This is a genomic window from Ureibacillus sp. FSL E2-3493 (assembly GCF_038077515.1).
Taxonomy (GTDB): Bacteria; Bacillota; Bacilli; order Bacillales_A; family Planococcaceae; genus Ureibacillus; species Ureibacillus halotolerans.
In genome coordinates this window covers 3,073,014-3,188,356 of the sequence record NZ_JBBOPK010000001.1, presented here as the reverse complement: position 1 = coordinate 3,188,356, position 115,343 = coordinate 3,073,014, and the positions used below count along the sequence as shown (strand labels likewise).

The 115,343-nt window shown below is 38.3% G+C and carries 101 protein-coding genes, 6 rRNA genes, 1 pseudogene and 5 riboswitches (2 of these 113 cut by a window edge); of the genes and pseudogenes, 90 read left to right on the top strand and 18 right to left on the bottom strand.

All coding sequences use genetic code 11. The annotated features are described in order from the left end of the window. The 3 genes from MHH69_RS16365 to MHH69_RS16355 all read left to right on the top strand — a co-directional run. On the top strand, positions 1 to 65 hold the final stretch of the coding sequence (locus MHH69_RS16365) for a cation diffusion facilitator family transporter (protein ID WP_122972220.1). 889 nt of this gene lie to the left of the window's left edge; 65 of the gene's 954 nt are visible here — the last part of the coding sequence; its start codon lies beyond the left edge, outside the window; its stop codon occupies positions 63 to 65. Positions 66 to 149: 84 nt separating this feature from the next. Continuing rightward, positions 150 to 662, top strand: coding sequence for a DUF2243 domain-containing protein (locus MHH69_RS16360; RefSeq protein ID WP_122972221.1), 513 nt, complete (start codon positions 150 to 152; stop codon positions 660 to 662). Next, positions 662 to 1,471 (top strand): cytochrome c oxidase assembly protein, encoded by an 810-nt coding sequence (locus MHH69_RS16355; RefSeq protein ID WP_122972222.1) that lies wholly within the window; start codon positions 662 to 664, stop codon positions 1,469 to 1,471. Before MHH69_RS16360 ends, MHH69_RS16355 begins: the two co-directional genes overlap by 1 nt. Before the next feature lie 7 nt (positions 1,472 to 1,478). On the opposite strand, the gene MHH69_RS16350 is transcribed toward MHH69_RS16355, so the two are convergent. Beyond that, positions 1,479 to 3,320, bottom strand: a complete 1,842-nt coding sequence (locus MHH69_RS16350; protein ID WP_341362776.1) for a DNA ligase D — start codon at positions 3,318 to 3,320, stop codon at positions 1,479 to 1,481. 100 nt (positions 3,321 to 3,420) lie between these two features. On the opposite strand from MHH69_RS16350, the gene ku reads away from it, so the two are divergent. The 5 genes from ku (at position 3,421) to MHH69_RS16325 (ending at position 7,358) form a co-directional block, all read left to right on the top strand. After that, positions 3,421 to 4,257: a non-homologous end joining protein Ku gene (ku, locus tag MHH69_RS16345; RefSeq protein ID WP_122972224.1), complete on the top strand. Its 837-nt coding sequence runs from the start codon at positions 3,421 to 3,423 to the stop codon at positions 4,255 to 4,257. 104 nt (positions 4,258 to 4,361) lie between these two features. Then, the gene (locus tag MHH69_RS16340; RefSeq protein ID WP_341362775.1) at positions 4,362 to 4,973 is read left to right on the top strand and encodes a pyroglutamyl-peptidase I; all 612 of its coding nucleotides are present in this window, start codon (positions 4,362 to 4,364) and stop codon (positions 4,971 to 4,973) included. Between the two features lie 3 nt (positions 4,974 to 4,976). Continuing rightward, positions 4,977 to 5,702: a 5-oxoprolinase subunit PxpB gene (gene pxpB, locus MHH69_RS16335; RefSeq protein ID WP_122972226.1), complete on the top strand. Its 726-nt coding sequence runs from the start codon at positions 4,977 to 4,979 to the stop codon at positions 5,700 to 5,702. 11 nt (positions 5,703 to 5,713) lie between these two features. Next, positions 5,714 to 6,598 carry a 5-oxoprolinase subunit C family protein gene (locus MHH69_RS16330; protein WP_122972227.1) on the top strand — a complete coding sequence of 295 codons (885 nt, stop codon included), beginning with the start codon at positions 5,714 to 5,716 and terminating at the stop codon, positions 6,596 to 6,598. Further along, positions 6,576 to 7,358 carry a 5-oxoprolinase subunit PxpA gene (locus MHH69_RS16325; RefSeq protein ID WP_341362774.1) on the top strand — a complete coding sequence of 261 codons (783 nt, stop codon included), beginning with the start codon at positions 6,576 to 6,578 and terminating at the stop codon, positions 7,356 to 7,358. Before MHH69_RS16330 ends, MHH69_RS16325 begins: the two co-directional genes overlap by 23 nt. A gap of 18 nt (positions 7,359 to 7,376) precedes the next feature. Here MHH69_RS16325 and MHH69_RS16320 read toward each other — a convergent pair whose 3' ends face one another. After that, on the bottom strand, positions 7,377 to 8,414 hold the full coding sequence (locus MHH69_RS16320) for a PTS transporter subunit IIC (protein ID WP_122972229.1): 1,038 nt from the start codon (positions 8,412 to 8,414) through the stop codon (positions 7,377 to 7,379). Between the two features lie 280 nt (positions 8,415 to 8,694). On the opposite strand from MHH69_RS16320, the gene MHH69_RS16315 reads away from it, so the two are divergent. Together MHH69_RS16315 and MHH69_RS16310 are read left to right on the top strand one after the other, a co-directional pair. Next, positions 8,695 to 9,219, top strand: a complete 525-nt coding sequence (locus tag MHH69_RS16315; protein WP_122972230.1) for a YusW family protein — start codon at positions 8,695 to 8,697, stop codon at positions 9,217 to 9,219. A 109-nt stretch (positions 9,220 to 9,328) separates the two neighbouring features. Beyond that, positions 9,329 to 9,703, top strand: coding sequence for a DUF423 domain-containing protein (locus MHH69_RS16310; protein WP_122972231.1), 375 nt, complete (start codon positions 9,329 to 9,331; stop codon positions 9,701 to 9,703). A gap of 93 nt (positions 9,704 to 9,796) precedes the next feature. On the opposite strand, the gene MHH69_RS16305 is transcribed toward MHH69_RS16310, so the two are convergent. Then, positions 9,797 to 10,513 carry an MOSC domain-containing protein gene (locus MHH69_RS16305; protein WP_122972232.1) on the bottom strand — a complete coding sequence of 239 codons (717 nt, stop codon included), beginning with the start codon at positions 10,511 to 10,513 and terminating at the stop codon, positions 9,797 to 9,799. Between the two features lie 143 nt (positions 10,514 to 10,656). Next, positions 10,657 to 12,015, bottom strand: coding sequence for a guanine deaminase (gene guaD, locus MHH69_RS16300; protein WP_122972233.1), 1,359 nt, complete (start codon positions 12,013 to 12,015; stop codon positions 10,657 to 10,659). A 228-nt stretch (positions 12,016 to 12,243) separates the two neighbouring features. Here guaD and MHH69_RS16295 point away from each other — a divergent pair, with 228 nt between their 5' ends. Beyond that, entirely contained in the window at positions 12,244 to 13,413 is a 1,170-nt protein-coding gene (locus MHH69_RS16295) for an endonuclease Q family protein (RefSeq protein ID WP_341362990.1), read from the top strand. A gap of 189 nt (positions 13,414 to 13,602) precedes the next feature. On the opposite strand, the gene MHH69_RS16290 is transcribed toward MHH69_RS16295, so the two are convergent. Next, on the bottom strand, positions 13,603 to 14,367 hold the full coding sequence (locus tag MHH69_RS16290) for an alpha/beta hydrolase (RefSeq protein WP_122972234.1): 765 nt from the start codon (positions 14,365 to 14,367) through the stop codon (positions 13,603 to 13,605). Positions 14,368 to 14,560: 193 nt separating this feature from the next. Here MHH69_RS16290 and MHH69_RS16285 point away from each other — a divergent pair, with 193 nt between their 5' ends. From MHH69_RS16285 to MHH69_RS16250, 8 genes are all read left to right on the top strand, one after another. Next, positions 14,561 to 15,445 (top strand): LysR family transcriptional regulator, encoded by an 885-nt coding sequence (locus tag MHH69_RS16285; protein WP_341362773.1) that lies wholly within the window; start codon positions 14,561 to 14,563, stop codon positions 15,443 to 15,445. Positions 15,446 to 15,486: 41 nt separating this feature from the next. Beyond that, positions 15,487 to 16,359, top strand: a complete 873-nt coding sequence (locus MHH69_RS16280; protein ID WP_341362772.1) for a tetratricopeptide repeat protein — start codon at positions 15,487 to 15,489, stop codon at positions 16,357 to 16,359. 216 nt (positions 16,360 to 16,575) lie between these two features. After that, the gene (hemG, locus tag MHH69_RS16275; RefSeq protein WP_341362771.1) at positions 16,576 to 17,958 is read left to right on the top strand and encodes a protoporphyrinogen oxidase; all 1,383 of its coding nucleotides are present in this window, start codon (positions 16,576 to 16,578) and stop codon (positions 17,956 to 17,958) included. Between the two features lie 81 nt (positions 17,959 to 18,039). Next, positions 18,040 to 18,140, top strand: a riboswitch (SAM riboswitch). A 99-nt stretch (positions 18,141 to 18,239) separates the two neighbouring features. Continuing rightward, positions 18,240 to 20,084: a bifunctional homocysteine S-methyltransferase/methylenetetrahydrofolate reductase gene (locus MHH69_RS16270; protein WP_341362770.1), complete on the top strand. Its 1,845-nt coding sequence runs from the start codon at positions 18,240 to 18,242 to the stop codon at positions 20,082 to 20,084. Then, entirely contained in the window at positions 20,077 to 23,508 is a 3,432-nt protein-coding gene (gene metH, locus MHH69_RS16265) for a methionine synthase (RefSeq protein ID WP_341362769.1), read from the top strand. Before MHH69_RS16270 ends, metH begins: the two co-directional genes overlap by 8 nt. A gap of 178 nt (positions 23,509 to 23,686) precedes the next feature. Continuing rightward, on the top strand, positions 23,687 to 24,718 hold the full coding sequence (locus MHH69_RS16260) for a fatty acid desaturase (RefSeq protein ID WP_341362768.1): 1,032 nt from the start codon (positions 23,687 to 23,689) through the stop codon (positions 24,716 to 24,718). A 163-nt stretch (positions 24,719 to 24,881) separates the two neighbouring features. After that, on the top strand, positions 24,882 to 26,009 hold the full coding sequence (locus tag MHH69_RS16255) for a sensor histidine kinase (RefSeq protein ID WP_174232681.1): 1,128 nt from the start codon (positions 24,882 to 24,884) through the stop codon (positions 26,007 to 26,009). A gap of 1 nt (position 26,010) precedes the next feature. Beyond that, a complete protein-coding gene (locus MHH69_RS16250; RefSeq protein WP_122972241.1) occupies positions 26,011 to 26,619 on the top strand; it encodes a response regulator transcription factor in 609 nt (202 codons plus the stop codon). A gap of 164 nt (positions 26,620 to 26,783) precedes the next feature. Here MHH69_RS16250 and MHH69_RS16245 read toward each other — a convergent pair whose 3' ends face one another. The 4 genes from MHH69_RS16245 to MHH69_RS16230 form a co-directional block, all read right to left on the bottom strand. Then, the gene (locus MHH69_RS16245; protein WP_122972242.1) at positions 26,784 to 27,215 is read right to left on the bottom strand and encodes a hypothetical protein; all 432 of its coding nucleotides are present in this window, start codon (positions 27,213 to 27,215) and stop codon (positions 26,784 to 26,786) included. A gap of 162 nt (positions 27,216 to 27,377) precedes the next feature. Further along, positions 27,378 to 28,355, bottom strand: coding sequence for a proline dehydrogenase family protein (locus MHH69_RS16240; RefSeq protein ID WP_122972243.1), 978 nt, complete (start codon positions 28,353 to 28,355; stop codon positions 27,378 to 27,380). A gap of 90 nt (positions 28,356 to 28,445) precedes the next feature. Continuing rightward, positions 28,446 to 29,207: an ABC transporter permease gene (locus tag MHH69_RS16235; protein ID WP_341362767.1), complete on the bottom strand. Its 762-nt coding sequence runs from the start codon at positions 29,205 to 29,207 to the stop codon at positions 28,446 to 28,448. Continuing rightward, positions 29,204 to 29,938: an ABC transporter ATP-binding protein gene (locus tag MHH69_RS16230; RefSeq protein WP_341362766.1), complete on the bottom strand. Its 735-nt coding sequence runs from the start codon at positions 29,936 to 29,938 to the stop codon at positions 29,204 to 29,206. Before MHH69_RS16230 ends, MHH69_RS16235 begins: the two co-directional genes overlap by 4 nt. 545 nt (positions 29,939 to 30,483) lie before the next feature. Between MHH69_RS16230 and MHH69_RS16225 the strand changes: the two genes are divergently transcribed. The 10 genes from MHH69_RS16225 to MHH69_RS16180 all read left to right on the top strand — a co-directional run bounded on the left by MHH69_RS16225 (position 30,484) and on the right by MHH69_RS16180 (position 42,100). After that, positions 30,484 to 31,953, top strand: coding sequence for a nicotinate phosphoribosyltransferase (locus MHH69_RS16225; protein WP_122972246.1), 1,470 nt, complete (start codon positions 30,484 to 30,486; stop codon positions 31,951 to 31,953). A gap of 14 nt (positions 31,954 to 31,967) precedes the next feature. Further along, the gene (gene nadE / locus MHH69_RS16220; RefSeq protein ID WP_122972247.1) at positions 31,968 to 32,795 is read left to right on the top strand and encodes an ammonia-dependent NAD(+) synthetase; all 828 of its coding nucleotides are present in this window, start codon (positions 31,968 to 31,970) and stop codon (positions 32,793 to 32,795) included. Between the two features lie 132 nt (positions 32,796 to 32,927). After that, complete coding sequence (locus tag MHH69_RS16215) at positions 32,928 to 33,269, top strand: hypothetical protein (protein ID WP_122972248.1); 342 nt, start codon at positions 32,928 to 32,930, stop codon at positions 33,267 to 33,269. Between the two features lie 198 nt (positions 33,270 to 33,467). After that, positions 33,468 to 34,412 carry an AAA family ATPase gene (locus MHH69_RS16210; RefSeq protein ID WP_122972249.1) on the top strand — a complete coding sequence of 315 codons (945 nt, stop codon included), beginning with the start codon at positions 33,468 to 33,470 and terminating at the stop codon, positions 34,410 to 34,412. Then, positions 34,409 to 35,602 carry a DUF58 domain-containing protein gene (locus MHH69_RS16205; RefSeq protein WP_341362765.1) on the top strand — a complete coding sequence of 398 codons (1,194 nt, stop codon included), beginning with the start codon at positions 34,409 to 34,411 and terminating at the stop codon, positions 35,600 to 35,602. The genes MHH69_RS16210 and MHH69_RS16205 overlap by 4 nt, the downstream gene beginning before the upstream one ends. Further along, on the top strand, positions 35,599 to 37,809 hold the full coding sequence (locus MHH69_RS16200) for a transglutaminase domain-containing protein (protein ID WP_341362764.1): 2,211 nt from the start codon (positions 35,599 to 35,601) through the stop codon (positions 37,807 to 37,809). Before MHH69_RS16205 ends, MHH69_RS16200 begins: the two co-directional genes overlap by 4 nt. Before the next feature lie 31 nt (positions 37,810 to 37,840). Next, positions 37,841 to 37,942: riboswitch (purine riboswitch) on the top strand. 121 nt (positions 37,943 to 38,063) lie between these two features. After that, the gene (gene guaA / locus MHH69_RS16195; RefSeq protein WP_277749717.1) at positions 38,064 to 39,614 is read left to right on the top strand and encodes a glutamine-hydrolyzing GMP synthase; all 1,551 of its coding nucleotides are present in this window, start codon (positions 38,064 to 38,066) and stop codon (positions 39,612 to 39,614) included. A 166-nt stretch (positions 39,615 to 39,780) separates the two neighbouring features. After that, positions 39,781 to 40,710, top strand: a complete 930-nt coding sequence (locus MHH69_RS16190) for a tyrosine-type recombinase/integrase (protein ID WP_341362763.1) — start codon at positions 39,781 to 39,783, stop codon at positions 40,708 to 40,710. Between the two features lie 167 nt (positions 40,711 to 40,877). Continuing rightward, entirely contained in the window at positions 40,878 to 41,648 is a 771-nt protein-coding gene (locus tag MHH69_RS16185) for a helix-turn-helix domain-containing protein (RefSeq protein WP_341362762.1), read from the top strand. 5 nt (positions 41,649 to 41,653) lie between these two features. Next, positions 41,654 to 42,100: a DUF3102 domain-containing protein gene (locus tag MHH69_RS16180; protein WP_341362761.1), complete on the top strand. Its 447-nt coding sequence runs from the start codon at positions 41,654 to 41,656 to the stop codon at positions 42,098 to 42,100. 54 nt (positions 42,101 to 42,154) lie between these two features. Here the strand turns inward: MHH69_RS16180 and MHH69_RS16175 are convergent, their stop codons facing one another. The 3 genes from MHH69_RS16175 to MHH69_RS16165 all read right to left on the bottom strand — a co-directional run bounded on the left by MHH69_RS16175 (position 42,155) and on the right by MHH69_RS16165 (position 43,238). Then, positions 42,155 to 42,514 (bottom strand): glycosyltransferase, encoded by a 360-nt coding sequence (locus MHH69_RS16175; protein ID WP_341362760.1) that lies wholly within the window; start codon positions 42,512 to 42,514, stop codon positions 42,155 to 42,157. Between the two features lie 93 nt (positions 42,515 to 42,607). Continuing rightward, positions 42,608 to 42,817, bottom strand: coding sequence for a hypothetical protein (locus tag MHH69_RS16170; RefSeq protein WP_191709014.1), 210 nt, complete (start codon positions 42,815 to 42,817; stop codon positions 42,608 to 42,610). A 205-nt stretch (positions 42,818 to 43,022) separates the two neighbouring features. Beyond that, complete coding sequence (locus MHH69_RS16165) at positions 43,023 to 43,238, bottom strand: helix-turn-helix domain-containing protein (RefSeq protein ID WP_341362759.1); 216 nt, start codon at positions 43,236 to 43,238, stop codon at positions 43,023 to 43,025. A gap of 244 nt (positions 43,239 to 43,482) precedes the next feature. Here MHH69_RS16165 and MHH69_RS16160 point away from each other — a divergent pair, with 244 nt between their 5' ends. The 25 genes and pseudogenes from MHH69_RS16160 (at position 43,483) to MHH69_RS16040 (ending at position 69,538) form a co-directional block, all read left to right on the top strand. Next, positions 43,483 to 43,689 carry a hypothetical protein gene (locus MHH69_RS16160; protein WP_341362758.1) on the top strand — a complete coding sequence of 69 codons (207 nt, stop codon included), beginning with the start codon at positions 43,483 to 43,485 and terminating at the stop codon, positions 43,687 to 43,689. A gap of 834 nt (positions 43,690 to 44,523) precedes the next feature. Further along, positions 44,524 to 44,976: a hypothetical protein gene (locus MHH69_RS16155; protein ID WP_341362757.1), complete on the top strand. Its 453-nt coding sequence runs from the start codon at positions 44,524 to 44,526 to the stop codon at positions 44,974 to 44,976. Positions 44,977 to 45,255: 279 nt separating this feature from the next. Beyond that, positions 45,256 to 46,128, top strand: coding sequence for a hypothetical protein (locus tag MHH69_RS16150; protein ID WP_341362756.1), 873 nt, complete (start codon positions 45,256 to 45,258; stop codon positions 46,126 to 46,128). Between the two features lie 73 nt (positions 46,129 to 46,201). After that, complete coding sequence (locus tag MHH69_RS16145) at positions 46,202 to 46,432, top strand: helix-turn-helix domain-containing protein (RefSeq protein ID WP_341362755.1); 231 nt, start codon at positions 46,202 to 46,204, stop codon at positions 46,430 to 46,432. A 50-nt stretch (positions 46,433 to 46,482) separates the two neighbouring features. Next, positions 46,483 to 46,722, top strand: coding sequence for a hypothetical protein (locus MHH69_RS16140; protein ID WP_341362754.1), 240 nt, complete (start codon positions 46,483 to 46,485; stop codon positions 46,720 to 46,722). Positions 46,723 to 46,856: 134 nt separating this feature from the next. Continuing rightward, the gene (locus tag MHH69_RS16135; protein ID WP_341362753.1) at positions 46,857 to 47,015 is read left to right on the top strand and encodes a hypothetical protein; all 159 of its coding nucleotides are present in this window, start codon (positions 46,857 to 46,859) and stop codon (positions 47,013 to 47,015) included. After that, entirely contained in the window at positions 46,990 to 47,346 is a 357-nt protein-coding gene (locus MHH69_RS16130; protein ID WP_341362752.1) for a hypothetical protein, read from the top strand. Before MHH69_RS16135 ends, MHH69_RS16130 begins: the two co-directional genes overlap by 26 nt. Further along, complete coding sequence (locus MHH69_RS16125) at positions 47,346 to 48,038, top strand: hypothetical protein (protein ID WP_341362751.1); 693 nt, start codon at positions 47,346 to 47,348, stop codon at positions 48,036 to 48,038. Before MHH69_RS16130 ends, MHH69_RS16125 begins: the two co-directional genes overlap by 1 nt. 48 nt (positions 48,039 to 48,086) lie before the next feature. Continuing rightward, positions 48,087 to 48,218, top strand: coding sequence for a hypothetical protein (locus tag MHH69_RS16120; RefSeq protein ID WP_341362750.1), 132 nt, complete (start codon positions 48,087 to 48,089; stop codon positions 48,216 to 48,218). A 100-nt stretch (positions 48,219 to 48,318) separates the two neighbouring features. Continuing rightward, entirely contained in the window at positions 48,319 to 49,965 is a 1,647-nt protein-coding gene (locus MHH69_RS16115) for a hypothetical protein (protein WP_341362749.1), read from the top strand. Positions 49,966 to 50,120: 155 nt separating this feature from the next. Next, entirely contained in the window at positions 50,121 to 50,306 is a 186-nt protein-coding gene (locus MHH69_RS16110; RefSeq protein ID WP_341362748.1) for a hypothetical protein, read from the top strand. 550 nt (positions 50,307 to 50,856) lie between these two features. Next, positions 50,857 to 51,420 carry a recombinase family protein gene (locus MHH69_RS16105; protein WP_341362747.1) on the top strand — a complete coding sequence of 188 codons (564 nt, stop codon included), beginning with the start codon at positions 50,857 to 50,859 and terminating at the stop codon, positions 51,418 to 51,420. Between the two features lie 447 nt (positions 51,421 to 51,867). After that, a complete protein-coding gene (locus MHH69_RS16100) occupies positions 51,868 to 52,182 on the top strand; it encodes a hypothetical protein (RefSeq protein WP_341362746.1) in 315 nt (104 codons plus the stop codon). Between the two features lie 100 nt (positions 52,183 to 52,282). After that, a pseudogene (locus MHH69_RS16095) lies at positions 52,283 to 52,426 on the top strand (GMP synthase (glutamine-hydrolyzing)); the annotation flags it as partial. 177 nt (positions 52,427 to 52,603) lie between these two features. Then, positions 52,604 to 53,059, top strand: coding sequence for an IS200/IS605 family transposase (gene tnpA, locus MHH69_RS16090; RefSeq protein ID WP_341362949.1), 456 nt, complete (start codon positions 52,604 to 52,606; stop codon positions 53,057 to 53,059). Between the two features lie 237 nt (positions 53,060 to 53,296). Continuing rightward, positions 53,297 to 53,398: riboswitch (purine riboswitch) on the top strand. 175 nt (positions 53,399 to 53,573) lie between these two features. Beyond that, complete coding sequence (locus MHH69_RS16085; RefSeq protein ID WP_341362745.1) at positions 53,574 to 54,899, top strand: NCS2 family permease; 1,326 nt, start codon at positions 53,574 to 53,576, stop codon at positions 54,897 to 54,899. A 178-nt stretch (positions 54,900 to 55,077) separates the two neighbouring features. Then, complete coding sequence (gene tnpA / locus MHH69_RS16080; protein ID WP_341362949.1) at positions 55,078 to 55,533, top strand: IS200/IS605 family transposase; 456 nt, start codon at positions 55,078 to 55,080, stop codon at positions 55,531 to 55,533. 245 nt (positions 55,534 to 55,778) lie between these two features. Next, complete coding sequence (tnpA, locus tag MHH69_RS16075) at positions 55,779 to 56,234, top strand: IS200/IS605 family transposase (RefSeq protein ID WP_341362949.1); 456 nt, start codon at positions 55,779 to 55,781, stop codon at positions 56,232 to 56,234. 560 nt (positions 56,235 to 56,794) lie between these two features. Continuing rightward, a 16S ribosomal RNA gene (locus MHH69_RS16070) occupies positions 56,795 to 58,347 on the top strand. A gap of 204 nt (positions 58,348 to 58,551) precedes the next feature. After that, positions 58,552 to 61,470: ribosomal RNA gene (locus MHH69_RS16065) — 23S ribosomal RNA — on the top strand. Positions 61,471 to 61,530: 60 nt separating this feature from the next. Continuing rightward, positions 61,531 to 61,646: ribosomal RNA gene (rrf, locus tag MHH69_RS16060) — 5S ribosomal RNA — on the top strand. A gap of 744 nt (positions 61,647 to 62,390) precedes the next feature. Next, positions 62,391 to 63,943 (top strand): 16S ribosomal RNA (locus MHH69_RS16055). 201 nt (positions 63,944 to 64,144) lie between these two features. Further along, a 23S ribosomal RNA gene (locus MHH69_RS16050) occupies positions 64,145 to 67,064 on the top strand. Between the two features lie 60 nt (positions 67,065 to 67,124). Beyond that, positions 67,125 to 67,240, top strand: a 5S ribosomal RNA gene (gene rrf, locus MHH69_RS16045). Together the 16S, 23S and 5S rRNA genes form the textbook arrangement of a ribosomal RNA operon. 1,203 nt (positions 67,241 to 68,443) lie before the next feature. Beyond that, positions 68,444 to 69,538 (top strand): mechanosensitive ion channel family protein, encoded by a 1,095-nt coding sequence (locus MHH69_RS16040; RefSeq protein WP_341362744.1) that lies wholly within the window; start codon positions 68,444 to 68,446, stop codon positions 69,536 to 69,538. A 75-nt stretch (positions 69,539 to 69,613) separates the two neighbouring features. Here MHH69_RS16040 and MHH69_RS16035 read toward each other — a convergent pair. From MHH69_RS16035 to MHH69_RS16015, 5 genes are all read right to left on the bottom strand, one after another. Beyond that, positions 69,614 to 70,944 (bottom strand): IS3 family transposase gene (locus tag MHH69_RS16035; protein ID WP_341361552.1). Its coding sequence is split into 2 segments (ribosomal slippage): positions 69,614 to 70,566 and positions 70,566 to 70,944, totalling 1,332 coding nucleotides; the frame shifts between segments, so codons are not numbered across the junction. A 152-nt stretch (positions 70,945 to 71,096) separates the two neighbouring features. Then, the gene (locus MHH69_RS16030) at positions 71,097 to 71,621 is read right to left on the bottom strand and encodes a PepSY domain-containing protein (RefSeq protein WP_341362743.1); all 525 of its coding nucleotides are present in this window, start codon (positions 71,619 to 71,621) and stop codon (positions 71,097 to 71,099) included. 104 nt (positions 71,622 to 71,725) lie between these two features. Continuing rightward, positions 71,726 to 72,478 carry a PepSY domain-containing protein gene (locus tag MHH69_RS16025; protein ID WP_122972565.1) on the bottom strand — a complete coding sequence of 251 codons (753 nt, stop codon included), beginning with the start codon at positions 72,476 to 72,478 and terminating at the stop codon, positions 71,726 to 71,728. Then, the gene (locus MHH69_RS16020; RefSeq protein WP_122972566.1) at positions 72,475 to 73,842 is read right to left on the bottom strand and encodes a sensor histidine kinase; all 1,368 of its coding nucleotides are present in this window, start codon (positions 73,840 to 73,842) and stop codon (positions 72,475 to 72,477) included. Before MHH69_RS16020 ends, MHH69_RS16025 begins: the two co-directional genes overlap by 4 nt. Further along, positions 73,832 to 74,545, bottom strand: coding sequence for a response regulator transcription factor (locus MHH69_RS16015; RefSeq protein ID WP_341362742.1), 714 nt, complete (start codon positions 74,543 to 74,545; stop codon positions 73,832 to 73,834). The genes MHH69_RS16020 and MHH69_RS16015 overlap by 11 nt, the downstream gene beginning before the upstream one ends. 215 nt (positions 74,546 to 74,760) lie before the next feature. Between MHH69_RS16015 and MHH69_RS16010 the strand changes: the two genes are divergently transcribed. The 13 genes from MHH69_RS16010 (at position 74,761) to purD (ending at position 88,295) form a co-directional block, all read left to right on the top strand. Next, positions 74,761 to 74,949 (top strand): NETI motif-containing protein, encoded by a 189-nt coding sequence (locus MHH69_RS16010; RefSeq protein WP_191708069.1) that lies wholly within the window; start codon positions 74,761 to 74,763, stop codon positions 74,947 to 74,949. Positions 74,950 to 75,122: 173 nt separating this feature from the next. Beyond that, positions 75,123 to 75,222, top strand: a riboswitch (purine riboswitch). A 199-nt stretch (positions 75,223 to 75,421) separates the two neighbouring features. After that, positions 75,422 to 75,910, top strand: a complete 489-nt coding sequence (gene purE / locus MHH69_RS16005; RefSeq protein WP_191708068.1) for a 5-(carboxyamino)imidazole ribonucleotide mutase — start codon at positions 75,422 to 75,424, stop codon at positions 75,908 to 75,910. Then, positions 75,907 to 77,031 (top strand): 5-(carboxyamino)imidazole ribonucleotide synthase, encoded by a 1,125-nt coding sequence (purK, locus tag MHH69_RS16000; RefSeq protein WP_341362741.1) that lies wholly within the window; start codon positions 75,907 to 75,909, stop codon positions 77,029 to 77,031. Before purE ends, purK begins: the two co-directional genes overlap by 4 nt. Before the next feature lie 14 nt (positions 77,032 to 77,045). Next, a complete protein-coding gene (gene purB / locus MHH69_RS15995) occupies positions 77,046 to 78,341 on the top strand; it encodes an adenylosuccinate lyase (RefSeq protein WP_341362740.1) in 1,296 nt (431 codons plus the stop codon). 93 nt (positions 78,342 to 78,434) lie between these two features. Continuing rightward, entirely contained in the window at positions 78,435 to 79,145 is a 711-nt protein-coding gene (gene purC / locus MHH69_RS15990) for a phosphoribosylaminoimidazolesuccinocarboxamide synthase (protein ID WP_341362739.1), read from the top strand. 2 nt (positions 79,146 to 79,147) lie between these two features. Then, entirely contained in the window at positions 79,148 to 79,396 is a 249-nt protein-coding gene (gene purS, locus MHH69_RS15985; protein WP_341362738.1) for a phosphoribosylformylglycinamidine synthase subunit PurS, read from the top strand. A gap of 2 nt (positions 79,397 to 79,398) precedes the next feature. Then, positions 79,399 to 80,079, top strand: coding sequence for a phosphoribosylformylglycinamidine synthase subunit PurQ (purQ, locus tag MHH69_RS15980; RefSeq protein ID WP_341362737.1), 681 nt, complete (start codon positions 79,399 to 79,401; stop codon positions 80,077 to 80,079). Next, complete coding sequence (gene purL, locus MHH69_RS15975; RefSeq protein WP_341362736.1) at positions 80,069 to 82,297, top strand: phosphoribosylformylglycinamidine synthase subunit PurL; 2,229 nt, start codon at positions 80,069 to 80,071, stop codon at positions 82,295 to 82,297. Before purQ ends, purL begins: the two co-directional genes overlap by 11 nt. Then, a complete protein-coding gene (gene purF / locus MHH69_RS15970; protein ID WP_122972576.1) occupies positions 82,273 to 83,700 on the top strand; it encodes an amidophosphoribosyltransferase in 1,428 nt (475 codons plus the stop codon). Before purL ends, purF begins: the two co-directional genes overlap by 25 nt. Before the next feature lie 14 nt (positions 83,701 to 83,714). After that, a complete protein-coding gene (gene purM / locus MHH69_RS15965) occupies positions 83,715 to 84,770 on the top strand; it encodes a phosphoribosylformylglycinamidine cyclo-ligase (protein WP_122972577.1) in 1,056 nt (351 codons plus the stop codon). Beyond that, positions 84,770 to 85,336, top strand: coding sequence for a phosphoribosylglycinamide formyltransferase (gene purN / locus MHH69_RS15960; RefSeq protein WP_341362735.1), 567 nt, complete (start codon positions 84,770 to 84,772; stop codon positions 85,334 to 85,336). The genes purM and purN overlap by 1 nt, the downstream gene beginning before the upstream one ends. Before the next feature lie 77 nt (positions 85,337 to 85,413). Next, positions 85,414 to 86,940, top strand: coding sequence for a bifunctional phosphoribosylaminoimidazolecarboxamide formyltransferase/IMP cyclohydrolase (purH, locus tag MHH69_RS15955; protein ID WP_341362734.1), 1,527 nt, complete (start codon positions 85,414 to 85,416; stop codon positions 86,938 to 86,940). A 98-nt stretch (positions 86,941 to 87,038) separates the two neighbouring features. Next, positions 87,039 to 88,295 carry a phosphoribosylamine--glycine ligase gene (gene purD, locus MHH69_RS15950; RefSeq protein ID WP_341362733.1) on the top strand — a complete coding sequence of 419 codons (1,257 nt, stop codon included), beginning with the start codon at positions 87,039 to 87,041 and terminating at the stop codon, positions 88,293 to 88,295. Positions 88,296 to 88,358: 63 nt separating this feature from the next. Here purD and MHH69_RS15945 read toward each other — a convergent pair whose 3' ends face one another. After that, positions 88,359 to 88,943 (bottom strand): hypothetical protein, encoded by a 585-nt coding sequence (locus tag MHH69_RS15945; RefSeq protein WP_341362732.1) that lies wholly within the window; start codon positions 88,941 to 88,943, stop codon positions 88,359 to 88,361. A 199-nt stretch (positions 88,944 to 89,142) separates the two neighbouring features. On the opposite strand from MHH69_RS15945, the gene MHH69_RS15940 reads away from it, so the two are divergent. From MHH69_RS15940 to MHH69_RS15835, 23 genes are all read left to right on the top strand, one after another. Further along, on the top strand, positions 89,143 to 90,873 hold the full coding sequence (locus tag MHH69_RS15940) for an adenine deaminase C-terminal domain-containing protein (RefSeq protein ID WP_341362731.1): 1,731 nt from the start codon (positions 89,143 to 89,145) through the stop codon (positions 90,871 to 90,873). Between the two features lie 16 nt (positions 90,874 to 90,889). Then, on the top strand, positions 90,890 to 91,939 hold the full coding sequence (locus tag MHH69_RS15935; protein WP_341362730.1) for a DUF3048 domain-containing protein: 1,050 nt from the start codon (positions 90,890 to 90,892) through the stop codon (positions 91,937 to 91,939). Between the two features lie 21 nt (positions 91,940 to 91,960). After that, positions 91,961 to 92,278 carry a YerC/YecD family TrpR-related protein gene (locus MHH69_RS15930; RefSeq protein ID WP_122972584.1) on the top strand — a complete coding sequence of 106 codons (318 nt, stop codon included), beginning with the start codon at positions 91,961 to 91,963 and terminating at the stop codon, positions 92,276 to 92,278. 178 nt (positions 92,279 to 92,456) lie between these two features. Continuing rightward, positions 92,457 to 93,152, top strand: a complete 696-nt coding sequence (locus tag MHH69_RS15925; protein ID WP_341362729.1) for a heptaprenylglyceryl phosphate synthase — start codon at positions 92,457 to 92,459, stop codon at positions 93,150 to 93,152. Positions 93,153 to 93,220: 68 nt separating this feature from the next. After that, the gene (gene pcrA / locus MHH69_RS15920; protein ID WP_341362728.1) at positions 93,221 to 95,479 is read left to right on the top strand and encodes a DNA helicase PcrA; all 2,259 of its coding nucleotides are present in this window, start codon (positions 93,221 to 93,223) and stop codon (positions 95,477 to 95,479) included. Between the two features lie 43 nt (positions 95,480 to 95,522). Beyond that, a complete protein-coding gene (gene ligA / locus MHH69_RS15915) occupies positions 95,523 to 97,523 on the top strand; it encodes an NAD-dependent DNA ligase LigA (RefSeq protein ID WP_122972587.1) in 2,001 nt (666 codons plus the stop codon). A gap of 14 nt (positions 97,524 to 97,537) precedes the next feature. After that, on the top strand, positions 97,538 to 98,716 hold the full coding sequence (locus tag MHH69_RS15910) for a CamS family sex pheromone protein (protein ID WP_341362727.1): 1,179 nt from the start codon (positions 97,538 to 97,540) through the stop codon (positions 98,714 to 98,716). Between the two features lie 324 nt (positions 98,717 to 99,040). Then, positions 99,041 to 99,334, top strand: coding sequence for an Asp-tRNA(Asn)/Glu-tRNA(Gln) amidotransferase subunit GatC (gene gatC / locus MHH69_RS15905; RefSeq protein ID WP_122972589.1), 294 nt, complete (start codon positions 99,041 to 99,043; stop codon positions 99,332 to 99,334). 25 nt (positions 99,335 to 99,359) lie between these two features. Continuing rightward, entirely contained in the window at positions 99,360 to 100,823 is a 1,464-nt protein-coding gene (gene gatA, locus MHH69_RS15900; RefSeq protein ID WP_341362726.1) for an Asp-tRNA(Asn)/Glu-tRNA(Gln) amidotransferase subunit GatA, read from the top strand. A gap of 2 nt (positions 100,824 to 100,825) precedes the next feature. Then, a complete protein-coding gene (gene gatB, locus MHH69_RS15895) occupies positions 100,826 to 102,271 on the top strand; it encodes an Asp-tRNA(Asn)/Glu-tRNA(Gln) amidotransferase subunit GatB (protein WP_122972591.1) in 1,446 nt (481 codons plus the stop codon). Positions 102,272 to 102,390: 119 nt separating this feature from the next. Next, on the top strand, positions 102,391 to 102,960 hold the full coding sequence (locus MHH69_RS15890) for a thioredoxin family protein (RefSeq protein ID WP_122972592.1): 570 nt from the start codon (positions 102,391 to 102,393) through the stop codon (positions 102,958 to 102,960). 100 nt (positions 102,961 to 103,060) lie between these two features. After that, the gene (locus MHH69_RS15885) at positions 103,061 to 103,984 is read left to right on the top strand and encodes a diacylglycerol kinase (protein ID WP_341362725.1); all 924 of its coding nucleotides are present in this window, start codon (positions 103,061 to 103,063) and stop codon (positions 103,982 to 103,984) included. A 258-nt stretch (positions 103,985 to 104,242) separates the two neighbouring features. After that, positions 104,243 to 105,589 (top strand): cytochrome ubiquinol oxidase subunit I, encoded by a 1,347-nt coding sequence (locus tag MHH69_RS15880; protein ID WP_122972594.1) that lies wholly within the window; start codon positions 104,243 to 104,245, stop codon positions 105,587 to 105,589. Continuing rightward, on the top strand, positions 105,586 to 106,611 hold the full coding sequence (locus MHH69_RS15875) for a cytochrome d ubiquinol oxidase subunit II (RefSeq protein ID WP_122972595.1): 1,026 nt from the start codon (positions 105,586 to 105,588) through the stop codon (positions 106,609 to 106,611). Before MHH69_RS15880 ends, MHH69_RS15875 begins: the two co-directional genes overlap by 4 nt. A 12-nt stretch (positions 106,612 to 106,623) precedes the next feature. Further along, positions 106,624 to 106,737 carry a cytochrome bd oxidase small subunit CydS gene (gene cydS, locus MHH69_RS19360; protein ID WP_406927866.1) on the top strand — a complete coding sequence of 38 codons (114 nt, stop codon included), beginning with the start codon at positions 106,624 to 106,626 and terminating at the stop codon, positions 106,735 to 106,737. Between the two features lie 115 nt (positions 106,738 to 106,852). Next, positions 106,853 to 108,214 (top strand): 23S rRNA (uracil(1939)-C(5))-methyltransferase RlmD, encoded by a 1,362-nt coding sequence (gene rlmD / locus MHH69_RS15870; protein WP_341362724.1) that lies wholly within the window; start codon positions 106,853 to 106,855, stop codon positions 108,212 to 108,214. A gap of 409 nt (positions 108,215 to 108,623) precedes the next feature. Further along, positions 108,624 to 110,384, top strand: a complete 1,761-nt coding sequence (locus MHH69_RS15865; protein ID WP_341362723.1) for a methyl-accepting chemotaxis protein — start codon at positions 108,624 to 108,626, stop codon at positions 110,382 to 110,384. A gap of 234 nt (positions 110,385 to 110,618) precedes the next feature. Continuing rightward, positions 110,619 to 111,422, top strand: coding sequence for a bifunctional DNA-formamidopyrimidine glycosylase/DNA-(apurinic or apyrimidinic site) lyase (gene mutM / locus MHH69_RS15860; RefSeq protein ID WP_341362722.1), 804 nt, complete (start codon positions 110,619 to 110,621; stop codon positions 111,420 to 111,422). 173 nt (positions 111,423 to 111,595) lie between these two features. Beyond that, positions 111,596 to 111,695, top strand: a riboswitch (TPP riboswitch). A gap of 151 nt (positions 111,696 to 111,846) precedes the next feature. Beyond that, positions 111,847 to 112,692 carry a hydroxyethylthiazole kinase gene (gene thiM, locus MHH69_RS15855; RefSeq protein WP_341362721.1) on the top strand — a complete coding sequence of 282 codons (846 nt, stop codon included), beginning with the start codon at positions 111,847 to 111,849 and terminating at the stop codon, positions 112,690 to 112,692. Beyond that, positions 112,689 to 112,988 carry an MTH1187 family thiamine-binding protein gene (locus MHH69_RS15850; protein WP_341362720.1) on the top strand — a complete coding sequence of 100 codons (300 nt, stop codon included), beginning with the start codon at positions 112,689 to 112,691 and terminating at the stop codon, positions 112,986 to 112,988. The genes thiM and MHH69_RS15850 overlap by 4 nt, the downstream gene beginning before the upstream one ends. A 1-nt stretch (position 112,989) precedes the next feature. Then, a complete protein-coding gene (locus MHH69_RS15845) occupies positions 112,990 to 113,712 on the top strand; it encodes a thiamine phosphate synthase (RefSeq protein ID WP_341362719.1) in 723 nt (240 codons plus the stop codon). Between the two features lie 482 nt (positions 113,713 to 114,194). Next, a complete protein-coding gene (locus MHH69_RS15840; protein WP_341362989.1) occupies positions 114,195 to 115,163 on the top strand; it encodes a tRNA dihydrouridine synthase in 969 nt (322 codons plus the stop codon). Positions 115,164 to 115,308: 145 nt separating this feature from the next. Next, positions 115,309 to 115,343, top strand: partial view of a biotin transporter BioY gene (locus tag MHH69_RS15835; protein WP_341362718.1) — the 5' portion only. 553 nt of this gene lie beyond the right edge of the window; only the first 35 of its 588 coding nucleotides appear in the window; the start codon lies at positions 115,309 to 115,311; its stop codon lies beyond the right edge, outside the window.

Sequence of the window (115,343 nt, the reverse complement as noted above, 5' to 3'; positions counted from 1 at the left end):
ACGCCCACGACAATTCGATTCTTTGTTGTCAAAATGAACACGAGATAATCCATCATCACCATTAATTAAGTAGGGGAACTCTTAAGAAAGAGGACTCCTACTTTTTCTCTGTCATCCTAAACTTATAGCTTTTATAAAGGATGGATAAAATGAGTGTACATAATACGAGTTTAAGGGTGAATGGATTGGAAAAGAGAAAAAATCTTTATGATGAACCTTTTAATTTTTGGTCAGGCATTTTCTTTGGATTAGGAATGGTCGCCTTTATCGATGAAGCGGTTTTCCATCAATTATTACATTGGCATCACTTTTACGATTTATCTACAACGAGTGTTGGGTTAATATCTGATGGGATTTTTCATGCGTTTAGTTGGTTTGCAACGGTTGTGGCCCTTTTTATGGTAGCGGATTTACGGAAAAGAAAAGTATGGAATTTTAAAAGATGGATGGGTTCCGTATACGTAGGGGCGGGTACATTTAATCTATACGATGGCATTATTCAACATAAAATTATGCGAATTCATCAAATCCGATATCATGTTGAAATCTTTTACTATGATGTTGTATGGAATGTATTAGCCGCTCTAATGATTATCGTCGGACTCATTTTACTAAAAAAGAAAAAGACACTTGCTCCGTTAAAGAAGATAGGTGATGTGTAATGCATCATCATGGTGCGTTTCATGAAACGGGTTCTAGTTTTGATTGGTTATTCCTTTGCATTCCCTTTGTTTTGCTTATCATTTTCTATATCGTTGCTGTTATTTATTCCAATAAAAAATACAGAAAGTGGCCAGCCTATCGTACCCTTTGTTGGATTGCGGGTGTAAGTGGCATTGCTTTAGCGTGTATAGGGCCCATTGCCGAGAAAGCCCACACAAGTTTTCAAGCCCATATGTTTACCCATTTGCTCCTCGGTATGTTAGGTCCACTACTATTAGTATTCGCATCACCAATGAGACTTGTTTTAAGAACAGCACCAGTAAAAATAGCAAGGGTAATAACGAAGTTTTTAAAAAGTCGATATGTCCAATGGATTACCCATCCCATTTTAGCAACAGTTTTAAACGTAGGTGGACTTTGGGTTTTATATACAACGGGACTATATGCAGCTATGCATTCAATATTTCTACTTTATGTGCTAGTCCATCTACATGTTTTTTTAGCGGGGTATGTTTTTACTGTTTCAATGATTTACATTGATCCAACACCCCATCGTACAAGTTTTTATTTACGTTCTACGATGTTAATACTTGCAATGGCCGCACATAGTATATTATCGAAATGGATTTATGCCCATCCGCCAGCAGGAGTGGAAACGATGGATGCACAGGTAGGCGGGATGTTCATGTACTATGGAGGAGACGCTATAGATTTAATCATTGTCATTGTTTTATGTTCCCAATATTTTAGAGGTCGTATAGGGAAGGAAATAAATACAAACATTAACTTAAAAACCTCCATCAAGTGATGGAGGTTTATTTCTTTTTCGTTATTTCCTTTAAAGTTTGAAGAACAGCTTTAAAAGGTTGTTGTTGTCCGACAGAGAAAAAGTCTTTAAAGGGGTCTCCCACTGTCTTTAATCTTTCTAGAACAATAGGAATAGGGAATTGACTAGGATGTAACTTACTATTGACTTCGTGCCACTCGAGGGGTGTCGCAATTAACCCCTTTTCATTTCCTCGAGTCGAATAAGGGCTAATAATTGTTTTACCTTCTGCGTGCTGAATATAATCCAAATATAATTTATTTCCCCGATTTTTTTTCATACGTTCAATCGTAAACCAATTCGGGTTTTGTTGGACTAAAAATTTGCAAACAAATTCTGTGAAAATTCTTGTTTCATCAAAGGTAAAGGTATCCTTTGGCAATGGGATATAAATTTGCAATCCTTTTCCCCCGGAAGTTTTAACGAAGGACGTTAAATGAAATTTATCAAAAATAGCTTTCATTTGTTGGGCGGCTTCGATGGCTAATGAAAATTCATCAACAGAAGGGGGATCTAAGTCGAATACAATTTCCGTTGGACATGACGTATCGACTGTTTTAAACGGGATATGGAATTCGATAGCAAGTTGATTTCCTAACCATAATAATGTATTTAAACTATTACAAACGATATAGTGTATGTCCTCTTCTAATTTTGTCTCAATAAAGTCCGGTGCGTAGTCCGGTGCATTTTTTTGATAAAAACTTTCCCCTGGAACACCATGGGGGAAACGAATGGACGTTAATAAACGATTATTTAAAAAGGGTAAAATGTGGGGTGCTACCTGTTGAAGGTAAAAAATAAAATCATCTTTTACTAAATTAAGAGATGGGAAAACAGGTTTGTCCGGATGGGTAATTTCCACTTTTTCTGGTATTGGATTGAGTTGACGCAGCATGTTTCTCCAGTTTATTTCAGTTGGGTCTGCATCAAATCGAAAGGAATGAAAGCGCGGTTCCCGAAGCTTCCTACCATCGAAATCAATACATGCGATATTCACACATATAGAAGGGGGAAGTTGCCAAGTTGTTGATGTAATTTGATTTCCCTCCCCTTGAAAAAAGCGGGCTAAAGTTTGAAATTCCTCATCACTAAGTCCATGGCGAAAGGTTGTAATTTCTTCTAATTTTCCATTATGATAAACGGCCCCATTAAAAAATCCGTTCGTTTGATCAAATAAAGTTAAAATCACCGTTACAATGCGCCAATTCTTTTCCTTTAACCAATGGGATGAACGTTTCCCACTTTCCCAAACGCTCGTTTTCTTTTTGGCAATAAACCCTTCACCATTATATTGACGAATGTTTCCCCACAGTTCATCTTTATTGTCGTAAACGTCGATTAATTGAAGTGTTCCTTTTTCTTTATATGACGGTTTAGTTCCTAATGGTGACTTTTGAAATAATTTCGTTAACATCTTTTTTCTTTCCAATAGTGGTAACTGGGAAATATCTTTTCCTTCATATTGAAGTAAATCAAAGACGATAAAATTGCAAGGAAACCTTTCGCTCGCTTCGGAAATTGTTTTATATGTTCGAGTCTTCCCTCTAGATTGTACGGTTGAAAAATCACTTTTAAAATCGTTGACTAAATAAACGATTTCTCCGTCTAAAGTAAGCGGTAAATAAGGGGCAACTTGTTCTTTCATACGATTACAATAATGAATAATTTCAGGAAAATAAGTTGTTAATTCCTTTTCGTTGCGGCTCATTAAAATCGGGCCATTCGCATTCCACTCCAAAATACATCGAAAGCCATCATACTTTGTTTCATATTGCCATTCTTTACTGTCAGGGACAGTGTCAACGGCAGTTAATAGCATCGGTTTCATTTATAAAACCTCTTTTTCCTTTAGTTTTTGATTAAATGAATTGGTTATACATAGAAAACCAATGTTCTCAACATAATAAGCAAAAAAGTAGGTGAAAAAAATGCATACCGTTTGGAAAGGGAGTATTAGCTTTGGATTAGTAAATATCCCCGTAAAGCTTCATGCAGCAACTGAAAATAAAGATATTAAATTGCGCCAATTGCATAAGGAATGTCATAGTCCCATTAGTTATCAAAAGGTTTGTCCAGTTTGTGAGAAGGAAATAAAGAATGAAGAAATTGTAAAAGCCTATGAGTACTCGAAAAATAAATTTGTTGTGCTTGATGATGAGGAATTGGAAAAACTTCGGAAAGAAAATGAAGATAAATCAGTAGAAATTATTGAGTTTGTAAAGTTAGATGAAATTGATCCAATCTACTTTGAACGAAGCTATTTTATGGCACCTGACAGTGGTGGAGGAAAAGCTTATGCGTTATTAAGAAAGGCACTAAGTGATTCAGGGAAGATTGGAGTAGCGAAAATTACAATTCGTTCGAAGGAGCAACTGGCCATTGTTCGTGTTTATGGTGAAACATTATTAATGGAAACGATCCATTTTCCCGATGAAGTGCGTAGTGTAGCAGAAGTTCCGAACATACCAAGTGAAGATAAAATAGCTGATAAAGAACTGGATACAGCTTTGTTACTTATCGAGCAGCTAACAGCAAAGTTTGAGCCAGAGAAATATAACGATGATTACCGAACAGCGTTATTGGAATTAATTGAACAAAAGAAAAATGGCGAAGCTACCGTTGCAGCTGCTGAAAAAGAAACAGTCATTCCAGCTGATATGACTGATCTTATGTCGGCCCTTCAAGCATCCCTTGATAGAACAGCACCAACGAAAAAGAAAACAGTGACAAGAAAACGAAAAACAAAAGAGAAAAAAGAAGCGTAATGGAACGTAGGATAAGCAATGATCAATTGCTCCTCCTACGTTTTTAATTTTCAGAAACTTTCAAAAATGGTAATATAAATAAAAAAGAAGTGAGGGATATTACTTTGAAAAAAATTTTATTAACTGGTTTTGAACCATTCTTAGACTATAAAATAAATCCTACAATGGAAGTCGTTCAAAAATTAAATGGTCGTGTTATGAATGATTGGACAGTAGAAAGTTTTGTGTTGCCTGTTGATTTTCATGAATCTGAAAAACAAATTTTTGAAAAAATAAAAGAAGTTCAACCGGAAATTGTCGTTTCCCTCGGTTTAGCTGCAGGGAGATATAAAGTTACTCCAGAAAGAATTGCGATTAATATAAAGGACGGTGCGAAGGATAATCGAGGATTTGCCCCTCTAGATCAAGCGATTGATGTGAATGGTCCAGATGGTTATTTTTCCACTTTACCAATAAGAAAAATAACGAATCATTTGCAAGAATTGGGATTCCCAGCTGACATATCAAATAGTGCAGGAACTTACTTATGCAATAACATAATGTATTCCGTATTACATTATGTGCAAAATGAAAAGTTAAATTGTAAAGCTGGATTTATACATATTCCTGCCTCCCATGAATTAGCGATTCAACATGGGAACATCCCAGGTTGGTCTATAAGCGACTTAACAAAGGCAATTGAAGCAAGTTTAGACGTAATTACTCTTGAGGGGTAACCAATGATTCCTAAAATAATTATACAAGATAGGAAAGTTTGTTCTTTTCTATTTGGAGAAGAGATTAACGGAGAAACCTTTCAAATTGTTCGTGCCTTTGATCAATTTATAATAGAACGATATAAAAGAATTGTAATAGAATCGGTACCAAGCTATCACATGGTAACAGTTTTTTTTAACAAATCAATCGTCCATACAAAGGTATTACAAGAAATAATCGAAGCGTGGAATACCTATTCTATTCATCTCCAGTTTAAAGAGTCCAGGAAAGTAACAATCCCTGTATGTTATGAAACACCTTTTTCATTAGATTTGGCAAGGGTGGCTTTTGTCAATAACTTAACAATCGAAGAAGTCGTGGAGATGCATTGTGAATCGAACTATACTGTGTTTTTAATTGGATTCTTACCTGGCTTTCCCTATTTAGGGGGGCTACGGGAGGAAATATATTGCCCAAGATTAGACGTACCGAGACGATTTGTGGAAAAGGGGAGTGTCGGAATAGGTGGCAAACAAACAGGAATTTACCCAATCGATTCTCCAGGTGGTTGGAACATTATTGGAAAGACGCCTATTCCGCTGTTTGATTTAAATCGAACGCGTCCTTTTCTATTGCAGGCAGGAGACCGGTTATCCTTTAAGAGCATTACAATGGAGCAATTTCAAGAAATAGAGTACCAATTGAAAGAGGATTCAAATGCAGTTATAGAATCTTTTTTAGAAAGTTAGGATGGAGAAAAATGAAGCCATTATTGAAAGTTGTCCGTAAGGGGGTATTTAGTTCATTACAAGATAATGGACGTTTTGGCTATAGGCGATTCGGTATACCGACAGCAGGTCCAATGGATCGATTATCCTTTCAATTAGGCAACAAAATCGCAGAAAATACGAAGGGAAATGCAGCTTTAGAAATATTTTATGGTGGGATGACCTTTCAATCCGTTGCCACCCATGAGTATATATTGGTTGGTGCTAATATGAATGCAACCGTCAATGGTAGTGGAATTGAACCTTGGAAAACGTTTGTTTTAAAGGAAGGGGATCTTTTAAAACTAAAATTTAGTCCAGAGGGAGCGATTGCTTATTTAATTCCATTAGGTGGTTTTAAAGGAGAGGAAATGTTAAATAGCCAGTCTACCTATCTTAAAGCTGGTATCGGTTGTCCTGTGATGGAAGGCATCATTTTATATGGTGAGAACCTTCCTCCAAACAAATATCGTAAAGGTTTATATCCAAAATGGATTCCTTCCTTCTCAGATGCAAAAGAAGTAAGGGTTGTAGTGAGCCATCACATTCATTATTTCAAGGACCAAGATATAGAGCGCTTTTTTAGTTCAAACTATCAATTGTCTGCGGGCGACCGAATGGGCTATTGCTTAAAAGGTCTTCCGATACATACAAATAGAAAGGTAGATTTACTATCAGAACCGACGATGTTCGGAACAATCCAAGTACCGCCAAATGGACAACCAATCGTTTTAATGGCAGATGCACAAACGGTTGGTGGTTATCCAACTATTGGGAAAATTGTAGAAGAAGATTTGTGGAAAGTGGCGCAGCTTCGGATTGGAGATTGTATTTCATTTAGGAAGGAGACTTTCGATGGAAAAGCCATTTACGATTGATATCAATTGTGACTTAGGAGAAAGCTTTGGCATTTATAAAATAGGGAATGACGAAGAAATGATGAAGTATGTTTCCTCTGTTAATATAGCTTGTGGATTTCATGCTGGCGATCCATCGACAATGAGAAAAACGGTAAGCTTGGCATTACAAGCAGGAGTGGCGATTGGTGCTCATCCTGGATTTCCTGATCTACAAGGATTTGGTAGAAGGGAGATGAATATTTCTCCAGCAGAAATATATGATATTACTTTATATCAAATAAGTGCTTTAAAGGGATTTATAGAAGCGGAAGGAGGGTCTTTACATCATGTAAAACCCCATGGAGCTCTTTATAATTTAGCTGCAACTAACGGAGAAGTAGCGGAAGCGATTGCAAGGGCAATCTTTCATTTAGATAAACAGTTGATCTTATACGGCTTAGCCGGAAGCAGACTAATTAGTGAAGGAAAAAAGCTAGGATTACAAATAGCTAATGAAGGATTTGTAGACCGAACATATAATGTTAAGGGCCAGTTAACTCCACGGACGAATCCAAATGCAACGATTACTTCAGAGGAACTTGCACTTAAACAAGTAATGAAAATAGTGAAGGAACAGAAAGTAGTGGCAACAGCTGGGGAAGAGGTGTCCGTTGAAGTGGATACCATATGTATTCATGGAGATGGAGAAAAGGCTGTACAATTTGCTAAAATGTTACAACGCCAACTAACGAACAATCAAATATTGATCGATTCCATAAAAAAAGATGGCTCTAACTAAGAGTCCATCTTTTTTTATTTATTCAAAATCTAATTTATAGTCATCATCTTGAATCATTTTTAGTTTCTTTTTAAATAAGTAGATGAAGAACAAGTTCAATATGAAAGGTAAAATGAGAAACATACTTAACATGATGGCGATGTTTGAAGCAGACCAACCACCATTGGCTAAGTTAATGTAGTTTAAAGGACCAACTAAACCGGATAAACCAAATCCGGCACTGTAAGGCGTCCCTTGCACATTTAGTATACCTGCTAATGCGCCAAGTATAGCGGCTGTAATAAGCATAGGAAAAGCAATAGTAGGTTTCATAAAGAAATTACGCATTTGAATCTTCGGTGAACCTAATACGTGGGCTAAAGCTGTGCCAAGGGAATTTGCTTTAAAGCTAGCAAAACATAAGCCCATACCGACTGCAACAATTCCTAAGTTAGCTGCCCCAGAGCCAATACCTGAAAGCATGATGACTGTTGCCACTCCGACTGTTGAAATAGGAGACAAAATAATAATTCCAAAGACGACAGCAATTAATGCTCCCATCACGACAGGCTGCAAATTCGTTAAATAAGCAACTCCTTCTCCAACTAGTCCTGCACCTGACCTTACATATGGCAAAATGCTATATCCGATCATCCCAGGAAACGTTACGGTTAACATAGGAACAAGAAGGATGGAGTATTCTTTCAGTCTTTCACCAATTAACTGAACAAATAGTACAGATAGTGCAGCTGTAAGTCCCGCATTAATGACGACTCCTATCCCGCTAATCGTGAATAACCCTTCTGCTGTTTTACTAACAACGCCACTTCCTACCATCGTAGCGATGCCAACACTAGCAGTTTGAATAGGCGTTAATTTAAACTGCATTCCTACTAATATACCAACTAAAATAGGTAGCATACTCATTACAATTACAGTAGCATCAAGCAAATGTTGGAGAGTAGGAACATACGGAATGATTAACTTTAGTATTTCTCCAAGTAGCGCATTGGGTATAAGGGCACAAACGATTGCAATACTGACTCCATTTAATAGTTTACTTATAAAATCCTTCATAGCAGTAGCCTCTTTCATGTAAATTGAATTTTTAAATAACTTTTCAATCATTATATATAGTCAGAAAACGAAGAGCAATAGAAAAAATTTAACGATTCAACGCGTTGAACTGTTAAAGCTTAGAGACACCTTAAACGAGAGAAATAAAAAAATTTATGAAAAACCCCTAACTTGGAAAATTTAAAGAAAAAGTATAGTTATAAATGATGTATAAAAGGATAAATTCCCTCAATCAGGGGAAAATAGGAGGGAAAAGGATACAATAAAAAGGAGTGAGCATATGAAATTATTAAAATCGATGTTGACTATCCTGTTACTTTTAGGTGTTTTATATGCATGTAACGATGGTGATCAGGATGAAATCATTACAGATACAGGGAAAGATACTGTGAATGATACAGCGAATAATAACGCTGATCAAAATAATGGAACGGATCAAAATGCAACAGATGATCAAAATGAGGGAGAGGAACATGTTGATACACCATACAACTTTACCCATTTTGATTTAGATGTAGAGTATGACAATGACATTTCCTACGATGTGGAATATGCCAATGATCAAAAGGGCATGTCAGCAGAGTTTGAAGATGAACGAAATAATGTTCACGCTGAAGGGGATGACGCTTATAACAAAATTGTGAAATATTTAGAGCTGCTAACGTTTAATGCAAACACAGAGGATGAAGAAGTATTAAGCCAAGTCATCACCGCCTTTGATTTAGATGAAAACTATACTTCCTTCGAACTGGAAGTGAAGTTCAATAACGGTGAAGTAAAGCGATATAATTTTACGAATCAATAATGGTATGCTGTATTGGGAGATGTACTCTTCTAATACAGCTTTTTTATTTGTTTCCATGTAGCCAAAATTATATATTAAAACTAACTATACATAAAAGGAGCATATTTAAATGAATGTTTTATTATTGTTTGGTGGAATTTTAGCATTTTTAGGTGTAGTACTTGGTGCGTTTGGTGCCCATGCATTGAAAGATAAATTTGCAGAACCGCGATACGAGGAAGTATGGAATACAGGTGTCCAATATCAAATGTATCACGCCCTAGGATTAATTTTGATCGGGATTTTATCAATAGATTCCTTACTAGGAGCATCCAATTTATTATCCTGGGCAGGTTATTTGATGTTCACTGGAGTTATTTTCTTCTCAGGTAGTTTATATGTGTTAGCTGTAACAGGAGTGAAAAGATTAGGAGCAATTACACCACTTGGTGGATTGTTATTTTTAGCAGCATGGGTTTTATTTATTCTAGAGGTTATTTCATAAATAAAGGAACATGAAAAAGACCGGCTTGATTAAGTCGGTCTTTAGCCTTCTATATCATTTTTCCTTCGTAAATACTAAACACTTATAACACAATTAATTTAGAAATATTACTTCATCATCAACATTTACCATACCATTTCGTTCAACTTTTGCCCAAACACCAAACATTGCCGAATGATTATTTACTAAGGTTTTCAAAATACGAGCATCTTGTTTTAATTCTTCTTGAGAATTGTTTACCATGACACACCTTTGAAGGGGAGCAACAATTTTCAAGGTAACACTTTCTCCGACTTGAATTAGCCGATCAACCCATTCATCTTCAAAGTACCCTGTTGTTTCTGTTTCAATTAACAAGTTTGCTCGAAAGCGACGAGGGTCAACTGTTTCCCCTAAATCCTTACTTAACATGTTTAACGAAGAGGTTGTGATGATACTAATTGGTCCTTCATCAAAATGTGAAATTGACTCTTCTTTTGATAAGTTTACTTGAAACCCTAACAACTCACTTAATGCTTCATGCACCTTTTTTTGGTCACCTCGATATACAGTCCCATCGGGCATTGTTAAAATGGGAATTTCCCCCTCATATCTAGCTTTATAGCGAAATAAATCGTCCATTTTTTGAAAACGTCGGGTAGTCTTACCACTACCAAATTTTCCACTCTCATTTCTAATTGCCCATAAACGGTCACCAAGGATGCCTCGACTATCAACTAAGGCGGAAGATAAAGACTCACCTAAAATGGATTTTACAGGAAACCTATTGATTTCTTTAACTCTCCCTAAATGTTCAATTTTTTGTTTCAAAGTTGATCCCCCTGTATTGAATGTTAATACAAATTAACTCTCTTCGAATTTGAATTTATTAAATTATTTCTTTTTCTTCTTCAACTATTGTAGCCGTTCATTGAAAAACCTTTTCTCAAAAATGGACAACGATTAATTTCTGATTATCTTTCATGAACTTTTTCGCCTTGTACCCATACTTGTTGAATGTTTTCCGGGCGTGCTAAGTACATTATTTTTTGGAAGATATCCTCTAAGTCATTATTGAAAATCGGAAGCTTTGCTGATGGGAGCGTCGTGTTAATTATTTGCACATCCCAAGCGTAATTTTCTTCAATGCGCCCAACTGGTAAGCTTAACGCTTCACCACCACCAGCAGTAGCGAAATAAAATGCCTCACTAGTTGTAATACGTGAAGAAGAAACTCCCCGTTTGTCGGCGGATATCGTTGTATCGACTCCTTCTTCTAACATTCTAGCTGCAATTACCGCCTGTCTTACATTATCAAAGAGACTAGGGGAGAAGCCACCGGAGATGTCTGTACCTAAGCCAATCTCAATGCCTAAATCATGCAAATGACGGGCTGGTAAAACCCCATTTGAGAAGAACACATTGGAAATGGGACAGTGGGCAACGGCGGTACCTGTAGAGGCAAATAGTTTAGCATCTTTATCGGCTAAAAAGTTACAATGGGCCATTACAGCTTTTTCTTGTAACAAACCGAAATCATTTAAGGCGAAGGCATCGTGTTTATGGAATCGTTCAATCGCATACCCATGTTGCCAGTCGCTTTCACTACAATGGGATTGGATATGGGTATTATATTTAGCTGCCAATACCCCTAATCCTTTTAATGCCTCGTCCGTACAACTTGGAATAAAACGGGGAGTTACGACAGGATAAACCCCTTGCTTTGTTTGTTCGTTTAGCTCTTGGACGGCAATGATAAACTCTTCCGTTTCTTTTAACGCGATTTCCGTACTTTCATCTCGATAATATTCAGGACATTGATCCGGATTATCCATGACGACTTTTCCAACAAGTCCTCTTTGCCCTAATCTTGCGCAAATTTGAGCTAACAACAAACTGGACTCCTTATGTATTGATGCAAAATATAGGGCAGTAGTAGTTCCATTTGCTAGCAATGTTTGTACTAAGTCTTCATAAACCGATTGGGCAAAGTTTATATCCGAAAATTTCGATTCAATAGGAAAAGTATACGTATTTAACCAGTCATAAAGAGGAAGATCGAGGGCTGTTCCAGCTTGAGCCCATTGTGGGGCGTGGACATGTAAATCAATAAACCCAGGTAATATATATTCCCCGTCTAATAAACGGTGAAAATTGTCTTTCCCTTCATATTCCCTAAGTAAAGTAACGTACTGCTCTTCTTCGGGAGAGACCGTTTTAACAATCATTCCTTTTTCATTAATGCAAAATAAATAGTCTTTTAAAATGCCTACTTCTTCAAAGGTTTTACTTGTAAACGCCGTTCCTTGAAATACATGTGCATAATTCCCCATTCAATATTCCTCCTCTAAACCCAATTTTTTGAAATATTTTATTGATATTATAAGGATAATGGGAATTGAAGTCTATTAGAAATTAGTCAACATATGGATAACTATTGTCAGCGGCTATATATAGGAGAATATAATTTAGAAAATTACTTAAATGTGTATTCGTAACAAAGTGTATGAATTAGGGTATTATTTATAGTAAGAAATTATTATAAGGACGTGTCATCATTGTTGAAAGAAATTTATGCGGATTTACATATTCATATCGGCAGAACGGAAAGTGGACGGGCAGTAAAAATAACAGGAAGCAGAAATTTAACGTTACAGAACATTTTACAAACGGCTACTTCCCGAAAAGGATTGGACTTAATCGGTATTATTGATTGTCATTCACCAGAAGTAATTGAAGAAATAGAACTATTGATTAGAGAAGGAAAAGCAACCGAGCTGTTAAATGGGGGAATTCGATACGAAAAGACAACGCTAATACCAGGAGCTGAAATTGAAATTTACGATGAAAATTGTCACGGACCAATCCATGTATTAGCTTATTTTCCAACAATCGAAAAGATGAAAGTTTTTTCCCGATGGTTAAGTAGTCAATTAAAAAACATCCATTTAAGCTCCCAACGGGTTTATTGCAGTGGGCGTACGTTACAGCAGAAAGTTCATGAATTAGGGGGATTATTTATACCAGCCCATGTGTTCACTCCCTTTAAAAGTCTTTATGGTAAAGGAGTAAAAAAGAGTTTAACAGAGGTGTTCGATCCCCGATTAATTGATGGCATTGAATTAGGATTAAGCTCGGACACTTATATGGTAAAAGGAATGAGTGAACTTGCCCCCTATACTTTTGTGACAAATTCGGATGCCCATTCTTTAGGAAAGATTGCCCGTGAATATCAAAAAATGCGAGTTGCTGATGCCAATTTTGAAGAATTAAAATTAGTCCTTCATCAACAAGAGGGCAGGACTATTATAGAAAACTTCGGTTTAAACCCGTTATTAGGGAAATATCATGAAACTGTATGTGCCAATTGTGGTGAACAAATAATAGAGGAGACAGAAGGAAGATGTCCTTATTGCGGGAAGGAACAGTTCATAAAAGGGGTATCAAAACGGATAAAAGAATTAACAGATGCGCCGTCATTGCAAATAGAAAGACCTCCCTATACCCATCAAGTCCCTTTAGATTTTATTCCTGGAATTGGGCCGAAAACGATCGAAAAAATGTTAAATGCTTTTGAAACAGAAATGAATATTTTACACAAAGTAACGGTGGAAGATTTAGCGAAGGTCATTCCTGAAAAATTAGCCTATACCATTGATCTTGCTCGGAAAGGAAAAATAGGTATAACGGTCGGTGGTGGAGGGGTTTACGGAAAAATCGAATCAAATTAATGGGAAATAAAAAACAAGCTACTTGTTTAAGACGGGGAATCTTAAACGTAGCTTGTTTTAAAGGGATGTATGTCACTTGGACATATATTTTATAGCAAATTGGGGAATTTGTGGTTTTGGGATTACCTTTACCACAAAAATTTGCTAGGGGATACGTTATTAATATAGACAACTTTTCTCCATTTCATATCATGAAACTGGATTTTTTTTATCGCTCCATTCAAGTCCTTCGAAGAAACGATATACTTCTTCAAATACAAGTTCTTTTTCTTTATCAAGGGTTAAAATATGCCCTGAATTGATAAAACTTTTAACGGACTTAATGCGAGATTTTACAGAGTTATATATTAAGTCAGCACTTTGACAATAATAATCGTCATCACGAAGTCCACGTAAAATGTGAACCGGAGTTTGAATTTCTGGAAGTTTAGCACTTGTTTCATTAATCATACCTTGTAAATATTCTAAAGAAGGCATGCGGAATTTTTTTGCCAACTCTTGAGGTTGATCCGCTTGTTCATCATATGTGCCGGCTAATTTTTTATATTTAATCGTATAGTCGATAATTCGTTCTTGTAAACTATCTACACTTTTTGCTAAAGCAGGAGCTGACATTGTAACGATTGCTTTTGTAGGACGTTCTTCACCTAATTTTAAAGAGAAGATGCCACCAAGGGATACACCGGCTACGGCGATTTCTTCATAGCCTCGTTTTTTTAACTCGTCATACCCTTCTAATGCACTGTTCCACCATTCGATTGGATTTGTTTGGATCAGTGTATTTGGGTCACCACCATGTCCTTTATATAATGGTGCATGTACAGTATAGTTACGGTCGGATAAATATCTTCCTAATCGTTTTACGTCGTTTGTGTTTCCTGTAAAACCATGAAGTAAAAGAACGGCTCGATTACCTTTCTCAATCGTAAATGGTTTTGGAGGAATGATTTTCATTTTAATAGACTCCTTTAATATTTAGTTGTGACAAACATGAGAATTTTTTAGGCAAAGTGTTGTTTTTTTATTTAAAATTTGATATGCAAACTTGATGTTTAACATTATTATAGTGTTAACAATACATAAGTACAATTTATTGTTTTTATCATAATCATTCCAAATAGTTATCAATTAAAGAGAGGGATACGAAATGGAAATTCAGCAGCTCGAATATTTTAAAACAGTAGCAGAAATGCAACATATGACCCATGCGGCAGAAAAGTTAAATATATCACAACCTGCATTAAGTAAATCCATCTCAAATATTGAACAAGAAATTGGGGTACCTCTATTTGATCGGCAAGGCCGTTCAATTAATTTGAACCGTTACGGCAAGCTGTTTTTAAATAGTGTAGATATCATTTTAGAGGAGTTTGAAAAAGCAAAGGAAGAAATCGGTGGGTTAGTGATGCCCGGGTTTGGTGAAGTAGCCTTTGGATTTATTCATACCCTTGGAATGGAAGTTGTACCAGAATTAATGGCCCATGTTCCAGAAAGATATCCAAATATGAAATTTACCTTAACACAAGCTGCCTCCTATAATTTGTTAAAGTGGTTGGAGGAAGGTCAAATTGATTTATGTTTATCCCAACGAATTAGATCCAAGACGATCGAAATTGACTGGATTGAGCTATGGAGTGAGGAGCTATTTGTAATTGTTCCGAAAAATCATCGCTTTGCAAATCGAGAGTCCATTAAACTTGAAGAAATTAAAGATGAACCCTTTATTTCGATTAAACGGGGAAATGCTTTACGTCTAATTGTTGATAAGTTGTTTAAAGAAGCAGGGATTACAACAAACATTACCTTTGCAGCTGAGGAGATGCATACCGTTGCCGGGTTCGTTGGTGCTGGTTTAGGTGTTTCGTTAATTCCGAATGTGAAAGGATTAAATGACTATAATGTTTGCAAAATCCGTGTTAGTGAGCCGATATGTGAAAGGAAAATTGGTGTTTCATGGGCAGCTAATCGGTATTTGTCTCCTGCCGCAAATCAATTTAAAAATTACTTAGTCGAATATTTTAAAGAAAAGTAATGGGTATCCTATATTAAATCTATTTAAAGGTGTAGATCATAGTGGTTCATAATCGTGCAACGTTTGAGAAATTATTGAAAAATTATCCCGATTTATTTCACACAGATGAAATAGAAGATGCATTAAATTTATACGACCTTGCTTTAGGTGGGAATGTTCATGCAATGTTGGAGATTTCTAATATCTATCGTCATATAGAACAATTTAGTAGTTCAATCCATTGGTTAAATGAAGCAGCCAATTTAGGGGACTTACAAGCGATGTATGAGCTGGGAAATTGTTATTTTGAAGGATTAGGGGTGGAAGAAAATGTTCAGAAGGCATTCGAATATTATAAAAAAGCAGCTGAAGAAGGACACGCTCATGCTGCGAATAATTTGGCTGATATGTATTTAAACGGTGAAGGGGTTTCCGTGAACGAAAAAGAAGCTTTACACTGGTTTAAATTTGCAGCATCAAATCATGTAGTGGAAGCAATGTATACGCTTGGCATTATGTATGAGCAAGGGATTGGTGTAAAGATAGATGAGGAAAGTGCCTTTCAATTTTACTTAAAATCTGCTGATGGCGGTTATGAGGAAGCTCAATATCGCGTAGGGACAATATTTTTAGACGGATTACTTGGACAAGAAAAGGATGTGCTGCAAGCTTTACACTGGTTTGAACAAGCTGCCAAATCCCACCATATCGATTCGATTTATAATCTCGGCTTTTTATATGAAAATGGAATGGGAGTACCGAGGAATGGTAAAAAGGCACTTTATTATTATAAAAGAGCAGCGCTGCTTGGAGATTACCAAGCGAAATTAAATATCGCAAGTATTTATGAATTAGGTTTAGATGTTCCGAAGGATAAAAAAGAAGCGAGTAAATGGCGTAAAGCGGCAATGCATCAAATGGATATTTCGGAGTAAATAGAATAATGGAAAGAGATTTCTTTTTTGACCGGTCTTTATCAGCTAGCTATTCATCGAATGGGTTAAGGCAGTTCATATTGAAAGAAATCTCTTTTTTTATTGCAGACAATTTGTTCGTCTACCTTTGTTGTGCTAAATTTGTAGAGGAACTAAAACGTATGTAAAGATAAAGTTACTAATATAAATATTTTGAACGGTTAGGGAGTTGGCATGATGAAAACAGTTGTTGTAGTTGGAGGAGGAATAACAGGGTTATGTACGATGCACTATTTAATCCGCCAAGGGAAAGAAGAAGAGCGAGTACGTTACATTCTAGCTGAGAAAAACCCCTATTTAGGTGGCAAAATGCATAGTGTTGAGGAAAAAGGATTCATTATGGAAACAGGGGCAGATTCCATTGTTGCGCGGCATCCTAGTGTGCTTGAACTCATTTCCGATTTAGACTTTGAATCAGAGCTAGTATATAACGAAACGGGAATATCTTATATTCATACAAATAATGAATTACATGCTATACCGGCAGGATCTACCTTTGGAATTCCGATGAGTATCGAATCGTTACAGGCAAGTACGTTAATTTCTGAAGAAGGAAAAAAACGGGTTTTGGAAGATAGCGATATCCCAAATACAAGTTTCACGAAAGAAAGCTCCATTGGGGAGTTTTTAGAATACTTTTTAGGGAAAGAAATTGTCGAGAAGCAAATTGCTCCTGTACTTGCTGGAGTCTACTCGGGAGATTTATATCAATTATCCCTTGCTTCCACATTGCCCTACTTAGTGGATTATAAAAATGAGTACGGCAGTATTATGAAAGGGTTTGAAGCCCATAAAGAACAATTTGAAAAAGCGGCGAATAAAAAATTTATTTCCTTTAAAAATGGATTGTCCGCTCTCATCAATCGGTTAGAGGAAATGCTTCCACAAGTGGAATTTTATAAAAATACTGAAACGACAAGTGTATTGAAAAACGATAACGGATATGAAGTGGCATTTTCAAATGGTGAGATAATTCAAGCGGATGTCGTTGTATTAGCCGTACCGAATACAGTTGTAAAAAATGTGTTAAATGATCAAGAACTTGATGGACAACTAGAGAAGTTTACAAATGGTTCAGCTATTACAATGTATTTAGGATTTGATATTCCAGATTCAGTTCTCCCTGCAGATGGCACTGGATTTATCGTATCCCATAATAGTGATTTAGTTTGTAATGCTTCTACTTGGACGAGCCGTAAATGGAAGCATACATCGAAAAACGGTAATTTGCTTGTTCGACTTTTCTATAAAAATAATAATCCGAGATATGAAGAGTTAGCTTCTATGTCAGAAGAAGAGCTAACAAAAGTTGCATTAGAAGATGTCAGACTAAGCTTAAATATTGAAGAGCAACCAGTTGTGGTGAATATTAAAAAGTGGATTAATCAAATGCCGAAATATGATATTGCCCATAATGAAGCTTTGCAAGTTGTTGTAAATGAATTAAATCGAAAGTATCCAAATCTCTTTATTGCGGGATGCTCCTATTTTGGTGTAGGAATTGGTGCGTGTATTGAAAATGGTAAAAATACAGCACAAAAAGTGTTAGAAGTTTTATAATCATTGAATGGTTAAAAACGTATTGACGAAAACCTTTTTTCAAGATATTATACAATCTAATATTAAAAATTTTTAAATAATTTCTTATCAAGAGAAGCAGAGGGACTGGCCCAATGAAGCTTCAGCAACCAACTTTCAAGTAAGGTGCTAAATCCAGCAGGCGAAAAGCCGGAAGATAAGGAGGAAAATCATTGGATTATTAGCCTTCTTTTCATAAAGAAGGCTTTTTATTTTACGTAAATAAACTGAAATTTTAGAAAAATGAGAAGGGGATGGCGAAGATGAGGCTTCTTGATGCATTGAAGTCAAAGGTGTTAACAGCTGATGGAGCGATGGGGACACTTTTATATTCCTATGGTCTTGATAATTGTCATGAAGAAATGAATATTATTAGACCGGATGTGATTGAAAAAATTCATGGTGAATATATTGCAGCAGGTGCGGATGTTATTCAAACAAATACATATGGTGCCAATGCCATTAAACTAGCACGGTACGGACTAGAATCGAAAGTGGTAGAAATCAATGAGGCTGCCATTGCCCTAGCAAAAAAGGCAGCCAATGGCGGACAATTTGTCATCGGTTCAATCGGAGGGATTCGCGGTGTAAGAAAAAGCGATACAACCCTTGAAGAAATTTTAACGGCAATTCGTGAACAAGCGACTGTATTAATTGATGGTCAAATTGATGGTTTATTACTAGAGACATATTATGACTTCAAGGAACTTTCGGAAACAATCAAAATGCTTCGTTCCATTACCAATATGCCAATTATTGCGCAAGTTTCAATGCATGATCCTGGCGTTTTACAAAATGGTTTGAAATTAAATGTAGCCTTACAACAATTAGAAAAGATAGGAGCTGATATCGTCGGGGTGAATTGTCGATTAGGCCCTCATCACACGATTCAAGCCTTTGAAGGTGTAGAACTTCCAGAGAGGGCACTTTTATCCGCCTATCCCAATGCTTCATTGCTAGCTATCGAAGAAGGGAAAGTAATATACGAATCGGAAGCGGATTATTTTGCTCGAGCAGCAGTGCAACTACGCAACCAAGGTGTCCGTTTAATTGGCGGTTGTTGTGGTACGACACCAAAACATATTGAAGCGGCGAAAAAGTTGCTAGTAAACTTAAACCCGATCATTACAAAAGAAGCAAAGCCGATTCAAGAAATCGTCATTCAAGAGGCGGAACCAAGAAATGCAGAACCGTTACATGAAAAGGTAAAGCGTGAACGGTCGATCATTGTTGAACTTGATACACCGAGACATTTGGAAATCAATACTTTTGTGGAAGGGGCCAAGGCGCTCTATAACGAAGGGGCGGATATCATTATGATGGCCGATAATTCTTTAGCATCTCCTCGTGTTAGTAATATCGCAATGGGCTCTATATTAAAATTGCAACATAATATCCGAGTTATGCCACACATTACTTGTCGTGACCGTAACTTAATTGGATTACAATCCCACTTAATGGGACTAAATGCTGTTGGCCTACACGATGTTTTAGCGGTGACAGGGGATCCAACAAAGGTTGGGGATTTCCCTGGTGCTACTAGCGTCTATGATGTTTCATCCATGGAGTTAATCTCTCTAATAAAACAATTAAATGAAGGTATCTCCTTCTCTGGTAAAGTGTTGCGTAAAAAAGCGAATTTTTCCGTCGCAGCCGCCTTTAACCCAAATGTCCGGGTATTGGATAGAGCAGTTAGTAGGCTTGAGAAAAAAATTGAACACGGAGCAGATTATTTTATTTCTCAACCTGTCTATTCAAAGGAAAAAATTGAGGAAATTTACGAAGCAACGAAACATTTGGATACTCCTATTTATATTGGAATTATGCCATTAACAAGTTTTAGAAGCGCAGAATTTTTACACCATGAAGTGCCAGGAATTAAATTATCAGATGAAGTGTTAGAAAGAATGGAAGCTTGTGAAGGTGATAAAGTTCTAGAAGCTAAAGAAGGGGTAGCAATTGCTAGGGAATTACTTGATACAGCGGTTAGTCGTTTTAATGGAATTTATTTAATCACGCCATTTTTACGCTACGATTTAACAATTCAATTAATGCAATATATCAAACAACTTGATGAGCAAAACAAAGGAGTAAAAGTAAATGCTTAACCATCTGATTGAGGAACAATTGCAAAAACGAATATTAATTATCGATGGTGCAATGGGAACGATGTTACAACGAGAAAACTTATCAGCTGAAGACTTTGGTGGAGAAGTTTTAGAAGGTTGTAATGAAAATTTAGTTCTAACAAGGCCTGACGTCGTAAAAAATATTCACCTAGGTTATTTAAAAGCAGGTGCAGATATTATTTGTACAAATACATTTGGGGGAACGCCGCTTGTTTTAAACGAATACGGACTTGGTGAAAAGGCAGAAGAAATTAATAAACGAGCAGTTGAATTAGCGCTAGAAGCAGTTGAAGCATATTCTACTCCCGAATGGCCACGTTTTGTTGCGGGTGCGATTGGGCCGACTACGAAAACCCTTTCGGTAACAGGCGGCATTACTTTTGATGAGCTTTCGGAAAACTTTTATGTGCAAGCGAAAGCATTAATTGAAGCTGGGTGCCATTTACTTTTACTTGAAACAAGTCAAGATATGTTAAATGTAAAAGCTGCTTCTTTAGGAATCAATCAGGCATTTCGAGAAACGGAGAAAGAACTCCCGATTATGATATCAGCTACGATTGAGCCAATGGGTACAACATTAGCTGGTCAAACAATTGAAGCCTTTTATATTTCCATTGAACATATTAAACCTCTTTCAATCGGTTTAAACTGTGCGACAGGTCCGGAGTTTATGACAGATCATATTCGTTCATTAGCAGATTTATCAACAAGTTATATTAGTTGCTACCCTAATGCTGGGTTGCCTGATGAGGAAGGTCATTATCATGAGACACCTGAATCGTTATCGATAAAACTTCGAGGCTTTGCAGAAAAGGGATGGCTTAATTTAGTTGGTGGTTGTTGTGGTACTACTCCTGACCATATTCAAGCGATTCGCACAGCGGTTGAAGGATATGAGCCACGTCCATTACCTAAAAAAACGCATGGTCATGTTGTATCAGGTATTGAACCACTCCAATATGACGATTCTATGCGCCCGCTGTTTATCGGGGAGAGAACGAATGTCATCGGTTCTCGTAAATTTAAACGATTAATTATTGAAGGGAAATTTGAGGAAGCTGCTGAAATTGCCCGTGCACAGGTGAAAAATGGTGCTCATGTAATTGATGTTTGTTTAGCGAATCCAGACCGAGATGAATTAGAAGATATGCGTAATTTTATGGAAGAGGTTGTAAAAAAGGTAAAGGTCCCTTTAGTGATCGACTCCACAGATGAACACGTAATAGAAGAAGCTTTGAAATATTCCCAAGGGAAAGCCATTATTAACTCGATTAACTTGGAAGACGGGGAAGAACGTTTCGACGCCGTCATGCCAATTGTGAAAAAATATGGTGCATCCGTTGTTGTCGGAACGATTGATGAAAAGGGGATGGCAGTCGATCGCCATCGTAAATTAGAAGTGGCCGCTCGTTCCTATCAATTATTAACTGAAAAATGGGGGCTTGCTCCTGAAGATATTATTTTTGACCCGTTAGTATTCCCAGTCGGTACAGGTGATGAACAATATATTGGTGCTGCTGAGGAAACAATAGAAGGAATCCGCTTAATAAAAGAAAACTATCCTAATACATTAACGGTATTAGGGGTAAGTAACGTATCCTTTGGGTTACCTCCAGTAGGAAGAGAAGTATTAAATGCAGTGTTTTTATATCATTGTACACAAGCCGGTTTAGACTACGCCATTGTAAACACGGAAAAATTAGAACGTTACGCATCGATACCAGAAGAGGAAATTAAATTAGCTAACGATTTAATTTTCCATACAAACGATGAAACATTGGCGGTATTTACAGACTTTTATCGAGATAAGAAAAAGGAAAAGTCTGAGGCAAATATTCCGGACACGGTGGAGGAACGACTTGCTTATTACATCATTGAGGGAACTAAGGAAGGATTAATTCCCGATTTAGAAGAAGCGAGGAAAATTTTTAATACCCCGTTAGATATTATTAACGGACCATTAATGACAGGGATGGCAGAGGTAGGTCGTCTATTTAATGATAACCAACTAATCGTTGCGGAAGTATTACAAAGCGCAGGTGTAATGAAAGCAGCTGTAGCCCACCTAGAACAGTATATGGAGAAAAATGAAGATAGCTCAGGAAAAGGGAAAGTCGTTTTAGCAACGGTTAAAGGGGATGTACACGATATTGGAAAAAATTTAGTGGACATCATTTTAAGCAATAACGGCTATAAAGTCGTGGACCTCGGAATTAAAGTGACACCGGCGGAATTAATTGAAGCAATTAGAAGGGAAAATCCTGATTTTGTAGGGCTTTCTGGGTTGCTTGTAAAATCTGCTCAACAAATGGTGTTAACAGCACAAGACTTTAAAGAAGCGGGTATTAATGTACCAATTTTAGTTGGTGGGGCTGCATTATCGAAACGTTTTACGGAAACGAAAATTGCCGCCCAATATGATGGACCAGTCATTTATTCGAAGGATGCTATGCAAGGATTGGATCATGCGAACCGTTTAATGGATGTGCATGAGCGGGAATCGTTTATTCAAGAACTTCAACAATCTCGTGAAAAACGACTTCTTGCTGATGAAAAACGAGCAGCTCGTCCCCAAGTAACCGTGATGGAAAAGCCTGTTCGAACAGTTCGGGATGCTCCAGTTTATATACCGAAGGATTTAGTGCAACATATTAAACGAAACTATTCAGTAGCCCATTTACACCCATATGTGAATATGCGTACTTTAATAGGGCATCATTTAGGGCTAAAGGGAAATGTGGAAAAACTTTTAGCTGAAAAGGATGAAAGGGCGACCGAACTCCATGAATTAGTAAATGATTATTTACGTTCTGATTTATTAACACCATCAGGTATGTATCAATTTTTCCCTGCCCAGGCAGATGGAGATGATGTGGTCATTTATAGCCCGGAAGATCGTAATACTGAAATTGAACGATTCCATTTTCCGCGTCAGAAAGAAGCGCCATTTCTATGCTTAGCCGACTTTTTGAAAACGGTAGAAAGCGGCGAGATGGATTATGTCGCATTAATGGTTGTAACGGCAGGTCATGGCGTGAAAAATGTGGCAGACGAATTAAAGAAAGATGGTAAATTTTTAGAAAGTCATGCTCTCCTTGCAACGGCATTAGAGTTGGCAGAAGGTTTTGCGGAAAGGATTCATCAGGAAATACGTGACGTTTGGGGCTTCCCTGATGCAACTGATTTTACAATGCGAGAACGTTTTGCAGCAAAATATCAAGGGCAACGTTTCTCCTTTGGTTATCCTGCATGTCCAAATCTAGAAGATCAAGAAAAGTTGTTTAAACTATTGAAGCCGGAACAAATCGGTGTTCAATTAACGGAAGGTTACATGATGGAGCCGGAAGCGAGTGTTTCTGCAATTGTGTTTGCCCACCCAGATGCTCGATATTTCAATGTATAAACATATGGCTAATATGGATAAAGCTATCTTAAAATCAATATTTTAGGATAGCTTTTTCCTCTTTAGTATGTTGTCATATGACATTTGTAATGTGTTATTTATGATGTTTGCTTCTATTAAGATTCGCCCTCTTTTTTTAAAATGGTTGTAGATATTAAAAGAGGAAGAGGGTATTTCATTGGCTAAGACGGATGCTGAAAAAACAAAGCAATTACGTAAAGAAGTAGCGCCTTTTGCGAAGTCTGAAACAAAAACGAGTATTTTTCAGATAATCAACACAATTGTTCCCCTACTGGTTATTTGGGGTGCAGGTTATTACTTATTACAATTTTCGCCTTGGTTCACTGTAGCTTGTAGTATTGTTGCCGCTGGTTTTGTTGTTCGAACGTTTATCATTTTCCACGATTGTACACATGGTTCATTTTTTAAAAGTAAAAAAGCGAATGATTTAGTTGGAAATATAACGGGGATACTAACATCTTTTCCTTATGAAAAATGGAAAAGGGAACATACGATTCACCATGCGACGAGCTCTAATTTAGATAAGCGCGGAATTGGTGATATCGATATGTTAACAGTGGATGAGTATTTAGAGAAGTCTAAGCTTGGTCGTTTTGCATACCGATTATATCGTAATCCTCTCGTTATGTTCGGGTTAGGTCCTTTATATATGGTGTTAGTGTTAAATCGTGTTAATCGAAAAGACGCGAAGAAAAAAGAACGTATGAACACACACTTTGCGAATGCCATATTATTAATTCTTTGTGCAACGCTTATACTCGTGTTTGGTTGGCAAACGTTTTTATTAGTGCATGGCCTTACTTTATTTATTGCTGGATCCCTCGGCATTTGGTTATTTTACATTCAACATACGTACGAAGATTCGTATTTTGAATACAATTCCGAATGGGATTATGTCAAAGCAGCAGTGGATGGTAGTTCCTATTATAAATTACCAAAAGTTTTACAATGGGTGACTGGAAATATTGGGTTCCATCATGTCCATCATTTGGCACCACGGGTACCGAATTATCATTTAGAGGCAGCCCATGAATCCATTCCGCCACTTCAACAGGCGACAACGATTACGCTGAAAAGAAGTTTTGAATCTATTCGTTATAAATTATATGATCCAAAAAATAAAAAGTTTGTTTCATTTAAAGAAGTAGATGAAACAGCAAGAGTGAAAAATAAATCGGTTCAAGCATAGGGGAAAACGGTTGGAGATGCATTGGGGTTATCATTTATGTGTAAAATAAATTAGGGTGTAAAAATTTACGGTGTTGGTCTTTTAGAGCAACACCGTGATTTTGTTATAATGATAATAAAACCGATAGTAAAGATTCGAAACTATAAGAAGTGTGAGGAATGTCATGCACAGCTGGTATACAATTTTACCGAAAAATCCATGGATCAGTATTTATGTATGGATTATTTTTTGTATTTTGCCCTTTTATTTCATTATTAAGTCCTTTTCCTTTGTTCAAATTAACATTGGTGTTGTATTAATTTTACTTTATTTCTTATCCCATCGATTTTCCTTTAATGCGAAAAACGGCTTAGTATATATGTGGGTCAGTTTTGAAATGGTATTAAATATTGCGATGACATTGATGTTTGGCTATGTGTACTTATCATTATTTACTGCTTTTTTCATCGGAAACATTCGTAATCCGGTTGGTTTTTACATTATGTATGGCTTACATATTGGCTTTACGATTTTATCAATTGTGTTAGGATACTTTATCGATTTAGATTTATTTTTATCTCAAACACCTTTCATCATTATTACAGTTGTAGGCGTCGTTCTATTGCCCTTCACTTTATATAGTCGGAATAAGCGAGAAAAGTTACAAGGACAGCTCGAAACAGCTAACGAGCGTATTGCGGAATTGATTATTCACGAAGAGCGTCAACGTATCGCCCGTGACCTTCATGATACATTAGGGCAAAAACTTTCGATGATTGGTTTGAAAAGTGATTTAGCTAGTCGACTTGTGACAAAAAATCCAGAACAAGCAATTCAAGAAATTAAAGATATTCGTCATACAGCAAGTATAGCGTTAAAGGAAGTTCGGGAACTTGTGTCAGATATGCGGGCAACGAAGCTTCATGAAGAGTTAATTAGAGTAAAAGAAATTTTAAAAGCAGCTGAAATTGACTATGAAATTAATGGAGATAGTAAAGAGTTACAACTTCCTGTTTTAGTAGAGAGTGTTTTAAGTATGTGTTTAAAAGAAGCAGTTACGAATGTAGTGAAACATAGTAATGCAAAAAAATGTACAATAACGATAGAACAAAATCATAATGAAGTGTTATTAACGATTTTTGATAATGGGAAAGGGTTTAACGAGAAGTTAAACTTAATTGGAAATGGGTTAAGAGGTATGCAAGAACGACTTGAATTTATTAATGGTACGGTTACTTTTGAAAATCGTAAGGGTACGGAAGTTTTAATTAGTGTGCCATTAACTATTACCCATCAGAAAGGAAGTGATTAACTTGATTCGCATTGTGATAGCTGAAGATCAAGGGATGTTACTTGGAGCGATGAATTCGTTACTGAATTTAGAAGATGATATGGAAGTAGTCGGCTTGGCTAAAAATGGAGAAGAAGCGATTGAATTAGTGCATGAGTTAAAACCGGATATTTGTATTATGGATATTGAAATGCCAGTCAAAACAGGTTTAGATGCAGCGGAAGAATTACGGGAAAATACAACATGCAAAATTATTATTTTAACGACATTTGCTAGACCGGGGTATTTCGAACGGGCAAGAAAAGCGGGTGTGCGAGGGTACTTATTAAAGGATAGCCCTATCGAAGAATTAGTTCATTCGATTCGAGTGATTATGGATGGACGGCGTATTTATGCACCTGAACTAGTAGATTTTGTTTACGAAGATGAAAGTGAAAATCCTTTAACAGAAAGAGAAAGCCAAGTATTAGAACTTGTGGCAAAGGGAAAGACAACGAAGGAAATAGCAGCTGAGTTGTACCTTTCAGCTGGTACAGTTCGAAATTATATCTCCACAATATTAGATAAGCTCGGGGTAGGTAACCGAATTGAAGCCATTTCCAGATTTAAAGAAAAGGGATGGAATAAATAAAAGAGCGAAGGGCGCTAGTTTTCTTCCAGTGACATTTAACCATATATCGTAAGTGGGGGAAGAAAGTTGAAGGGAGAAAACGGCGCCTGAAGCTAAATATAAAGAAAATTGGAGGGTCCGCTTAGCTCCGTTATATTCTAAAGGTAGTTGCCTCTTTAGTTAACTTAATTCTTTGGATATTGGGCTGTATAATACTCCTGACCTTCTTCATCTTCAATAATTCTATCTCCAACTTTTTTAAAGACTAACGATAGCCCGTTATCGGCTGTAATATTATATTTGTCCCCTTTTGTCTTTATTTCAGCATTTTTAAAGGTTAATTCAACGTCCTCTCCAGTACTTTTAGAAGTTTTTGAAATAATATCATCTAAACTTGTTTTTTCTCTCGCCTGTTTACTGTAACTTCCTAAAATAATGATTTCGTTTTCTATTAATGATCCGATCGTTTGGTTTTGCCGATTAGTAAATAAATTATCTTCAAAATCACTTTTATCTGCCGTAAACTCTCCTTTGTTTGTCTCCTGTTCTTCTGAACATCCAATTATAAAAATGAAGATTAGTAAAGAAAGGGTAAGAAAACTAAACTTCTTTAACATTTTAATACCTCCCTGTAAATGATTATTTAATTATACGATTCAAATGTAATTTCGTTTCTTTATTATTTGAATATTTTGTATTTTATTAGATTATGAGGTATATATTAGGAGGTGGAAGAAAAAAGAAAGACAAACCCGTCATTAGGTTTGTCTTTTTTGAAGTTATTTTGATTTTTTCGTTAAACGGCCTAATACAAATGCAGCTGCAGCGACGCCTAACACTGTATTTGTTTTTTTCGTAAATACTTGTTTTGTTACAAGATTTAAGTTTTGCGGACGTTCAGCTAAACGGCGCATGAAATATCCATACCAGTCGCTTCCGAAAGGTACATAAGTACAGAAATTATATCCTTCTTTTACAAGCTCTAATTGCATTTCTTTTCGGAAGCCGTAAAGCATTTGGAATTCAAATTTATCCTTCGAAATGTTGTGATCTTTTACAAATTGTTTTACATGGTTAATGACATTATGGTCATGTGTTGCAATCGATGTGAATTTACCATTTAGTAAATGATATTCAATTAACTCGATAAAGTTTAAATCGATATCGTGTTTTTCTTGGTAAGCGACATCTGCTGGTTCTTTATAAGCACCTTTTACAATTCGTAAGCGGTAGTTTTTATATTTTTCAATGTTTTCTTGTGCATTAAAGAAATAGGCTTGGATTACAGTACCAACATTATCGTAAGTTTCAGATATTTTATCTAACAAATCAAATGAAGGTTGAAGTCGTGCATAGTTTTCCATATCAAAGTTTACGTGCATATTATACTCAGCAGCTTTTCCAACGATCTCCATTAAGTTATCGTAACAAAAATCGTAATCGATATCTAAACCAAGTTGAGATGGTTTTAAGGAAATATGAGCATCTACGCCATTTTCATGAATTGCTTCGATAACTGCTAAAATTTGCTCTTTTGCTTTAGTTGCTTCAGATCTTTCATATACGAATTCACCAAGGTTGTCGACAGTACAAGAGATTCCTTGTGCATTTAATTCCTTCATGCTTTTGATTACTTCAGGAATGTTTGTACCTGCTACAACACTTTGTGCTCCTAATTTTAATCCGTATTTTTGAGCAGCGTTATTTAAAAATTGATTTTCAGATAAATTAATGAAAAAGTCACGTAAAATTGGCATAATTGTAACCTCATTTCTAATTTTTGAATAATTATAACATACATAAAATTAATATTATTGAATTGGGAATAATGAAAAAATTGTGAATTATTATTTTGATATTGAGTTTTTAATAATCTGCATTCGCTCATTAAATAGAGTAGGGTAACTTAAAAAGCCGATTAAAATACTGGATATCGCGGCTGTCGTTAATAAAGCGAAAATAATTAAAAGTTGAAATTGAACTGCTTGTACAGGATCCGCTCCCCCAATAATTTGTCCGCTCATCATACCAGGTAATTGCACAAGTCCGATGGTTTTTTGACTTTCGATTGTCGGAATCATACTTGCTCTAATGGCGTTGGTCAATTGATTGTGAATGGCTTGTTTAGGTGTACCTCCTAGAGATAAAATAAGTTCCACCTCATCACGACTAGCTTCAATTTCCGCAGTAAATCGATTTAAAAATAGTATGGATAAAACCATCGAGTTCCCAATTAACATCCCACTTATTGGAATAATATATTGGGCCGTAGCGGGAACGATGTGAAATCCTAACAATATCCCTTGAGTTACAGCCTCGATAACGATAAGAGTTAAGGCGATCTTCCATGTAATGCCCTTAATAGCTTTTCCTTTTTTTCTAGCATTTAACGTCGCAGTTCCAATCATCAGTGTAATCATTAATAAAATATAAATAATATGTTCTGAATCAAAAACAAATTTTAAAACGTAACCAACTGCAAGTAATTGAACAATCGAACGAACTGTTGCGATAATTGTATCCTTTTCAAGATCTAACTTTAAAGTTTTGGATAGGAGTAGCGGAATGAGTACGAATATTAATGTTAATGATAACGTCGTATAGGTCATAAATCTTGTACCCCGTTTACGAATTGTTGAATCCGTTCATTTGTTGACGTACTTAAAATCGTACTTTCTCCCGTTTCTAACAATTGACCTTCCATCATAATCCAAGTATAGTGTCCTATTCGTTTTGCCTGTTCAATATTATGGGTAATCCAAATCATAGTAACACCATATTTTTGATTAATTTTCAGAATTAATTGTTCAATTTCGTTAACAGACGTTGGATCGAGAGCGGATGTAATCTCATCTAATAAAAGGATTTTCGGACGATTTAATAATGACCGGGCAATGGAAATTTTTTGTTTTTGACCACCGGATAAATCTTCGGCTTGTCGATGTAAAAAAGTATGGTCTAATCCGACATCTTCTAAAAATGAAATAGCATCTTTTTCAGGCAATTTTTTATTTTGCAATGTAAAAGGTAATGAAAGATTGTGAAAAACAGTACCTCTTATAATAGGGGCGCTTTGTAGGGCAATACCTACACTTTTTCGAAGGTGTGTCGGTTCATAGGAATGAATAGGTTGATCTCCAATAAAAATATCTCCAGTTGTAGGAGAGATAAGTCCGTTGCACATTTTTAGAAGTGTAGATTTTCCAGCACCAGATGGTCCAACTAGGGTGGTAATTTTTCCTTTATAAAATTCGCCAGTAATGTTGTTTAAAATGGATAAATCATCAATCTCGTAAAAAACATTTTGAAATGAGATGGCAATTTCGTTTAATGAATTCATTTTTTTCTCCTAACAGTCAAATCTAAACTTATTATACCGGTAAATGTTAAGTTAACAAATAGTCATCCGAATACAAAAAAAGCTAACTCGTAAGATTTGGGGGCACGAGTTAGCTCAAATATATTGATAACTAGCTTGTTAAGGGGAACAAGGCTAGCAATCTACGAAAATGGAGAAAAGAAAATGAATTTGATATTTTTTCTGATCTTATAAAAGGAATTTTCAATTCATTGTGTTACTATATATAACATGATAATTGGTTAGAATGAAAAAATCAATATATTTTTAGTATTCCGTGTAAGAAAATATAACATAGAAACACGTATTGTGGCTGTATATCTATTAAAATAGTATTGGTGACGTTAACATAGCTTATTGATTTTCTTTAACACTGATGATTTTATTTAATGGTATAAGTTTTATGTGTCAGAAAAAATAACATTAAGTAATAAATTTTTGGTAAAAAATCGGATGAATCAATAACTCGTTTTTTGTTAAATAGTGTATACTATGACTAATTATGAAACTGGAAGAAGGGGCATCATATGAAATCGAATTATGCTGATGACAGCTTAACTTTACACACGGATCTTTACCAAATAAATATGGCGGAAAGCTATTGGGCAGATGGCATTCATAATCGTAAGTCGGTTTTTGAATTGTATTTTAGAAAACTACCTTTCGGAAATGGTTATGCTGTATTTGCAGGATTGGAACGAATCTTAGAGTATTTAAGAAATTTCCGTTTTTCGGAATCTGACATCGCATATTTATCTGAGGAATTAGGATATAAAGAGGATTTTATCGAGTACTTAAAAAATATTCGTTTTACTGGTTCTGTTTATTCGATGAAAGAAGGCGAATTAGTTTTTGCCAATGAGCCGATTATCCGAATTGAGGCGCCCCTTGTGGAAGCCCAATTAATCGAAACTGCACTATTAAATATTGTCAATTATCAAACGTTAATTGCGACAAAGGCGAGTCGCATTAAACAAATCATAAAAGATGAATCCGCGGCGGAATTTGGTTCACGTAGAGCGCAAGAAATGGATGCGGCGATTTGGGGGGCAAGGGCTGCTATTATAGGTGGGTTTGATTCTACTTCCAATGTCCGTGCAGGGAAACTATTTAATATCCCTATTTCAGGCACCCATGCCCATGCCATGGTACAAGCGTATAAAAGTGAGTATGATGCATTTCATTCTTATGCGAAACGACATAAAGATTGCGTGTTTTTAGTAGATACGTATAACACTTTAAAATCAGGAGTTCCGAATGCGATTCGAGTTGCTAAAGAATTGGGAGATAAAATTAATTTTATCGGTATTCGACTCGATAGCGGAGACATAGCCTTCTTATCAAAAGAGGCTAGACGAATGTTGGATGAAGCTGGTTTTACTGATGCAAAAATTATTGTCTCAAACGATTTAGACGAATATACGATTTTGAATTTAAAAGCTCAAGGGGCTAAAGTGGATTCATGGGGTATTGGTACGAAATTAATAACTGCCTATGACCAACCTGCCTTAGGTGCTGTTTATAAATTAGTCTCCATTGAAAATGAAGAAGGGGTTATGGAAGATACGATTAAAATTACGGCTAATGCGGAAAAAGTATCTACCCCTGGTTTAAAAAAGGTATACCGTATTATTAATCGTGTAAATGGGAAAGCGGAAGGCGATTATATTACGATGGCGGATGAAAATCCCCATGAAGAAGAACGAATTAAAATGTTCCATCCGGTGCATACATTTATTTCGAAGTTTGTAACAAATTTTGAAGCGAAGGATCTCCATGTCAAAGTAATTGATGAAGGGGAATTTGTTTACGAAAGTCCTTCAGTAAAAGAAATGCAGCAATATGCCTTCGAAAATTTAGAGTTAATATGGGATGAATATAAACGATCGTTAAATCCGGAAGAATATCCAGTTGATTTAAGTCAAAAGTGTTGGGACAACAAGATGAGAAACATTCAAGAAGTTCGTAACATGATTCATGATAGTGAAATTCGCTAAAAGGAGTGGTATTTGTGGGAGAGTTGCAAAAACGGATTATTGAAGAATTAAAAGTGTTACCAGAGATTAATCCCCATGACGAGGTGCGAAAATCAGTTGACTTTCTAAAGGAATATGCAAAAAAACATTCTTTTTTGAAGGGCTTTGTCATTGCAGTAAGTGGTGGGCAAGATTCGACGTTGACAGGAAAGCTTATTCAAATAGCGGTAGATGAGTTGAATGAAGAAGCGGGAGAGCAAAAATATTCCACATTCGCTGTACGTCTTCCGTATGGTGTTCAAGCGGATGAAGATGATTGTCAAGATGCTATTGAGTTTATTCAACCGACTAAAGTATTCACGATAAATATTAAAAAAGCTGTCGATGCCAGTGTCAGCTCATTAGAAGAAGCTGGAGTTGTTTTGAGTGATTTTGCTAAAGGAAATGAAAAGGCCCGTGAACGAATGAAAGTACAATATTCTATTGCAGCTATGAATAACGCAGTTGTAGTAGGTACTGATCACGCCGCTGAAGCGGTAACAGGTTTTTATACGAAATACGGTGACGGTGGGGTCGACTTAACGCCGATTTTCCGTTTGAACAAACGTCAAGGAAAACAAATTTTAGCCTATTTAGGTTGCCCGGAACATTTATATTTAAAAACGCCTACAGCGGACTTAGAAGAAGATAGACCGGCTTTACCGGATGAGACGGCTTTAGGTGTAACCTATGAAGTGATTGATGATTACTTAGAAGGAAAAGGAGTACCAGAGGAATCTAAAAAGATTATTGAAGGTCACTACATCCGATCTCAACATAAACGTCATTTACCGATTACGATTTTTGATGATTTCTGGAAGTAACTTATAGTTTATTAATTGGAGAAAAGATACGCGAGAATGTTTAAATTAAGCATTCTTGCGTTTTTGCTAGTTGTTTTTCGATGTAAATTAAAAACTCTTTCAAGTTCGAAAGAGTATGTGAGGTGTGGGATAATGAGAACTTCTAGGGTTCAACCGACTCCGAGTGCTATTTTTCGAAATTCAAGACAGTATTTGCAATCTGGTGAACAGTTTTATCGTTTAATGGAAGATGGTGGCTACCATCCTTATGACCATCAGCGTGAACCTCAAAGAAGGAAAAAACAGAAGGATCAAGCAAAAGATGTTCAAAAGAGGGTGTTGAAGAAAACTTCAACAAAACTATTAGTAAAAGGGATGTATTTTGATACGGATTCTATTGCCTCTGTACAGAATAGTCTGTTAAAACGTTCAGCCACGATTAATTCCTCTTATAATAAAGTATCTCGTATTCAAACATACCGAACTTCGATTTAAAATAGCGGGTTTCTCAAATATCATTTTGGGAAACCTTTTTTTATTTTAAGTAAAAGATAGGGGGAAATGAATCTTTTGTATATTTTTGTAAAAAAATAGGTATATTCAATACTGTTAAGTTGTATTCCTTATAACTTATCGTTTATGCTTAAATATATTATGTGTAAATTCTGACTATTGAAATAGGAGGCTTAGCGTATGCATGGGCAAGTAGAAGCGATCATTGAAAATATAGAAAAAGTAATGATTGGTAAACGTGAAGTAGCTGAATTAAGTATCGTTGCACTACTCTCAGGAGGGCACGTATTACTAGAAGATGTACCGGGTGTAGGGAAAACGATGATGGTTAAAGCGCTAGCCAAATCTGTAAGTGCGGATTTTAAACGTATTCAATTTACTCCTGATTTATTACCTTCTGATGTAATTGGAGTTTCCATATACAATCCGAAATCTCTTCAATTTGAATTCCGTCCAGGACCTATTATGGGAAATATTATTTTGGCAGATGAAATTAACCGAACATCCCCTAAAACACAATCTGCGCTCCTTGAAAGTATGGAAGAAGCTTCCGTTACAATTGACGGAGAGACGTTGCAAATAAAAAGACCATTTTTTGTTATGGCTACTCAAAATCCTATTGAATATGAAGGGACATATCCTTTGCCGGAAGCCCAACTAGACAGATTTCTAATGAAAATTCAAATGGGTTACCCTACAGCTCAAGAAGAAGTGGAAGTGCTCCGACGTACAGTCAACTCAGAACCGATTGCCCATCTTAATCCGGTTATTACATTAGAAGAACTTCTTGCATTACAAGAAGAAGTAAGGAATGTTTTTGTGGAAGATTCGGTAAAAAGCTATATTGTGCAATTAGCAAGAGCGACAAGAAATGTTAGTGAAATTTATTTAGGAGTTAGTCCTCGAGCTTCTGTTGCCCTAATGAAAGCGTCGCAAGCCTATGCGAAAATACAAGGTCGGGACTATGTGAAACCGGATGATGTTCAATATTTAGCACCTTATGTATTTGGTCATCGTATTATTTTAAAACCTGAAGCGAGATATGAAGGTGTGACGACTGAGGGAATTATTCATCGAATCGTTGAAAAATCTGTTATTCCTATTCAAAGGTATGCAGAACGATGAAAAGACTGAAAAGGTTTTTAAATGGCGGTGGTCGTTTTATTATTATCCTATTACTGGCTGTTGCATCATTTAGTTACGCGATGTTTCAAGGTGGATTTGTCAGTTGGTTTGTCTTTTATTCGATTACACCATTTATTCTTTATTCGATTCTTTTAACCTTTATTCCTATCCGTATTGAAGAGGTACGTCGTGAAATAAAACCTTCCAAATTACGTCGAGGAGATTCTGCCGTGGTCACAGTCAGCTTTCGAAATAAAACGTGGTTTCCTTTAGTCTTTTTGACGGTGAAAGAATTAGGAATCGATAGCCAAAAGGTGACGTTGCATGAGAATTTTAGTCGCATCTATTTTGTCGGTTGGAAACGAAAGTTTGAGTGGACATATGAACTGAATGAGTTGGAGCGGGGGAAAATTCATTTTAAAGGTCTCCATCTTACGATTGCTGATTTTTTTGGATGGTCTATTCGACGTAAGGTAATTGAAGAAAGCACAACGATTATCGTTTTGCCTCGGGTAGTCGAAGTGAAATATAAACCACTACAAATGCAATTTGAACATGGTGGTGTCGTTTCGCCTTTCTCAATGGTAAAGGATACTTCCCTTGTGACGGGGATTCGTGATTATCAATCGGGGGATAAGTATTCTTGGATACATTGGAAATCCTTTGCTAAAAATGAAACGTTACGAACGAAGGAATTTGAGGATCGTCAAACGCAAGACCTATTTCTTACGATTGACCAATCATCTGTTAGGAACTTTGAATACGCGGTCGATTTAGCTGCCTCGATTTTACAAAGTGTTGTCCTTCATCATGGTGAAATTTCCTTTTTATCAACAGGTAAAAGACGTCGGTATTTCCCGAACTTAAAATCGCAAAATCAGCTGGAAGATGTCATGCAGCATCTAGCGGAAGTTGAGTCGAACCCAAAACAATCCATCGAAGCGGTTCTAGCCAATGAGATAGGGTTACTAAATTCGGCTACTTTAATGCTAATTACCGGAGAGTTTACAGAGCAGTTAAAAAGCTTTGTTATGAATAGTTCAAAATTTGCCTGCAATATAATTTGCTTTGTTGTAACGGATGAAAGTGGTCGGTTTACGGAATCACGTATGAAATTGACGAATGCCAAAATTATATATATTTCAAAAGATCGATTTGAAAATGTATTCACGGAGGTGATGAAGCCGTGAAAAAGAACTCTTTTAAATTAGTAGAATTAGCTCTTTATTATATTGTTATATTTTTTATTTTAAGAGAATGGCTTATCCCGATTATGGAGTTAACGAAAACGGGTTTTATCGGGTTAATCCTATTATTTGTAGCTATTTCTCTTCTGCTTAGTTTATTTCGAATTCATTTTATTATATCGTGGGTTGTGAAAATTGCTTATATAACTTGGTTCATTACCTTTATTTACGGTGGTGTATTCTTTTTTTCTACAGAAGGTATGTATTTTATCATCGATGATCTACAAGTTAATTTTGCAGCCCTTTTACAAGGAGATTGGCTAGGTATTACGAATCCGTTTCGAACATTTTTATTTTTCATTTTAATTTGGATGTTAGTTTATTTAATCCATCATTGGATTACGGTGCGGATGTCGATTTTTTATTTTCTAATATTGACGGTATTTTTCATTGCGACGTTGGATACGTTCACCCAATATGATGGTTCCTTTGCAATTGTAAAAGTGATGTTACTTGGATTGTTAATTACGTCCCTATTATTCTTGAAACGACTAGTAATCCAATCCAATAGTAAAATAAATTTAATCAAATATACAAAACTAATGGCACCTGTAGTCGTGTTGATAGGTGTTATTAGTATCATCGCAGTTCTATTGCCGAAGTCACCTCCTCAATGGCCAGATCCGGTTCCTTTTATTCAATCTGCTACCGGACAAGGTGAAGGAATCGAGGGTGAGGGTAATGGTATCTCGAAGGTTGGGTATGGTGAAAATGATAGTCGGTTAGGTGGATCCTTTGTTGCCGATGATACAGTCGTGTTTTTGGTGGAGTCAGAGACGAAGCAATATTGGCGAGTCGAAACAAAGGATATTTACACATCTAAAGGATGGGAACAGTCTAATTATTTTGATGGAGAATTATTGAATTTTGCACCTGATGAGACAATCCGACATTCTCTTCCTGTAGGGCCTGAAGAAAATACAAATATGGCAACCGTTCAAGTGTTATATCCATATAATTTCATTATCCAGCCGTATGGGATGAGATCGGTCGATATTGATGTGCCTAATTTTGATAATCAGACAGTTGAATTAATGATGGAAAGAAATACAGAAAAAATGCAAGTGTTAGTAAATCGGGGTGTAGTCCAATTAAATGAATTTACCGTTCAATATAGTAAACCGGTATATTTATATAGCGAACTACAAAATCCTACAGAACAAATCGATGCTTCCATTACAGAACGATATTTGCAATTACCTGAAACTCTTCCTGATAGAGTGAGAGAGTTGGCTGCAGAAATAGTCGAAGGAAGGGAAACCCCTTATGATCAAGCGAGGGCCATTGAGTTGTATTTTAGACAAAGTGGCTTTCGATATGACACGGAAGATGTAGCAGTCCCATCGGAAGAGCAAGATTACGTTGATCAATTTTTGTTTGAGACAAGAGTGGGGTATTGTGATAATTTTTCAACGGCGATGGTTGTGCTACTACGATCGGTTGGAATTCCGGCAAGGTGGGTAAAAGGATTTGCTGGGGGAGATGTAGTGGATAATAATGGTTCAATGAGTACTTACGAAATTACGAATAATCATGCCCATTCATGGGTAGAAGCTTACATTCCAAATGTAGGGTGGGTAAATTTTGAACCGACTATCGGATTTAACAGTACACGTTCCATCGACTTTGATATCGAAACGGATGTCGAACAACAAGACGAATTAGTAGCGGAAGAAGAAACTGAGCCAACTGAGGTAATTGAAGAAGAAAGGGAAGAACAACAACAATCCGCATCTCAAGGAAATACGTGGTTTACAAACGTTAAAGAGATGTTTGAACAAATAAAATTATTTGTAATCGCCTTAATTGTACTTCTTATTGTTGGGGCAGTACTTTTGTATAAATGGCGAGGTAAATGGTGGCCGAAAGTATATGTGAAATTGCAACGGCAGAAAAAGATTGATGAGTCGACCTTTGAATCATTTTATTTAAATTTGTTAAAACTTTTAGAAATGAAAGGATTCAAAAGAAAAGAAGGTCAAACGTTAGAAGCGTATGCAAAAGATGTGGATATGTATTATGAGACATATCATATGACGAACATAACGAAAGCTTACGAACAATTTATTTATGCGAAAAATTCTACGAACATTGACTTCGATAAAATGAGAGAAAGTTGGGAATATTTAATCAATCGCACTACTAGTTGATTTTCAATGATACAAAGGGTAGAATTTAGAAAAAATAATGATAGGCTGCCTTCATATAGGTCCGATAATATGGTTCGGATGTTTCTACTAAGTTACCTTAAATAACTTATCTATGAGGGCGGGTATAACTATGTCTATATATACCCGCCTTTTGTATCAAACAATGAACGCGTCAGAAAGGATTCTTTTTGAACGCGTTTTTTTTACAAAGGAAACGAGGAGCCTACAAATATTTAGAAGAGGTGTAAAGAAGCGTGACTACTCCGTTGTTAAAAGAACAGGAAAAAATTGTTGTACTTGATTTTGGAAGCCAATTTAACCAATTAATCACTCGCCGAATTCGTGAGTTCGGTGTTTTCTCAGAATTACATCCCCATACAATTACTGCCGAAGAAATTAAAGAAATGAACGCAACAGGTATTATTTTCTCTGGCGGACCAAATTCCGTTTATGATGAAAAAGCTTTTAAAGTTGATGAAGCTATTTTCGATTTAGGATTACCGATTTTAGGTATTTGCTACGGAATGCAATTAATGTCTTACGCTTTAGGTGGAAAAGTAGAAGGTGCTGACCACCGTGAATATGGGAAAGCGGAAATTAAAATAACGGCTGATAATAAATTATTTGGTGACCTTCCAAAAGAACAAGTTGTTTGGATGAGCCATGGTGATTTAGTTACAGAAGTACCTGCAGGTTTTGAAGTTATTGCAACAAGTGCATCATGTCCAATTTCAGCGATGCAAAATGTTGAGCGCGGATTCTATGCAGTACAATTCCATCCAGAAGTACGTCATTCTGTATATGGTAACGATATTTTACGCCAATTCGTTTTCGATATTTGTCATGCGAAGGGCGACTGGTCTATGGCCAACTTTATCGAATTAGAAATGAAAAAAATTCGTGAAAAAGTAGGGGACAAGCAAGTTCTTTGTGCATTATCAGGTGGAGTGGACTCTTCTGTAGTAGCTGTTTTAATTCATAAAGCAATCGGTGATCAATTAACATGTATGTTTGTTGACCATAATTTAAACCGTAAAGGTGAAGTAGAGCAAGTAATGAAAACTTTCACGGAAGATTTCGATATGAAAGTTATCAAAATCGATGCCCGTGAACGATTCATGAACAAATTAAAAGGTGTATCTGATCCGGAGCAAAAACGTAAGATTATCGGTAATGAATTCATTTACGTATTTGATGAAGAGTCTTCGAAGTTAAAGGATATGGATTTCTTAGCTCAAGGTACCCTTTATACAGATATTATTGAGTCAGGTACAACGACTGCTCAAACAATTAAATCTCACCATAATGTTGGTGGTCTCCCTGAAGATATGAAATTCGAATTAATCGAACCATTAAATACATTATTTAAAGACGAAGTACGTGCTTTAGGTTTAGAGCTAGGTTTACCTGAGGAAATCGTATGGCGTCAACCATTCCCTGGTCCAGGTCTCGGAATCCGTGTACTTGGAGAAGTAACGGAAGAGAAGTTGGAAATTGTTCGTGAAGCGGACTATATTCTTCGTGAGGAAATTAAAAAAGCAGGTCTTGACCGAGATATTTGGCAATACTTCGCTGTTCTACCAGACATTCGTTCGGTAGGAGTTATGGGCGATGCACGTACTTATGATTACGCAGTAGGTATCCGTGCGGTAACTTCCATCGACGGAATGACATCTGACTGGGCACGTATCCCATGGGACGTACTAGAAAAAATCTCAGTCCGCATCGTTAATGAAGTAAAACACGTAAACCGCGTGCTGTATGATATTACATCTAAGCCACCAGCAACGATTGAGTGGGAATAGGCTTCGTAATATTAACGGTGCTATTAGCGTGAAAATGCCGTCATATCAACGGTTTAGACGTCATTTGCCGTAAAACAATACGACGAGACATGCGACTATTATCGAAAATTTATAACTCTCTTTTTACTACGCGTTTAAAACGCCAGTAAGAAGGGAGTTTTTTTATTTGCGTAAAATTAGCGAGTTATTAAATGACTTTCATTTAACGCAGCAAGTCGAGGGTAAAGCGGTAAAGTATATCGATCTTTGCCGTTATAAACTCAATCGTTGGTATAAATATATCCGTGAAGTTTATGGAATCGAACTTATTGACGATGTAAAGGCGGCTCATATTCGAGGTTATATAGGACATTGCCAAGAACTCGGACTAGAAAAGAACATCACAATAAATGGTAACATCGCGACTATACGCTTATTTTTTAAATACTTAGTCGAGGAAGGCTATCTCGATGAATTTGAGAATCCGGCTCGAAAAATTAAGGATTTGAGAGAGGATAAGCGAATTATTACGACGTTTACGGATGAAGAAGTCAGACGGATTATTACACTCATTCCCGAACGGACTTACCAAAATATTCGAGATAAATGTATGGTGGCGTTTTTATTCGATACTGGAATCCGAGTAAGTGAATTATGCGGAATTAAAAACGATGATATACGGCACAACAGTATTTTAATTCGCGGAAAAGGTTCAAAAGAAAGGCTCGTTTATATTAGTCCGATTATGCGGAAATTGATGCGGAAGTTTGAGCGAGCAAAAGCGAAGAAATTCGATAAACCGCATTTTGAGGAGATAGAGGATTATTACTTTCTCGATCAAAGTGGGATGCAACTACACAGGTCGCGCATCAATCGAATCCTAAAGGATCGGGTTAAGAGCGCTAATGTACGTAAGGAAGTTCGAGGGTGTCCGCATGATTGTAGACATTACTTCGCACAGGCGCAGCTTAGAAACGGTATCGATATGTATAGTTTAAGTCGATTGCTCGGTCATTACGACGCTAGTATGACTTCCAAGTATTTGAGAGGTATGGAACAGAGCGATATTTTAAAAATAGGGCGTACTTACTCGCCTTTGAGGAATTTGTCTGTTTGATGATAAGAAAAAAGCCGATAGTGCACGAACACTACCGACTTAATTTGTATGACTGCGCATACAACACCTAATACAAATATAACAACCTTGCGAAAAAAATTCAAGTCGTGAGGCGTATTTAGTATTGCTATTTTTGCGTAGTCGTTCACAAAAGGAGAGCGACTGTTATGTTATTAAATACAGAGAAAACGTATAGAAAGTTACAATCGTTCAAGTCCGTTGAGGAAATGAACGGAACTATTAAGCTTGCTCGCAAGCAATATGCGGATCAATTGAATAAAACGGATTTATCTGTACTGGACGCATTATCTCGTTATAGCTGCGTTTATTTCGGCGTGTCTTTTCGCAGTAAGTCAAATATCGCGGATGAATTAGGCGTTTCAAGGCGCACTGTTATCCGTTCCTGCAATAAATTAGAGACGCTAGGTATTATTAAGCAATACGAATTAAAACGTCATAACGGCGATCGTCGCCAGTCTGCTAATGCTATTGTTATATTGCCGATTGAGTCGGTTGAGCAAGCTGTCACACCGGATTGTCACTCCATAGAAACTCCGCCAAAAACTATAAAAATATTAAATACAGATGATACAGAAATACGCGAGAAAAGAGAATCTAACGAATCGTTAATTAAAAAAGGACTAGTAACGAAGTTGCCTAAAGTATTGCAGAACGCATTAGCGCCGTTTTTCAGCGTAGATGAACTGTATAACTATGCAGGCGTAGTATTCAAGGCCAAGGCGTCTATTGATCGCGATATAATGCTAGACGACCATGAAAGCGAATATTATCTCGCAATTTTAAGCGTAATCAACGCATACAAACGCGGTAAAGTGAATAACTTACCAGCGCTTCTTTATAGCGCCGTTAAGACAACTACGTACAAGATTAAATCGTCAATGCAAGTATCGCTATTCTTAAAACTTGTGGGAGAGTAGTAGACGTGACAAACGAAGTGTCGACGCTATCAAACGATATCAACGTAATAACAGCAGAAATCAACGCATATCAACGAGTAGCTGGCGAAGCGATATTCGAAATAGGTAAGCGGCTAAAACACGTTAAAGAGAGCGATTTAGCGCATGGCGAGTTCGGTAATTGGGCGGAATCAATCGGATTTAAACGCGACCACGTACACAAATTTATCCAAGCGTATGAACAATTCGGAAATCCGCAGACGTCGGCGAATTTGACGGCGAGCAAAATATTCGAAATGCTCTCGCTTCCTAGCGAAGTCGACCGCCAGCAATTCGTAGAACAACCGCATACAGTACCGTCCACTGGCGCTACAAAGACGGTCGACGAAATGACTGTGCGCTCATTCGGACATGGGAAAAGCGCCTTACCACCGAAGCAGCAAAGCGCCAAATTTGTTAGAAAAGCTATATAGCAACACATATGTGCTATTAACTTATGATGGAGCAAGGTTATTTTAGAACTAACATTACAAAGTTTTTAAGAAATCCCGTATATCTATAGCGTGTAATGCGAGCAAATATCCGCAAGCTGCTCCGATTAGATGTTCAATCGCTTTAGAACGATGACCGAGCATCCAGGCAGCACCAGCAAATATAATAACTAGAACGACAGCGTGATCGAACATCCCCATTACCGTCCAATAGACATTTTCGAAAGTACCGCTAGCAAATGCAGTTGTTGGCGTTAAAAAGAGTGCTGTAAGTGCTGGTACCTTTAAATTTATCTTTTTACGGGACTCTTTAAATTCACTAACTGTTTTCGGCTCGCTCGGCTTACGAATTATTAACGGACTGTAATCCTCTTTCAACTCCCAAACGCTTTCCATTATCGTACCTCCAAGTATATTTTCATGTGGCCAGGGTAAACTAACGTTAATACACTTTTTCGCGAGGTGAAAATTATGCACGTTGTTGTTGGTTTAGCTGTTGGAGCCGGCATTGCTGTCGTCCTTAACTATGTCGTTCCTGCTTTGTTTTCGTAATTCTTTCTCTTTCATATCGGCGAGGATTAGCTTTTTAACATAACCGCTAAAATTACGGCGCTTTACGTATTCTAAAATTTTCTTATCTGTTTCATTAGTTTTATTAAATGCGATTGATTTTGAAAAACGGTTCTTTTTATTTTCCATATGCTGCTACCTCCTATAAAACGATATGAGCGATAATACACTTATATGCGTAAAAATAGCCGGGTATTTGCCCGACTGGACTAGGAAAAGCTAATTAGCGATGTAACGCTATATAGCTTATGATTAACTGAAGTAAAATTATTACTAAATTAAAAAGAAATTTTTATACAATTTTAAAACGCAGTCCTTAAATGGGCTGCGCTTTTTATTTTTCATCAACTAATTCAATTAACTCACTGATACTTTCTATGTTTAATGCATGACATATTTTTTCAATGTGTTCGATCGATAACCGATCAACATATCCTCGGCATAGGTTACTTATTGCATTAGGTCTTACTTCTGCTTTATCAGCTAATTGTGCTTGTGTCATTCCACGTTCTTTAAGAATATCTAATAACTTTATTTTTACTTTTTTCATAATTAAACCGCCTTTTTCGTTATTCTATGCATTATTGTATCGTTTTATAACTTTTAAGTAAATAAGTGTTGACGTTATATCGTATACCCGATATTATAATATTAAGAACAACAAACTTAATAAAAGGTGGTGAGAGCGTGATAATCATTTTAAGCGAACGCGTAACGCTAGAAATCGATGATAACGGAGGAACAATCGTCGTAGACGGCTCCAGGTACGAATTTTTTAACGAGGAGGACCAAGAATGAAAGTAGTAACGATTAAAAAACGTGACGTAGCACGGGAATTAACAAAAGGGTATATCCGATTACTCACACAACAAGCAACAAAAGGAGTTAAAGCGGTAGATGACTATTTCTTCGACGAAGATGAGGAAGGAGTGAGGCCGTTCTTCTACGGTTCAATAGCGTTCGGTATTGCGGTAGCTCTACTAATGCTATTTATAACGTAATTATCCGAAGGTTTTTACGGTATTTTTACGTAAGAACATTAGAGACGTTATATGCAACGTTAAATCAAACGGTAATCATAACGTTTACGTGCGGTGAGGTACGCATTACTTGCGACAGAAGGTCAAGAAATAGCGGGAATGCCTAGACGGATTCTACGTATTCAACTTCATCAAGAACGATTGCAAGCGTTCAGATAGTAACAGCGGTCTATTTATTAATCGTAGTGAGATTGAACGGAGTTTAAAAGATTAGAAGAATTTACGAGGGGAGATCAACGCGACATGATCTCGGACGAAATAAAAAAGCCAACGTTTTGGCGGACGTTGGTGGACAGTATGCTTGCAAATGCTGTTCATGCGTAGCGTTTGAGTGCGCAATCAAGCGTGAAGCATCGAGTTATATTCGTTGTGTATTGGCGTACATGACGTACGGAAAGGACTATGTTGCAGCGTAGCCTTTCCTATATTTTACGATAATTTCAAATTAATGTAAAGATTAAACATACGGCGAACTATTGGTGGAGTTTGCTGCAGAAGGCAAGGCGTTGAAAAGCGCTTTGTCTTTTTTTATTTATTAGACATTTTTAAATTTATTTTCCAAAAGTTGTCCAAAACTGAATTTTTTTTCGGGTATTAAAAGTAGGAGGAAATTTTTTTAGATTATTGTTACAAAACACGAGGTCCAAGTTCGCTATATATAGTAAGGAGATTATTTTACAGACTAACTGCGCGAAATTAAAAATTTGTGTATATAAGTCTGGTGAATAAAGTAATTCCATCGAGAAATCGGGCGTGGTATATGCAACCAATAAAAACAAAAAAGGAGAGAATATTATGACGGAAATTAAAAAAGTAGAAGTTAAAACGATGCCATACGAGTGTGATGGTAAATGGGTGGGAGTGGAACACGCAGCGTTAACTGTTTATACATTACATCCGGAATTTAGGGGTAATACATTATTGGTTTATACGTATCTATTGAAAAATTACAACCGCGAAAAAGGTTATAGTTATCCATCTTTTGATGATATGCAACTTCAATTAAATTTAAGTCGTGATGTTATCTCTGATTCTATTAGGACATTACGAAAACTTGAAATGATTACTATTTTTAAACGGGGAAGAAATAACCATCATGCGTATACATTCAACAAGTTAATTGAGGATGAAGTGGAATTTATTACAAGATTTAAAGACGCTGTGCCGAATTATGAGAAAAAGCAAGCTCTGAAAAATGTTATGGAACAGAAAAAAGCAGAGTTTGATAGCTTAACTCCGGTCAAGTAGATAAAATCGACTAACCTTAGTCGAGAAAGTCTACTGATACTAGTCTGTTTTTTGGTATATATAAAGACTTATCTTATAAAGACTTATCTTATAAAGACTTAAAATAATACCGCCTATATTTGCTAACGCAAATAATAGACGGGGATAGTTGTAAATAACTTTTATATACAGTTAATTATTGCGGTAAATAGATATATGTATAACTGCATAAAAGAAAGAGATTGATTAATAAAGAATAGTGGAAGTCGGAATTATCGACTAAGCAAAAGGAGGCAACCAATGACAACTATTTCAGTCGCAACTAACCAACCTAAAAGGAATAAAACAGACCTAACTTTTACTATATATGACCGTGATCGTTATAAGATTTTAAAGCCGGTCTATAGTGTTAATTATTCCGCAGATTTTCCGAAAGTGAAAAAACCTTCAGAGTTCGAAGTTTACGCAAATTTAACGGACACACAACTAAGAAAGGCTCCGAAAACAACACTTGAAGGACAAGCGAATATATTGCTAAAAGAGTTAGAACGCGAGAAACAAGAACGTGAACGTTTATATCCGCCAGTCTACGATCGTGCTTATGTTGAACGTGCCGACTTTACAGTAACGGATTTATATAACGATATTGTCTCAAGGATGGAGTGGAGCGTAATTTACTATTTAATACTCGTAATCGTTTTCGGTAATAACGCACTTTCAACGTATAGTAACGTTTTACAATGGGACTATTATCGAGCAGAACGTAGGAAATGGCGCAAATGCCGGTATAAATTTTGCTTAAATATGTTCGTGATAGAAGGCGGTAATATACGAGAACAGCGTCCTAAACGTTCAGATAGTCGTTATTGCTGCGAGCAATGCCGGAAAGCAGATTACGAAGCTACCCTTCGCTATCAAAAACACGGTTCATATTTACCGGTTAGTTGCTATGTTACGAATACGGCCGACCATATCGATAAATATTATGAAGCGCACGAACAAGCGCAACCACTTTATAAATTAGATCGTGAGACCGCGAAAGGAAAAGCGCAAGCAATAGTCAATAAGCGACCGAGGAAACGGAAAGAAAAGCCCGAGTTTAAGCCGATTTTAACTGTAAATATATCTACTGGAAAGATAGATTATCCGTCGGAAAATACCCTATATAAGTAAGAAGGGCATTAAGCCCATATATTTTTAGAATGATAGCGTCAAAGTAAATCATTCTGCGACAAGGAGGGTAAAAATGGACGAAATTATTCAAATCAAGGCAATGCGAAAATTCCATAATCTTACGCAAGAGCAATTTGCAAAAAAGTTAGGATTTTCGAGAAGTGTTATTAGTGATGTAGAGTCGATGCGTCGTAAGCCAAGTGCAAATTTATTACTTGCAATCAGTAGAAATTTTGAGCGTACAGACGAATTTTTCTCTTTTTTAGACACTTTTATTAAAATAGAATATAAAAATCCAATATAACATTATCATAAAATTCGTAATAAGTCAAACAAGATATGGGGTTGGACTGAATGGCATCTGAATTATGGCGATTAGATAACGAAAACTGGACGTTGTACATCGATTTTAAACATGATCGCGAGATTAAGAACATTAAACGTAGTCGTGATTGGCAAATCACCGCTACATATCAAAAGAACGGAAAAATAATCGGCTTGCAATGGCGAATACCTAACGCAGACTATCGGAAGGCGAAACGGATAGAAAAGAGAGTTAATTATAGCTTACATAAAACCGGAGAATCAGCTTGATTTTAGAGTAATTAGCCCGTTAATGATAAATCCTCTTAAGATATGTTTAAAAACGTTCCAAATCAAGGGATTTAACGGTTTTATGTTCATATATGTTACTAAAAATTACGAGTGTCGGAAATGGGAGATGGAAAATGAGAGATGATAAAAAACGTAAACCAAAACGGAAATCAAGACACCCAAAGCGAACTAGTTTCGCAATTTCAGAGTTATTACCGCTAGTAACAATATTACAATTAGAAGAATTTAAAATGGGAGGCAAAAACAATGGAATTTACAGAGCAAGACGTTGATAAGGCCGTGAGTGTGGCATTAGCCGAAATAGAAGCAGACTTTAAAAAACAATTGAAAGACATACAGGATGGTAACTATAAGTCTGATATTCCGAACTATAAGAAAATGTATGAAGAAGCGCAAGGTAAATTAAAACAAATTGAAGAACAAAAAACGCGAAAAGCATCCGAGGACAAAGCAATAAAGATATTAACTGATGCAAAAACGTTTAATAAAGATGCGCTTTATCTAATTCGACAAGCAAATGACCCGGTCAAAGTTGCGAATTATATCGTTGAATTGCAGCGTCAAACAAAAATAGAGGAAACATTAAAAGGAGCGATCAGATAATGGGAGAAACATTCTTTTACAATACACAAGGAAAGCACGCAGGACTTACAACGCAATTAGAGATGGCAGAGGCGGAAGCAAAACGGGCTAACGGGGAAGGTTATATCATTAACGTTCCTGGATACGCTGAATTAAACGCAAAAATGACGCAAGCTCTGAAACAATATAAAGAAACGGTTAGAAAAATTAGCGAGAGCGATGATCCGCGAGACAATGAAGAAGCTGTCGAGTATGTAACTAAAAAAGCACGGAAAGAACTTGACGAAGTAGCGAAACAAGTCGAGGCTGAATGGTCGAAGAAAAAAGCAGAATTAACGGAAATGGCGCAAGAACGAGCGTTACGATTCGCTATTACTCCAACAGCAAACGAAAAGGCAAGCGCTGAACAATTATATAACCGTTATGCACTCGAAATTAGCATGGAGCCAACAAAAAATGGGAAAGATGCGATATTGTCACGATTTGCAAGCGATGTAGAACGTTTGAGTGACGGACAAAAAATCGTCCTACAAAGCCAATTAGCATGTCTAATGGATATAGCGCCCGAAAGTCGATTAGCGATTAGTGGGGTAATTCGATCGGCTCAAAGCCTCTCGTCACCGGAATTAGCGTTAGCAGATGCATACCGAAATTTACAAGCAAATCCTTTAACAACCTATAACATTTTTAAAATTAGCGTAGACCGTCGATAATTTTCGGCGGTTTTTTATTTAGCAAAAATAAGAAGGGATGATAAACTAATGGCATTTTCATTAAACCGAACAGAATCGCCACTTTCACGTCTTGAGCGTTTTAAAATTAATGAGAATTGGACGAAAATCGAACAAGGTTATAACAACGTAGTACAAACGGTTTCTGACGCAGGCATTTGAAAAAGTAGTAGATGCGGCTAAACTTGATTGGCTAGCACCGGTAGACACTTTTGCAGATTTAGCTACAACTTACCCGAACGCAGTAGAAGGGAACGCATCAATGGCTAGAGATACTGGTATTGTTTACCGCTTTGATGGTACGCAATGGCAACCGATTCAGCAAATCGATGCAACGGCTATAAACGAAGTAGATAGTCGTCTTACTGCGGAATTAAAAGAAATGGATGAGAAGATAAATCATATTGCTAATGCGGCAATTCCTTTATATATCCCCACGTATGAAGGTAGCGGTCAATCATGTCATCCGTCAATTAAGTATTTCCCTAATAAATTTAAATCCTATTACTATTGGATGGCTTATACTCCATACCCAGATTCAAACGATGATTATGAAAATCCTTGCATCGCTGTATCTAACGATGGAGTGACTTGGATTGAAAACCCGTATGCTAAGAATCCAATCGATGTTCCTACCGCAGAACAATTAGCTGACGGTTACCATATGTCAGATACTCATTTGGTATGGAGAGAGGATTTACAACGTTTAGAATGTTGGTACCGTTTAAATAAAAACGGGGCATTCGAACAAATTCTTAGAAAATACACGACTGATGGGGCTACATGGTCTGAAAGAGAGGTAATGATAGAAGTTCCTAATGCAACATATCAAATACTATCTCCGGCTGTGATTTATGATGAAAATAAATATAAAATGTGGTACGTGAGTCGTAGAAATGTTAGATATATTGAAAGTGTAGATGGAGTAACTTGGAGTAGTGAAGTGTATGTACCTTTAGATTTTACAAAAGCCAAACGATACGGCGAAACGGGTTGGACATATTATCCTTGGCATTTAGATATAGTCAAAAATAACGGTCAATATGAGATTCTCGCTAGTTGCGGTAATAGTAATGTAGGATTAACGGATGATAGAGCAGAGTTATGTCATGGTATTTCGGTAGATGGCATGTCTTTCTCCGTTGAAACTATTATGCAACCAACTCCATTAAACTCTAATAGTTGGGACAGTGTAAAATTATATCGTTCTTCGTTAGTGTTCGTTGGTGATGTTGTTAAAATTTATTATTCAGCTTATAACAGAAATGGAAAATGGCATATAGGATTATCAGAAGGATCAAATATTAAATACTTGGTTGGTACAATTCCGTCCGATTCAGATTCATATATTATTCCAAATGGTATTAAATTAGCAGCCTCCCAAAAACTCCTTTTAGAAACTGATGGAGGTTCTTATATTAATGCGAAGGAAATATTACTGCGTGATAAAGGAATAGCAGAAGGAAAGATTGTTATTGGTAAAAATAGTGAAGGAAACGCTGCTTTGTCAATTTACAATAAAGCCAGTACTTTACTATTAAATATGGAATTAAATGAGTTATTAGCTTCAAGAGTAAAAACAGCTAATTTTTATGGGGATAGTATTTATCCAAATAAACTCCAACAAGTTACATCCTACGCAAAATTAAGAATCTACGCAACGCAGAGTGATAAAGGTGAATTGCATATTGTATCTCCTGGAGTTGGTGGGGCAAGATTACAAGTTAACGAAGCAAATACATTAGAAATTAGAAGAGATAACGATCAATATACAGCAAACACTAAACAGAATGGCATAATACTAACTGGAGAGCAAGTAATGACCGAAATTGCTGGGGCTATTAGATGGAATCCAACAACCAAAAAACATCAAGGCTATAACGGAACAGCCTGGGTTGATTTTTATTAACAAAAGTACTTAAGACATAACGAGACCACAGTTTCTTTTGATTCTATGGATTATTTTTTTGAAATAGGAAGGATATTGAACTCCTATTGGGTGTTTTTTAATTAGAGGAAAATATACCCTTTTGTCGAAATAAGTAAATGAAAGGAGGGGTTATTTTGCGTAAAGAAGAAGCGATACTAATCTATAATGAGAGATTACAAGAAATCGAAAGACAGAAGAAAGTAATTGAGACATCTAATTATACATTGGAAAAAAAGACAGAAATAGAAAAAGCTTTAAAAGAGGCAGAACGGGCATTAGAAAATCTAAAAAAATCCATTGAGAATCCGTTTAATCTATAAAAATTTATGCACTCTCATTAGAGGGTGCTTTTTATTTTGAACTAAAGGGGTGTGAAGATAATCGATATAACCGAAAAACTCCGTAAGCTAAGCGGCCAATTAAAAAGTGGAAGGCTACCGTCATTAGACGTAATTTTAACGCAAACTAAAACGCTCAAAATAGTGCAATGTAAACCTACGACCGCCGATAGATAAAACATATCAAAATCGTGAATATATTATAGAAGAAACTCAAACGTAAAATTAACGGAAATCGGCGGTTAGAAGTTTACAAAACCGTACATTTTAACGCTAATTGGCGTTTAGTTTTCTTTAGTAATTCCGCTATTTATATGCGATTTAATAGGCGGATGGTCTTGGCGCGTGACTACCGAAACACTTTCGAAAGTGAAGTAACATTCTTTAGCGTGTGCATATCCGGAAAACTTAGGGGTTTAATTATCGCGTTTGGTATCATAACTTAAAAGTATTGACACCGAAATAGGAACGTAGTAATATCAAGGTATCAATCGGTATCATAACTTAGTGTCGAAAGTGAGAGGATATTACGATGAAGTACGGATATGCACGCGTTAGCACAATGTCGCAGGAACTAGAATCGCAATTACAAGCGTTAGAAGCGGAAGGTTGCGAAGTTATCTACCGTGAACACTTTACGGGTACTAAGACTGATCGCCCGAAGTTTAACGAGGTTATGGATGTATTAAAGGCTGGAGATACGTTAGTAGTAACGAAGTTAGACCGCCTTGCTCGTAATACGAAAGAAGGTATCGAAGTAATCGAGGCGCTATTCGAAAGAGGCGTAAAAGTACACGTATTGAACGTAGGATTACTGGAGAATACGACAATGGGGCGATTCTTTTTAACAACGTTATTAGCGGTAGCGGAAATGGAACGTAATCTAATCGTAGAACGAACGCAAGAAGGAAAGGCGATAGCGAAGCAAAAGGACGACTTCCGAGAAGGTAGACCGCCGAAATATACTAAGACGCAGTTAGATCACGCTATGAAACTTAAAGAGACGCATAGCTTTAGTCAAGTCGCAGATATGACCGGAATCAGTATCGCAACATTAAAACGCGAAGCAAAGAAACGTAAACTTACGCAGCCTTAACGGGTTGCGTCTTTTTTTATGACCGGGGGGGCCTCTCAAAAGTTGGAAAGCGCCGTCAAGCGCCTTTAAAATACGAGCAATAAAAAATCACTTTGGTCCGCAGGTTATTAGGTTAAAACGTACAATGAGAGCGCTCGAAATTCGTTTATGCGGATAGTTAGTCGATTCGATTCGTCTCATTAACGCAAAACTGACGCATATTATAGATGGACTTTTAACGCAAAACTGACGCAAAAGTATGAAGTGATATATGCAAGTAACGACTAGTTGAGTCGACATATATGCATAAAATATGACGGAAATTAACGTAAGAATAACGCGCGAGCCTTAGAGCGCCAAGGATTTGAGGAGAAAATAATCGTTGCAGATTATAGTCGTAGGTAGTATAGTAAATATTGCCTCGAGAGTAAGCGATTAGTCGACGTCGCAGAAAGACGGTAATCTTATATGATAACGTATCGCTATAATTCAATCGCAGCAGCAGAAAAGACCGGATATACAGACGGTTATATTAGACGAAAATGTGCGGAAATATCGCTGATTATATCGACGTTTGCTTATAAAGATTTGCAAGGAAAATGGTGGTTAGACGATAGAGCAATTGCTGCGTTATTAATAATACGTAGTCAAGTTAAGATGGAAGGATATTCGGATAGTCAATCTTACGCTTTATCGGTAATTTACGGATATAATCCCGATGAAAGATTTAATTGTCAGAATAATATTTCCGCTTGCTATTCCGCAGAAAAATCTGTAAAATAAACCGTAACATACTACTATTAAATTCGTTTAACTACGGTAGTAAAAAGAACGTTATAAATGATAATATGTATGCTATTCCGCTGAAAATGGCGCAAGGTAAAACGGAATGACATCTGACTGGGCACGTATCCCATGGGACGTACTAGAAAAAATCTCAGTCCGCATCGTTAATGAAGTAAAACACGTAAACCGCGTGCTGTATGATATTACATCTAAGCCACCAGCAACGATTGAGTGGGAATGATCAAAAAAAGAGAGCCTAATCATTCAGGCTCTCTTTTTATTAATTCTTTTAAAACCACGTGCTCTGCACGTGTGAAAATATACTTTTAGAGTGGTAATGGAGATGGAATTAAAAACTCCTCTCGATATAATGAAAATGGCCGTCAAACCAAATTCAAATCGAGAGGAGTTTTGCTCAATGTCGAGCGACAATAGTTTATCACACACAAGATGGAATTGTAAGTATCACATAGTTTTTATACCAAAATACAGAAGGAAAGTAATCTACGGTGAATTAAGAAAAGACATCGGAGCGATTTTAAGACGTCTATGTGAAATGAAAGACGTAGAACTCATAGAAGGACATGCAATGCCAGATCATATACATATGCTGGTTAAAATTCCTCCAAAATTATCCGTATCACAATTCGTAGGCTATTTAAAAGGAAAGAGTTCTTTAATGATTCACGATAGACATGCAAATTTAAAATATAAACACGGAAATCGAACGTTTTGGGCAAAAGGATATTATGTCACTACAGTAGGTCTTAACGAAAAAGCGGTAGCAAAATACATTAGGGAACAAGAAGCTGAAGATCGATTACGTGATCAAATGACGAGTAGAGAATATATAGACCCATTTAAACGAGATTAAAGAACAAATACGGTTGACGGTCAATTAAAAAAGCCCCTTTAGGGGCAGTTAGTAAGGAGCCCTTATAGGGCGTTACTAAAACCGCCTGTTTTACAGGCGGATATTTATTTTAAGATAATAGATAAGGAATTCTAATAAATTATTTATTTTCTGTACGAATTACGAACTTTAATCTAAAAATATATAAAAACGTTCGTAAAAATGGTTGAAATTCATAAAATGAGATGATATATTACAGAAGTAAATTAAATATTTCGTCGTATAATGTCGAGAATATGGCTCGTGAGTTTCTACCAAGCTACCTTAAATAGCTTGACTACGATTTAAGATAAAAGGAAGAATGCTATTTTTATATAGTTATTCTTGCGAATCGTAGACATGCAACTCTAAATAGGTGCGTGTCTTTTATTTTGCGAAAAAAGGATTAGATTGATTTCTTTTACGCATAATTTAAACACATGTATGAAGTTATATAATTCGAATGACATTACAGACGAGTAATTCGGAGGAAAAAATGAAAAAGTATTTTCAATTTGATGAACTAGGTACTTCATATGGTCGTGAAATATTAGGAGGTTTTACTACTTTCCTTGCAATGGCTTATATATTAGTAGTAAATCCTTTGACTTTAACGTTAAATGACGTAAAAGATCTTCCTGATGCTCTTCGTATGGATTATGGGGCAGTATTTGTTGCTACTGCAGTATCAGCTGCAATTGGGTGTTTCGTAATGGGGATTTTAGCAAAATATCCTTTAGCATTAGCACCTGGACTTGGGCTTAACGCGTTTTTTGCCTATACGGTAATATTAACAAACGGTAGTCCGTGGCAACATGCTTTAGCGGCAGTATTTATTTCAGGGGTATTCTTCTTAATATTAACGTTAACAGGTTTACGTGAAAAATTAATTAATGCCATTCCGATGCAATTGAAGTTAGCAGTAGGGGCTGGAATTGGTTTGTTTGTTGCTTTTATTGGTTTTAAAAATGCGGGGATTATCGTAAGTAATCCAAATACATTAATTGGCCTTGGCAATTTACATGATTCAACAGTTTTACTAGCGATATTTGGTATTATCGTTACTGTCATCTTAATGGTTCTTGGACTAAAAGGTGGAGTATTTTATGGGATGGTCATTACGGCTGTTGTCGGAATGATATTTGGACTTGTGGATTTACCAGAGAAAGTATTATCTGCTCCACCTAGTATTTCACCAACATTTGGATCATTGTTCAGTGCATTTTCTGATCCGGAATTTTATACATTATCAATGCTTTCTGTTATTTTGACTTTCTTATTTGTAGATTTCTTTGATAACGCTGGTACCCTTATGGCGGTAGCAAACCAAGCAGGTTTTGTAAAAGATAACCGCTTACCACGTGCAGGGAAAGCGTTAATCTCAGACTCGATTGCAACAATTGCAGGTTCAATCTTCGGTACTTCAACAGTAACATCATACGTTGAATCATCTTCAGGAGTAGCTGCTGGTGCTCGAACTGGTTTTGCTTCTATTGTAACGGGGATTTTATTCTTACTAGCATTATTCTTCTCACCGGTGTTATCGGTCGTAACGAGTGCCGTTACTGCACCAGCACTTATTATTGTTGGTGTTTTAATGGTATCTTCATTAGGACAAATTGATTGGAATCGTTTTGAATTAGCAGTACCTGCTTTCCTAACAATGATCATGATGCCTTTAACTGGTTCTATTGCAACAGGTATCGCGGTAGGTTTCATTTTTTATCCATTAACAATGGTTGTAAAAGGTAGAGCTAAAGAAGTTAGTCTTATTATGTATATATTTGCTTTGATTTTCTTAGCATATCTTATAACTTTATAAAAACTTAGGTTGGAATGCGTAATGCTTCCAACCTTTTTTATTAATTCTTTTAAAACCACGTGCTCTGCACGTGTGAAAATATACTTTTAGAGTGGTAATGGAGATGGAATTAAAAACTCCTCTCGATATAATGAAAATGGCCGTCAAACCAAATTCAAATCGAGAGGAGTTTTGCTCAATGTCGAGCGACAATAGTTTATCACACACAAGATGGAATTGTAAGTATCACATAGTTTTTATACCAAAATACAGAAGGAAAGTAATCTACGGTGAATTAAGAAAAGACATCGGAGCGATTTTAAGACGTCTATGTGAAATGAAAGACGTAGAACTCATAGAAGGACATGCAATGCCAGATCATATACATATGCTGGTTAAAATTCCTCCAAAATTATCCGTATCACAATTCGTAGGCTATTTAAAAGGAAAGAGTTCTTTAATGATTCACGATAGACATGCAAATTTAAAATATAAACACGGAAATCGAACGTTTTGGGCAAAAGGATATTATGTCACTACAGTAGGTCTTAACGAAAAAGCGGTAGCAAAATACATTAGGGAACAAGAAGCTGAAGATCGATTACGTGATCAAATGACGAGTAGAGAATATATAGACCCATTTAAACGAGATTAAAGAACAAATACGGTTGACGGTCAATTAAAAAAGCCCCTTTAGGGGCAGTTAGTAAGGAGCCCTTATAGGGCGTTACTAAAACCGCCTGTTTTACAGGCGGATATTTATTAATTCTTTTAAAACCACGTGCTCTGCACGTGTGAAAATATACTTTTAGAGTGGTAATGGAGATGGAATTAAAAACTCCTCTCGATATAATGAAAATGGCCGTCAAACCAAATTCAAATCGAGAGGAGTTTTGCTCAATGTCGAGCGACAATAGTTTATCACACACAAGATGGAATTGTAAGTATCACATAGTTTTTATACCAAAATACAGAAGGAAAGTAATCTACGGTGAATTAAGAAAAGACATCGGAGCGATTTTAAGACGTCTATGTGAAATGAAAGACGTAGAACTCATAGAAGGACATGCAATGCCAGATCATATACATATGCTGGTTAAAATTCCTCCAAAATTATCCGTATCACAATTCGTAGGCTATTTAAAAGGAAAGAGTTCTTTAATGATTCACGATAGACATGCAAATTTAAAATATAAACACGGAAATCGAACGTTTTGGGCAAAAGGATATTATGTCACTACAGTAGGTCTTAACGAAAAAGCGGTAGCAAAATACATTAGGGAACAAGAAGCTGAAGATCGATTACGTGATCAAATGACGAGTAGAGAATATATAGACCCATTTAAACGAGATTAAAGAACAAATACGGTTGACGGTCAATTAAAAAAGCCCCTTTAGGGGCAGTTAGTAAGGAGCCCTTATAGGGCGTTACTAAAACCGCCTGTTTTACAGGCGGATATTTATTATAAGAAAAAAGACTGGATTGCTTGATCAAAACAGAGGGAAAGATAGAGTTTCTTCTATAATATAATAATTGTGTGTTTTAATTACATTAGTTTCTAATTATATTGAATTGTTTTACTTTTATATTTGACCTTGCATACGGAAGGTTGAGGTGATATAGTAATAAACGTTCTGTTGAAACAATACAAAACAACATCAAAAAATAATTGACACTACAACAATAATTTGTTATAGTAGATAAAGTCTTCTCAAACGAAAGCAACGTTAGAAAAGTTGTTGACATGTAATTGTTAGTTTGATAAGATATAAAAGTTGCTGTTAATGAGCAACGAGATGAACCTTGAAAACTGAACAACAAAACGTTAATGAAATACAGTTTCGACTTAACAGTTGAAACGAAATTTTGGACATCATTATGATGCCAGCATAATTTGAGCTTTATCAAATTTTCTTTTATGGAGAGTTTGATCCTGGCTCAGGACGAACGCTGGCGGCGTGCCTAATACATGCAAGTCGAGCGAACAGATAAGGAGCTTGCTCCTTTGACGTTAGCGGCGGACGGGTGAGTAACACGTGGGCAACCTGCCCTATAGTTGGGGATAACTCCGGGAAACCGGGGCTAATACCGAATAATCCATTTCATCTCCTGATGGAATGTTGAAAGATGGCATCTAGCTATCGCTATAGGATGGGCCCGCGGCGCATTAGCTAGTTGGTGAGGTAACGGCTCACCAAGGCGACGATGCGTAGCCGACCTGAGAGGGTGATCGGCCACACTGGGACTGAGACACGGCCCAGACTCCTACGGGAGGCAGCAGTAGGGAATCTTCCACAATGGGCGAAAGCCTGATGGAGCAACGCCGCGTGAGTGAAGAAGGTTTTCGGATCGTAAAACTCTGTTGTAAGGGAAGAACAAGTACAGTAGTAACTGGCTGTACCTTGACGGTACCTTATTAGAAAGCCACGGCTAACTACGTGCCAGCAGCCGCGGTAATACGTAGGTGGCAAGCGTTGTCCGGAATTATTGGGCGTAAAGCGCGCGCAGGCGGTCCTTTAAGTCTGATGTGAAAGCCCACGGCTCAACCGTGGAGGGTCATTGGAAACTGGAGGACTTGAGTGCAGAAGAGGAAAGTGGAATTCCAAGTGTAGCGGTGAAATGCGTAGAGATTTGGAGGAACACCAGTGGCGAAGGCGACTTTCTGGTCTGTAACTGACGCTGAGGCGCGAAAGCGTGGGGAGCAAACAGGATTAGATACCCTGGTAGTCCACGCCGTAAACGATGAGTGCTAAGTGTTAGGGGGTTTCCGCCCCTTAGTGCTGCAGCTAACGCATTAAGCACTCCGCCTGGGGAGTACGGTCGCAAGACTGAAACTCAAAGGAATTGACGGGGGCCCGCACAAGCGGTGGAGCATGTGGTTTAATTCGAAGCAACGCGAAGAACCTTACCAGGTCTTGACATCCCATTGACCGCTATGGAGACATAGTTTTCCCTTCGGGGACAGTGGTGACAGGTGGTGCATGGTTGTCGTCAGCTCGTGTCGTGAGATGTTGGGTTAAGTCCCGCAACGAGCGCAACCCTTGTTCTTAGTTGCCATCATTTAGTTGGGCACTCTAAGGAGACTGCCGGTGACAAACCGGAGGAAGGTGGGGATGACGTCAAATCATCATGCCCCTTATGACCTGGGCTACACACGTGCTACAATGGACGGTACAAACGGTTGCCAACCCGCGAGGGGGAGCTAATCCGATAAAACCGTTCTCAGTTCGGATTGTAGGCTGCAACTCGCCTACATGAAGCCGGAATCGCTAGTAATCGCGGATCAGCATGCCGCGGTGAATACGTTCCCGGGCCTTGTACACACCGCCCGTCACACCACGAGAGTTTGTAACACCCGAAGTCGGTGAGGTAACCTTTTGGAGCCAGCCGCCGAAGGTGGGACAGATGATTGGGGTGAAGTCGTAACAAGGTAGCCGTATCGGAAGGTGCGGCTGGATCACCTCCTTTCTAAGGATATATAACGGAATGATTGACCTTGGGTCAATCAACATTAACGTTTTGTGTTCAGTTTTGAAGGTTCAGAGTAATCTTCAAAACTTGTTCTTTGAAAACTGGATAAAACGACATTGAAAGCAACAAAATTCAAGTAATTTATCGTAAAGTTCTTAAGTCTTTTCTTGAATCAAGAAGAGCAGTAACTAACTTTTTTTAGGTTAAGTTATGAAGGGCGCACGGTGGATGCCTTGGCACTAGGAGCCGATGAAGGACGGCACTAACACCGATATGCTTCGGGGAGCTGTAAGTAAGCTTTGATCCGGAGATTTCCGAATGGGGGAACCCACTGTTCGTAATGGAACAGTATCTTGACGTGAATACATAGCGTCATGATGGCATACCCAGGGAACTGAAACATCTAAGTACCTGGAGGAAGAGAAAGAAAATATTCGATTCCCTGAGTAGCGGCGAGCGAAACGGGAAAAGCCCAAACCAAGAGGCTTGCCTCTTGGGGTTGTAGGACACTCAATACAAGAGTTACAAAGGAATGAATTAGGCGAAACGACCTGGAAAGGTCTGCCACAGAGGGTAAAAGCCCCGTAGTCGAAAGTTCATTCTCTCTTGAGTGTATCCTGAGTACGGCGGAACACGTGAAATTCCGTCGGAATCCGGGAGGACCATCTCCCAAGGCTAAATACTCCCTAGTGACCGATAGTGAACCAGTACCGTGAGGGAAAGGTGAAAAGCACCCCGGGAGGGGAGTGAAATAGAACCTGAAACCGTGTGCCTACAAGTAGTTAGAGCCCGTTAATGGGTGATAGCGTGCCTTTTGTAGAATGAACCGGCGAGTTACGATTACGTGCAAGGTTAAGTCGAGAAGATGGAGCCGTAGCGAAAGCGAGTCTGAATAGGGCGAATGAGTACGTGGTCGTAGACCCGAAACCAGGTGATCTACCCATGTCCAGGGTGAAGGTGAGGTAACACTCACTGGAGGCCCGAACCCACGCACGTTGAAAAGTGCGGGGATGAGGTGTGGGTAGCGGAGAAATTCCAATCGAACTTGGAGATAGCTGGTTCTCTCCGAAATAGCTTTAGGGCTAGCCTCGTGATTAAGAATACTGGAGGTAGAGCACTGTTTGGACTAGGGGCCCATCTCGGGTTACCGAATTCAGACAAACTCCGAATGCCAGATATTTATACACGGGAGTCAGACTGCGAGTGATAAGATCCGTAGTCAAAAGGGAAACAGCCCAGACCACCAGCTAAGGTCCCAAAGTAATCGTTAAGTGGAAAAGGATGTGGCGTTGCTTAGACAACCAGGATGTTGGCTTAGAAGCAGCCATCATTTAAAGAGTGCGTAATAGCTCACTGGTCGAGTGACGCTGCGCCGAAAATGTATCGGGGCTAAACGATTCACCGAAGCTGTGGATGGACATCTTTGATGTCCGTGGTAGGAGAGCGTTCTAAGGGCGTTGAAGTCAGACCGGAAGGACTGGTGGAGCGCTTAGAAGTGAGAATGCCGGTATGAGTAGCGAAAGATGGGTGAGAATCCCATCCACCGTATGACTAAGGTTTCCTGAGGAAGGCTCGTCCGCTCAGGGTTAGTCGGGACCTAAGTCGAGGCCGATAGGCGTAGACGATGGACAACAGGTTGATATTCCTGTACCACCTCCCCGCCGTTTGAGTAATGGGGGGACGCAGTAGGATAAGGTAAGCGCGCTGTTGGATATGCGCGCCCAAGCAATAAGGCGTGGAAGTAGGCAAATCCGCTTCCTATAACGTTGAGTTGTGATGGGGAGCTCTATTGAGCGAAGTACCTGATTTCACGCTGCCAAGAAAAGCCTCTAGCGAGGCGGGAGGTGCCCGTACCGCAAACCGACACAGGTAGTCGAGGAGAGAATCCTAAGGTGTGCGAGAGAACTCTCGTTAAGGAACTCGGCAAAATGACCCCGTAACTTCGGGAGAAGGGGTGCTCTCGTGAGAGAGCCGCAGTGAATAGGCCCAGGCGACTGTTTAGCAAAAACACAGGTCTCTGCAAAACCGTAAGGTGACGTATAGGGGCTGACGCCTGCCCGGTGCTGGAAGGTTAAGAGGAGGGGTTAGCATTAGCGAAGCTCTGAATTGAAGCCCCAGTAAACGGCGGCCGTAACTATAACGGTCCTAAGGTAGCGAAATTCCTTGTCGGGTAAGTTCCGACCCGCACGAAAGGCGTAACGATCTGGGCACTGTCTCAACGAGAGACTCGGTGAAATTATAGTACCTGTGAAGATGCAGGTTACCCGCGACAGGACGGAAAGACCCCGTGGAGCTTTACTGTAGCCTGATATTGAATTTTGGCACAACTTGTACAGGATAGGTAGGAGCCAGAGAACTCGGAGCGCCAGCTTCGAGGGAGGCGTCGGTGGGATACTACCCTGGTTGTGTTGAAATTCTAACCCATACCCCTTAGCGGGGTAGGAGACAGTGTCAGGTGGACAGTTTGACTGGGGCGGTCGCCTCCTAAAAGGTAACGGAGGCGCCCAAAGGTTCCCTCAGAATGGTTGGAAATCATTCGTAGAGTGTAAAGGCACAAGGGAGCTTGACTGCGAGACCTACAAGTCGAGCAGGGTCGAAAGACGGGCTTAGTGATCCGGTGGTTCCGCATGGAAGGGCCATCGCTCAACGGATAAAAGCTACCCCGGGGATAACAGGCTTATCTCCCCCAAGAGTCCACATCGACGGGGAGGTTTGGCACCTCGATGTCGGCTCATCGCATCCTGGGGCTGTAGTCGGTCCCAAGGGTTGGGCTGTTCGCCCATTAAAGCGGTACGCGAGCTGGGTTCAGAACGTCGTGAGACAGTTCGGTCCCTATCCGTCGTGGGCGTAGGAAATTTGAGAGGAGCTGTCCTTAGTACGAGAGGACCGGGATGGACACACCGCTGGTGTACCAGTTGTCTTGCCAAAGGCATCGCTGGGTAGCTATGTGTGGACGGGATAAGTGCTGAAAGCATCTAAGCATGAAGCCCCCCTCAAGATGAGATTTCCCATTACGCAAGTAAGTAAGATCCCTCAAAGACGATGAGGTAGATAGGTTCGAGGTGGAAGTGTGGTGACACATGGAGCTGACGAATACTAATCGATCGAGGACTTAACCAAATCTTGAATGCATTCAATGTCTTTATCCAGTTTTGAGAGAACAAGCTCTCAACTAAATAGTCTAGTGATGATGGCAAAGAGGTCACACCCGTTCCCATACCGAACACGGAAGTTAAGCTCTTTAGCGCCGATGGTAGTTGGGGGCTTCCCCCTGTGAGAGTAGGACGTTGCTAGGCAACAGAGACCACTGAAAATTCAGTGGTCTTTTTTTATATCCAAAAAGCCCCCAACAAACAAAAGCCGAAGGCTTTAATCGGCGCGTTTAAGAACAAACAAAAGTACAGAAGAAAAAACTCGAGAAGTGGGAGGACCGAGGAAAACAAGGAATCAAGGAGGCCCGAAGCGCAGTGTACTTGGTACATGAGCATCGGACTGATGCAGATGACGCAGTTTTCCGACGCGTCATCGCGCTTCGCAGAAAGCGTCGATGGTAGTTGAGGGGTGCCCCTGTGAGAGTAGGGTGTTTGGTGATTAACATTTGATAATATGTAAAGCTGGTGATTTGACTAATTAAAAAATGAAACAGAAATACTAAATAACTTTAAGTTTTAGCTTGCATATAGAAAAAAATAGTGATATATTAATACATGTCGCTATTACGACATCAAAAACTTATTAAAAATATAAAAAGTTATTGATTTGTTTGTGATAAGCTGGTATAATGAAGTTTGTCGACTCAGTAAATCAAATTTACCTGACTTGATAGAATAATAGAGTTAATTGTTAAAAACAAAAAACTCATTGACATCTTTGTTAATAGGTGTTATGATATATAAGTCGCTGTTGATAGACAGTGATTATGAACCTTGAAAACTGAACAACAAAACGTTAATGAAATACAGTTTCAACTTAACAGTTGAAACAAAATTTTGGACATCATTATGATGCCAGTGTAAATTTAGAGCTTTATCAAATTTTCTTTTATGGAGAGTTTGATCCTGGCTCAGGACGAACGCTGGCGGCGTGCCTAATACATGCAAGTCGAGCGAACAGATAAGGAGCTTGCTCCTTTGACGTTAGCGGCGGACGGGTGAGTAACACGTGGGCAACCTGCCCTATAGTTGGGGATAACTCCGGGAAACCGGGGCTAATACCGAATAATACATTTTATCTCCTGATGAGATGTTGAAAGATGGCATCTAGCTATCGCTATAGGATGGGCCCGCGGCGCATTAGCTAGTTGGTGAGGTAACGGCTCACCAAGGCGACGATGCGTAGCCGACCTGAGAGGGTGATCGGCCACACTGGGACTGAGACACGGCCCAGACTCCTACGGGAGGCAGCAGTAGGGAATCTTCCACAATGGGCGAAAGCCTGATGGAGCAACGCCGCGTGAGTGAAGAAGGTTTTCGGATCGTAAAACTCTGTTGTAAGGGAAGAACAAGTACAGTAGTAACTGGCTGTACCTTGACGGTACCTTATTAGAAAGCCACGGCTAACTACGTGCCAGCAGCCGCGGTAATACGTAGGTGGCAAGCGTTGTCCGGAATTATTGGGCGTAAAGCGCGCGCAGGCGGTCCTTTAAGTCTGATGTGAAAGCCCACGGCTCAACCGTGGAGGGTCATTGGAAACTGGAGGACTTGAGTGCAGAAGAGGAAAGTGGAATTCCAAGTGTAGCGGTGAAATGCGTAGAGATTTGGAGGAACACCAGTGGCGAAGGCGACTTTCTGGTCTGTAACTGACGCTGAGGCGCGAAAGCGTGGGGAGCAAACAGGATTAGATACCCTGGTAGTCCACGCCGTAAACGATGAGTGCTAAGTGTTAGGGGGTTTCCGCCCCTTAGTGCTGCAGCTAACGCATTAAGCACTCCGCCTGGGGAGTACGGTCGCAAGACTGAAACTCAAAGGAATTGACGGGGGCCCGCACAAGCGGTGGAGCATGTGGTTTAATTCGAAGCAACGCGAAGAACCTTACCAGGTCTTGACATCCCATTGACCGCTATGGAGACATAGTTTTCCCTTCGGGGACAGTGGTGACAGGTGGTGCATGGTTGTCGTCAGCTCGTGTCGTGAGATGTTGGGTTAAGTCCCGCAACGAGCGCAACCCTTGTTCTTAGTTGCCATCATTTAGTTGGGCACTCTAAGGAGACTGCCGGTGACAAACCGGAGGAAGGTGGGGATGACGTCAAATCATCATGCCCCTTATGACCTGGGCTACACACGTGCTACAATGGACGGTACAAACGGTTGCCAACCCGCGAGGGGGAGCTAATCCGATAAAACCGTTCTCAGTTCGGATTGTAGGCTGCAACTCGCCTACATGAAGCCGGAATCGCTAGTAATCGCGGATCAGCATGCCGCGGTGAATACGTTCCCGGGCCTTGTACACACCGCCCGTCACACCACGAGAGTTTGTAACACCCGAAGTCGGTGAGGTAACCTTTTGGAGCCAGCCGCCGAAGGTGGGACAGATGATTGGGGTGAAGTCGTAACAAGGTAGCCGTATCGGAAGGTGCGGCTGGATCACCTCCTTTCTAAGGATATATAACGGAATGATTGACCTTGGGTCAATCAACATTAACGTTTTGTGTTCAGTTTTGAAGGTTCAGAGTAATCTTCAAAACTTGTTCTTTGAAAACTGGATAAAACGACATTGAAAGCAACAAAATTCAAGTAATTTATCGTAAAGTTCTTAAGTCTTTTCTTTATAAGAAAAGCAGTAACTAACTTTTTTAGGTTAAGTTATGAAGGGCGCACGGTGGATGCCTTGGCACTAGGAGCCGATGAAGGACGGCACTAACACCGATATGCTTCGGGGAGCTGTAAGTAAGCTTTGATCCGGAGATTTCCGAATGGGGGAACCCACTGTTCGTAATGGAACAGTATCTTGACGTGAATACATAGCGTCATGATGGCATACCCAGGGAACTGAAACATCTAAGTACCTGGAGGAAGAGAAAGAAAATATTCGATTCCCTGAGTAGCGGCGAGCGAAACGGGAATAGCCCAAACCAAGAGGCTTGCCTCTTGGGGTTGTAGGACACTCTATATGGAGTTACAAAGGAATGAATTAGGCGAAGCGACCTGGAAAGGTCTGCCGCAGAGGGTAAAAGCCCCGTAGTCGAAAGTTCATTCTCTCTTGAGTGTATCCTGAGTACGGCGGAACACGTGAAATTCCGTCGGAATCCGGGAGGACCATCTCCCAAGGCTAAATACTCCCTAGTGACCGATAGTGAACCAGTACCGTGAGGGAAAGGTGAAAAGCACCCCGGGAGGGGAGTGAAATAGAACCTGAAACCGTGTGCCTACAAGTAGTTAGAGCCCGTTAATGGGTGATAGCGTGCCTTTTGTAGAATGAACCGGCGAGTTACGATTACGTGCAAGGTTAAGTCGAGAAGATGGAGCCGTAGCGAAAGCGAGTCTGAATAGGGCGGTATTAAGTACGTGGTCGTAGACCCGAAACCAGGTGATCTACCCATGTCCAGGGTGAAGGTGAGGTAACACTCACTGGAGGCCCGAACCCACGCACGTTGAAAAGTGCGGGGATGAGGTGTGGGTAGCGGAGAAATTCCAATCGAACTTGGAGATAGCTGGTTCTCTCCGAAATAGCTTTAGGGCTAGCCTCGTGATTAAGAATACTGGAGGTAGAGCACTGTTTGGACTAGGGGCCCATCTCGGGTTACCGAATTCAGACAAACTCCGAATGCCAGATATTTATACACGGGAGTCAGACTGCGAGTGATAAGATCCGTAGTCAAAAGGGAAACAGCCCAGACCACCAGCTAAGGTCCCAAAGTAATCGTTAAGTGGAAAAGGATGTGGCGTTGCTTAGACAACCAGGATGTTGGCTTAGAAGCAGCCATCATTTAAAGAGTGCGTAATAGCTCACTGGTCGAGTGACGCTGCGCCGAAAATGTATCGGGGCTAAACGATTCACCGAAGCTGTGGATGGACATCTTTGATGTCCGTGGTAGGAGAGCGTTCTAAGGGCGTTGAAGTCAGACCGGAAGGACTGGTGGAGCGCTTAGAAGTGAGAATGCCGGTATGAGTAGCGAAAGATGGGTGAGAATCCCATCCACCGTATGACTAAGGTTTCCTGAGGAAGGCTCGTCCGCTCAGGGTTAGTCGGGACCTAAGTCGAGGCCGATAGGCGTAGACGATGGACAACAGGTTGATATTCCTGTACCACCTCCCCGCCGTTTGAGTAATGGGGGGACGCAGTAGGATAAGGTAAGCGCGCTGTTGGATATGCGCGCCCAAGCAATAAGGCGTGGAAGTAGGCAAATCCGCTTCCTATAACGTTGAGTTGTGATGGGGAGCTCTATTGAGCGAAGTACCTGATTTCACGCTGCCAAGAAAAGCCTCTAGCGAGGCGGGAGGTGCCCGTACCGCAAACCGACACAGGTAGTCGAGGAGAGAATCCTAAGGTGTGCGAGAGAACTCTCGTTAAGGAACTCGGCAAAATGACCCCGTAACTTCGGGAGAAGGGGTGCTCTCGTGAGAGAGCCGCAGTGAATAGGCCCAGGCGACTGTTTAGCAAAAACACAGGTCTCTGCAAAACCGTAAGGTGACGTATAGGGGCTGACGCCTGCCCGGTGCTGGAAGGTTAAGAGGAGGGGTTAGCGTAAGCGAAGCTCTGAATTGAAGCCCCAGTAAACGGCGGCCGTAACTATAACGGTCCTAAGGTAGCGAAATTCCTTGTCGGGTAAGTTCCGACCCGCACGAAAGGCGTAACGATCTGGGCACTGTCTCAACGAGAGACTCGGTGAAATTATAGTACCTGTGAAGATGCAGGTTACCCGCGACAGGACGGAAAGACCCCGTGGAGCTTTACTGTAGCCTGATATTGAATTTTGGCACAACTTGTACAGGATAGGTAGGAGCCAGAGAACTCGGAGCGCCAGCTTCGAGGGAGGCGTCGGTGGGATACTACCCTGGTTGTGTTGAAATTCTAACCCATACCCCTTAGCGGGGTAGGAGACAGTGTCAGGTGGACAGTTTGACTGGGGCGGTCGCCTCCTAAAAGGTAACGGAGGCGCCCAAAGGTTCCCTCAGAATGGTTGGAAATCATTCGTAGAGTGTAAAGGCACAAGGGAGCTTGACTGCGAGACCTACAAGTCGAGCAGGGTCGAAAGACGGGCTTAGTGATCCGGTGGTTCCGCATGGAAGGGCCATCGCTCAACGGATAAAAGCTACCCCGGGGATAACAGGCTTATCTCCCCCAAGAGTCCACATCGACGGGGAGGTTTGGCACCTCGATGTCGGCTCATCGCATCCTGGGGCTGTAGTCGGTCCCAAGGGTTGGGCTGTTCGCCCATTAAAGCGGTACGCGAGCTGGGTTCAGAACGTCGTGAGACAGTTCGGTCCCTATCCGTCGTGGGCGTAGGAAATTTGAGAGGAGCTGTCCTTAGTACGAGAGGACCGGGATGGACACACCGCTGGTGTACCAGTTGTCTTGCCAAAGGCATCGCTGGGTAGCTATGTGTGGACGGGATAAGTGCTGAAAGCATCTAAGCATGAAGCCCCCCTCAAGATGAGATTTCCCATTACGCAAGTAAGTAAGATCCCTCAAAGACGATGAGGTAGATAGGTTCGAGGTGGAAGTGTGGTGACACATGGAGCTGACGAATACTAATCGATCGAGGACTTAACCAAATCTTGAATGCATTCAATGTCTTTATCCAGTTTTGAGAGAACAAGCTCTCAACTAAATAGTCTAGTGATGATGGCAAAGAGGTCACACCCGTTCCCATACCGAACACGGAAGTTAAGCTCTTTAGCGCCGATGGTAGTTGGGGGCTTCCCCCTGTGAGAGTAGGACGTCGCTAGGCAACAGAGACCACTGAAAATTCAGTGGTCTTTTTTATATCCAAAAAGCCCCCAACAAACAAAAGCCGAAGGCTTTAATCGGCGCGTTTAAGAACGATCAAAAATGCAGAAGGAAAAACTCGAGAAGTGGGAGGACCGAGGAAAACAAGGAATCAAGGAGACCCGAAGCGCAGTGTACTTCGTACATGAGCATCGGACCGCCGAAGATGACGCAGTTTTCCGACGTGTCATCGCGCTTCGCAGAAAGCGGCGATGGTAGTTAAGGGGTGCCCCTGTGAGAGTAGGACGTCGCTAGGCAACAGAGACCACTGAAAATTCAGTGGTCTTTTTTATATCCAAAAAGCCCCCAACAAACAAAAGCCGAAGGCTTTAATCGGCGCGTTTAAGAACGATCAAAAATGCAGAAGGAAAAACTCGAGAAGTGGGAGGACCGAGGAAAACAAGGAATCAAGGAGACCCGAAGCGCAGTGTACTTCGTACATGAGCATCGGACCGCCGAAGATGACGCAGTTTTCCGACGTGTCATCGCGCTTCGCAGAAAGCGTCGATGGTAGTTGAGGGGTGCCCCTGTGAGAGTAGGACGTCGCTAGGCAACAGAGATCACTGAAATTCAGTGGTCTTTTTTTATATCCAAAAAGCCCCCAACAAACAAAAGCCGAAGGCTTTAATCGGCGCGTTTAAGAACGATCAAAAATGCAGAAGGAAAAACTCGAGAAGTGGGAGGACCGAGGAAAACAAGGAATCAAGGAGGCCCGAAGCGCAGTGTACTTGGTACATGAGCATCGGACTGACGTAGATGACGCAGTTTTCCGATGTGTCATCGTGCTTCGCAGAGAGCGTCAATGGTAGTTGAGGGGTGCCCCTGTGAGAGTAGGACGTTGCTAGGCAATTAAAGATCACTGAAATTCAGTGGTCTTTTTTTATATCCAAAAAGTCCCCAACATACAAAAGCCGAAGGCTTTAATCGGCAACGATCAAAAATGCAGAAGGAAAAACTCGAGAAGCGGGAGGACCGAGGAAAACAAGGAATCAAGGAAGCCCGAAGCGCAGGTGTGACTCGTTACATGAGCAATTAAATGAGCTTTACATAAGGCGTAAAATTGTACACATTCGCTGGATTTGATATGATTATAAAAGTTTTAAAAAAGGAATTTCATATTCTTATTGAAGGGAATAGAAGATTTTTTAGATAGGGGTAAAAGAATATGATTGATTCAATTCGTTGGATATATACGAATATGATTGATCCAAAGTTGACCGATATAGTAAGTGCTTTAGTATTGATAGTAATTGGATGGTTGCTGCAACATTATTTATTAAAATATATGATTCAAAAAATAGTTCGATTTTTTGAGAAAAAGTCGAAATTAATGACTGCTAGAATTATCGAGCATTTTAGTAGAGAGATTCGACATGCGATTTTTACGTTAATCGTCTTTTTTTCATTGTCCATTATTATGGAAAGTTCTTTATTTTCCAGTCTTTCTATGCGCAACTTATTGTATTCATTAATGGTGTTTTATTTCTTTAAAGGAGTTTATGATGTTTTAGCGTATTATGCAAATCATCCCGAGTCCTTTCATCTTGATGTAAGTAAATCCACAAAATTAACACCTTTTACATTACGTATAGTGAATGCTTTTATTGCAATTATAGCGATCGTATTAATCGCTTCATTATGGAATTTTAATTTGAATGGATTTTTAACAGGAATAGGGCTTACCAGTGTTGCTTTAGCTTTTGGTGTGCGTGATACATCCTCCCATATTTTTGGAGGATTGTCGATGACGCTGGATAAGCCTTTTCAAGTAGGAGATTATATTTCAACAGAAGATAGTAAAATTGAAGGTGTTATTCAAGATATCAACCTTCGATCTACATTAATTGCAACAGCAGATAAAGGGATTGTTTACGTCCCAAATGCTTATTTAATGAATAAACCGATTTATAATTTAACAAAGCGTGAGAAACGGAAAATTCAAACCTATTATTATTTATCGACGAAACATACAGAAGAGGAAATTAGGAACATTTGTAATGAGGTGAACAAGCAAATTATTTTACATCCCCAAACATCAAAGGATGATTTAATACTTGTTTATATTGATGAGTTCCATGCAGATTATTATCGAATGTTAGTTAGTTATTATATTCCTTCTAATGATATACATGAAAGATACGAAGTACAGCAGGATATTTTATTTGTAATTAAACAGGTGATGGATGATGCCGCCATTATCCTAGTTGACCAAGATTCGATTAAAATAAACGATTCCGAACGAGATTTAATTTCAAATTAAAAAAGGAAGTAAAAACATTGTGAACTGAACCCTATAAAGTAGACAGTTTAATTAAAAGGGAGTTCGCCACCTATTTTAAGCGACGATTAGATGGCTTCGGTATGCTACCGGAGTCATCTTCTTTAATGTCCATTGTTTTCTTGCAGTATTGTAGTAATCCATATAATTTTCTACTATGTATTTCAAATCTTTTAAGCTCTCAGCTTCTTTGTAATCAACTTCATCTTTAAAGTGCCCGAAGAATGATTCCATCGGTGCGTTATCGAGGCAGTTTCCTCGTCGTGACATGGATTGAAGGAGACCCATTTCTTTCACACGCTGTTGGAAATCAGGGTGTGTATAATGAAAGCCTTGATCGGAATGTATCATCGCCTCTGGATGTAGGTTATCATTTATAAATTCTTCTAACTTTTTTAATGTACGGCTGACAATATCCATCTTTAGACTCGTAGATAATTCATATGCCACAATCTCTCTTGTAGCTACATCTTTAACACATGATAAATAGGCAGTTTGTCCACTTCCATATTGTAGATAGGTGATATCAGTTAAGAATACTTTACCAGGCTCATCTTGTTTAAACTGGCGATTTAAATGATTAGGTACTTGGCGATGCACTTCAGTTGCCTTCGCTAATGTACGATAAGGATTGGCACGTCTCACTTTTGAATACAAATTGAATTTGCTCATTAAACGTAATATCTTCTTGTGATTCATTGGGGTTACTAGTAATTCTGTTAAAGTCATATAAAATCCACGATAACCTATTTTTCCATTTGAGGCTTCATAAATATCCTTCAATAATAAATAATCTTGATAGTCTGCTTCATCACGTAGTACTTGCTTTCCATTGTTCTGAAGCCATTTATAATAGCCACTTGGACTAACATTCGCTATTTTACAAAGATAACGAGTCATATTTTTTAATTGATACAGACGAATCGTTTCATTAATTGCCTGATATTTCTCGCTTGGCTTTAGATTCGTTTCTTCTTCGCCTGCCTTTCCATTTCTTCGAGCTTTTTTAGGAGCGTAAGCTCCGCCTCTAATAATCGAATACGCGCTTCTGCTTTTTCTAATTTCTTTTCAGCTGACAAGTGTTCAGCCTTTGGCCGACCAGAACTTGCTTTTCCTCGTCGTTCCTCTAAAAATCCTGATTCTCCAAGTGTTTGATAGGTTTTACGCCAGCGTGCAAGGGAACTTTGAGCTTTCTTTAGACCAATAATTTCTAAATCAAACCCAGCTTCATTGAAGATCTGAGCTGGTCCTTTTCCTAATTGATTTTCCTTAACCGCTTTTATTTTAAATTCGGCTGTATATTGGATGGCGCGATCTGATACTGATGCAACATTTTGGTTTGTTTCTAATAGTCTACGTTGATGTTCATTAAAAATTATCTTACTCATAAAAATTCTCCCGTTCATAAATAGTATGTTAAGTATAACGGGGTAGTTCATTGAAGAAAATAGAAAAACCCCGAATAGGTCCACTTTTTTTAAAGTGTCCACTATTCGGGGTTCAGTTCATTGCTGTTTTTACTTCCTTTTTCTTTATATGCTTAGTCATCATATCGGTCGTCGTCATCATCGTCATCGTAACGATCATCTAAATCGTCGTCATAGCGGTCATCTAAATCATCATAATAATCATCATATCGGTTGTCGTCGTAAACATTGTTATTTTGTTTTGGAGCTTTTGTCGATGCATTTACATTTGAGTTTTTCGCAGAATTTGTTGTGTTTGTATTTGTGTTTGTGTTTGTTTGAGTGTTTTGAATAGTATCGTCATAATCAAGTCTTTCTTTTGTTTTCTTTAATAATTCACCGGAAAATGCATCAAGTTTTAAATCATATTCTGCATCATCTGTAATCACTTCAACTTCGTAATAGCTTCTTGTAACACCTGTTTCGAATTCGATATCACGGATTGTTCCTTTCACTTCGGCTAAAGCCTTTTTCTCAACTTCACTTGTTGTTAATTTTTCAGCGTTGGCAGAACCGGTAATGTTTCCTCCTGTTACAGCAATAATGCCACCAATGCCCATAACCCCTAGTAATACAGGTACTAAAATCACTTTTTTCATGTCATATCTCTCCTCACTGATTTTGATACCTTTATATTACTGGAGGAAAATGATAAGAAAGGGAGAATAAGATTAGAAATTGATTAGAAAATAAGAAAGAATGTCTAATCTTCGTCATCACTTTCATCGCCTGAGTCGTCATCGTCGTCATCATCTAAATCATCGTCACGTTGAGTTACGGAAAGTATTTTTCCGGAGACAGCGTGTATTTGAAATGTTTCTTCTTCATTATTCCCGTCGATTTCTACTAAATAATAACCTCCATCGTTTGATTCTTCATAGGCAATATATTCTACCGTACCGTTTAATTGGGAGAGGGCAATTTGTTTTGCTTCATCACTCGTAATCACTACAGAAGTATCGGATTGGGCATTTTGCTCTTTTACATTTTCTGAAATAATAGCGCCAGTTATAGCGTTAACAACTAGAGTTTTTAATCGCTCTTGTTCTGTTACTTCAACAATATATTGAGGATTTTCGTCATTATTTTGGAACGTAATGGATTGAATCGTTCCGTTATTTTGGGAATTTAAAAGGGTACGTATCTCTTCTTTTGTTTTTACCGTCTTGTTTAAATTAGACTCTGTTTTATTCAAACTTAAAATATTTCCAGTTTCCGCATCGATTTGTAACTCATATGTTTCATTGTTTTTTTCAAAGGCCATATAAAAAATATCGTCTTTTTCATCAAAAGACTCTACAGAACCACCGTATAAAGTTTCAATTTTTTTAGTAGCTTCATCGACAGTTAGTTCATCTGGACTGGAAAAGCGATCTTGAATAATCCACACGACAAATACGGTAACGGCTAACATTAATACAACTAAAGAAATCATCCATTTCGTATAATTTGTCATCGGTTATCCTCCTCGCTTAAATCGTTTTGTATAGGGATAAGTAATGTAAAGGAAGAACCTACTCCTAATTCGCTTTCGACTTTTATTTCAATCTGTAGACGTTCGGATAATTCCTTTGCAATGGCTAAACCAAGTCCTGTACCACCAGTTTTACGATTTCGATCTTTATTTACTCGATAAAATCGATCAAATAGATGGGGAAGTTGATCCTTTGGAATACCTTCTCCAAAATCTTGAATTGTAATGGAAATAGAATGCCCAAGTTTTGCTGATGTTACGATGATTTTATCATCACTATATTTTCTTGCATTATCCAATAATATATATAAAAGCTGCTTTAGCTTCTGTTCATCAGTATAAGCATAAAGCCGTGATTCTCTTTTCAACTCAAAGGGTCTATTATAGGCATGCTGCATTTGGGATAAAGTATTTTCAAGCAATTGGGCAATATCTACTTTATGGATAGTAAGGGAAGTACGCTCTTTATTTTTAGCTAATTCAAGCATCTGTACAATCAAATCATTCATGCGCGATGATTCGTTAACGATAGCTTCCAATGCCTCTGTTGCAACCTTTTCGTTTGTAAATCCACGTCGTAGTAAAAGCTTCGCATAACTTTCAATGACAGTAAGGGGAGTTTTAAGTTCATGGGAAGCGTTAGATACAAATTGTTCTTGCTTACGATAGTTTGTTTCAAGTGCCTCCATCATGCCATTAAACGTTCGACCAATTTCTGCAAGTTCATCTTTTCCTACATCCACCTTGTCGATTTTTTCATAAGTTTTAGAAGTGGCATTTTTCTTCATTGTTTCACTTAAACGTTCTAATGGTTTTAAAATAATTCGACTAAGCCCCATATTGGATAATAGAAGGGGGATGGCTACAAGAGCTGTTACGGCAATTAAAATAAGCTTTAAAAGATTTAAGTTTTTGGCAACATCATCTAACCGTTGTATGAGCTGAAGGGTTACAATGCTGCCATCATTCCAAATAGCTGGAGTTTCCAGCATAATAATAGGAAGTCCATCTATTTCACTCATGGCATAATCCTCGTTTTTACCTACTTCGAATTGAATAGGTTCAAAGGAAAGGGCTTCAACCGAGAAAATTTCATTCCCCGTTTCATTTAACACATGAACTGCTCCATTGGTTGGCATATATGCCCGTAACACAATACTCGGATCTGTCACATCGGATAAATTATTAAAGGCAGTCAGAAGCTCCTCACTATCGGATTTTAGTTGTTTATATTCCGTATTAATCGCTAGTTGCTCATAAAGTAAATAAACACCACTGTTCATGACGATCAATAAAACTAACATGAGTAAAGTTGTATATAGATGAATTTTCGTTCTAAGTTTCATGAGGAGACTCCTTTAAAACGTATCCAACACCACGTACCGTCTGGATAATAGGAGTTGGATTAGAAGAATCCAGTTTTTGTCGTACGTATCGAATATAAACATCTACTACATTTGTATCACCGTAATAATCAAATCCCCATACAGCCTCTAAAATTTGCTCCCTTGTTAAAACTTGTTTTGGATGTTTCAGTAAAAATAACAATAAGTCGTATTCCCTTGGTGTTAAATCAATCGTTTTTTCAAAATAAACAACTTCCCGAGTTTGTTCGTGGATCGATAAGTGGCCATAGTTTAAAAGGTGTTCGTCTTTCTTCTCAGCTACTATTTCCTCCCTTTGTTTAGAGAAACGTATCGTATTTCGAATACGTGCTAACAATTCATCGATTTCAAACGGTTTTGTTACATAATCGTTTGCTCCTAGGTCTAAACCTTTTACCTTATCTTCCACTTCGCTTTTAGCAGTTAATAAAATGACAGGGGTTGTTTGTTCGGTTGCACGAATTCTTTTTAACACATCTAAACCATGCATCTCTGGCAACATTAAATCTAATAATACTAAATCAAACTGTCCTTCCCGGTACTTAATAAGCCCAGATGTACCTGTATGTGCCACGTCCGTTTCATAACCTTCAAATTCTAGTTCCAGTTGTAGGACGCGAGCAATGTTTTCTTCATCTTCAATGATTAAAATTTTATGCTTCATCTAATCAACTCACTTTTTCGCTTACTTATATAATTGATAATACAGAACTTTAATTAGAAATTAATGAGAAAACTTTCTGATTTTAAAAATTTTTAAGGATGGAACAAAAATGGGTAAATTATATATAAATTTACGTAACCTTATTAGATTGTCCTTTAAAAAATGAAATGTTTGTTAAAATAAATAGAACAATGAACAGTTGAAAGGAATTATGTATGAGTAAAAAACAAATATGGTTTGAAGTAAATGAAAATGAAACAATCGAACAATGTCTTGAACGAATGAAAAAAGAAGGCTATATGCCAATGGGGCGTAAGGAAGAACCGGTTTTTCATATAGTCGATGGGGAACCTACGTATTTGCGGCAAAAAATTAAATTTAAAGGAATTTTAATGAGTGATTGAAAAATAATTCGACCAAAACACGAACATTATTGTTTTCTGAAAATTTATCGTTCGCATTTTTTCGTTGATTTTCTGTTTATACCTTGTTAAAATGGGGTTAGGAAATAAACATCTTACCTTACAAATGTGAGTTGTTTAACCTTTGGTATTTATTTTACACCAAAGTGAAATGGATTATTAAATAAGACCTCCCACATATATGCTAGAGAATATGGCTCTAGTGTCTCTACCCGGCACCGTAAATGTCGGACTATGCGGGAAAGCAAACTTTTGGCATTTAGAAAGGTGTGGGTACAGATCATGTTCGCTACATTTTCTTTCAAATTGATGTCCTCAAGTATTCTGCTTTCTTTGCATTAGAGAGAAAGTGGATTATTTGAGGACTTTTTTATCGTTTTATAAAAAAAGATTGAAAGAATATAAGTATCATATTTGAAGTTACATAAAGCGAAAGATTGAAGGAGAGAAATAGATGAATCCAAAAATCGGTGTCATTATGGGAAGTTCCAGTGACTGGGAAACGATGAAACATGCATGTGAAATTCTTGATGAATTACAAGTGCCCTACGAAAAACAAGTAGTTTCGGCACATCGTACGCCAGACCTTATGTTTGAATATGCAGAGAAAGCTCGAGCAAGAGGTATTCAAGTCATTATTGCAGGAGCAGGTGGTGCAGCACACTTACCAGGAATGGTTGCAGCTAAAACAACATTACCTGTCATCGGTGTACCAGTTCAGTCAAGAGCATTAAATGGATTGGATTCATTACTATCGATTGTACAAATGCCTGGTGGAGTTCCCGTGGCAACGGTAGCAATTGGGAAAGCGGGAGCTACAAACGCAGGTTTACTGGCCGCTCAAATTTTATCGATTACCGATTGTGAATTAGCCAATAAGCTGGAGGAACGTAGAGAATCCATTAAACAGCAGGTATTGGAAAGTACAGGTGATCTAATATGACAAAAATTATTTACCCCGGTCAAACGATTGGAATTATTGGTGGCGGTCAATTAGGTCGAATGATGGCACTTTCGGCAAAAGAAGCTGGCTATAAAATTGCTGTACTGGAACCATCGTTTGATTCTCCTTGTGGTCAAATTGCCGATGTACGAATTGTAGCACCCTATGATGACGAAGCGGCGTTAGAAGAATTAGCTGAAGTCAGCGATGTCATTACTTATGAATTTGAAAATATAGACTATGAAGGTTTAAAGAGATTAACAGAAATCGCTTATGTACCTCAAGGAGCTGAATTAGTCCGCATTACGCAAAATCGCATTACAGAGAAAAAGGCGATTGTAGAAGCGGGTTGTCCAGTAGCTCCATATATTGTAGCAAATGAGTATGAAGAGTTATTACAGCAAATCGACAAAATTGGCTACCCATGTATTGTGAAAACGGCACGTGGTGGATATGATGGTAAAGGTCAACAACAATTAAATTCAAAAGCGGACTTACCATTAGCTGAAAAGTTATTTGAGCATTCCCCGTGCGTAGCGGAAAGCTTTGTCCCTTTTGAAAAAGAGGTATCTGTCATTGTCCAACGTAACGGTTACGGGGAGAACTATTGCCTTCCTGTAGGAGAAAACATTCACGTGCATCACATTTTACATGAAACGATTGTACCTGCACGGATTTCTAATGAAACATCTGACAAAGCCATAGAAGCAGCGAAGAAAATTGCAGATCATTTACAGCTTGTTGGAACATTAGCCGTTGAAATGTTCGTCTTAGAAAATGGTGACGTTGTTATTAATGAATTAGCACCTAGACCACATAACTCGGGCCACTATTCCATTGAAGCTTGTAACATTTCTCAATTTGGACAACATATTCGTGCCGTTTGCGGATGGCCTCTTCGCAAACCGAAACTTATGTCGCCTGCAATTATGGTGAATGTCTTAGGTCAACATGTTGTGCCGTTAAGTAATTCCATTTCAAAACATTCTGATTGGTCAATCCATCTTTATGGGAAAACTGAAGCAAAAGTGAATCGTAAAATGGGACATGTGACAATACTGACCGATAAAATTGACGAAACACTTTATCAAATCGAGAATTCTGGCATTTGGTCGGAATAAAAGGAGAAGAAACAATGATTGAACGTTATACTCGCCCCGAAATGGGCGCAATTTGGACAGAAGAAAATAAATTCAAAGCTTGGTTAGAAGTTGAAATTTTAGCATGTGAGGCTTGGGCTGAACTTGGTGAAATTCCAAAGGAAGACGTAGCATTACTTCGCCAAAATGCTTCCTTTGACATTAACCGTATTTATGAAATTGAACAAGAAACACGCCACGATGTAGTAGCCTTTACTCGTGCCGTTTCGGAAACGTTAGGTGAAGAACGGAAATGGGTTCACTACGGTTTAACATCAACAGACGTAGTAGATACAGCACTTTCATATTTAATTAAACAAGCGAATGCCATTTTACGTAAAGATATTAACAACTTCATTGACATTTTAACTGAAAAAGCAAAAGAACATAAATATACAGTCATGATGGGGCGTACCCACGGTGTTCATGCAGAACCAACTACATTTGGGCTAAAACTTGCTTTATGGCGTGAAGAAATGAAACGTAACTTAGAACGTTTTGAAGCAGCTGCTAAAGTTATTGAAACGGGTAAAATTTCAGGTGCTGTTGGTACGTATGCAAACATTGATTCTTTTGTTGAACAATATGTTTGTGAAAAATTAGGTTTAGCTGCTGCACCAATTTCAACTCAAACATTACAACGTGACCGCCATGCACAATATTTCTCAACGTTAGCTTTAATTGCTACTTCTATTGAGAAATTTGCTACGGAAATCCGCGGTCTACAAAAATCAGAGACGCGTGAAGTTGAAGAAGCTTTTGCAAAAGGACAAAAAGGGTCTTCAGCAATGCCGCATAAACGTAACCCAATCGGTTCCGAAAATATGACAGGGATAGCTCGTTTAATCCGTGGATATATGTTAACAGCTTATGAAAATGTCTCTTTATGGCATGAGCGCGATATTTCCCATTCATCTGCAGAACGTGTCATCCTACCAGATGCGACGATCGGCTTAAATTACATGTTAAATCGTTTCGGAAATATCGTGAAAAACTTAACGGTTTTCCCTGAAAACATGAAACGTAATATGGACCGTACTTTCGGTTTAATTTACTCACAACGTATTCTACTTGCTTTAATTGATAAAGGGTTAGTACGTGAAGAGGCATATGACACAGTACAACCATTAACTGCTCGTGCTTGGGACGAACAAATTCAGTTCCGTCCATTAGTAGAAGCAAACGAGAAAATTTCTTCACTTTTAACTAAAGAAGAAATTGATGATTGCTTCGACTATAACTACCACATTAAAAATGTTGATATGATTTTTGAACGTCTTGGATTAAATTAATTTATTTTTCTACTTGAGAAATTGAATCAATGACATTCCCTCTCGCTAAAGATTAGGGAGAGGGACATGTCAAAATAATTGGAGGCACGGGTCATGAATAAAGGTCAGCTTTTGTATGAAGGAAAGGCAAAACGTTTATATCAAACTGAACAAGAAGACATCTTGTTCGTTGAATATAAAAACAGTGCTACTGCATTTAACGGTGAAAAAAAAGCAGAGATAGATGGGAAAGGGATACTAAATAACCGCATTACCACATTAATTTTCGAAAGATTAAAAGAATATGGAATTGACTCTCATTTTATCGAACGTATTTCAGACAATGAACAACTAGTACGTAAAGTGGACATTATTCCAATTGAAGTAGTCGTTCGTAATATTGCTGCCGGTAGTTTGGCAAAAAGACTTGGTGTAGAAGAAGGAACTCCTTTAAAACGGACAATCGTAGAATTTTACTATAAAGACGATGCCCTTGGTGATCCGATTATTAATAACGACCATATTGATATTTTAGGGATTGCTACAAAAGAGGAAGTAGCAACGTTATACGAGCTAGGTTTGAAGGTTAATAGTATTCTTCAACCAATCTTTGAAGATGTAGGGGTTATTTTAGTAGACTTTAAGCTTGAATTTGGCCGTGACAAAGAAGGCAATGTTTTACTGGCAGATGAAATTTCACCAGATACTTGCCGGTTATGGGATGCCGAAACAAAACAAAAGCTAGATAAAGACGTATTCCGTCGTGACTTAGGTAGTTTAATAGAAGTATATGAAATTATTCTTTCTAGACTTGGAGGCAAATAGAGATGACGAAAGTTAAAATTTACATTACATTACGCGAAAGTGTACTAGATCCACAAGGTTCAGCAGTCCAAGGCTCATTAGCAAAAATGGGATATAACGAAGTGCAAGACGTACGTATCGGCAAATATTTAGAAGTTGTAATTGATGATACTGAACGTGACCTTGATACTCTTGTCAAAGAAATGTGTGAAAAGCTGCTTGCAAACACAGTGATTGAAGATTACCGCTATGAAGTCGAGGAGGCTAACTAATCATGAAATTCGCAGTACTCGTTTTTCCTGGGTCAAACTGTGACATCGATATGTACCATGCCATTAAGGATGAGCTTGGTGAAGAGGTGGAATATGTTTGGCATGATGCTACAGATTTAAGCGAATTTGATGGCATTTTAGTTCCAGGTGGTTTCTCCTACGGGGATTACTTACGTTGTGGCGCAATGGCGAACCAATCTAACGTAATGGCAGAAGTAAAAAGATGCGCAGAAGCAGGAAAACCAGTTCTAGGTGTATGTAATGGATTTCAAATTTTAACGGAAGCCGGTTTACTTCCAGGTGCTTTACTTCGAAATAAAAATTTAAAATTTATGTGCCGAACAATTCAATTAAAAGTAGAAAACAACAATACATTATTTACGAGTCAATATGAAGCAGGAGAAGTGATTAATATACCGATTGCCCACGGAGAAGGTAACTACTTCTGTGATGAAGAAACATTAGCTCAATTAAAGGCGAATAATCAAATTGTCTTTACTTATGCGGGAGAAAATCCAAACGGTAGTATAGAAGATATTGCGGGAATTGTAAATGAGCGCGGAAACGTACTTGGTATGATGCCTCACCCAGAACGTGCTGTCGATGCATTACTTGGCAGTAACGACGGTCTAAAACTATTTAAATCTATTGTCAAACAGTGGAGGGAATCACATGTCAGCTAGTTTCGAACCTAACCAAGAGCAAATTAAAGAGCAAAAGCTATATGCCACAATGGGTATGTCAGATGAAGAATATGACATGGTATGCAACATTTTAGGTCGCCTTCCAAACTGGACTGAAACTGGATTGTTTTCAGTTATGTGGTCTGAACACTGTTCGTATAAAAACTCAAAACCGGTATTACGCAAGTTCCCGACAAAAGGTCCGCAAGTATTACAAGGGCCTGGTGAAGGGGCAGGGATTGTTGATATTGGCGATGAACAAGCGGTCGTTTTTAAAATGGAATCCCACAACCATCCTTCTGCTATTGAACCATATCAAGGGGCTGCAACTGGTGTAGGGGGTATCATCCGTGACGTATTCTCCATGGGTGCTCGTCCAATTGCTATGTTAAATTCATTACGCTTTGGGGAATTACAATCAGAGCGAGGCAAATATTTATTTGAAGAAGTCGTTGCAGGAATAGCTGGGTACGGTAACTGTATCGGTATTCCAACAGTAGGTGGGGAAATTCAATTTGATCCTTGCTATGAAGGTAACCCATTAGTCAATGCCATGTGTGTCGGTTTAATTGACCATAAAGATATTCAACGAGGTATTGCTGCTGGAGTAGGAAATACCGTGATGTATGTAGGGGCGAAAACAGGTCGAGATGGTATTCATGGTGCAACATTCGCTTCCGAAGAACTGTCAGAAGCTTCTGAAGAAAAACGCCCTGCAGTTCAAGTAGGAGATCCATTTATGGAAAAACTTCTTCTTGAAGCGTGTTTAGAAGTGGTTAAATCCGATGCACTAGTCGGAATTCAAGATATGGGAGCAGCCGGTCTAACTTCATCTTCAGCGGAAATGGCTTCAAAGGCGGGTTCAGGAGTTGAAATGAACTTAGATTTAGTTCCTCAGCGTGAAACAGGGATGACTGCTTATGAAATGATGTTATCAGAATCTCAAGAACGTATGTTAATTGTCGTAAAAAAGGGACGAGAAGATGAAATTAAAGCAATTTTCGATAAATATGGTTTAGATGCTGTTGCCATCGGTCGTGTTACAGACGATAAAATGCTTCGTTTACTTCATAAAGGGGAAGTCGTTGCAGAAGTTCCTGCCGATGCATTGGCAGAGGATGCACCGGTTTATTATAAACCGTCTAAAGAACCGGCATACTTTGCTGAATTCCAAGCAATCGAAAATAGTGAACCAGAAGTAGCAGATTTTAAAGAAACATTAAAATCATTATTAAAAGCACCAACTATTGCTTCGAAAGAATGGGTTTATGATCAATACGATTACCAAGTACGTACAAACACTGTCGTAGCACCTGGTTCAGATGCAGCAGTATTGCGAGTACGTGGTACAAATAAAGGTCTTGCGATGACGACAGATTGTAATTCCCGCTACATTTATTTAGATCCGGAAACGGGTGGGAAAATTGCCGTTGCAGAAGCGGCTCGTAACATCGTTGCATCAGGTGGTAAACCGCTTGCGATTACAGACTGTTTAAACTTCGGTAACCCAGAAAAACCTGAGATTTTCTGGCAAATTGAAAAATCAGCTGATGGTATTGCAGCGGCATGTGAAGTATTGAATTCACCAGTAATTGGCGGAAACGTTTCTTTATATAATGAACGTTCAGGTGAAGCCGTTTATCCGACACCAACAATCGGTATGGTTGGTTTAGTAGAAGATTTGGCCCACGTTACGACACAACAAGTGAAGGAAGCTGGAGATGTCATTTACGTAGTAGGCGAAACAACTACAGAGTTTGGCGGATCAGAATTGCAAAAGCTTGTTTATGGAAAAATCTTCGGGAAAGCGCCACAGATTGATTTACATGTGGAAGCAAATCGCCAAGAAGCAATTTTATCAGCTATTCGAGAAGGGCTTGTACAATCTGCCCATGACGTTTCTGAAGGTGGTTTAGCGGTTGCTTTAGTGGAAAAAACATTTGCTTCTAACAAACTAGGTGTCTATGTAACGCTAGAAGGTTCTGCAGTAACTGCTTTATTTAGCGAATCCCAATCTCGCTTTGTTGTAACAGTGAAAGAAGATAAGGCAGCAGCCTTTGAATCAATGATTCCTGATGCAAAGAAAATCGGTATTGTAACGGACGATGGAAAAATAACGATTAATGGTGATACGGGTATTCTTGTAGAAGGTGCAGTGGAGGAATTCCGTTCTGCTTGGAAAGGAGCAATCCCATGCTTGGTGAAATCAGAGGCTTAAATGAAGAGTGCGGCGTATTTGGTATTTGGGGACATCCGGAATCAGCCCAATTAAGCTATTATGGTCTTCATGCTCTTCAACACCGTGGTCAAGAAGGAGCTGGTATCGTTGTAACTGACGGTCAGCAACTTCGGGCGGTAAAAGGTGAAGGACTTGTAAACGATGTATTTAACGAAGAAAAACTAAAAAGTGCAAAAGGAAATGCGGCTATTAGTCATGTTCGTTATACGACGGCTGGTGGTGGCGGAATTGAAAACGTTCAACCTTTATTATTCCGCTCTTCTACAGGTACATTAGCGATAGCTCATAACGGGAATTTAGTAAATGCCAATCATTTAAAACAACATTTAGAACGATCCGGAAGCATTTTTCATTCCACTTCTGATACAGAAGTAGTTGTCCATTTAATTAAGAAAAGTAAAAAACCTGGTTTCCGTGCGCAAGTAAAAGAAGCCCTGTCCTTATTAAAGGGTGCCTTTTCGTTCTTAATCATTACGAAGGATAGTATGATGGTTGCCCGTGATTGCAATGGCTTACGTCCTTTGTCCCTTGGAAAATTAGGAGATGCGTATGTAGTCGCTTCAGAAACTTGCGCCTTTGACTTAATTGGGGCGGAGTATATTCGGGAAGTGGAGCCAGGGGAACTTTTAATCATTTCCGATAAAGGAATTGAAGAAGATCGTTTTGTTGAAGCTGAAAAACGGGCAATGTGTGCGATGGAATATGTATACTTCGCACGTCCAGATTCTAACATAGATCAAATTAATATCCATATGGCTCGTAAACGGATGGGAAAACAACTGGCGAAAGAATGTTTTGGAATTGAAGCAGACGTCGTAACGGGTGTACCAGATTCGTCTATTTCAGCAGCAATCGGCTTTGCTGAAGAAAGCGGTATTCCTTATGAACTAGGGTTAATTAAAAATCGCTATACCGGCCGTACGTTTATTCAACCGACTCAGGAGCTCCGTGAGCGCGGAGTGAAAATGAAGCTTTCTCCAGTCGTTCAAGTAGTAAAGGGAAAACGGGTCATTATGGTGGATGATTCCATCGTTCGTGGTACAACTTCCCGTCGTATTGTCAACATGTTAAAAGAAGCAGGTGCAACTGAAGTGCATGTTGTCATTTCATCACCACCGATGAAAAACCCTTGTTTCTATGGTATAGATACGTCTACAAGTGAAGAGTTAATTGCTTCAAGTAAAAATGTCGAAGAAATACGGGATGCCATTGGTGCAGATTCCTTAACATTCCTTTCTGTAGAAGGACTTGTGGAAGCTACATCCAGACCTTTTGATGATCCAAATCGTGGACTTTGCATGGCTTGCTTTACCGGTGAATATCCAACCGAAATTTTCCCAGATACAGTTTTACCCCATGAAAAGGAACTACAACATAGTTAAGGAGGATTTAACTCATGTCTAAAGCATATGAACAAGCAGGCGTTAATATAGAAGCTGGTTACGAAGCGGTCAAACGTATGAAGTCACACGTTGAACGCACAAATCGTTTAGGTGTAATGGGTACGTTTGGAGGCTTCGGAGGCATGTTTGACTTGTCCTCCCTAAACTTAAAAGAACCGGTTTTAATTTCAGGAACTGATGGTGTTGGGACAAAATTAAAACTTGCATTTATGGTCGATAAACACGATACGATTGGTGTAGACTGTGTAGCGATGTGTGTAAATGATATTGTAGCACAAGGTGCAGAACCCCTTTATTTCTTAGATTATGTTGCGGTTGGAAAGGCAGATCCGAAGAAAATTGAACAAATCGTAAAGGGTGTTGCTGACGGTTGTGTACAAGCTGGTAGCGCCTTAATAGGTGGAGAAACGGCCGAAATGCCGGGGCTTTACGATGAAGATGAGTATGATTTAGCAGGCTTTGCAGTAGGTGCAGTAGAAAAGGCGAAGGTTGTAACGGGTGAAAACATTGTAGAAGGTGACGTGTTAATCGGTCTTGCTTCAAGTGGTGTTCATTCAAATGGATACTCATTAGTTCGCAAAATCCTATTTGAGGATAATGGATACGAGGTACATGAAGTCGTAAAAGGATACGAAGAGCTAGGACCAATCGGTGGGGCCCTTCTTGTACCAACGAAAATTTACGCAAAACCTGTGCTAGACATGTTAAAACGAGTAAATGTTCATGGAATGGCCCACGTTACTGGTGGAGGTTTTTATGAAAACTTACCTCGTATGATGCCAGAAGGTTTAGCAACGGAGATTAATTTAGGCTCTTGGCCAATTCTTCCTATTTTTGAATTTTTAAAGGATAAAGGAGCTTTAGCTGATAAAGATTTATATAACGTCTTTAATATGGGGATAGGTTACGTGCTTTCAGTACCTGCCGAAGAAGCTCAAAAGGTAATAGCGATTGCTGAAGAACATGGGGAAAAGGCTTATCAAATTGGTCGTGTTGTAAAAGGTGAAGGCGTCCACTTTAACGGCGAGCATGATGGGAGTTTAATATAATGACGACGAAAATTGCGGTGTTTGCCTCAGGAAGTGGGAGCAATTTCCAAGCGATTCAAGAGGCGATTCTCCGAGGGGAATTAAATGCTCAAATAAAGCTTGTTGTAACGGATAAGCCTGACGCATTTGTCTTAGAAAGGGCACAAAACTTTCAAATCCCTACCTTTGCATTTCAAGCAAAAAACTATGAATCAAAGGCTCATTATGAACGAGAGATTATAAAACAACTTCGAGATAAAGAGGTAGAATGGATTGTCCTTGCGGGTTATATGCGTATAATTGGCCAAACATTACTAGCTGCCTTTCCAAAAAGGATTGTCAATATTCACCCGTCTTTATTACCATCCTTTCCAGGTAAAGATGCCATTGGACAGGCAATGGAGCATGGCGTCAAAATTACCGGTGTAACGGTTCACTTTGTTGATGAAGGAATGGATACAGGCCCGATTCTTAGTCAAGCTGCCGTAGAAGTAGTTGAAGGGGATCGAGAAGCAACAGAAAAACGAATCCATGAGCTGGAACATGAGTTATATACGAACACTTTAAAAAAGCTATTTGAAAATTAATTTTGAATAAGAGGGTACCACCTTGTTGGATTCCCGATTATTTTACATATTTGTTATAAAAATTGGAGGTCTTTTTCGTGACGAAACGTGCACTTATAAGTGTTTCTAATAAAGATGGTATTCTAGAATTTGCAAAGGAATTAGTAGCATTAGATTATGAAATTTTATCAACAGGCGGTACGAAAAAAATGTTACAAGAAAATGGTGTTCCTGTAACAGCGGTTGATGAAGTTACAAAGTTCCCAGAAATTCTAGATGGTCGTGTAAAAACATTAAACCCAATGATTCATGGTGGACTTTTAGGAAAGTTTGACGATCCTTCCCACCAAGCCCAAATGAACGAACATGGGATTGAACCAATTGAAATTGTTTGCGTTAATCTTTATCCCTTCGTTGAGACAATTTCAAAGCCCGATGTAACATGGGATGATGCGATTGAAAATATCGATATCGGCGGTCCAACAATGTTACGTTCTGCTGCAAAAAACCATCAATATGTAACGGTTATTGTCGATTCCAATGATTATCCGAAAGTTCTGGAACAATTAAAAAATCAAGGGTCGACAACGATTGAAACACGCCGTGAACTAGCTGCAAAAGTATTCCGTCATACAGCGGCCTACGATTCTTACATATCGAACTACTTAACGGAAGAATTATTCCCAGAAAACTTAACCATTACTTATGAATTAAAACAAACGTTACGTTATGGAGAAAACCCACATCAAAAAGCGGCATTTTACCAAAAACGTCTAGGATCTGATTTCTCATTAGCATATGCTACTCAATTACATGGAAAAGAATTATCTTATAATAACATTCAAGATGGAAATGCAGCGCTTCAAATCGTGAAGGAATTCGATATTCCAGCAGCGGTAGCCGTTAAGCATATGAATCCATGTGGTGTAGGAACAGGTACAACAATTGAAGAAGCCTTTGATAAAGCGTACGAGGCAGATCCAACTTCAATTTTTGGAGGAATTATTGCTTTAAATCGCGAAGTAGATGAAGCAACCGCTGAAAAACTAAGCGGTATTTTCTTAGAAATCATTATTGCTCCTTCGTTTACGGAAAAGGCATTAGAAATTTTAACGAAAAAGAAAAACATCCGTTTAATGGCAATCAACTTCGCTCAAGAGAAGCAAGATCCATTTAAAGTAGTTTCCGTAGAAGGTGGCTTATTAGTTCAAGAAGATGATGCCTATGGATTAAATGATGCAAATATCCAAGTTGTAACTGATCGTAAACCGACGGAACAAGAATGGGAAGCATTAAAACTTGGTTGGTCCGTTGTAAAACACGTGAAATCGAATGCGATCGTTGTAACGGACGCACAAATGACTTTAGGTGTTGGAGCGGGGCAAATGAATCGTGTTGGTTCTGCTAAAATTGCATTAGAACAAGCTGGTAATAAAGCGAAGGGAGCTGCATTAGCTTCAGATGCTTTCTTCCCAATGAGTGATACAGTAGAGGCAGCAGCGGCAGCTGGTATTACAGCGATTATTCAACCAGGCGGCTCCATCAAAGACCAAGATTCAATCGATAAAGCGAATGAGTATGGTATCGCGATGGTATTTACAGGTATTCGTCATTTTAAACATTAATTATGAATACAGTATGAAATGGCAAAACGCTCGTCATGAGGCGAGCGTTTCCTTTGGAGGATACATTGGACATCGAGTAAATAAGGAGGCTATCTCACATGAATATTCTTGTGGTCGGTAGTGGCGGGCGTGAACATGCTATAGTGAAAAAATTTAATCATTCCCCTTCAGTCAATAGAGTGTTTGTTGCGCCAGGGAATGACGGAATGAGACAAGATGCGGAAGTAGTACCGATTGATGCAATGGATTTTGCTGGTCTTGCCCAATTTGCAAAGGACAATGCGGTTGACCTTACCTTTGTTGGTCCCGAACAGCCATTGGCAGCAGGTATTGTCGACTTTTTCCAATTACGTGGATTAACGATTTTTGGCCCTACGAAGGCGGCTGCTCAAATAGAAGGTAGTAAGTCTTATGCGAAGACATTAATGAAAAAGTACAACATTCCAACGGCAGCTTATGAAACGTTTACGGATGCAGAAAAGGCTGTTGAATATGTTAAACAACAAGGTGCACCAATAGTTGTCAAAGCGGACGGATTAGCAGCTGGTAAAGGTGTAATCGTCGCAATGACAGAACAAGAAGCATGCGATGCCATTTACGATATGATTGGGAACCAACGTTTCGGCGATTCTTCTTCACGGGTTGTGATTGAAGAATTTTTGGACGGAGAAGAGTTTTCCTTCATGTCATTTGTTCATAAAGGACAAATTTATCCAATGGTTATTGCCCAAGATCATAAACGAGCTTACGACGGTGATAAAGGACCAAATACAGGAGGAATGGGTGCGTATTCCCCAGTCCCTCAAATTCCGAAAGAGTATGTGAGACGTGCCTATATTGAAATTGTAGAAGCAACTGTAAAGGCGATGGAGGAAGAGGGTGTTTCCTTTACGGGTATTTTATATGCAGGATTAATATTAACAAACGAAGGACCAAAAGTGATTGAATTTAATGCTCGATTTGGTGATCCCGAAACACAAGTTGTACTTCCACGAATGACTTCAGATTTTGGATTATTTATGAAGGCATTAATGGAAGAACAATATTTTGATTTACAATGGTCAGATGATGCGATGTTAGGTGTTGTAATTGCTGCAGAAGGCTATCCAGGAGATGTGGAGAAGGGCAATCCTCTTCCGGATTTAGCTGATTTGACTGAGAAGTTTGATATTTACCATGCAGGGACGAAATTAGTGGATAGTCACTTTGTAGGTAATGGTGGCCGTGTCCTACTCGTTGCTGCAAAGGCAAATACTTTAAAAGAAGCACAAGAAAAAGTGTATGCAAGTATTAACGAACAACAGTGGGGGAAATTTTTCTACCGTAAAGATATCGGTTGGAGAACATTCCAATAATGAACAATGGCAAGAATCGAATCTCTTCGACTTCTTGCCATTCTTTTTTAAGAAAAATGAATTTTAACTAGGGTTAATTGCTGACTTTTTACTTTTTGTAGAATTGTTTGAACCAGATTGATTACTGTTTTGATTATTACTTTGATTATTACTTTGATTATTGTTTTGATTAGATTGATTTCCCGACACCGTATCCGCCACTGTTTTTGCTACTTGAGATGCTGTATTGGCCATTGTTCCGCTTGGAGCAACATTCGAGACGGTTTGAGCTACTTGTGAAGCAGCATTTGCAAAATTTTGCATTGTGGAAGAACCAGAACTTGATGATTGGGATGTACTATTAGAGGAGTTACCTGTACCCCATCGGCTCTCATAGGATTGATTAAATTGCTGCATAATGCTATCGCCATCTAAATATTCATCAAAAGTCGTTGAAACGGCATTTTTTACGTTTGAATTAATGAATGCCTTTGTGGGACAATATAGAAAAATCCCTTCTGCCACTTTCATAGCACCAGCAGCAACGAACAGTGCCCCTAAACCACGATTTCCGGATTCTTTTGCCAGGTGGGCAATACCGCAAGCTGTTAAACCTGTACCAAGGGCTAAACGGACAAATCCACTTCTTTCAGAAATGTTTTCTTCCATGTAAAGTTCCACTCCTTTTATTAGAATATAATTCCAAATAAAACACTTTAATATAAAAAAGTGCTGTGATACGATAAAACCATTAAATTCCTTGCAACTCAAATAAATATTTGAACAATTTTTGAGCAAAGTTAGTATGTGCGTATAAATAGCGAATAAACAAAATAAATATTATAAGAAATAGAAGGGAGTGTTACAAATGCCAAAGTCTACATGGAAAATAGATGAAATAAGAAAACAAGTAGCTGTCATTGACGGAAACAAAGCGCCAACAATCGTTTTAAAAAATGCACGTTATTTACATAGTGTATTCAAACAATGGTTAGTAGGAAATATTTGGATTTTAGCTGATCGTATTGTTTATGTAGGTAAGGAAATGCCTTCTAATTTGGATAATACAGAGGTAATGGATTTAGAAGGGAAAGTGGTTGTTCCGGGTTATATTGAACCCCATGTACATCCATTCCAATTATATAATCCACACTCCTTTGCAAATTTTTCTGCACAAAGTGGAACAACAACTTTTATCGCAGATAATATGAACTTTGTTTTTTCACTCCCAAATCAGAAAGCGTTTTCATTGTTGAACCAGCTGAAAAAGTTACCTTTTTCTTTCTATTGGTGGGTTCGATTTGATTCCCAAACGGAACTCGACAATGAAGATGAATTATTTACGAATAAATCTGTATTAGAATGGCTTGAACGAGATGATGTGATTCTCGGTGGAGAATTAACAGGATGGCCCCGATTAGTGCGCGGTGATGATTTAATGCTGCATTGGATTCAAGTAGCAAAAAATAAAGGGAAAAAAGTTGAGGGGCATTTTCCTGGTGCCTCTGAGAAAACAATCGCTCGCATGAAGTTATTTGGTGCAGATGGTGACCATGAAGCGATGACAGTTGAAGAAGTAGAACGAAGAATTCTTCATGGATTAGATGTTACTTTAAGACATTCTTCGATTCGACCAGACTTACCCCAATTACTTAAAGGGATTATGGAGAAAAAATTGAATGTTTTTGACCATTTAATGATGACAACAGATGGTTCTACACCGAGTTTCCATATTGATGGCGTAATGGATAAATGTATACGGATCGCCCTTGAAGAAGGGGTATCCCCAATAGATGCTTATAATATGGCTTCTTATAACATTGCACGATATTATAATATGACCCATCTTCATGGTCTTGTGGCAACAGGACGTTTTGCTACATTAAATATTTTAACCGATCCATTTAGTCCAAACCCAGAGTCTGTATTATCAAAAGGTGTTTGGTTAAAGAAAAATCATCAAAAAGTAAATTCCCTTTCAGAAATTCAATGGGATGGATTAGGACCATTAAATCTATCCTTTGATTTAACCGATGACGATTTCCAATTTTCAATGCCGATTGGAATTGAAATGGTTAACGATGTCATTACTAAACCATATTCTATTAGTTTACAATTTACTAAAAAGGAACTCCCCCTTGGAAAAGATGAAAGTTATTTAATGTTAGTAGACCGTCAAGGAAAATGGCGTGTTAACACAATGATTAAAGGATTTGATACTGGTATAAAAGGGTTTGCATCCTCCTACTCAAATACAGGTGAAATTATTTTAATAGGAAAAAGCATAGAAGATATGAAAGTAGCATTTAATGAATTAAAGAGATTAAAAGGTGGAATGGTGCTAGTTGAAAATAAAGAAGTTATAGTTTCGATTCCCCTTGCCTTAAATGGAACTCTCTTTGACGGTGATGTAGAAGAATTAATTCAATATGAGTTAGCTTTAAAATCTGCTCTAAAAGAAAGAGGCTATCGTCATAGTGATGCAGTCTATACATTACTATTTTTACAAGCTACACATTTACCATATATTCGTATCACTCCACGAGGTATATATGATGTCATGAAAAAGAAAGTGATGTTGCCCGCTGTGATGCGTTAAAGGGGGAGAAAAATTTTTGTTTCGATGGAGAAGACTGTGCTTTTTATTAATTATTTCAATTCTATTAGTTGGATGCGGTAAGAAAGATGAAAAGAATGAATCAGTAGAATCTATCGAAGAAGAAAAAGAAACGATACCTGTATCAGAAAACGTAGAACAATCCTTTGTTACACCGTTTACTGGTGAAAAAGTACAAGAAGAAGTGTCAATGCGACCGGTCGTTGTGACGATTAACAATCATCCAAAAGCAAGGCCTCAATCGGGTATTGCCTCTGCTGATGTCATTTATGAAATGTTAGCCGAAGGGGATATTACAAGATTACTAGCCTTGTATCAATCTGAGCTACCTAATAATATTGGACCGATTCGTAGTGCAAGGGATTATTTTGTTGAAATTGCAGCCGGATTAGATGCATTTTATATTGCCCACGGCTATAGTCCAGAAGCGCGAACATTACTTGAAAATGGAGTCGTTGATCATGTTAATGGAATGGCGTATGATGGGACGTTGTTTAAACGATCGAAGGATCGAGTTGCACCCCATAACTCCTATATGCCAGGTGAAAATATACAGGCTGCAGCAGATAAAGTGAGCGCTTCACTTCTTTATCAGAAAAAAGTATCGTATTCTTTTTATAAAGAAGATGAAAGTGTTAAAATAGGAGAGAAAGCAAATTCCGTGTCGGTTACTTATAGTAGCGACAATTCGTTTAATAGCCATTATAATTATGATGAAAATAGCAATCGTTATACACGGCAATCGGGAGACGCTGTGACAACAGATTATTTAACAAATGAACCATTGCAACTATCTAATGTTTTAGTATTTGAAATGAAGCATTCCATTATTGATAATAAAGGACGCCGTGCAATTGATATCAATTCTGGTGGTAAGGCTTATGTGTTCCAACATGGAATGATGAGGGAAGTCCGTTGGGAAAACAAGGATGGTGTACTGAAAGCAGTAGAAGAAGATGGTAGTGAAGTGAAATTAGTTCCTGGACAAACGTGGATTCATCTTGTTCCAACAGATCCAGGCATTGCAACATCTGTAACATACTCGTAGCAATAGAAAGGATGAATGAATATGCAGATCGATAAAATTCGTGGGCATCAAACGGACCAATTATTTAAAGCTGTATTGGAATTAAAAGATCTTGAAGAATGCTATAAATTTTTCGATGATTTATGTACCATTAGTGAAATTCAATCATTAGCCCAACGGTTTGAAGTAGCCCATTTATTACGTTTAAAGAAAACGTATGAATCAATTAAAAAAGAAACAGGTGCATCTACTGCAACAATTTCTCGTGTTCGACGTTGTTTTGATTATGGAAATGACACTTATGATGAAATGTTAGGTCGTCTTTATCCAGATGAGAAACCGTTTCAAGCATCTAAATAATGATAAGCTTAAAAGTGAAATTTAGGCTGTTTAGTTAGTCAAAAGTAAGAAGACTTCCTAGACAGCTTTTTCTATTGAGTAAAGAGAATGTAATTTTCGCTTTATGTAAGTTTACGTTATACTTGTAAGCGTATATAAAACAATTGATTTTTCAAATTTGATAGGTGGGAATGGAAGAATGGATTATAAAAATTGGCGACATGTGTTTAAAGTGGATCCAGCAAAGGAAATTTCAGATGAAGCATTAGAACAAATTTGTGAATCGGGTACGGATGTCATTTTAGTTGGTGGTACAGATGGTGTCACAATCGATAATGTAATTGATATTTTACTACGAGTACGACGTTTTTCAGTACCTATTGCATTGGAAATTTCAAATGTTGAATCCGTTTTAGCTGGTTTTGATTATTACTTCATCCCTTCTGTTTTAAATAGCCGTGAGACAAAATGGGTGAAAGACCTACATCATGAAGCGATTAAAGAGTATGGAGACGTCATGGTTTGGGACGAATTAGTTGCGGAAGGATATTGCGTTTTAAATCCTGATTGCAAAGTAGCGCAAGTAACAAATGCCAATACGGATTTAACGAAGGACGATGTCATTGCCTATGCTCGTCTTGCCGAAAACTATTTTAAATTACCGATTTTTTATATCGAATATAGTGGAACTTATGGAGATAAAGAAATCGTATCTTCTGTAAAGGAAGTATTAAATGACACGAAACTGTTTTACGGTGGAGGTATTACAACTGTAGAACAAGCAGCTGAAATGGCACAAATTGCCGACACAGTCGTAGTAGGCAATATTATATATGACGATTTAAAACAGGCGTTAAAAACAGTAGAAGCTGTAAAAGGCGTTGTAAATGAATAAACCAAGTGCGAGAATAAATTCGTTATAGTATAATTGAGAACAAATGTTTGTATAAAGGGCGGTGCATCATGGAACAAATAACGAAAAATTTACTGAACGGAATGAATCCACAGCAAGCAGAAGCTGTGAAAACGACAGAAGGACCGCTATTAATTATGGCAGGAGCTGGTTCTGGGAAAACGCGTGTTTTAACCCATCGAATTGCTTACTTAGTAGTGGAAAAGGAAGTTTATCCTTCGAAAATTTTAGCGATTACCTTTACAAATAAAGCAGCACGGGAAATGCGCGAACGTATTGATAATTTACTTGGTAACGGTACGACGGAAAGTATGTGGGTTTCTACTTTCCACTCCATGTGTGTGCGCATTTTAAGACGCAATATCGATCGAATAGGCATTTCAAAAAACTTTTCCATTTTAGATTCTGCGGATCAATTGTCTGTTGTAAAAAATGTATTAAAGGAATTAAATATTGATTCCAAACGTTTTGAACCTCGCGCTATTTTAAATGCTATCAGTGCAGCTAAAAACGAATGTATTACTGCAGATCAATATAAAGCAAATAGCAACCCGAACAATCCTTATGAGAAAGTCGTTGCACAAGTGTACGAGGGGTACGAAAAAAGACTTCGACGTAATCAGTCTTTAGATTTTGATGATTTAATTATGACAACGATTACGTTGTTTGAACGTGTTCCAGATGTGTTGGATTTCTACCAAAATAAATTCCAATATATTCATGTGGATGAGTATCAAGATACGAACCATTCCCAATATAAACTTGTTCAATTACTTGCACAAAAATTTAAAAATATTTGTGTCGTTGGTGATTCAGATCAGTCCATTTATAGATGGCGTGGAGCTGATATCGGCAATATTTTATCCTTTGAAAAGGATTACCCTAATGCAAAGGTTATTTTATTAGAGCAAAATTACCGTTCAACAAAACGGATTTTACAAGCAGCCAATGATGTCATTGAACATAATGAAAGTCGATATCCTAAAAAACTTCGTACGGACAATTTAGAAGGAGAGAAAATAGTTCTTTATAAAGCTTATAATGAACAAGATGAAGCTCAATTTGTTGTGCAAACAATCCAAAAGCTAATGGAAAAAGAAAACCGTTCATTAGATGACTTTGCGATTCTTTACCGTACGAATGCCCAGTCCCGTGTGATGGAGGAAGTGCTCGTTAAATCGAATATGACTTACCAAATCGTCGGTGGAACAAAATTCTATGATCGAAAAGAAATTAAAGATTTATTAGCCTATTTAAGATTAATTGCCAACAATGATGATGACTTATCCCTTGCTCGGATCATTAATGAGCCAAAAAGAAATATTGGGGCCACATCGTTCGAAAAAATGGCTACATATGCTATTCAACAAGACCGTTCCATTTTTGATGCGATGAAGGAAGTTTTGTTCATGGGCTTAACTCCGAGGGCAGCAGGTGCGGTTGATAAATTCCGAGAGTTAATCGAAGGATTTACGAAAATGCAAGAGTATTTATCCGTTACGGAGCTTGTTGAACAAGTGATCGAAAAATCCGGTTATCGGGCAATGCTTGAAAATGAAAAAACGATTGAATCAGAAAGCCGTTTAGAAAATATAGAAGAATTTTTATCTGTTACGAAGGCTTTCGAAGAGCGTAGTGACGATAAATCTTTAATTGCCTTTTTAACAGATTTAGCGCTAGTAGCAGATATCGATGCTCTAGATAAAGAGGATACATCAAAGGGAAGTATTATCTTAATGACGATGCATGCTGCAAAGGGATTAGAGTTCCCGATTGTATTTATTATCGGTATGGAAGAAAATGTCTTCCCCCATTCCCGTTCTTTAGACGATCCAGCGGAAATGGAAGAAGAACGGAGACTTGCTTATGTTGGGATTACGCGGGCGGAGCAACGTTTATATTTAACTTGTGCTGGTTCTCGTACTCTATTTGGCCGTTCAAGCTACAATATGCCTTCCCGCTTCTTACAAGAAATTTCGGAAGACATTATCGAACAAATTTCAAAATCTGGCCATCGTATAGATGCGGATGAATTACCATTTAGTACCGGACGTAGCCAACGGGCTCAAAGTCAAAGACGAAGAACGATAGGGAATGTCCAAACGAAGCCACAAATTGCGAACCTTCAATCGACTGGCGGTGACCAACTCCAATGGAAAGCTGGAGATAAAGCTGTCCACGGTAAATGGGGGACTGGAACGGTTGTTAGTGTGAAAGGTGAGGGGGACGGCATGGAATTAGATATCGCCTTCCCAAGTATAGGAATCAAACGATTACTTGCTAAATTTGCTCCGATTACGAAAGGGTAAAAGGGAACTATCTTCGTAATGGATGAAAAGATGGAGGAATAAAATGAACGATATTGAAAAACGAGTTGCCGAGTTAAATCAACTTCTTCATAAGTACGGTCATGCCTACTATGTTTTAGACAAGCCCCTTGTGTCTGATGCGGTGTATGATCAGCTTTTAAATGAATTAATTGCATTGGAAAAAGAGAATCCTTCTTTAATTTATCCAGATTCGCCGACTCAACGTGTTGGCGGTGTTCCGTTACAAGGATTTAAGAAAGTAACTCATAATTATCCGATGTTAAGCTTATCCAATGCTTTTGGTGAAGAAGATTTAAGGGATTTTGACCGTAAAATTCGCCAATCGATTGGGAACGATTTTTCCTATGTTTGTGAATTGAAAATTGATGGATTAGCTATCTCATTACGCTATGAGAATGGCGTATTTGTTCAAGGGGCAACCCGAGGGGACGGTACTGTTGGAGAGGATATAACGGCCAATTTAAAAACGATCCATGCCATCCCCCTTCGTTTAAACGAACCTGTAACAATTGAAGTGCGCGGAGAAGCATATATGCCGAAAAAATCCTTTGAAGCATTAAATAAAGCTCGTGCCGATAAAGGGGAAGAACTTTTTGCTAACCCGCGTAATGCGGCAGCTGGTTCCCTTCGTCAGCTTGACCCGAAAATTGCGGCAAGTCGTAACCTTTCTACATTCATCTATGCCATTGGTGGAGATGGGGAAGCTTATGGAATTGATTCCCATGCAGAAATGCTTGATTATTTAGAGACATTAGGATTCCCTTCCAATAAAGAGCGGGAATTTTGTGAAACAATTGACGACGTTCTTGCGTTCATTAATAAGTGGACTGAAAATCGCCCTCATCTTCCGTATGAAATTGATGGGATTGTCGTAAAAGTAAATCGCTATGCTCATCAAGATGAATTAGGCTATACAGCAAAAAGTCCACGTTGGGCCATTGCTTATAAATTCCCTGCAGAAGAAGTAATGACAACTTTACTAGATATCGAACTAACGGTAGGTCGAACAGGGGTCATTACACCAACCGCTATTTTAACTCCGGTTCAAGTTGCAGGAACAACTGTTGGAAGAGCATCCCTTCATAATGAAGATTTAATTCGCGAAAAGGATATTCGTATTGGCGATACCGTGATCATTCATAAAGCAGGAGATATTATTCCGGAAGTTGTTGGTGTCATCTTAGAACAGCGTCCAGAAAACTCTGTTCCTTTTGAAATGCCAACTAATTGTATTGCTTGTGGAAGCGAGCTTGTCCGCATTGAAGGTGAAGTAGCTTTACGTTGTGTCAATCCAACATGTCCTGCTCAAATTGCTGAAGGTATTAAACATTTCGTTTCAAGAAACGCGATGAATATTGACGGTTTAGGAGAAAAGGTAGTAGAACAACTTCTTCGTGAAAATTATATTCGTGATGTAAGTGACCTTTATCACTTAGAAGCAGAGCAGCTTGTAAAACTGGAACGAATGGGCGAAAAATCAGCGAAAAATTTAGTAGAAGCAATTGAACGTTCAAAGGAAAATTCAATGGAAAGATTGCTGTTTGGACTAGGAATTCGCCATGTTGGTGAAAAAGCGGCCAAATTATTAGCAGAAACGTTCGAATCGATGGATGCCCTGATGGCAGCGAAGGAAGAAGAAATTACGGCGATTTATGAAATCGGTGGTAAGATGGCTGACTCCATCGTTACGTATTTTGACAGTGATGAAGTGAAAGCGTTGATCACGAGACTGAAAGAAGCCGGTGTCAACATGCTGTATAAAGGTAAAAAGGTACAAGTGGAAATGGGTAACAATCCATTCGCAGGGAAAACGATTGTTTTAACTGGAAAATTATCGCAATTGACACGCAATGAAGCAAAGGCGAAAATAGAAGAGTTGGGTGGAACGGTAACAGGTAGTGTAAGTAAGAAGACAGACCTTGTTATTGCCGGCGAAGATGCAGGTTCAAAATTAACTAAAGCAAATGAACTAGGCATCGAAGTTTGGGACGAAAACCGCCTAATTGAACAATTACAACAGTAAAGGAGTTTCAAACGATGAACCGATTTCGCTGGATTCCGGCGATGGTCGTTGTTGCAATGCTAACAGGTTGTGTACCTTCATTCAAAGAAGATACAGAAGTGTTACAAGATACAGATGAAACTGAAGCAGAAGTTGAAACGACAATCATCCCAAGTATGCAATTAAATGATAATTATTATAAAACGCTAGTTCCGTATAAGGAAAGTGCTAGCCGTGGATTAGTCGTGTCTAATATTAATACGAAGTACGACATTAAAGAAGTAGAAGAAGGACTAATGCGCCTTTCACAAAATGTATTTGATACAGAAAATTACTTCTTCCAAGAAGGTCAGTACTTAGATAGCGATACAATTAGTAACTGGCTTGCTCGTAGTAACCAAAATCCCGATGAACCAGAAGAACTAAGAGGGTTAAATCCAGCTGATGTTAATAAAAGCGGCGAAAAAATGGACCCTGAAACAAGGGCGAAAGAAGCACCCATTTATCTTGCCCATATCGTCGAACAAAATTATCTAGTTAAAACAGATGATAATAAAGTAAAACTTGGTGGTATTTCGATTGGACTTGCTTTAAATTCCATCTACTACTACCAAAAAGAACAGTACGGGGACACTTTTGAAGAAAAAATTCCAGATGCTGAAATCGAGCAAAAAGGGAAAGAAATCGCAAAAGAAGTCATTTCCCGTTTACGTCAACGTCCTGAACTGAAGGATGTTCCAATTGTAATTGGTTTGTTTAAACAGCAAGCAAATAATGCAATCATACCTGGATCCTATTTTGCATATAACATTTCAGAAAAGGGGCAATCGGATTTAGGAGAATGGCAAGATGTGAATGAGGCATACGTAACATTCCCAATGTCTTCACCAGAAGCGGTATATCGTGAAGTTAATGAAAGCTTCCAAAACTTTAAACATGAAGTAGATGAATATTTCTCCAATTATACAAGTGTTATAGGTAGAGGATTCTATCAAAATAACACGCTCACAAAGTTGTCCATTGAGGTTCCAATCCAATTTTATGGTACGACGGAGATCATCGGATTTACCCAATATTTATCGGGAATTATTGTTCAACAATTGCCTAAAGATGTGGATATAGAAGTTAGCATTACTTCGATAAACGGACCGGAAGCCCTTTTAATAAAAGAACGTAGTGATAAAGAGCCGTTTGTTCATATTTATGATTATTAATATGGACTAATCACTTCTTAGGAAAGTAGTATTAGAACATTCTAATGCTACTTTTTTATGTTGAAGTATGAAAGGAATAGCTCAATCTATTAGGAAACGATTAAATTTGCCTTTAATTTATGATATTTTTATTAATAGGTTTGAATTGGCGCGGTTTAAGGCGATAATATAGTTGATTATATAGGAAGTAATGAAGGCCTTGTAGTAGATGACCATTGATGTGCAAGAACTTTCAGGTTTTTGTCCTATTTTGTGATTTTTTATGAGAAAAATGGTATTATTATTGATTATTGCCACGCTTTAGAATAACGGAGGTGTAATGAAATGGCGAAATTATCAAAAGAAGAAGTAAAACACGTTGCCCATTTAGCGCGACTAGCGATTACTGATGAAGAAGCAGAGAAATTTGCAAACCAATTAGAAAAAATTACTGATTTTGCCCAAACATTGAGCGAATTAGATACAACGAATGTCAAACCAACATCCCACGTTCTACCGATCGTTAACGTTATGCGTGAAGACGTTGCCCAAAAAGGTTTAGATCGTGATGTAATGATGTTAAACGTAAAAGAGCAAGTGGATGGTCAAGTAAAAGTACCACCAATTTTAGAAGACTAAACCGCGATAAAAAGGAGGGAACTTCATGACGTTATTTGAACGTTCATCGAAAGAATTACAAGAAGGTTTACATAACGGCGAGATGAAAATCGCTGATTTAACGAACGAAGCATTTGCTCGCATCGAAAAACTAGATGACGATGTACAAGCTTTCTTAGCTTTAAATAAGGAAAAAGCAATGGAGCAAAGCTTAGAGTTGGACAAAGTTCCATTTGAACAACGGGGACCATTATTCGGCTTACCAATCGGTGTTAAAGATAACATCGTAACAGAAGGTTTAGAAACAACTTGTGCTTCTAAAATTTTAGAAGGTTTTATGCCAATTTATGATGCAACAGTAGTTAAAAAACTACGTGAAGCAGGTATGGTAACCGTGGGGAAATTGAATATGGATGAATTCGCGATGGGTTCATCTAATGAAAACTCCGCTTATAAAACAACGAAAAACCCATGGAATCTTGAGCATGTACCAGGGGGATCTTCTGGCGCATCTGCAGCTTCCGTTGCAGCAGGTGAAGTGCCATTTTCTCTAGGTTCAGATACTGGTGGATCAATCCGTCAACCAGCTGCATATTGTGGCGTAGTAGGTATGAAGCCTACTTATGGTCGTGTATCTCGTTTTGGTTTAGTGGCCTTCGCGTCATCATTAGACCAAATCGGACCAATTACACGTAACGTTTATGACAATGCTCTACTTCTTGAAGCAATTGCAGGGGTAGACCCTAACGACTCAACTTCAGCAGATGTACCTGTACCAAACTACGTATCGAAATTAGATGGCGACATTAAAGGTTTACGTATTGCGGTACCAAAGGAATATTTAGGTGAAGGGGTAAACGAAGAAGTTAGAAATTCCGTATTAGCAGCTCTTGACGTTTTAAAAGGGTTAGGTGCTACTGTAGAAGAAGTATCCCTTCCTCATTCTAAATATGCTTTAGCAGCTTATTATATCCTTTCATCATCAGAAGCTTCATCTAACCTTTCCCGTTTTGACGGTATCCGTTATGGTTTCCGTGCAGAAGGCGTGAAAAACTTAATGGAACTTTATAAAGAAACACGAAGCCAAGGTTTTGGTGATGAAGTAAAACGCCGTATTATGCTTGGAACGTACTCTTTAAGTGCTGGAACTTACGATGCTTACTATAAAAAAGCTCAACAAGTTCGTACGCTTATTAAAGAAGATTACGATAAAGTATTTGAAAACTATGATGTAATTGTTGGACCAACAGCACCGACACCTGCTTTCAAAGTCGGTCAAAACATCAACGATCCATTAACGATGTATGCGAATGATATTTTAACCATTCCGATTAATTTAGCTGGTGTTCCTGCTATTTCTATTCCATGTGGATTTGAAAATGGCTTACCATTAGGTTTACAAATTATCGGAAAACATTTCGATGAGGAAACAATCTATCGCACGGCTTACGCTTACGAACAAGCGACAGAATTTCATAAACAAACTCCTCAAATTTGGGAGGGTAAATAAATATGAACTTTGAAACAGTTATCGGGTTAGAAGTACACGTAGAATTAAAAACAGAATCGAAAATTTTCTCTCCAGCACCAAACCATTTCGGTGCTGAACCAAATACAAACACGACAGTAATCGACCTTGGATATCCAGGTGTATTACCTGTGTTAAACAAAAACGTTGTTGATTTTGCGATGAAGGCTGCCTTAGCTTTAAATATGAAAATTAACCAAGAAACAAAATTTGACCGTAAAAACTATTTCTACCCAGACAATCCGAAGGCTTACCAAATTTCTCAATTTGATAAACCAATCGGCTATGATGGTTGGATTGAAATTGAAATCGAAGGTACAGACGGTCAACCAGGGTATACGAAAAAAATTGGTATTACCCGTCTTCATATGGAAGAAGATGCGGGTAAATTAACCCACGGTGATGGTTATTCATTAGTTGACTTTAACCGTCAAGGTACGCCACTTGTGGAAATCGTATCAGAGCCAGATATTCGTACGCCAGCTGAAGCTTATGCTTATCTTGAAAAGTTAAAATCAATTATTCAATACACTGGTGTTTCCGATGTGCGTATGGAAGAAGGTTCTTTACGTTGTGATGCGAATATTTCCCTTCGTCCATACGGTCAAGAAGAATTCGGTACAAAAACAGAGCTTAAAAACTTAAACTCTTTCAACTTTGTTCGAAAAGGTCTTGAATATGAGGAAAAACGCCAAGCAGAAGTGTTAATGTCTGGTGGCGAAATTAAGCAAGAGACTCGTCGTTTCGATGAAAAAACTGGTAAAACAATTTTAATGCGTGTGAAGGAAGGTACAGATGATTACCGTTACTTCCCAGAGCCGGATTTAGTTGATTTAAAAATTGACGATGAATGGTTAGAACGCGTTCGTCAATCGATTCCTGAACTTCCAGATGCTCGTAAAAAACGTTATGTTGAAGAGCTTGGGTTAAACGATTACGATGCAAGTGTACTAGTTGTGAACAAAGAGATTTCAGATTTCTTTGATGAAATGGTCGTTGCCGGCGCGGATGCGAAGCTTTCTGCGAACTGGTTAATGGGTGATGTGTCAGCTTACTTAAACGCAGAACAAATTGAAATTAGTCAAACGGCATTAACACCAGAGAATTTAGCAAGTATGGTGAAATTAATTGCAAATGGTACAATTTCATCTAAAATTGCGAAAAAAGTTTTCAGTGAATTAGTGAAAAACGGTGGAGATGCTGAGAAGATTGTGAAAGAAAAAGGGTTAGTTCAAATTTCTGACCCAGCTGTATTACTTGGCTTAGTAACAGAAGTGTTAGATGCGAACCCGCAATCTATCGAAGACTTTAAAAACGGTAAAGACCGTGCAATTGGCTTCTTAGTAGGTCAAATTATGAAAGCTTCTAAAGGACAAGCGAACCCACCAATGGTAAACAAAATCCTTCTTGAAGAAATTAATAAACGCTAATTAGTATTTGCCCCTATCATTCCAATGAAAGTTGGTTTGTAGGGGTTTCTTCGTCCAATCCTAAAAATTGTAATTTGCCCACATTTTATGCAAAATAAAAGAAAAAGGGGGAGTAAATAATGAAAACAGAACAACAATATTTTGAAGAATCCATCCCAATGGCCCAGTATATGGAACAAATGACGACGCCTATATTAAAAGAGAAAAGTTTTGCAGTATACGAAAATTTCAATGTAAATCCGAATGATGAACTTTTCCCATTATTAAAAGAGGAAAAACCTCATATTTTAGCCATTACGGAAGATTGGTGTGGCGATGCGATGCTAAATAATGCGGTTATTCGTAAAATAGCTGAAGAAGCGGATTTAGAAATTCGCTGCGCTTTCCGAGATGCGGATACCGATTTAATCGATCGCTATTTAACAAATGGCGGAAGGGCTATTCCAATCTATTTATTGTTAAATGAACAAGGTGAAGTGATTGGGAAATGGGGGCCTCGTGCACCAGAATTACAACAATTAGTGACAGAAATGCGGGCACAATTACCAGAAAAAGGAGACCCAACATTTGAACAAAAGCAAAAAGAAATGTATACTTCTATGCAGGACAAATTTGTTCATGATCCTCAATGTGCACAATGGGTTTATGAAGATATGAAAAAAGTACTATCAAAAGCTATACAAAAATAAAGTTTTAACGGAAAGGTCCTTTGAAAGTTCTTCTTACTTAGGACTTTCCCTTTTGTTGAAAAGTTTTATACATATTACGAAGTATAGGATGGAAGATAAAATGAAAAGAGCAAGAATCATTTACAACCCCACATCAGGTAGAGAGCTTTTTAAAAGAAACTTACCTGAAGTTTTAGAGAAGCTTGAAATTGCCGGGTACGAAACATCATGCCACGCAACAACTTGTGAAGGAGATGCGAAACAAGCAGCCGCACAAGCTGTAGAAAGAGGTTTTGATATTATCATTGCTGCTGGTGGTGATGGTACACTAAATGAAGTAGTAGCAGGGATGAGTCCTTATGAAAATCGACCGAAGTTAGGTGTAGTACCAATGGGAACGACGAATGATTTTGCAAGGGCCATTCGAGTTCCGCGTAAAATCGACGAGGCCATCGATATCATTATAAAAGGCGATACAATACCAGTCGATGTCGGGTTAATAAATGATGACCGTTATTTCATTAATATTGCTGCAGGTGGGCGTATAACGGAATTAACATACGAAGTACCGAGTAAAATGAAAACACTTCTCGGTCAACTTGCTTATTATTTAAAAGGAATTGAAATGATTCCTTCCATAAAAGCGACGAATATGCGCATCGAATTTGATGGGGAAGTTTTCGAAGGAGATGCCATGATGTTTTTATGTGGATTAACAAACTCTGTTGGTGGGTTTGAAAAAATAGCACCAGATGCAAGTATTAACGATGGATTATTCACTATGATGATCCTGAAGAAATGTAGCATTGCGGATTTTATAAAAGTGGCATCTTTAGCACTCCGCGGGGAACACTTAAATGATCCGAATGTGATTTACCGAAAGGCAAGTGTAGTGAAAGTTTCCAACGTGGAAGAAAATGAAACGATTCATATTAACTTAGATGGTGAGTATGGTGGGGATGCACCCGTTACTTTTACTAACTTAAAACGCCATATTGAAGTATTCGTTCCAATCGAGGATATTCGTGAATTGGACCGAGTGTAATTAGCAGGAATGACCTGTATAAATGTTAGGGTAAACTAACGTTTATACAGGTTTTTTATTTTGAAAAAATGTTTGAAAGGATACTACCAGTTCTAATTAACACCGTTCAACTTCTACAAAAATGGGCATAATGGCTGTAAGGGGAGAGACAAATGTATAAAAAACAAGAAAAATGGCTAATTTACTTAAGTTTTGGAGTAGCAGCAATTATGTTGCTATCGATTTTAGGTCGATTATTTAGTTAGGGAGGACTTATTTTTGATTAACGAGTCAGCGGTGTTTTGGAGTCGAGTACTAACTGAAACAACCTTATCTTTTCATATTATTTATGCAACAATCGGCGTCGGCGTTCCGTTGATGATTATGATTGCCCAATGGGTCGGTTATCGAAATAATGATGAACATTACATTTTACTGGCAAGACGCTGGGCTAGAGGATTTGTCATTACGGTAGCCGTTGGGGTTGTTACAGGGACGGCAATTGGTTTACAGCTTTCTCTATTATGGCCAAACTTTATGGAGCTAGCAGGACAAGTCATTTCGTTACCTTTATTTATGGAAACCTTTGCCTTTTTCTTTGAAGCAATTTTCTTAGGAATTTATTTATATACTTGGGATCGTTTTGATAGTCAAAAGAAGCATATGCTGTTGCTCATACCTGTTGCCATCGGAGCATCGATGTCAGCGGTATTTATCACAATCGTCAATTCATTTATGAACGCGCCTCAAGGGTTCGATGTAGTAAACGGAAAGTTAGTCAATATTCAACCGTTAATCGCCATGTTTAACCCTGCAATGCCAACAAAAGTAACCCACGTCCTCGTTACAGCCTTTATGACTGCAGCGTTTATATTGGCATCCATCGCAGCCTTCCGTTTATTAAAGGGTTCAGATCATATTTATCATAAAAAAGCACTTTATCTTGTAATGAAATGTGGTCTTATTTTTTCGATTGCATCGGCCATTATTGGGGACTTTTCAGGAAAATATTTGGCTGAGTATCAGCCAGAAAAGTTAGCAGCTGCCGAATGGCATTTTGAGACGGAGGAAGGGGCCGATCTTATCCTATTCGGGATTATGAATGATGGAGAGGTAAAGTATGAAATTACCATTCCTTATGGGTTAAGTATATTAGCCTTTAGTAATCCGATGGCTGAAGTAATTGGGTTAAATGAATTTCCGGAAGATGAAAGACCTCCCCTTTATATCCATTATTTATTTAATTTAATGGTGTTTATCGGGATGTTCATGGTTCTTGTTTCCTTTATTTATTTAGTTGGGAAATGGCGTGGCTGGTCGTTTATCGCAAGCAAATGGTATCGATGGGTAGTCGTAGCGGGAGGCCCGTTATCGGTCATTGCCATTGAAGCGGGTTGGTGGTTAGCAGAAGTCGGAAGGCAACCGTGGATATTGCGAGGGATAATGCGGACAGAGCAAGGGGCAACGACAAGTGGAAATGTAGATTTGATGCTCCTTCTATTTTGTATTTTATATATTGTGCTAGGGATAGGTAGTATCGTCGTCTTATCAAGAATGTTTCGTTCCAATCCTATTGAAAAGGAAATTGAAGACAGGGAATCGGAAAAGGGTGGTGAAGTGCGATGAATCTTGAAGTGTTAGGAATTTCTGTATTATGGATATTTCTATTTGGTTATGTCATTGTGGCATCCATTGATTTTGGAGCAGGATTTTTTAATGCCTATAGTTTATTAACCGATCGATCCCATATTCTAACGGAGATTATTAAGCGCTATTTATCACCGGTTTGGGAAGTGACGAACGTATTTCTTGTATTCTTTTTCGTAGGTATCGTTGGATTTTTTCCCCAAACAGCTTTTTATTATGGAACGATTTTACTTGTGCCAGTGAGCATTTCATTATTGTTGTTAGCAATCCGGGGTTCCTATTATGCCTTTGAATCTTATGGTTCAGCAGGCCATAAAGGGTATGCCTTTGCCTATGGGCTAGCGGGGTTGTTAATTCCTGCATCCCTTTCAGTCGTTTTTACCATTTCGGAAGGTGGCTTCGTTGAGATGGTAAACGGACAGCCTGTATTAGATTATTGGGCGCTATATACAAGCCCCCTTTCTTGGAGCATTGTGTTATTAAGTATTTCAGCAGTTCTTTATATATCTGCGGTCTTTTTAACTTGGTATGCATGGAAAGCTAAGGATTTAGAAGCAAGTAACTTAATGAGAAAATATGCCCTAATCTGGTCTGTCCCATTAATTATTACAGCCTTCGGGATTATCGTAGAGTTACGCGGTCATAATGTAGAACATTATGAGAACATCGTCGCTATATGGCCTTTATTTGCACTTTCGGGATTATTATTTTTAGTTACGGTTTGGTTTATTTGGAAAAAGAGGTCATATGGTACGGCAGTAATTTTATTAATACTTCAATTTGCCTTTGCCTTTTTTGCCTATGGTGGTTCCCATTATCCGTATTTGTTATATCCATATTTAACAATACACGCTGGATTTACAAATAAAGAGATGGCGATTGCTTTAGTCATTGCCTTTATACTTGGTTTATGTTTATTGCTTCCATCCCTATATTTATTGTTCCGTTTATTTTTATTCAATAAAGACTATGTTACTGGCAAGAGTAACGATCATGCATAGGAGTGATACAAAATGAACGAGTTCATGATTTTTGTCGCCCCCTTTATAATAACTATTGTGTCAATTGTGCTGGCATTTCTATTAGCACCGATGGATAAAATCGTAAAGGATGAAGAAGTAAAATGAGGAAGGGCTGCTGTTAAAGTAGCTCTTTTTTTAAAATGAGATAAATTTCGTGCAAAAGTAGAGATTTTTACCCTCCACTTGTTTTACAATAGAAGAATTGAATGGAGGACGGAACATGGTAGCACCAGTAAAGAAAAATGATCGAAAAATCGTTTTAGTAGAAGATTTAACCCATGATGGAAATGGTGTGGCGAAAATCGACGGTTATCCGTTGTTTATTCAAGGCGCCCTTCCACAAGAAACGGTTGAAGTACATGTATTAAAAACTTTAAAAAATTACGGCTTTGCAAAAATCGTAGATATAAAAGAAGAATCTCCAGATCGAGTGAAAGCCCCATGTATTTATTTTGGAAAATGTGGTGGTTGCCAGCTGCAACATTTATCTTATGAAGGGCAGCTGAAATGGAAAGAAAACATGGTACGTAACGTTATGAAACGGATTGGCAAAATCGATGCGCCAGTATTGCCAGTGAAAGGGATGCAAGATCCGTGGAATTATCGTAATAAATCCCAAATTCCATTTACTCAAACGGAAACGGGTCCGATTGCGGGATTTTATAAATCAAAAACCCACGATATTGTCGACATGGAACGTTGTATTATTCAAGTAGAAGAAGCAGATCAAATCATGGCGAACTTGAAAAAGGAACTAATGGACATCGGTTTACAACCATACAACGAAGAGTCCCATCGAGGCATGCTTCGCCACGTCGTTATTCGAAAAGGGCGAGCAACAGGGGAAGTAATGGTCGTGTTAGTGACGAATAAACATAAGTTCCCACAAAAAGACGCAGCAATTGCATTGATCCGCAAGCTTGTCCCAAATGTGACATCGATTGTACAAAACGTTAATATCGAAAAAACGAATGTGATTTTAGGAAATGAAACGATTACCCTTTGGGGAAAAGATTTTATTGAGGATACAATTGGTAATGTCCGCTTTGAAATTTCAGCTCGTTCCTTCTACCAAGTAAATCCTGTACAAACAGAAGTGCTATATAAGCAAGCGTTAGATTATGCCCAATTATCCGGGGATGAAACGGTTATTGATGCTTATTGTGGGATTGGGACGATTTCATTATTTTTAGCGGAGAAAGCAAAACAAGTGCTAGGAGTAGAAATCGTAGAACAAGCCATTGAAGATGCTAAACGTAACGCCGAATTAAACGGCTTTACAAATACGTATTTTGAAGCCGGCCCAGCAGAGGAAGTAATTCCACGTTGGTATGCTGAAGGTAAAAAAGCGGATGTACTAGTCGTCGATCCACCACGAAAAGGCTGCGATGAGGCATTGCTCAATACCGTTATTGAGCAAAAACCAAAGCGAGTAGTTTACGTCTCCTGTAATCCAGCGACCTTAGCGCGGGACTTACGGGTACTCGAGGATGGCGGCTACAAAACAAAAGAAATCCAACCCGTAGACATGTTCCCGCAAACGACGCACTGTGAAGCGGTGGCGTGGTTGGAGTTAGTATAAAGAAAGAAGAACGAATTCCTAATGGGGAATTCGTTCTTTTTTATTGCTTCGGAAAGCTGTTTTTTAATATATGGTAACGAATCAGTGTGGGGTGTCAGTTAAACCACTAGTAATGGTTTTACGGTATGGAATTCATCAAGTTCTTTTTGAATTTTTAGATTTAAATGGATGTATCCATTGAGCCAAACTTTTGAATTCTAGTAGTGGCCAAAACCTCTCCTTGAAGACTGTTTTCCCTCTTATTGCTAATTTTGTCGAAATATATACTAAAGTTCGTAGATAGTATAGAAAAGTAAGACTAATAAGTTTATACTATAAATTCTAGTCTAAAGACCTACACCTGTTATACTTTTTAGTTCTTATAGATTAGTGAATGCTTTTTTATTAATTTTACGGGGAGGATAAAAGAATGAAATTCAATTTGCTTACATTTTTAACTAAAACGATTAAACGGAAGCTTCTAACTGTTTCCATTTTATTGTTGACGATTCCATTAATCGTTTTAAGCGTATTTAGTTATGAAAAGAGTAGTAGTAGTTTAGATGAACTGGGTCAAACGAATTTAAAAAATAGTGTGGAACAAACGCTTGAAATGATGGAAGTCCTCAATCAGCAAGTAGAAGAAGGCAAACTTTCCCTTGAGGATGCGCAAGAAAAAGTAAAAATAGCGATATTAGGAGAAATGGGAGAAGACAGTACACGACCAATTAACAAAAATATTGATTTAGGTGACAATGGCTATATGTTCATTACTGATCGCGAAGGGACTTTTGTTGCTCACCCTTCTAAAGAGGGGCAGAACCTTTGGGATAAAAAGGATGAGAATGGTACATATTATGTCCAGGAATACATTAAAAAGGGCATCAATGGAGGAGGATATACCGATTTTATCGCTCCATTTATTGATAACCCAAATAAATTCGGAGAGAAAATTTCCTACTCCAAAGAATTCCCAGAATGGGGTTGGGTAGTGGTATCAGGTACTTATATGGTTGATTTTAATAAACCTGCTGGTGAAATCCTATCTTTAAATTTCATTGTGATGGGAATTACGCTTCTAATTGGTATTGTAATCATTTGGCTATTTGCGAATAATGTGACGAATCCGATTAAAAAGGTAACGGGACAAATGACTCATATCGCTAATGGGGATTTAACAGTTGGTGAACTGGATATTAAGTCAAAAGATGAAACGGGGCAATTAGCCAATGGGCTCAATGACTTACATACTAATTTAAAAAATATGATTCAAAATATCTCAAATGCCTCCCAGCTAATTTCGTCTCATAGTGAGGAAATGACACAATCTGCAAATGAAGTAAAAGTAGGAACAGAACAAATCTCCAAAACAATGGAGGAAATTGCATCTGGCACCGAATCGCAAGCAAATCTGTCTGGTGATCTTTCAACTTCAATGGGGATGTATGTGGAAAAAGTAGAAGAAGCAAATGACAATGGTGAACGAATCTATCAGTCTTCAAATGAAGTATTACAATTGACCGAAGATGGTGCCCAATTGATGCGACAATCTGTTGAGCAAATGTCAAATATCGATCGTATCGTCAAAGATTCCGTTGTTAAAGTACAGCAGTTGGATGTTCAATCCAATGAAATTTCTAAATTAGTTACAGTTATAAAAGATGTAGCTGAACAAACGAACTTATTGGCTCTTAATGCGGCGATTGAAGCAGCACGTGCTGGTGAACATGGACGTGGGTTTGCAGTTGTTGCAGAAGAAGTGAAAAAGCTCGCAGAAGAGGTGTCCAAATCTGTAAAGGATATCACACAAATTGTTAGTAGAATTCAAGGGGATACATCTGGAGTGGTAGACTCATTGCAATCGGGGTATTCAGAAGTCGAAAAAGGGACGAACCAGCTGAAAACAACGGGTGAGAAGTTTAGTAAAATTAATGATTCTGTTAAAGAAATGGCTTCGGCAATTAGCGTCGTTAGTAATCATTTAACGATGATGAAATCCACTAGTCAAGAAATGAATTCTTCCATAGAGGAGATTGCGGCTATTTTGGAAGAATCTGCAGCTGGTGTCGAACAAACCTCTGCCTCTGCTCAGCAAACAAGCAGTTCAATGGAAGAAGTTGCATCGAGTTCCGAAGAGCTTGCGAAACTAGCAATTGAGTTAAATGATTTGGTGAAGCAGTTTAGGGTCTAGAATAGTAAGAGGTGGTCAATTTTTAAAATTAATGTAAGTTTTAACAAAATATAAAGAGAACAAATAAAAAACAGCATCTCAGAAGATGCTGTTTTTATTTAATAAACGAACCAGGACTCTTGTGTGCGGTTGTATGGCGGGATCGGGCTAGATTGTTTCCGAAATGCATCCATTTATAATAACCCACCAATTGGAAATACTGTATAAACAGATTATAAAATGGAGGCTAGAATTATGCCTGAATTGCCGGAGATGGAAACATATAAAACATTACTGGGTTCATTGGTAGGTGGGAAAAAAATTTCGGATGTTGAGATTGGACGGGAAAAGTCTATTAATGTACCAGTTGAACGGTTTATTGCACAAGTTTCAAATCAAACGATAAAAACGATTACGAGAAGAGCGAAATATTTAATTTTCCAACTACAGGATGATTCATGTTTACTGTTACATTTAATGCTTGGAGGGTGGATGTTTTTTGGTAAAGAAGAAGATAAACCAAGCAGGACCATTCAAGTAAAGCTTTCCTTTGGAGAACAACATTTATATTTTATTGGACTGCGTTTAGGTTACTTGCATCTTTTATCACCAGAAGAGATAAAGAAAGAGTTTGAAAAACTAGGACTAGAAGTACTTGATCCCGATTTCACATTGGATACCTTTCAACAGCTAATGGAAAAAAGAAAGGGAATGATTAAAACAACATTAATCAATCAAGAAGTGCTAGCTGGAATAGGGAATGCATATTCTGATGAGATTCTTTGGCATGCAGAGATTCGCCCTGATAAAAAAATGAATGAGTTAGACGATGAGCAATTAACTCGGGCTTATCATTCGATTCAGTTTATTCTAAAAAAAGGAATCGAACAAGGTGGGTATATGGAAAACCCGTTGTATAAGGGAGATGGCAAAACGGGAGGTTACCAATTCTATGTTTATGACAGAGAAGGTACTGAATGTTCCCGTTGCAATACCCCCATTTTAAAAGAAGAAATTTCTTCACGGAAAACTTTCTTTTGCCCTAATTGTCAAAAATAGAGTGCATTTTATATAAACTTGTGAATATGAAAGTCTTGGAACGCTTCCTAGCTTTACAACATTCATGTGTTGCCAAAGAGGTCCACACATGATGAAGCAGTTTCGTGCTGGAACTAGCATAAATTGACATACGGTGTATCAGTTGGTAGTATGTGTAGTAACAAACTGAATAGTAAATATTGCGGGGGGACTCTTCGGAGTTGAGAAGGTTAAAACCTGACTCTTTGAACCTGTCAGTTAACACTGGTGTAGGGAAGCGATTCATTAGATTTATAAGCAATAATTTGAATTGTGCTTTCCCATTTTTATTTAATGGGAGAGCATTTTTTTATTATATAGAGCCTAAGTGAATTCATACCTTAATCCCCTGTTTTGTTGATCTATTCGTTCGTATAAAGAATGGAAATAGAGAGGTGTTTGCAAAGTGGTTAACAAGCAAGAGATTCAAAGTAAAATGATGCAGGCGGTTGAAGCGGTAAGAGGGACGAATCCGATGGCAGGTTCGATTACGAACACTGTAACGATTAATCTTGTAGCAAATGCACAGCTTGCTGTTGGTGGATCTGCCGCTATGGTGTACTTGCCAGATGAGGCGGAGTTTTTGGCAAAAGCTGGCGGAGCTATGTATATCAATGTCGGAACGCTGTTACCGATTTATGAGGAGACGTTACCTTATGTAGCGAAGGTGTTGCATGAAACAGGAAAGCCATGGGTATTAGATCCTGTTGCTGTGGGGATAGGTTCACTTAGAACAAAGCTGTTACAACGATTTAAGGCATATAAGCCAACAATTATTAGAGGAAATGCTTCGGAAATTATCGCATTAGCTGGTTTATGGGGATTAGACGGAGGTACAGAACAATCGAATGTTCGCGGTGTTGATTCTACGGATTCAGTAAGTGGGGCTAAAGCAGCAGCTATTGCGCTTGCTAAGTGGACAGGAGGCGCTGTTGCTGTGTCGGGTGAAACAGATTTAGTAACAGACGGCGCTATGGTGGCTGTCTCTTATGGAGGTTCCCATTTTATGGAGAAAATTACGGGTGCAGGATGCTCGTTAGGTGGGGTAGCAGCTGTCTACGCTACAGCAACATCCCCATTCATTGCGGCACTTACCGCCACTACGGTGTACAATGTAGCCGGTAAACGGGCTGAACTTAAAGTGGATGGTCCAGGAAGTTTCCAAGTTCAGTTTATAGATGAATTATATAAAGTAACGGCGGAAGACATTGCGAACAATTTATTTGATATAGAGGAGGTTTCATTTTTATGAATACATTAGTTGCAGTAGCTATTGCGCCTTTTGGAGTAGGCGATGAATTGGCAGAGGAAGTAGCTGAAGTTGTGAAAGTGATTCGGAAGTCAGGATTACCAAATCGAACGACATCGATGTTTACGGAGATTGAGGGCGAATGGGACGAAGTAATGAAAGTAGTGAAAGAGGCGACATTTGTCCTTGCGGAGAAGGGAATTCGAACGGAAGTAGTGTTAAAAGCAGATATTCGACCAGGATATACAAATACGATCAATACGAAAGTAGATAAAGTAAATGATATTTTAGGAGGATAAAATGAGTATTGTAAAAAAACTTGATATTTCCAAATACTTAGTGATAGGTCCGGAAAATACGAAAGGTCGTCCAGTTGCCACAATTATTAAAGATGCGGTGAATGCAGGGTTTACTTGTATCCAAATTCGTTCCAAAGTTGCCTCTGCGAAGGAATTGATTCAGCTAACACGTCAAGCGGCAGAAGCCATTGAAGAAGCTGGAAAATCCAAAGAGGTTGCGCTCCTTGTAAATGACCGACTAGATATTGTTTTAGCTGCGAGAAAACAAGGGATTAAAGTGGATGGTATTCATGTGGGACAAACAGATATACCAGTAGATGTTTGTCGTGAATATTTAGGTGAAGAGCTCATTGTCGGTTTATCTGCCCGAGCAGATGAATTATTTGAATATATAAAAACAGCGGATGTTTCTCAACTTGATTATTTTGGTGTCGGACCATTACGTGAAACACAAACAAAACCTGATTGTGGACTTGGAAAAGATGGCAGGGTCATTACAAGAAGTTTTGATGATATCGCTAAAATCTCTGAGCTTAGTTCGATTCCGGTAGTCGTAGGCGGTGGTGTTAAGCTTGCTGATATACCTTCCCTTGCCCAAACTGGAGCGGATGGTTTCTTTGTTGTGTCAGCTGTGACGGAGGCTGATAATCCAAAACTAGAGGCAACAAAATTAGTGAATGCCTGGAACGATTATAAATCTAGGGAAAAGTGTTCGGTTAACTGAGTTATTAATATATGCCGATACTTGATGTTCTTAAAAGAAGACAAATGCCTATTTGGCGTTGTCTTCTTTTATGTTCCTTATTACAAATTAAGTGAGATAATATTTACATAATGGGAAATGTGAGGCTACCACAAGGAACTAAAAAAGATCCTATTAGTAGTTTAAATTACGAAAATCGCCGCGTTACTGCTTGCACTATTTTTATTGATTTATGTAAATAAATTTGTTGGAGAAAAGAGAAAATAAACTTAGTAAAGCAAAACTTCCACAGATAGTTTATAGGGGCATGTCTTTTTACAATGTCAACTTCTTCTCATTTTATATTGTTTACTAAAGTTTTCGACCCCAATATTTTTTGACAAACTAAAATGTCTGAGTGTATTGTCTTTGATAATAGGTTACTGAACATGATATAAGTGTAAAAGAAGTTTTTTACGATAAGTTTGATGTTTTATAGATAATGAGAGGATTTGAGTTTGAAGATGAAAGAAAATTTTTGGCTTGATTTACCGCGGCCATTTTTTGTACTTGCACCAATGGAAGATGTGACGGATGTTGTTTTTCGTCATGTCGTAAGTAAAGCAGGTAGACCGGATGTATTTTTTACGGAGTTTACAAATACGGAAAGCTATTGTCATCCAGAAGGAAAGAAAAGTGTGCGCGGGCGTTTGATTTTTACAGAGGACGAACAGCCAATTGTTGCACATATATGGGGGGATAAGCCCGAATATTTCCGTCAAATGAGTATTGGGATGGCCGAGTTAGGATTTAAAGGTATTGATATTAATATGGGTTGTCCTGTACCGAATGTTGCCTCTAGAGGAAAGGGAAGTGGCCTTATACTTCGACCAGATGTAGCTGCTGAAATTATTCAAGCAGCAAAAGCGGGGGGACTTCCAGTAAGTGTGAAAACAAGACTGGGTTATACAGAAATAGATGAGTGGAAGGAATGGCTAACGCATATTTTAAAACAAGATATCGCCAATCTTTCGATTCATTTACGTACACGAAAAGAAATGAGCGCTGTAGATGCCCATTGGGAACTAATTCCGGAAATTAAAAAGTTACGGGATGAAGTGGCACCCAATACGCTGCTCACAATCAATGGAGATATTCCTGACCGTCAAACAGGTCTGAAGCTCGTAGAACAGTACGGTGTGGATGGCGTCATGATCGGTCGGGGGATTTTTAAAAATCCTTTCGCTTTTGAAAAAGAGCCGAAAGAGCATAGTAGTAAGGAGTACTTAGACCTTTTAAGATTGCAGTTAGATCTACATGATCAATATAAAGAAGAATTGCCACGTCCAGTGACAGGGCTTCATCGTTTCTTCAAAATTTATGTCAAAGGATTCCGTGGTGCAGGCGAACTAAGAAATCAATTAATGAACACAAAAACAACGGATGAAGTACGTGCATTACTTGATCATTTTGAAGCTAATAATATGGATTAATACTATATAAGGAAAAACAACAGTCTAACTGGCTGTTGTTTTTTTCTTTGAAAAGGGAAGTTTTATGTTAACTAAAATATAAATCAGGTTGACGTAATGATGCTGTTTCAATATACTATTTCTAACATTGGTTATAGGGAGGTATATGATGACTACTACTATCACTAGAACAAATAATCA

Excerpts from the sequence above, each read along its gene's own strand:
- MHH69_RS16360 (WP_122972221.1), top strand. The coding sequence starts at position 150 with ATGAGTGTACATAATACGAGTTTAAGGGTGAATGGATTGGAAAAGAGA.
- MHH69_RS16355 (WP_122972222.1), top strand. The coding sequence starts at position 662 with ATGCATCATCATGGTGCGTTTCATGAAACGGGTTCTAGTTTTGATTGG.
- MHH69_RS16350 (WP_341362776.1), bottom strand. The coding sequence starts at position 3,320 with ATGAAACCGATGCTATTAACTGCCGTTGACACTGTCCCTGACAGTAAA.
- ku (WP_122972224.1), top strand. The coding sequence starts at position 3,421 with ATGCATACCGTTTGGAAAGGGAGTATTAGCTTTGGATTAGTAAATATC.
- pxpB (WP_122972226.1), top strand. The coding sequence starts at position 4,977 with ATGATTCCTAAAATAATTATACAAGATAGGAAAGTTTGTTCTTTTCTA.
- MHH69_RS16330 (WP_122972227.1), top strand. The coding sequence starts at position 5,714 with ATGAAGCCATTATTGAAAGTTGTCCGTAAGGGGGTATTTAGTTCATTA.
- MHH69_RS16325 (WP_341362774.1), top strand. The coding sequence starts at position 6,576 with ATGGAAAAGCCATTTACGATTGATATCAATTGTGACTTAGGAGAAAGC.
- MHH69_RS16320 (WP_122972229.1), bottom strand. The coding sequence starts at position 8,414 with ATGAAGGATTTTATAAGTAAACTATTAAATGGAGTCAGTATTGCAATC.
- MHH69_RS16315 (WP_122972230.1), top strand. The coding sequence starts at position 8,695 with ATGAAATTATTAAAATCGATGTTGACTATCCTGTTACTTTTAGGTGTT.
- MHH69_RS16310 (WP_122972231.1), top strand. The coding sequence starts at position 9,329 with ATGAATGTTTTATTATTGTTTGGTGGAATTTTAGCATTTTTAGGTGTA.
- guaD (WP_122972233.1), bottom strand. The coding sequence starts at position 12,015 with ATGGGGAATTATGCACATGTATTTCAAGGAACGGCGTTTACAAGTAAA.
- MHH69_RS16290 (WP_122972234.1), bottom strand. The coding sequence starts at position 14,367 with ATGAAAATCATTCCTCCAAAACCATTTACGATTGAGAAAGGTAATCGA.
- MHH69_RS16285 (WP_341362773.1), top strand. The coding sequence starts at position 14,561 with ATGGAAATTCAGCAGCTCGAATATTTTAAAACAGTAGCAGAAATGCAA.
- hemG (WP_341362771.1), top strand. The coding sequence starts at position 16,576 with ATGAAAACAGTTGTTGTAGTTGGAGGAGGAATAACAGGGTTATGTACG.
- MHH69_RS16270 (WP_341362770.1), top strand. The coding sequence starts at position 18,240 with ATGAGGCTTCTTGATGCATTGAAGTCAAAGGTGTTAACAGCTGATGGA.
- metH (WP_341362769.1), top strand. The coding sequence starts at position 20,077 with ATGCTTAACCATCTGATTGAGGAACAATTGCAAAAACGAATATTAATT.
- MHH69_RS16255 (WP_174232681.1), top strand. The coding sequence starts at position 24,882 with ATGCACAGCTGGTATACAATTTTACCGAAAAATCCATGGATCAGTATT.
- MHH69_RS16245 (WP_122972242.1), bottom strand. The coding sequence starts at position 27,215 with ATGTTAAAGAAGTTTAGTTTTCTTACCCTTTCTTTACTAATCTTCATT.
- MHH69_RS16240 (WP_122972243.1), bottom strand. The coding sequence starts at position 28,355 with ATGCCAATTTTACGTGACTTTTTCATTAATTTATCTGAAAATCAATTT.
- MHH69_RS16235 (WP_341362767.1), bottom strand. The coding sequence starts at position 29,207 with ATGACCTATACGACGTTATCATTAACATTAATATTCGTACTCATTCCG.
- MHH69_RS16230 (WP_341362766.1), bottom strand. The coding sequence starts at position 29,938 with ATGAATTCATTAAACGAAATTGCCATCTCATTTCAAAATGTTTTTTAC.
- MHH69_RS16225 (WP_122972246.1), top strand. The coding sequence starts at position 30,484 with ATGAAATCGAATTATGCTGATGACAGCTTAACTTTACACACGGATCTT.
- MHH69_RS16215 (WP_122972248.1), top strand. The coding sequence starts at position 32,928 with ATGAGAACTTCTAGGGTTCAACCGACTCCGAGTGCTATTTTTCGAAAT.
- MHH69_RS16210 (WP_122972249.1), top strand. The coding sequence starts at position 33,468 with ATGCATGGGCAAGTAGAAGCGATCATTGAAAATATAGAAAAAGTAATG.
- MHH69_RS16205 (WP_341362765.1), top strand. The coding sequence starts at position 34,409 with ATGAAAAGACTGAAAAGGTTTTTAAATGGCGGTGGTCGTTTTATTATT.
- MHH69_RS16185 (WP_341362762.1), top strand. The coding sequence starts at position 40,878 with ATGTTATTAAATACAGAGAAAACGTATAGAAAGTTACAATCGTTCAAG.
- MHH69_RS16175 (WP_341362760.1), bottom strand. The coding sequence starts at position 42,514 with ATGGAAAGCGTTTGGGAGTTGAAAGAGGATTACAGTCCGTTAATAATT.
- MHH69_RS16170 (WP_191709014.1), bottom strand. The coding sequence starts at position 42,817 with ATGGAAAATAAAAAGAACCGTTTTTCAAAATCAATCGCATTTAATAAA.
- MHH69_RS16165 (WP_341362759.1), bottom strand. The coding sequence starts at position 43,238 with ATGAAAAAAGTAAAAATAAAGTTATTAGATATTCTTAAAGAACGTGGA.
- MHH69_RS16160 (WP_341362758.1), top strand. The coding sequence starts at position 43,483 with ATGAAAGTAGTAACGATTAAAAAACGTGACGTAGCACGGGAATTAACA.
- MHH69_RS16155 (WP_341362757.1), top strand. The coding sequence starts at position 44,524 with ATGACGGAAATTAAAAAAGTAGAAGTTAAAACGATGCCATACGAGTGT.
- MHH69_RS16150 (WP_341362756.1), top strand. The coding sequence starts at position 45,256 with ATGACAACTATTTCAGTCGCAACTAACCAACCTAAAAGGAATAAAACA.
- MHH69_RS16145 (WP_341362755.1), top strand. The coding sequence starts at position 46,202 with ATGGACGAAATTATTCAAATCAAGGCAATGCGAAAATTCCATAATCTT.
- MHH69_RS16140 (WP_341362754.1), top strand. The coding sequence starts at position 46,483 with ATGGCATCTGAATTATGGCGATTAGATAACGAAAACTGGACGTTGTAC.
- MHH69_RS16135 (WP_341362753.1), top strand. The coding sequence starts at position 46,857 with ATGAGAGATGATAAAAAACGTAAACCAAAACGGAAATCAAGACACCCA.
- MHH69_RS16130 (WP_341362752.1), top strand. The coding sequence starts at position 46,990 with ATGGAATTTACAGAGCAAGACGTTGATAAGGCCGTGAGTGTGGCATTA.
- MHH69_RS16125 (WP_341362751.1), top strand. The coding sequence starts at position 47,346 with ATGGGAGAAACATTCTTTTACAATACACAAGGAAAGCACGCAGGACTT.
- MHH69_RS16120 (WP_341362750.1), top strand. The coding sequence starts at position 48,087 with ATGGCATTTTCATTAAACCGAACAGAATCGCCACTTTCACGTCTTGAG.
- MHH69_RS16115 (WP_341362749.1), top strand. The coding sequence starts at position 48,319 with ATGGCTAGAGATACTGGTATTGTTTACCGCTTTGATGGTACGCAATGG.
- MHH69_RS16105 (WP_341362747.1), top strand. The coding sequence starts at position 50,857 with ATGAAGTACGGATATGCACGCGTTAGCACAATGTCGCAGGAACTAGAA.
- MHH69_RS16100 (WP_341362746.1), top strand. The coding sequence starts at position 51,868 with ATGATAACGTATCGCTATAATTCAATCGCAGCAGCAGAAAAGACCGGA.
- tnpA (WP_341362949.1), top strand. The coding sequence starts at position 52,604 with ATGTCGAGCGACAATAGTTTATCACACACAAGATGGAATTGTAAGTAT.
- MHH69_RS16085 (WP_341362745.1), top strand. The coding sequence starts at position 53,574 with ATGAAAAAGTATTTTCAATTTGATGAACTAGGTACTTCATATGGTCGT.
- tnpA (WP_341362949.1), top strand. The coding sequence starts at position 55,078 with ATGTCGAGCGACAATAGTTTATCACACACAAGATGGAATTGTAAGTAT.
- tnpA (WP_341362949.1), top strand. The coding sequence starts at position 55,779 with ATGTCGAGCGACAATAGTTTATCACACACAAGATGGAATTGTAAGTAT.
- MHH69_RS16040 (WP_341362744.1), top strand. The coding sequence starts at position 68,444 with ATGATTGATTCAATTCGTTGGATATATACGAATATGATTGATCCAAAG.
- MHH69_RS16030 (WP_341362743.1), bottom strand. The coding sequence starts at position 71,621 with ATGAAAAAAGTGATTTTAGTACCTGTATTACTAGGGGTTATGGGCATT.
- MHH69_RS16025 (WP_122972565.1), bottom strand. The coding sequence starts at position 72,478 with ATGACAAATTATACGAAATGGATGATTTCTTTAGTTGTATTAATGTTA.
- MHH69_RS16020 (WP_122972566.1), bottom strand. The coding sequence starts at position 73,842 with ATGAAACTTAGAACGAAAATTCATCTATATACAACTTTACTCATGTTA.
- MHH69_RS16015 (WP_341362742.1), bottom strand. The coding sequence starts at position 74,545 with ATGAAGCATAAAATTTTAATCATTGAAGATGAAGAAAACATTGCTCGC.
- MHH69_RS16010 (WP_191708069.1), top strand. The coding sequence starts at position 74,761 with ATGAGTAAAAAACAAATATGGTTTGAAGTAAATGAAAATGAAACAATC.
- purE (WP_191708068.1), top strand. The coding sequence starts at position 75,422 with ATGAATCCAAAAATCGGTGTCATTATGGGAAGTTCCAGTGACTGGGAA.
- purK (WP_341362741.1), top strand. The coding sequence starts at position 75,907 with ATGACAAAAATTATTTACCCCGGTCAAACGATTGGAATTATTGGTGGC.
- purB (WP_341362740.1), top strand. The coding sequence starts at position 77,046 with ATGATTGAACGTTATACTCGCCCCGAAATGGGCGCAATTTGGACAGAA.
- purC (WP_341362739.1), top strand. The coding sequence starts at position 78,435 with ATGAATAAAGGTCAGCTTTTGTATGAAGGAAAGGCAAAACGTTTATAT.
- purS (WP_341362738.1), top strand. The coding sequence starts at position 79,148 with ATGACGAAAGTTAAAATTTACATTACATTACGCGAAAGTGTACTAGAT.
- purQ (WP_341362737.1), top strand. The coding sequence starts at position 79,399 with ATGAAATTCGCAGTACTCGTTTTTCCTGGGTCAAACTGTGACATCGAT.
- purL (WP_341362736.1), top strand. The coding sequence starts at position 80,069 with ATGTCAGCTAGTTTCGAACCTAACCAAGAGCAAATTAAAGAGCAAAAG.
- purF (WP_122972576.1), top strand. The coding sequence starts at position 82,273 with ATGCTTGGTGAAATCAGAGGCTTAAATGAAGAGTGCGGCGTATTTGGT.
- purM (WP_122972577.1), top strand. The coding sequence starts at position 83,715 with ATGTCTAAAGCATATGAACAAGCAGGCGTTAATATAGAAGCTGGTTAC.
- purN (WP_341362735.1), top strand. The coding sequence starts at position 84,770 with ATGACGACGAAAATTGCGGTGTTTGCCTCAGGAAGTGGGAGCAATTTC.
- purD (WP_341362733.1), top strand. The coding sequence starts at position 87,039 with ATGAATATTCTTGTGGTCGGTAGTGGCGGGCGTGAACATGCTATAGTG.
- MHH69_RS15945 (WP_341362732.1), bottom strand. The coding sequence starts at position 88,943 with ATGGAAGAAAACATTTCTGAAAGAAGTGGATTTGTCCGTTTAGCCCTT.
- MHH69_RS15940 (WP_341362731.1), top strand. The coding sequence starts at position 89,143 with ATGCCAAAGTCTACATGGAAAATAGATGAAATAAGAAAACAAGTAGCT.
- MHH69_RS15930 (WP_122972584.1), top strand. The coding sequence starts at position 91,961 with ATGCAGATCGATAAAATTCGTGGGCATCAAACGGACCAATTATTTAAA.
- MHH69_RS15925 (WP_341362729.1), top strand. The coding sequence starts at position 92,457 with ATGGATTATAAAAATTGGCGACATGTGTTTAAAGTGGATCCAGCAAAG.
- pcrA (WP_341362728.1), top strand. The coding sequence starts at position 93,221 with ATGGAACAAATAACGAAAAATTTACTGAACGGAATGAATCCACAGCAA.
- ligA (WP_122972587.1), top strand. The coding sequence starts at position 95,523 with ATGAACGATATTGAAAAACGAGTTGCCGAGTTAAATCAACTTCTTCAT.
- MHH69_RS15910 (WP_341362727.1), top strand. The coding sequence starts at position 97,538 with ATGAACCGATTTCGCTGGATTCCGGCGATGGTCGTTGTTGCAATGCTA.
- gatC (WP_122972589.1), top strand. The coding sequence starts at position 99,041 with ATGGCGAAATTATCAAAAGAAGAAGTAAAACACGTTGCCCATTTAGCG.
- gatA (WP_341362726.1), top strand. The coding sequence starts at position 99,360 with ATGACGTTATTTGAACGTTCATCGAAAGAATTACAAGAAGGTTTACAT.
- gatB (WP_122972591.1), top strand. The coding sequence starts at position 100,826 with ATGAACTTTGAAACAGTTATCGGGTTAGAAGTACACGTAGAATTAAAA.
- MHH69_RS15890 (WP_122972592.1), top strand. The coding sequence starts at position 102,391 with ATGAAAACAGAACAACAATATTTTGAAGAATCCATCCCAATGGCCCAG.
- MHH69_RS15885 (WP_341362725.1), top strand. The coding sequence starts at position 103,061 with ATGAAAAGAGCAAGAATCATTTACAACCCCACATCAGGTAGAGAGCTT.
- MHH69_RS15875 (WP_122972595.1), top strand. The coding sequence starts at position 105,586 with ATGAATCTTGAAGTGTTAGGAATTTCTGTATTATGGATATTTCTATTT.
- cydS (WP_406927866.1), top strand. The coding sequence starts at position 106,624 with ATGAACGAGTTCATGATTTTTGTCGCCCCCTTTATAATAACTATTGTG.
- rlmD (WP_341362724.1), top strand. The coding sequence starts at position 106,853 with ATGGTAGCACCAGTAAAGAAAAATGATCGAAAAATCGTTTTAGTAGAA.
- MHH69_RS15865 (WP_341362723.1), top strand. The coding sequence starts at position 108,624 with ATGAAATTCAATTTGCTTACATTTTTAACTAAAACGATTAAACGGAAG.
- mutM (WP_341362722.1), top strand. The coding sequence starts at position 110,619 with ATGCCTGAATTGCCGGAGATGGAAACATATAAAACATTACTGGGTTCA.
- MHH69_RS15850 (WP_341362720.1), top strand. The coding sequence starts at position 112,689 with ATGAATACATTAGTTGCAGTAGCTATTGCGCCTTTTGGAGTAGGCGAT.
- MHH69_RS15845 (WP_341362719.1), top strand. The coding sequence starts at position 112,990 with ATGAGTATTGTAAAAAAACTTGATATTTCCAAATACTTAGTGATAGGT.
- MHH69_RS15840 (WP_341362989.1), top strand. The coding sequence starts at position 114,195 with ATGAAAGAAAATTTTTGGCTTGATTTACCGCGGCCATTTTTTGTACTT.